Source organism: Acinetobacter sp. Swhac1, from assembly GCF_013390985.1.
Taxonomy (GTDB): Bacteria; Pseudomonadota; Gammaproteobacteria; order Pseudomonadales; family Moraxellaceae; genus Acinetobacter; species Acinetobacter towneri.
In genome coordinates, this window is the sequence record NZ_JACASN010000012.1 from 1 (window position 1) to 101,036 (window position 101,036).

Annotated in this window: 95 protein-coding genes, 2 tRNA genes and 1 pseudogene; 54 read left to right on the forward strand and 44 right to left on the reverse strand. The window is 40.2% G+C overall.

The features are described 5' to 3' along the window. Positions 1–103 (forward strand): annotated as a pseudogene (locus HX743_RS07855) (IS982 family transposase); the annotation flags it as partial. Positions 104–132: 29 nt separating this feature from the next. Here HX743_RS07855 and HX743_RS07860 read toward each other — a convergent pair. The 4 genes from HX743_RS07860 to map form a co-directional block, all read right to left on the reverse strand. Beyond that, positions 133–558 (reverse strand): VOC family protein, encoded by a 426-nt coding sequence (locus HX743_RS07860; protein WP_178318913.1) that lies wholly within the window; start codon positions 556–558, stop codon positions 133–135. Positions 559–752: 194 nt separating this feature from the next. Further along, a complete protein-coding gene (locus HX743_RS07865) occupies positions 753–1,964 on the reverse strand; it encodes an MFS transporter (RefSeq protein ID WP_178318914.1) in 1,212 nt (403 codons plus the stop codon). 241 nt (positions 1,965–2,205) lie between these two features. Continuing rightward, complete coding sequence (locus tag HX743_RS07870) at positions 2,206–3,258, reverse strand: OmpW family protein (protein WP_178318915.1); 1,053 nt, start codon at positions 3,256–3,258, stop codon at positions 2,206–2,208. A 341-nt stretch (positions 3,259–3,599) separates the two neighbouring features. Next, positions 3,600–4,427 carry a type I methionyl aminopeptidase gene (gene map, locus HX743_RS07875; RefSeq protein WP_178318916.1) on the reverse strand — a complete coding sequence of 276 codons (828 nt, stop codon included), beginning with the start codon at positions 4,425–4,427 and terminating at the stop codon, positions 3,600–3,602. A 208-nt stretch (positions 4,428–4,635) separates the two neighbouring features. Here map and rpsB point away from each other — a divergent pair, with 208 nt between their 5' ends. The 3 genes from rpsB (at position 4,636) to HX743_RS07890 (ending at position 7,115) form a co-directional block, all read left to right on the forward strand. Then, positions 4,636–5,382, forward strand: coding sequence for a 30S ribosomal protein S2 (gene rpsB / locus HX743_RS07880; RefSeq protein ID WP_004972791.1), 747 nt, complete (start codon positions 4,636–4,638; stop codon positions 5,380–5,382). A gap of 143 nt (positions 5,383–5,525) precedes the next feature. Then, a complete protein-coding gene (tsf, locus tag HX743_RS07885) occupies positions 5,526–6,401 on the forward strand; it encodes a translation elongation factor Ts (RefSeq protein WP_104852267.1) in 876 nt (291 codons plus the stop codon). A 192-nt stretch (positions 6,402–6,593) separates the two neighbouring features. After that, a complete protein-coding gene (locus HX743_RS07890) occupies positions 6,594–7,115 on the forward strand; it encodes a DUF3465 domain-containing protein (RefSeq protein ID WP_178318917.1) in 522 nt (173 codons plus the stop codon). Positions 7,116–7,149: 34 nt separating this feature from the next. Here the strand turns inward: HX743_RS07890 and HX743_RS07895 are convergent, their stop codons facing one another. The 7 genes from HX743_RS07895 to HX743_RS07925 form a co-directional block, all read right to left on the reverse strand. Continuing rightward, the gene (locus HX743_RS07895; protein ID WP_004972797.1) at positions 7,150–7,605 is read right to left on the reverse strand and encodes a DUF962 domain-containing protein; all 456 of its coding nucleotides are present in this window, start codon (positions 7,603–7,605) and stop codon (positions 7,150–7,152) included. Between the two features lie 231 nt (positions 7,606–7,836). Beyond that, the gene (locus HX743_RS07900) at positions 7,837–8,445 is read right to left on the reverse strand and encodes a septal ring lytic transglycosylase RlpA family protein (protein WP_178318918.1); all 609 of its coding nucleotides are present in this window, start codon (positions 8,443–8,445) and stop codon (positions 7,837–7,839) included. Positions 8,446–8,739: 294 nt separating this feature from the next. After that, on the reverse strand, positions 8,740–9,741 hold the full coding sequence (gene mltB / locus HX743_RS07905) for a lytic murein transglycosylase B (RefSeq protein WP_096902392.1): 1,002 nt from the start codon (positions 9,739–9,741) through the stop codon (positions 8,740–8,742). A 369-nt stretch (positions 9,742–10,110) separates the two neighbouring features. Continuing rightward, a complete protein-coding gene (locus HX743_RS07910; RefSeq protein ID WP_070152374.1) occupies positions 10,111–10,761 on the reverse strand; it encodes a hypothetical protein in 651 nt (216 codons plus the stop codon). Positions 10,762–10,779: 18 nt separating this feature from the next. Beyond that, positions 10,780–11,595 carry an NADPH-dependent 7-cyano-7-deazaguanine reductase QueF gene (queF, locus tag HX743_RS07915; protein WP_178318919.1) on the reverse strand — a complete coding sequence of 272 codons (816 nt, stop codon included), beginning with the start codon at positions 11,593–11,595 and terminating at the stop codon, positions 10,780–10,782. Further along, a complete protein-coding gene (locus HX743_RS07920) occupies positions 11,595–12,368 on the reverse strand; it encodes an ABC transporter permease (protein WP_096902393.1) in 774 nt (257 codons plus the stop codon). The genes queF and HX743_RS07920 overlap by 1 nt, the downstream gene beginning before the upstream one ends. After that, on the reverse strand, positions 12,365–13,300 hold the full coding sequence (locus HX743_RS07925) for an ABC transporter ATP-binding protein (RefSeq protein ID WP_178318920.1): 936 nt from the start codon (positions 13,298–13,300) through the stop codon (positions 12,365–12,367). Before HX743_RS07925 ends, HX743_RS07920 begins: the two co-directional genes overlap by 4 nt. Before the next feature lie 179 nt (positions 13,301–13,479). On the opposite strand from HX743_RS07925, the gene HX743_RS07930 reads away from it, so the two are divergent. From HX743_RS07930 to HX743_RS07940, 3 genes are all read left to right on the forward strand, one after another. Beyond that, positions 13,480–13,555, forward strand: a tRNA-Arg gene (locus HX743_RS07930). A 156-nt stretch (positions 13,556–13,711) separates the two neighbouring features. Next, positions 13,712–13,909, forward strand: a complete 198-nt coding sequence (locus HX743_RS07935) for a hypothetical protein (protein ID WP_004972905.1) — start codon at positions 13,712–13,714, stop codon at positions 13,907–13,909. 533 nt (positions 13,910–14,442) lie between these two features. After that, on the forward strand, positions 14,443–14,661 hold the full coding sequence (locus tag HX743_RS07940) for a hypothetical protein (protein WP_004972907.1): 219 nt from the start codon (positions 14,443–14,445) through the stop codon (positions 14,659–14,661). A 114-nt stretch (positions 14,662–14,775) separates the two neighbouring features. Here HX743_RS07940 and HX743_RS07945 read toward each other — a convergent pair whose 3' ends face one another. The 3 genes from HX743_RS07945 to HX743_RS07955 form a co-directional block, all read right to left on the reverse strand. Next, positions 14,776–15,144, reverse strand: coding sequence for a hypothetical protein (locus tag HX743_RS07945; RefSeq protein WP_372238843.1), 369 nt, complete (start codon positions 15,142–15,144; stop codon positions 14,776–14,778). A 229-nt stretch (positions 15,145–15,373) separates the two neighbouring features. After that, positions 15,374–16,090 (reverse strand): hypothetical protein, encoded by a 717-nt coding sequence (locus HX743_RS07950; RefSeq protein WP_178318921.1) that lies wholly within the window; start codon positions 16,088–16,090, stop codon positions 15,374–15,376. Positions 16,091–16,199: 109 nt separating this feature from the next. Continuing rightward, complete coding sequence (locus HX743_RS07955; RefSeq protein ID WP_154321257.1) at positions 16,200–16,898, reverse strand: exonuclease domain-containing protein; 699 nt, start codon at positions 16,896–16,898, stop codon at positions 16,200–16,202. A gap of 251 nt (positions 16,899–17,149) precedes the next feature. On the opposite strand from HX743_RS07955, the gene HX743_RS07960 reads away from it, so the two are divergent. From HX743_RS07960 to ahpF, 7 genes are all read left to right on the forward strand, one after another. Continuing rightward, positions 17,150–18,412 (forward strand): alpha/beta fold hydrolase, encoded by a 1,263-nt coding sequence (locus HX743_RS07960; RefSeq protein WP_178318922.1) that lies wholly within the window; start codon positions 17,150–17,152, stop codon positions 18,410–18,412. Between the two features lie 177 nt (positions 18,413–18,589). Then, entirely contained in the window at positions 18,590–19,843 is a 1,254-nt protein-coding gene (glyA, locus tag HX743_RS07965; protein ID WP_178318923.1) for a serine hydroxymethyltransferase, read from the forward strand. Between the two features lie 163 nt (positions 19,844–20,006). Beyond that, entirely contained in the window at positions 20,007–20,411 is a 405-nt protein-coding gene (rnk, locus tag HX743_RS07970) for a nucleoside diphosphate kinase regulator (RefSeq protein WP_004972920.1), read from the forward strand. A 213-nt stretch (positions 20,412–20,624) separates the two neighbouring features. Beyond that, the gene (locus tag HX743_RS07975) at positions 20,625–21,416 is read left to right on the forward strand and encodes a tellurium resistance protein (RefSeq protein WP_178318924.1); all 792 of its coding nucleotides are present in this window, start codon (positions 20,625–20,627) and stop codon (positions 21,414–21,416) included. A gap of 30 nt (positions 21,417–21,446) precedes the next feature. Next, positions 21,447–22,574 carry a toxic anion resistance protein gene (locus tag HX743_RS07980; RefSeq protein ID WP_178318925.1) on the forward strand — a complete coding sequence of 376 codons (1,128 nt, stop codon included), beginning with the start codon at positions 21,447–21,449 and terminating at the stop codon, positions 22,572–22,574. A 56-nt stretch (positions 22,575–22,630) separates the two neighbouring features. Beyond that, positions 22,631–23,548, forward strand: coding sequence for a hypothetical protein (locus HX743_RS07985; RefSeq protein ID WP_131261786.1), 918 nt, complete (start codon positions 22,631–22,633; stop codon positions 23,546–23,548). 216 nt (positions 23,549–23,764) lie between these two features. Then, positions 23,765–25,330, forward strand: a complete 1,566-nt coding sequence (gene ahpF, locus HX743_RS07990; protein ID WP_178318926.1) for an alkyl hydroperoxide reductase subunit F — start codon at positions 23,765–23,767, stop codon at positions 25,328–25,330. Between the two features lie 237 nt (positions 25,331–25,567). Here the strand turns inward: ahpF and HX743_RS07995 are convergent, their stop codons facing one another. The 3 genes from HX743_RS07995 to arsC all read right to left on the reverse strand — a co-directional run bounded on the left by HX743_RS07995 (position 25,568) and on the right by arsC (position 27,900). Further along, the gene (locus tag HX743_RS07995; RefSeq protein WP_004972931.1) at positions 25,568–25,837 is read right to left on the reverse strand and encodes a YfhL family 4Fe-4S dicluster ferredoxin; all 270 of its coding nucleotides are present in this window, start codon (positions 25,835–25,837) and stop codon (positions 25,568–25,570) included. A gap of 27 nt (positions 25,838–25,864) precedes the next feature. Beyond that, on the reverse strand, positions 25,865–27,247 hold the full coding sequence (gene yegQ / locus HX743_RS08000) for a tRNA 5-hydroxyuridine modification protein YegQ (RefSeq protein WP_131261785.1): 1,383 nt from the start codon (positions 27,245–27,247) through the stop codon (positions 25,865–25,867). Between the two features lie 224 nt (positions 27,248–27,471). Further along, entirely contained in the window at positions 27,472–27,900 is a 429-nt protein-coding gene (arsC, locus tag HX743_RS08005) for an arsenate reductase (glutaredoxin) (protein ID WP_004972934.1), read from the reverse strand. A 98-nt stretch (positions 27,901–27,998) separates the two neighbouring features. Here arsC and HX743_RS08010 point away from each other — a divergent pair, with 98 nt between their 5' ends. The 3 genes from HX743_RS08010 (at position 27,999) to arsH (ending at position 30,156) form a co-directional block, all read left to right on the forward strand. Then, a complete protein-coding gene (locus tag HX743_RS08010) occupies positions 27,999–28,316 on the forward strand; it encodes a metalloregulator ArsR/SmtB family transcription factor (RefSeq protein WP_004972936.1) in 318 nt (105 codons plus the stop codon). Between the two features lie 4 nt (positions 28,317–28,320). Then, positions 28,321–29,379 carry an ACR3 family arsenite efflux transporter gene (gene arsB / locus HX743_RS08015; RefSeq protein WP_004972938.1) on the forward strand — a complete coding sequence of 353 codons (1,059 nt, stop codon included), beginning with the start codon at positions 28,321–28,323 and terminating at the stop codon, positions 29,377–29,379. Positions 29,380–29,451: 72 nt separating this feature from the next. After that, complete coding sequence (gene arsH, locus HX743_RS08020) at positions 29,452–30,156, forward strand: arsenical resistance protein ArsH (RefSeq protein ID WP_004972939.1); 705 nt, start codon at positions 29,452–29,454, stop codon at positions 30,154–30,156. Between the two features lie 49 nt (positions 30,157–30,205). Here arsH and cadR read toward each other — a convergent pair whose 3' ends face one another. Then, positions 30,206–30,607 carry a Cd(II)/Pb(II)-responsive transcriptional regulator gene (gene cadR, locus HX743_RS08025; RefSeq protein WP_004972941.1) on the reverse strand — a complete coding sequence of 134 codons (402 nt, stop codon included), beginning with the start codon at positions 30,605–30,607 and terminating at the stop codon, positions 30,206–30,208. A 75-nt stretch (positions 30,608–30,682) separates the two neighbouring features. On the opposite strand from cadR, the gene HX743_RS08030 reads away from it, so the two are divergent. The 3 genes from HX743_RS08030 (at position 30,683) to HX743_RS08040 (ending at position 31,990) form a co-directional block, all read left to right on the forward strand. Further along, positions 30,683–31,303 (forward strand): cation transporter, encoded by a 621-nt coding sequence (locus HX743_RS08030; protein ID WP_178318927.1) that lies wholly within the window; start codon positions 30,683–30,685, stop codon positions 31,301–31,303. A 226-nt stretch (positions 31,304–31,529) separates the two neighbouring features. Next, positions 31,530–31,784: a hypothetical protein gene (locus HX743_RS08035; protein ID WP_004972946.1), complete on the forward strand. Its 255-nt coding sequence runs from the start codon at positions 31,530–31,532 to the stop codon at positions 31,782–31,784. Positions 31,785–31,804: 20 nt separating this feature from the next. Beyond that, positions 31,805–31,990: a hypothetical protein gene (locus tag HX743_RS08040; RefSeq protein WP_004972947.1), complete on the forward strand. Its 186-nt coding sequence runs from the start codon at positions 31,805–31,807 to the stop codon at positions 31,988–31,990. 59 nt (positions 31,991–32,049) lie between these two features. Here the strand turns inward: HX743_RS08040 and HX743_RS08045 are convergent, their stop codons facing one another. Beyond that, the gene (locus tag HX743_RS08045; RefSeq protein WP_004972950.1) at positions 32,050–32,829 is read right to left on the reverse strand and encodes a ferredoxin--NADP reductase; all 780 of its coding nucleotides are present in this window, start codon (positions 32,827–32,829) and stop codon (positions 32,050–32,052) included. A gap of 102 nt (positions 32,830–32,931) precedes the next feature. On the opposite strand from HX743_RS08045, the gene tsaA reads away from it, so the two are divergent. Next, the gene (gene tsaA / locus HX743_RS08050; RefSeq protein WP_035310989.1) at positions 32,932–33,687 is read left to right on the forward strand and encodes a tRNA (N6-threonylcarbamoyladenosine(37)-N6)-methyltransferase TrmO; all 756 of its coding nucleotides are present in this window, start codon (positions 32,932–32,934) and stop codon (positions 33,685–33,687) included. On the opposite strand, the gene HX743_RS08055 is transcribed toward tsaA, so the two are convergent. Next, complete coding sequence (locus HX743_RS08055; RefSeq protein ID WP_178318928.1) at positions 33,684–34,943, reverse strand: DUF4010 domain-containing protein; 1,260 nt, start codon at positions 34,941–34,943, stop codon at positions 33,684–33,686. The two genes, tsaA and HX743_RS08055, sit on opposite strands and share 4 nt — an antisense overlap. Before the next feature lie 116 nt (positions 34,944–35,059). Further along, complete coding sequence (locus HX743_RS08060; protein WP_178318929.1) at positions 35,060–36,040, reverse strand: hypothetical protein; 981 nt, start codon at positions 36,038–36,040, stop codon at positions 35,060–35,062. A gap of 201 nt (positions 36,041–36,241) precedes the next feature. On the opposite strand from HX743_RS08060, the gene HX743_RS08065 reads away from it, so the two are divergent. From HX743_RS08065 to HX743_RS08080, 4 genes are all read left to right on the forward strand, one after another. Continuing rightward, positions 36,242–37,999 carry a GspE/PulE family protein gene (locus HX743_RS08065; protein ID WP_004972956.1) on the forward strand — a complete coding sequence of 586 codons (1,758 nt, stop codon included), beginning with the start codon at positions 36,242–36,244 and terminating at the stop codon, positions 37,997–37,999. Positions 38,000–38,110: 111 nt separating this feature from the next. Continuing rightward, positions 38,111–38,467 (forward strand): NirD/YgiW/YdeI family stress tolerance protein, encoded by a 357-nt coding sequence (locus tag HX743_RS08070; protein WP_096901845.1) that lies wholly within the window; start codon positions 38,111–38,113, stop codon positions 38,465–38,467. Between the two features lie 131 nt (positions 38,468–38,598). Further along, complete coding sequence (locus tag HX743_RS08075) at positions 38,599–39,261, forward strand: response regulator transcription factor (protein ID WP_096901847.1); 663 nt, start codon at positions 38,599–38,601, stop codon at positions 39,259–39,261. Between the two features lie 17 nt (positions 39,262–39,278). Further along, the gene (locus tag HX743_RS08080) at positions 39,279–40,628 is read left to right on the forward strand and encodes a HAMP domain-containing sensor histidine kinase (protein ID WP_178318930.1); all 1,350 of its coding nucleotides are present in this window, start codon (positions 39,279–39,281) and stop codon (positions 40,626–40,628) included. Between the two features lie 111 nt (positions 40,629–40,739). Here HX743_RS08080 and hemP read toward each other — a convergent pair whose 3' ends face one another. Next, a complete protein-coding gene (hemP, locus tag HX743_RS08085; RefSeq protein ID WP_004972965.1) occupies positions 40,740–40,910 on the reverse strand; it encodes a hemin uptake protein HemP in 171 nt (56 codons plus the stop codon). 138 nt (positions 40,911–41,048) lie between these two features. On the opposite strand from hemP, the gene HX743_RS08090 reads away from it, so the two are divergent. Continuing rightward, on the forward strand, positions 41,049–41,948 hold the full coding sequence (locus tag HX743_RS08090; RefSeq protein ID WP_178318931.1) for an NUDIX domain-containing protein: 900 nt from the start codon (positions 41,049–41,051) through the stop codon (positions 41,946–41,948). A 74-nt stretch (positions 41,949–42,022) separates the two neighbouring features. Here the strand turns inward: HX743_RS08090 and HX743_RS08095 are convergent, their stop codons facing one another. Beyond that, on the reverse strand, positions 42,023–42,586 hold the full coding sequence (locus HX743_RS08095; protein ID WP_225530617.1) for a tetratricopeptide repeat protein: 564 nt from the start codon (positions 42,584–42,586) through the stop codon (positions 42,023–42,025). A 27-nt stretch (positions 42,587–42,613) separates the two neighbouring features. Next, positions 42,614–45,007: a penicillin-binding protein 1B gene (mrcB, locus tag HX743_RS08100; RefSeq protein ID WP_178318932.1), complete on the reverse strand. Its 2,394-nt coding sequence runs from the start codon at positions 45,005–45,007 to the stop codon at positions 42,614–42,616. A 179-nt stretch (positions 45,008–45,186) separates the two neighbouring features. Between mrcB and HX743_RS08105 the strand changes: the two genes are divergently transcribed. Next, positions 45,187–46,104 (forward strand): NAD(+) kinase, encoded by a 918-nt coding sequence (locus tag HX743_RS08105; protein WP_207973958.1) that lies wholly within the window; start codon positions 45,187–45,189, stop codon positions 46,102–46,104. Next, positions 46,104–46,373 carry a YeaC family protein gene (locus HX743_RS08110; protein WP_004972971.1) on the forward strand — a complete coding sequence of 90 codons (270 nt, stop codon included), beginning with the start codon at positions 46,104–46,106 and terminating at the stop codon, positions 46,371–46,373. The genes HX743_RS08105 and HX743_RS08110 overlap by 1 nt, the downstream gene beginning before the upstream one ends. An 84-nt stretch (positions 46,374–46,457) precedes the next feature. Here the strand turns inward: HX743_RS08110 and HX743_RS08115 are convergent, their stop codons facing one another. After that, positions 46,458–47,468 (reverse strand): glycosyl transferase family protein, encoded by a 1,011-nt coding sequence (locus tag HX743_RS08115; protein ID WP_178318933.1) that lies wholly within the window; start codon positions 47,466–47,468, stop codon positions 46,458–46,460. A gap of 240 nt (positions 47,469–47,708) precedes the next feature. Here HX743_RS08115 and HX743_RS08120 point away from each other — a divergent pair, with 240 nt between their 5' ends. The 6 genes from HX743_RS08120 to yaaA all read left to right on the forward strand — a co-directional run bounded on the left by HX743_RS08120 (position 47,709) and on the right by yaaA (position 55,435). After that, positions 47,709–48,851, forward strand: coding sequence for an acyl-CoA dehydrogenase family protein (locus tag HX743_RS08120; protein ID WP_096901859.1), 1,143 nt, complete (start codon positions 47,709–47,711; stop codon positions 48,849–48,851). 351 nt (positions 48,852–49,202) lie between these two features. Next, complete coding sequence (gene pheA / locus HX743_RS08125; RefSeq protein ID WP_004972976.1) at positions 49,203–50,312, forward strand: prephenate dehydratase; 1,110 nt, start codon at positions 49,203–49,205, stop codon at positions 50,310–50,312. Between the two features lie 73 nt (positions 50,313–50,385). Further along, positions 50,386–51,477 (forward strand): histidinol-phosphate transaminase, encoded by a 1,092-nt coding sequence (gene hisC, locus HX743_RS08130; RefSeq protein ID WP_178318934.1) that lies wholly within the window; start codon positions 50,386–50,388, stop codon positions 51,475–51,477. A 3-nt stretch (positions 51,478–51,480) separates the two neighbouring features. Then, positions 51,481–53,727: a bifunctional prephenate dehydrogenase/3-phosphoshikimate 1-carboxyvinyltransferase gene (locus tag HX743_RS08135; RefSeq protein ID WP_136144523.1), complete on the forward strand. Its 2,247-nt coding sequence runs from the start codon at positions 51,481–51,483 to the stop codon at positions 53,725–53,727. A 135-nt stretch (positions 53,728–53,862) separates the two neighbouring features. After that, positions 53,863–54,228, forward strand: coding sequence for a hypothetical protein (locus HX743_RS08140; RefSeq protein WP_178318935.1), 366 nt, complete (start codon positions 53,863–53,865; stop codon positions 54,226–54,228). Positions 54,229–54,655: 427 nt separating this feature from the next. Continuing rightward, the gene (gene yaaA, locus HX743_RS08145; protein ID WP_178318936.1) at positions 54,656–55,435 is read left to right on the forward strand and encodes a peroxide stress protein YaaA; all 780 of its coding nucleotides are present in this window, start codon (positions 54,656–54,658) and stop codon (positions 55,433–55,435) included. A gap of 82 nt (positions 55,436–55,517) precedes the next feature. Here the strand turns inward: yaaA and HX743_RS08150 are convergent, their stop codons facing one another. From HX743_RS08150 to HX743_RS08160, 3 genes are all read right to left on the reverse strand, one after another. Next, a complete protein-coding gene (locus HX743_RS08150; protein WP_178318937.1) occupies positions 55,518–56,960 on the reverse strand; it encodes a deoxyribodipyrimidine photo-lyase in 1,443 nt (480 codons plus the stop codon). A gap of 255 nt (positions 56,961–57,215) precedes the next feature. After that, positions 57,216–57,698, reverse strand: a complete 483-nt coding sequence (gene slyD / locus HX743_RS08155; protein WP_178318938.1) for a peptidylprolyl isomerase — start codon at positions 57,696–57,698, stop codon at positions 57,216–57,218. A gap of 283 nt (positions 57,699–57,981) precedes the next feature. Next, complete coding sequence (locus HX743_RS08160; RefSeq protein ID WP_178318939.1) at positions 57,982–59,292, reverse strand: D-alanyl-D-alanine carboxypeptidase family protein; 1,311 nt, start codon at positions 59,290–59,292, stop codon at positions 57,982–57,984. Between the two features lie 204 nt (positions 59,293–59,496). Between HX743_RS08160 and HX743_RS08165 the strand changes: the two genes are divergently transcribed. Then, entirely contained in the window at positions 59,497–61,200 is a 1,704-nt protein-coding gene (locus HX743_RS08165; RefSeq protein ID WP_178318940.1) for a M61 family metallopeptidase, read from the forward strand. Positions 61,201–61,313: 113 nt separating this feature from the next. Next, on the forward strand, positions 61,314–62,540 hold the full coding sequence (locus tag HX743_RS08170; protein ID WP_236093656.1) for a PD-(D/E)XK nuclease family protein: 1,227 nt from the start codon (positions 61,314–61,316) through the stop codon (positions 62,538–62,540). Between the two features lie 47 nt (positions 62,541–62,587). On the opposite strand, the gene HX743_RS08175 is transcribed toward HX743_RS08170, so the two are convergent. The 3 genes from HX743_RS08175 to HX743_RS08185 form a co-directional block, all read right to left on the reverse strand. After that, a complete protein-coding gene (locus HX743_RS08175; RefSeq protein ID WP_096901872.1) occupies positions 62,588–63,373 on the reverse strand; it encodes an rRNA large subunit pseudouridine synthase E in 786 nt (261 codons plus the stop codon). Positions 63,374–63,631: 258 nt separating this feature from the next. Continuing rightward, on the reverse strand, positions 63,632–63,898 hold the full coding sequence (locus HX743_RS08180; protein WP_178318942.1) for a type II toxin-antitoxin system RelE/ParE family toxin: 267 nt from the start codon (positions 63,896–63,898) through the stop codon (positions 63,632–63,634). Then, the gene (locus HX743_RS08185) at positions 63,852–64,136 is read right to left on the reverse strand and encodes a type II toxin-antitoxin system Phd/YefM family antitoxin (RefSeq protein ID WP_154320647.1); all 285 of its coding nucleotides are present in this window, start codon (positions 64,134–64,136) and stop codon (positions 63,852–63,854) included. The genes HX743_RS08180 and HX743_RS08185 overlap by 47 nt, the downstream gene beginning before the upstream one ends. Positions 64,137–64,516: 380 nt before the next feature. On the opposite strand from HX743_RS08185, the gene HX743_RS08190 reads away from it, so the two are divergent. Both HX743_RS08190 and HX743_RS08195 read left to right on the forward strand, forming a co-directional pair. Continuing rightward, positions 64,517–65,338 (forward strand): PhzF family phenazine biosynthesis protein, encoded by an 822-nt coding sequence (locus HX743_RS08190; RefSeq protein ID WP_178318962.1) that lies wholly within the window; start codon positions 64,517–64,519, stop codon positions 65,336–65,338. A 223-nt stretch (positions 65,339–65,561) separates the two neighbouring features. Continuing rightward, on the forward strand, positions 65,562–68,378 hold the full coding sequence (locus tag HX743_RS08195) for a pitrilysin family protein (RefSeq protein ID WP_178318943.1): 2,817 nt from the start codon (positions 65,562–65,564) through the stop codon (positions 68,376–68,378). 96 nt (positions 68,379–68,474) lie between these two features. Here HX743_RS08195 and HX743_RS08200 read toward each other — a convergent pair whose 3' ends face one another. Together HX743_RS08200 and HX743_RS08205 are read right to left on the reverse strand one after the other, a co-directional pair. After that, entirely contained in the window at positions 68,475–69,539 is a 1,065-nt protein-coding gene (locus tag HX743_RS08200; RefSeq protein ID WP_178318944.1) for an amidohydrolase, read from the reverse strand. 141 nt (positions 69,540–69,680) lie between these two features. Beyond that, on the reverse strand, positions 69,681–70,082 hold the full coding sequence (locus HX743_RS08205; protein WP_004973007.1) for a DUF3144 domain-containing protein: 402 nt from the start codon (positions 70,080–70,082) through the stop codon (positions 69,681–69,683). Between the two features lie 108 nt (positions 70,083–70,190). Between HX743_RS08205 and HX743_RS08210 the strand changes: the two genes are divergently transcribed. Next, on the forward strand, positions 70,191–70,823 hold the full coding sequence (locus HX743_RS08210; protein WP_178318945.1) for a hypothetical protein: 633 nt from the start codon (positions 70,191–70,193) through the stop codon (positions 70,821–70,823). 105 nt (positions 70,824–70,928) lie between these two features. Here the strand turns inward: HX743_RS08210 and HX743_RS08215 are convergent, their stop codons facing one another. Together HX743_RS08215 and HX743_RS08220 are read right to left on the reverse strand one after the other, a co-directional pair. Continuing rightward, on the reverse strand, positions 70,929–72,395 hold the full coding sequence (locus HX743_RS08215) for a CHAD domain-containing protein (RefSeq protein WP_178318946.1): 1,467 nt from the start codon (positions 72,393–72,395) through the stop codon (positions 70,929–70,931). 204 nt (positions 72,396–72,599) lie between these two features. Then, entirely contained in the window at positions 72,600–74,066 is a 1,467-nt protein-coding gene (locus tag HX743_RS08220; protein ID WP_178318947.1) for a CYTH domain-containing protein, read from the reverse strand. 241 nt (positions 74,067–74,307) lie between these two features. Here HX743_RS08220 and HX743_RS08225 point away from each other — a divergent pair, with 241 nt between their 5' ends. The 6 genes from HX743_RS08225 to HX743_RS08250 all read left to right on the forward strand — a co-directional run bounded on the left by HX743_RS08225 (position 74,308) and on the right by HX743_RS08250 (position 82,672). Then, positions 74,308–74,691, forward strand: a complete 384-nt coding sequence (locus tag HX743_RS08225; RefSeq protein WP_168417993.1) for a DUF962 domain-containing protein — start codon at positions 74,308–74,310, stop codon at positions 74,689–74,691. 688 nt (positions 74,692–75,379) lie between these two features. Further along, on the forward strand, positions 75,380–76,000 hold the full coding sequence (gene thiE, locus HX743_RS08230) for a thiamine phosphate synthase (protein WP_178318948.1): 621 nt from the start codon (positions 75,380–75,382) through the stop codon (positions 75,998–76,000). 33 nt (positions 76,001–76,033) lie between these two features. Beyond that, positions 76,034–77,335, forward strand: coding sequence for a glutamate-1-semialdehyde 2,1-aminomutase (gene hemL, locus HX743_RS08235; protein ID WP_168417965.1), 1,302 nt, complete (start codon positions 76,034–76,036; stop codon positions 77,333–77,335). 487 nt (positions 77,336–77,822) lie between these two features. Beyond that, positions 77,823–78,467, forward strand: a complete 645-nt coding sequence (locus tag HX743_RS08240) for an RluA family pseudouridine synthase (protein WP_004973024.1) — start codon at positions 77,823–77,825, stop codon at positions 78,465–78,467. Between the two features lie 146 nt (positions 78,468–78,613). Next, positions 78,614–81,451 (forward strand): RNA polymerase-associated protein RapA, encoded by a 2,838-nt coding sequence (gene rapA / locus HX743_RS08245; protein ID WP_131260833.1) that lies wholly within the window; start codon positions 78,614–78,616, stop codon positions 81,449–81,451. 411 nt (positions 81,452–81,862) lie between these two features. After that, positions 81,863–82,672: an alpha/beta fold hydrolase gene (locus HX743_RS08250; protein ID WP_178318949.1), complete on the forward strand. Its 810-nt coding sequence runs from the start codon at positions 81,863–81,865 to the stop codon at positions 82,670–82,672. A gap of 77 nt (positions 82,673–82,749) precedes the next feature. Here HX743_RS08250 and fabR read toward each other — a convergent pair whose 3' ends face one another. After that, complete coding sequence (fabR, locus tag HX743_RS08255) at positions 82,750–83,430, reverse strand: HTH-type transcriptional repressor FabR (protein ID WP_026438369.1); 681 nt, start codon at positions 83,428–83,430, stop codon at positions 82,750–82,752. 154 nt (positions 83,431–83,584) lie between these two features. Here fabR and HX743_RS08260 point away from each other — a divergent pair, with 154 nt between their 5' ends. Both HX743_RS08260 and HX743_RS08265 read left to right on the forward strand, forming a co-directional pair. Continuing rightward, positions 83,585–84,655 (forward strand): ferredoxin reductase, encoded by a 1,071-nt coding sequence (locus HX743_RS08260; RefSeq protein ID WP_178318950.1) that lies wholly within the window; start codon positions 83,585–83,587, stop codon positions 84,653–84,655. 13 nt (positions 84,656–84,668) lie between these two features. Then, positions 84,669–85,763, forward strand: a complete 1,095-nt coding sequence (locus tag HX743_RS08265; RefSeq protein ID WP_096900933.1) for an acyl-CoA desaturase — start codon at positions 84,669–84,671, stop codon at positions 85,761–85,763. 292 nt (positions 85,764–86,055) lie between these two features. Here the strand turns inward: HX743_RS08265 and HX743_RS08270 are convergent, their stop codons facing one another. Both HX743_RS08270 and HX743_RS08275 read right to left on the reverse strand, forming a co-directional pair. Continuing rightward, positions 86,056–86,703, reverse strand: coding sequence for an HAD-IB family hydrolase (locus tag HX743_RS08270; protein WP_178318951.1), 648 nt, complete (start codon positions 86,701–86,703; stop codon positions 86,056–86,058). Then, positions 86,670–87,875 (reverse strand): DUF1615 family protein, encoded by a 1,206-nt coding sequence (locus tag HX743_RS08275; protein WP_178318952.1) that lies wholly within the window; start codon positions 87,873–87,875, stop codon positions 86,670–86,672. The genes HX743_RS08270 and HX743_RS08275 overlap by 34 nt, the downstream gene beginning before the upstream one ends. An 83-nt stretch (positions 87,876–87,958) precedes the next feature. On the opposite strand from HX743_RS08275, the gene dusB reads away from it, so the two are divergent. Further along, entirely contained in the window at positions 87,959–88,984 is a 1,026-nt protein-coding gene (dusB, locus tag HX743_RS08280; RefSeq protein WP_178318953.1) for a tRNA dihydrouridine synthase DusB, read from the forward strand. 84 nt (positions 88,985–89,068) lie between these two features. On the opposite strand, the gene HX743_RS08285 is transcribed toward dusB, so the two are convergent. Continuing rightward, positions 89,069–90,115 (reverse strand): nitronate monooxygenase family protein, encoded by a 1,047-nt coding sequence (locus tag HX743_RS08285; protein WP_178318954.1) that lies wholly within the window; start codon positions 90,113–90,115, stop codon positions 89,069–89,071. Between the two features lie 159 nt (positions 90,116–90,274). On the opposite strand from HX743_RS08285, the gene HX743_RS08290 reads away from it, so the two are divergent. Further along, positions 90,275–90,790 (forward strand): hypothetical protein, encoded by a 516-nt coding sequence (locus HX743_RS08290; protein ID WP_178318955.1) that lies wholly within the window; start codon positions 90,275–90,277, stop codon positions 90,788–90,790. Between the two features lie 89 nt (positions 90,791–90,879). On the opposite strand, the gene HX743_RS08295 is transcribed toward HX743_RS08290, so the two are convergent. Continuing rightward, on the reverse strand, positions 90,880–91,224 hold the full coding sequence (locus HX743_RS08295) for a hypothetical protein (protein ID WP_178318956.1): 345 nt from the start codon (positions 91,222–91,224) through the stop codon (positions 90,880–90,882). A gap of 251 nt (positions 91,225–91,475) precedes the next feature. On the opposite strand from HX743_RS08295, the gene HX743_RS08300 reads away from it, so the two are divergent. After that, positions 91,476–91,694 (forward strand): DUF1653 domain-containing protein, encoded by a 219-nt coding sequence (locus tag HX743_RS08300; RefSeq protein WP_004973051.1) that lies wholly within the window; start codon positions 91,476–91,478, stop codon positions 91,692–91,694. A gap of 87 nt (positions 91,695–91,781) precedes the next feature. On the opposite strand, the gene HX743_RS08305 is transcribed toward HX743_RS08300, so the two are convergent. The 3 genes from HX743_RS08305 to ahpC form a co-directional block, all read right to left on the reverse strand. Then, positions 91,782–91,988 (reverse strand): hypothetical protein, encoded by a 207-nt coding sequence (locus HX743_RS08305; RefSeq protein ID WP_004973053.1) that lies wholly within the window; start codon positions 91,986–91,988, stop codon positions 91,782–91,784. A 249-nt stretch (positions 91,989–92,237) separates the two neighbouring features. Next, entirely contained in the window at positions 92,238–92,714 is a 477-nt protein-coding gene (locus tag HX743_RS08310) for a hypothetical protein (protein WP_004973055.1), read from the reverse strand. A 186-nt stretch (positions 92,715–92,900) separates the two neighbouring features. Continuing rightward, entirely contained in the window at positions 92,901–93,464 is a 564-nt protein-coding gene (ahpC, locus tag HX743_RS08315; RefSeq protein WP_004973058.1) for an alkyl hydroperoxide reductase subunit C, read from the reverse strand. 375 nt (positions 93,465–93,839) lie between these two features. Between ahpC and HX743_RS08320 the strand changes: the two genes are divergently transcribed. From HX743_RS08320 to HX743_RS08335, 4 genes are all read left to right on the forward strand, one after another. Next, a complete protein-coding gene (locus HX743_RS08320; RefSeq protein ID WP_178318957.1) occupies positions 93,840–97,799 on the forward strand; it encodes a DUF3418 domain-containing protein in 3,960 nt (1,319 codons plus the stop codon). A gap of 30 nt (positions 97,800–97,829) precedes the next feature. Continuing rightward, positions 97,830–98,942: a beta-ketoacyl-ACP synthase III gene (locus HX743_RS08325; protein WP_004973062.1), complete on the forward strand. Its 1,113-nt coding sequence runs from the start codon at positions 97,830–97,832 to the stop codon at positions 98,940–98,942. A 199-nt stretch (positions 98,943–99,141) separates the two neighbouring features. Beyond that, positions 99,142–100,563, forward strand: a complete 1,422-nt coding sequence (gene cysS, locus HX743_RS08330) for a cysteine--tRNA ligase (RefSeq protein ID WP_178318958.1) — start codon at positions 99,142–99,144, stop codon at positions 100,561–100,563. Positions 100,564–100,628: 65 nt separating this feature from the next. Beyond that, positions 100,629–100,704, forward strand: a tRNA-Gly gene (locus HX743_RS08335). A gap of 200 nt (positions 100,705–100,904) precedes the next feature. Here HX743_RS08335 and HX743_RS08340 read toward each other — a convergent pair. Further along, on the reverse strand, positions 100,905–101,036 hold a 132-nt coding region (locus tag HX743_RS08340), incomplete at its 5' end, for a transposase (RefSeq protein WP_178318959.1).

Here is a 101,036-nt window from a genome sequence, read left to right on the forward strand (position 1 = left end):
TCATCGTTCGGTAAATAACTTCATGGTGAATATCATGGCTGCTGTAGTGGCTTATTGTTTGAATCCCAATAAGCCAACTTTCCAAAATATGCTAAAAGGCTAAATGGATTTCATCGAACTCAGGTTAGAGTATTAAATATCAATCATGACCGATGCTGCACTGCGTTGTGCTTCGCCATGAAAAACAGCTTCAATATTGTTACCATCAGGATCAAGCACATAAGCTGCATAATAACCAGGATGATAAGCACGTTCATCAGGTTTGCCATTGCATCTACCACCATGCGCCAATGCTGCAAGATAGAAAGCATTGACCATTTGACGATTTTTAGCTTGAAAGGCGAGATGATGACGCCCAGTGAGTGTACCTTGTGCGGCAGGGCTTTCTACTGACGAGATAAAGAGTTCATCTGCCCAAAAGTGATCATTGGCTGTTCCCATAACTGGAATATCCAACACTGCCAAGATGGCGGTATAAAATGCTCGACTTGCCTCAAGGTCATTCACCACAAGATGAATATGGTCAATCAATCTTCCACGATGCAATTGAATCTGCATAAGACGCTCCATGTCTAAAGCGGAATTTTGAATAGCAAAATAGACTTAATATTTTAGAGATTGGGTTTTAATGCGCACAAAACGCCTGATTAAAATATTCGAATAGTTGTGGCGTTTGCATCCATAAAAAGATCGATAAGCCAAAAAGGGCAGTGATGGCAAGTGTGAGCAATACTTTAAAATTCAATAAAGAATTAATCATGAATGACGTGCTCCTCATCTACCCAAAAATGGACCAAGACCGCAAACGCACTTAAAGCAATAGAAACAATCCAGATTGCATTATAGTTACCTGTCAGATCGTGATTTAAACCGCCAAGCCATCCACCAAAAAATGAGCCGACTTGGTGTGTGAAAAACACAATGCCGCTGAGCATGGTCAGGTACTTAATCCCAAACATATTTGCCACAATACCATTGGTCAAAGGCACTGTAGATAACCACAATAAACCCATAATGATCCCGAATGCATAAATTGTCCAAATGCTTAAAGGCAGGATTAAAAAGGCGATAATGGCAATACCGCGTAGTCCGTAAAGCCACATCAGCAAGTGTGGTTTGGAATAGCGACCACCTAACCAACCCGCCGTATAAGTGCCTACAATATTAAATAAACCCACGAGTGCTAGAAAAACTGTGCCTGTGGTTGCATTAAAGCCATGATCGATTAAGTAGCTAGGTAAGTGAATCCCGATAAACACCACTTGAAAACCACAGACAAAAAAGCCCAAAGCTAAAAACCAAAAGGGTTTATGGTTTTTGGCAATCACCAAAACTTGTTTAAAGCCTAAAGCGGGTTGGCTGACTGAACTTGCATTAGGGTTTTGATACATGGGTGCTTTGAGCATCCATGCCAAAGGAACAATCAAGGCAATTAAAATTGCACTGACAATTAATGCGCCCGACCAACCTACACTTTGTAATAACAATAAGGTCGATGGCAACATGATAAATTGCCCAAACGAGCCTGCAGCACTGGCAATACCCATTGCAAGGCTACGCTTTTCTGGAGGAGCAGCGCGACCTACTGCAGAAAGTAGCACAGGGAAAGAGGTTGCAGAAAGTGCCAAACCTAAAATTAAACCCACACTTAAATTTAGCAATAAGCCTGTCGAGCTGACGGCCATGAGCAATAAGCCGAGTGCATACAGTGCGCCACCAACTGCAACTACAATTTTACTACCGTATTTGTCTGCAAAAGCACCTGTGATGGGTTGGACTGCACCCCAAATTAGGTTTTGCATGGCAATGGCTAAACTAAAGACATTATGTCCCCAGCCAAATTCATGGCTCATAGGCACCAAATACAAACCAAATGCATGCCGAACCCCAAGCGATAATGCCAAAATAATGGCGCTTCCAATTAAAATATAAATTAGAGGTTTGGAAAATTGAGCATTCGACATAAGGCATCCACGTATGGCTAACAGCTTGTTATGGTAGTCGATTCAGCCGCAGATCGCGATAAAATAAAATTCATCAAATGATAAAATTTGGTTATAGATATTAGTTTGAATATTCTAAGCAAAAAATGATCATGAGCTACAAGCCAAATGGATATTGAAAAATCCTTCTCCCTGTGGGAGAAGGATTAAGTGAAGGGGATTATCGTCTTAAATAGGACTGATCAAAGACTGCTATTAATGCTTAAAAACGCATACCAAAACCTGCATAGGCAATCACTGGATTCACTTCAATATCTGCTTTAGAGTGAATTAATTCGCCGTGTTTGGCATCGGTCACCGTAATGGTGGTTTCATTTTTAAGGTGTGCATAAGATAGTGAGCCAACTGCAAACCATTTTTCATTAAAGTCATAGGTAAAACCTACGGTGGCAACAGGTGCAAACGCATCCGAGGCTTCAAGTTCAACTTTCGGATTGGCATTACTTGTTTTGCCTTCCAGTGATGCACCGGCTTGCCCCTGTTTGATATTGGCAATCATATGACCGGCTGCAATCAGATCTTGTTCAGTGCGTGGGTTAATTTCTAATTCATTAAAATAAGCGTACATTAATCCGACACCGACATAAGGACGGAATTTATTCACACCTGTTTTACCAAAATGGTATTGAAACTCAAACGCTGGAGTCCATGCACGGGCAGAAGCATCAGGGCCATGTGCTTCTAAATCGGTAATGAAAATATCATTCTGTAATTCAAGCTCACCCAATGCGCCGCCTAATGGACGTGCAATTGCTGAGAAGGGTGCATAGATTTTACCTTTGCCTTGTAAATCAACTTTAGGGGGAATACCACCTTTGACTTCAAAAGAGAGATTATCGGTAAAGAAATAGTTGCTGATGATCCCCAGCGTGGTGACATCATCTGCTTCTAAACCTGTACCAGGATTATCCCATTGCTCCAAACCTGAAATTGTGGCTTGTCCACTCATGTTGGCAGGAACGGTAGGCAGCAAATTTAATGCCCCACTTAATAATACGGGTGGCTCAAAACCGTCACGTAAATTATCTTTTACAGTTTGGGATTGAACCTCACCGACATCGGCTGTGTAGCCATTTTGAATAGCTGTATTGACTCGAAAAGGTTGTGCCTTGCCTTGCGGCATAACATGCAGTGCACCAACCGAAACAGAAAAGCGTTTAAAACCATCGCCATCCTGTAAGCTGAAGTAGGGTGAATTGGCATAACTCACAATTGGTAAGCTGCTGATTGCAAGGCAGCATAAGGTTTTTTTCATTGTGGAACTCCATGTCCAATTTTGCTTGTTGTTATTTACGGCATTGTTATGCAAGGCATTATGAAATGGACTGGAAAAATAAAACTGTTGTTTTTACAAGATATTTTTTTAAACTTTTGTGAATAACTGGAAAAGTGTGCAGGTGTTTTGTTAAATCCAAAACTGTTGAATACGTGAAAATGCTTGTTTTATTGGATGGCTTTAAAGTTCTATTGGTTTGAAATAAAAAGATTTTATAGAAATTGTATGCGTTGAAATTAATAAAAAAGACCAGTCGGAACTGATCTTTTTGACATACGGGTTAAATTTTTAGCCAATGACAGATTTTGGCTGCAAACACGTTATGCAGTAAAGCGTGATAAATCTTCATCAGGGCGGGCAGTCAGCACTTCCAAGCCATCTTTGGTGACCAAAATGGTGTGTTCAAACTGTGCCGATAATTTGTGGTCTTTGGTCACCACTGTCCATTTATCGCCAAGTAATTTGGTTTGCCATACGCCTGCATTGACCATTGGTTCAATGGTAAAAGTCATACCTTCTTCTAAAATCATGCCTGTGTTGGCTTGACCATAGTGCAATACTTGTGGCTCATCGTGGAAGGTCGTCCCAATACCATGACCGCAATATTCACGCACGACACTAAAGCGTTCAGATTCAACATATTTTTGAATCGCATGACCAATATCACCAATGGTTGAACCGGGTTTAACGGTTGCCATACCGCGATACATCGCTTCTTGGGCAACTTTGCATAAACGATTGGCTAAAATGGAAGTTTCATCACCCACGATATACATCATATTGGTATCGCCGTGGAAACCATCTTTAATGACTGTGACATCAATATTTAAAATATCGCCTTTCTTCAGCACTTTACTTTCTGACGGAATACCGTGACAAACCACATGGTTAACCGATGTGCAAATGGTGTGTTGGAATGCTGGACGACCCGGAGCAGCACCATAACCTAAGCAGGCAGGAATAGCTTGTTGCTGATTGACAATATAGTCATGGCAAATCGTATCCAGTTCGAGCGTAGTAACGCCTGGTTTAACGTGTGCTTTGATCATCTCCAAAACTTCTGCCGCCAGTCGTCCTGCCACGCGCATTTTTTCAATATCTTCTGCGGTTTTGATGAGTCGACGAGGTGCTTGATAAGTTGTGTTCATGATCTTTAAAAACTTTTGGAAATTTGTGTGTGACTATGGTATAAATAGCCGCCCATTTTATCAAATGCTTTTTATGAATATGTTTCAAAGAGCTTGGTAAAAGGGAAATTAAAAATCCGCACATATATCGTCACATTACTCTGGGTGCCCTTTGGGGTGGAGAATGCGGATATATGGAGGCCTAACCCAAACATTTAAGGTAAAGAAAATGGCAGATTACAACGTAAGCATGCGCGACCTTCTTCAAGCTGGCGCACACTTTGGTCACCAAACACGTTTCTGGAACCCAAAGATGCGTCAATACATCTTTGGTGCGCGTAACAAAATTCACATCATCAACCTTGAACACACTGTTCCTGCGTTAAATGATGCTTTGAACTTTGCAAACCAATTGGCTAGCAAAAAGAACAAAGTTTTGTTCGTTGGTACAAAACGTGCTGCTTCTGCAATCATCCGTGAACAAGCTCAACGCGCTGGTCAACCGTATGTAGATCACCGTTGGTTAGGTGGTATGTTGACGAACTGGAAAACACTTCGCCAATCTATCAGCCGTTTAAAAGATCTTCAAGTTCAGTCTACTGACGGTACTTTTGCTAAGCTTACTAAACGTGAAGCTTTAGAGCGTAGCCGTGAAATGGAAAAACTTGAGCGCGCTTTAGGCGGTGTGAAAAACATGGGTGGTTTACCTGACGCATTATTCGTAATTGACGTTGATCACGAAGCAATTGCAATTAAAGAAGCGAAAAACTTAGGTATTCCTGTAATCGGTATCGTTGATACAAACTCTAACCCAGACAACGTAGACTACGTTATTCCGGGTAACGACGATGCGATCCGTGCAGTAACACTTTACGCTTCTTCAATGGCTGATGCGATCATTGCTGGTAAAGAATACGCTCAAACTCAAGCCAATGCTCAAGCAAAAGGCGAAGAAGCTCCTGCTTCTGAGGCTTAATGCGTTTTGACGTAAGCTTGTCATTTTTGCGACATGTGATGGTGGCAAAGTAAGCGTCATGTATGCAGACGGCCCAAGAGACACCCTCTGGGCCGTTTCTGTTAAAAAAAGAATTCATTTTCTACCGATTTTAGGAGATAAACATGACTGCAGTTACAGCAAGCATGGTTAAAGAATTGCGTGATCGTACTGGTCTAGCAATGATGGAATGTAAAAAAGCATTAACAGAAGCGGGCGGTGACATCGAATTAGCGATTGACAACCTTCGTAAATCTGGTCAAGCAAAAGCTGCTAAAAAAGCAGGTAACATTGCTGCTGACGGTGCAATCACAATCGTTCAAGAAGGCAACAAAGCGATTCTTTTAGAAGTAAACTGTCAAACTGACTTCGTTGCAAAAGACGAAAACTTTGCTGGTTTCTCTGCGAAAGTTGCTGCTGCTGCTCTTGCTGCAAACGAAACTGATGCTGCTAAAATTGCTGAACTTAAACTTGAAGATGGCGCAACTGTTGAAGAAACACGTGTTGCACTTGTTCAAAAAATTGGTGAAAACATCCAAGTTCGTCGTGCACAAATCGTTGAAGGTGAAAACCTTGCTGTGTACAAGCACGGTTTAAAAATCGGTGTTGTTGTTTCTTACACAGGTGATGCTGCGACTGGTAAAGGTATTGCAATGCACGTTGCTGCATTCAACCCAGTTGCTGTTACTGCTGAACAAGTTCCTGCTGATCTTATCGCTAAAGAGAAAGAAATTGCAGAAGCGAAAGCAGTTGAATCTGGTAAGCCTGCAAACATCGTAGAGAAGATGGTAACTGGTTCAGTTGAAAAATACTTGAACGAAGTTGCGCTTGATCGTCAAATGTACGTAATTGACAACGAGAAGAAAGTTGCTGAAGTATTAAAAGCAACTGGTACAACTGTTGCTCAATTCGTTCGTTTCGAAGTAGGCGAAGGTATTGAGAAAAAAACAGAAATGAGCTTCGCTGAAGAAGTTGCTGCTGCTCAAGCTGCTGCAAAATAATTTTTACTTAAGGTAAAATATTTTGTAAGGAAAGCCCCAATTTATTTTGGGGCTTTTTTGTGAATATAGATTTTGGCAATATGCAATCGTGGCATAAATATTGAGATGAAGATTAAAGATATTAATTTTAAATCAGTATGTTACGAATAATTGACTTAATCGTATAGGGTGGAATCAGAACAAGGAGGTTATATGGCAAATAAAAAGAATTTAAGCATTGGCGCAATTATTGTGGTGTTAATTGCTGCATTTTTTGGCATAGATTTACAACAGTTTCAGTCTGAAACATCAAGCGCGCCAACTACAAGCACTGCTCGCACATCGCAAACTGAAAAAGAGCAGTTAGACGTACAGCGAGATGCGCTGCAAGATGATGCTCAGGGTGTTCAGCTGATTGAACGTGCGTTTGAGCGCAAACAGAGCGATTTACAAGTCCGTGCGAGTGGGCAGGTCATTGCAGTGTTAGCGGATGACAACGAAGGCTCACGTCATCAAAAATTTATTTTAAAACTGAATAATGGGCAAACTGTATTGGTTGCACATAATATTGATCTTGCACCACGAATTACCAATATTGCAAAAGGTGATACTGTTGAGTTTTTTGGTGAATATGAATACTCAGATAAGGGTGGGGTGATTCACTGGACGCATCATGATCCAGCAAATAAACACGTGGGCGGATGGTTAAAACATCAAGGAAGAACCTATCAATAACGGTTCTTCCGATAACGAAAATAGGATATAGCGTTTAAATGCTCATAATGCTGTTTTTACGACGTGTTTTCCAAGAGGGTAGGATTTTACCTAAATAGGCATCCATGCACCAAATTGGGCCAATGAGAAGGAATTGGAGGTCTTTGAAGAATGAAGGCTTTTTCCCTTCAACTTTGTGACCATAAAACTGCCCAATCCACGCCAAAACAAAAATTGCGATATAAAAACCCATTCCAACAGGCAAAACATAAATCAGCCATGCCATTACCAGCATTAATGCTGCCATTGCAACTGCAAGAACCAAGTCTAAACGTGCATAAAAAATAAAACTGAGCACCAGAAGTAATGTTGTTAGTAAAGCGCTGAAATGCGCCAAGATGCCAACAATCGAAAAAAAGATCGTAGGTACGCACACCCAGTGAATTAATTTATTGGTTTTATTTTGATGGCTCTCGCTGTATTCATCTAGCCACTCGCTTACTGTCTTCATGTGCTACTCCTGTAGACCGATCATCCGTTGTTATTGTTTGACTGTCTAAAATATAACTGAGAACAGTGAGGCGGTCAAAACAGTATTCATATTTTCAAAATGAAGTGGCAACAAAATTTGTGTGGATCATCTTTGTGCAGACATGCATGGGATGACTGTAAATCTTACAGGCATTAAAAAAGCCACATTGCTGTGGCTTTCAAGTCAAATGTGAAGTCGTATAAGCGAATCTTAAGAGTTTGGACCGTCAATACGCTCAATGCTTACTTTGGCAGTACCTGCATTGGTGATGCCCAATTGTTTTGCAGCGCCATAAGAAAGATCGAGTACACGGTTGCCATGGAATGGACCACGGTCATTTACTTTAACTACAACGCTTTTACCATTGTTTTTATTGGTTACGCGAATATAGCAGTTTAGCGGCAGGCTACGGTGTGCAGCAGTCATTGCGTTCATGTCGAACGTTTCACCGCTTGCAGTTTTACGACCGTGGAATTGACGACCGTACCAAGATGCCATACCTGTTTGGCTAAATTTACGTACAGTGTTCGATGCCACTGTATTTAACTTTTCAATCACTGAAGGCTCTTCAGCAGGAATTTCAATTTTCGCTGCAATCATTTGACGACGGATTTGGTCGCCTGAACGTTCGGTGATTGAAAGGCTATTCAAATTTGAGAAATGTGAATTAAAACTTTGTGCTTCTTTGTTCAGTACACGCGCAGCTAGGCTAGATGACTCATTATCATTGTTGAATGATGATTGCACCATTTCAGCTTGCGACTGACTTAGGGCAACAGCTGCAGAAAGTGCAAGTAAGTATTTAAGTGAACTATGCATGGTTTGAACTCCTGAAGACAGAATTTTTAACTTATTTCGCTCTTAACTGATTGAAATAGTGGTAATCCTGTCTGTAATTTCACTTTTTCGACTACATTTGACGAAATGGATAATATTCATCCCTCACTAAAGGTGTCTAGTCTTTATACGAAAATAATGACAAAAAGTACCAAAAACCAACTCTATTTGATTAAAAAATAATCAATATTGTAACATTATATGTAAAAAGTTTGTTTTGTGATCAAATTGTCAAAAATATTTCTTGACTTTTTGATTTTATATTTAAATTTGTACTTAGCGACTCGCAATTTCAGTGCCCAATAACCACAGTGCAGTCGCATACATACGGCTACGGTTATAAGTCGTAATCACCTGAAAATTTGGGTAGGTTATATAGTAGATATGACCATAATTTTCTTGTAATTGAATGACATTGACCAAGTCGAGGTCATCTATTTGCACAATTGGATTCATTGGCATCACGCCTTGCGATTTTAAAACCCCATAAGGTGTTGGCAGGGTCAAATCTTTGGCAATGACACTGTCAGGATTGTTGCCTGTATATCGTGCAGCAAATGCAATGGGTTGATTGCGCTGCCAGCCATGTTGTGCCAAGTAGTTTGCAATGGAGCCAATGGCATCGACTGCCGAGTTGCGTAGATCAATATGTCCGTTGCCGTCATAATCGACCCCAAATTTTGGAATATTGCTAGGCATAAACTGCGGATAACCAACAGCACCTGCATAAGAACCAACAATTGAAGAAGTTGGCACACCATCTTTATATGACCATGCGATCAGTGCTGCGAGTTCATCTTTAAAGTATTCCGCGCGACGTTCATAACCAAAGCCTAAGGTGGCAAGGGCATCACGGGTTACAAAAGAGCCCTTATTGCTTCCAAAACCTGTTTCTACACCCAGAATCCCTAAAATAATGGATTGCGGTACACCAAATTGCTGTTCAGCACGATTGAGCGTGTCTGCATATTGTTGTTTAAAGCGCACACCGCGCTGAATAGTGCTTTCTGCAAGGAAATTGGTTTTATAGTCGTACCAAGGCTTACTTTCGCCTGGGCGGTTCATGATGTTGATGATATTGGGTAAGTTTTTAGAGCCTTCCATCGCCCAATCGACTTGTGCTGCACTCAAGCCATAGGTCTGCATGGTTTTTTGTTTAAAACTGGCATAAGACGGATGATTTTGGAAATCATTGGCCTGACAAAAACTGGTGATAGAAAATGCACCAATGAGTAAAGAAAGACGTTTTAGTTTGTTATAAAAATCAAGTTTGAACATATTGAGGAAAATTCCAAATTGATGATTTACACAACTTATTTATATGCAGTAAATAAGTTGCTACTTATATATGAAGAATAAGCCGCTATTGGGGCCAAACTGCGAAAGCGAAGTAAGCGGCTAAGATAGCATTCATGCGTGACTGGTTTGCAAAAACTTATACAAAAATAGACAAAGAATGTGTAAAAAGCGCGCAGGATTTGTAACAAAATTCAATCTAGGTGCAAAAAGTTATTCTTGATTGTGCAAAAGTTGCAGACATATCCTGATATTGCATTGCATATAAAAATGCCTGATCAAAATCAGGCATTTTGCACTTAACATGCAACAAAAGGGCTTAAAACGCATTATGAGTTAAACCCACTGATATTAATGATGGAATAAGGTGTCGTGATATTCCGCTAAAACCAAGAGTTCCTCTTTGGTTAAATTTGGGATGATTTTATCCACCGCAATATGGACAGCTTTAATTACCGCTGCTGCGCCAATATCTGCTGCTTTACGCTTAATCATGCCCAAATCGAGGGTTTTGTTAAAGTCGCTCATAAAGTGGCGTACCGTCGCTTCTGCAAACTGTTTATATAGTTCGGTTAAAGCAGCTTTGTTCACTTCATTGCCTGCTTGAATTTCGGCATAGTTGTGTTTCAGGTTGGTCACTAAACTTGCATCGAGCGTTTCACCTACACGTGCATTGCCTGCTGCATCTTTAAAGCTACTGCGCTCAGAAAATTCAATCGATTGTTTCACGACATCATTTGGCGCTTTGCTTAATAATTGTTTTAGGAGTACTGCAACGGTAGATTTGACATAGCCCGCAAGTTTTTCGGCAGTGTCGCGTTTATCGCTGGCAGGAAAACGACGTACCAACTCGGTTAAAATGGCATCAATGATTTCTTCATTAATCATTAATGCGGTTTTGTCGCGCAGTGGGTACAGCGGCTCACTTGAATTTTTTTTCTGTTGTGCAGTTTCAATCGTATTTAATAATTCTGCAGATGGAATGAATCCAAAAAATGGCATTGTTCAACCTCAATGTTGTTATTGTCGCGCTAAACGAATAGGGCGAGGCATCCATGTTAAGTCCGATACACGGCAAGGGTTAATGTCTAAACCACCACGACGTGTATAGGTTGCATATACCATCAGTTTTTCTGGTGCGAATTTTTGCCAGATGTCTGCAAACATCTGTTCCACACATTGTTCATGGAAACCATTATGCTGACGATAAGAAATAATATAAGCCAAAATACTGCGATAACAAGGTTTTTTGCCTTGATAACGGATAAAAACCGTGCCCCAGTCAGGTTGTCCTGTGACAGGACAATTGCTGCGTAATAAATGTGAGAAAAGTTGTACCTCTATATCTTCCGCTTGTTCTAAATCGAATTGCAATAAACTTGGGTCAGGATGCTGCTCTAAACGCTCAGGCGTGAGCTGATCAATACAAATACCTTCAGGTTGGCTAATTGCCAAATCATCAACCTTAAATAAAGTTAGCGTAACAGGTGCTTGTGCTGCAGCCGTTAAATCATGCTCAACAGTTTCAATGAAATTGGCTTCAGACTGAAAGCGAGTAAAGTTCATACTATTAAAGTAGAGCTTTAATGATTTTGATTCGATCAGGTTGGGGGATGAGGCAGGTAGCGTAATCCGACCAATCGCAACCTGTGGAACACCTGCGGTATTCAACCACGAAATTTCAAAAACGTGCCACCAGTCTTGCCCGAGTTGAATTCCCTCAACATCTGCATATTTTTCACGTGCAGCAGCACGTGAAATAGGGAACAAAATATCGGGTTGATATTCTGTAGGATAATTGGTGTCTTTACCAAGAAGAGATTGTTCAACACTCATTATTCACGCATTCCTGAACCACGAGAAAGTAAATGATAGGCAATACCATAAAGCACTGCACAGCATAGTGTAATCACAGATAATGAAATCGTCACGTTGACATCACTATGTCCTAAAATGCCGTAACGGAAAGCATTAACCATATACACCACAGGGTTAATTAAAGAGAGATTTTGCCAAAAAGGGCTTAAGGCACTAATGGCATAGAATACACCACCTAAATAAGTCAGTGGAGTCAGTACAAAAGTTGGAATAATAGAAATATCATCAAATGATTTGGCATAAACAGCATTAATAAAACCGCCTAATGAAAATAAAAAGGACGTAATTAATACGGTATAAATGGTAACAAACCAATTGGTAATATAAAGGTCGGTAAAGAATAGACTCATGGTGGTGACAATAATACCGACCAATACGCCACGACTAACACCACCCAAAACATAGCCCCATAAAATGGCATGCAAAGGTACAGGGCTCATGATTAGTTCTTCAATGCTTTTCTGGAATTTTGCACTAAAAAAACTTGAAGATACGTTGGCATAGCTGTTAGTGATGACTGCCATCATAATTAAGCCGGGCACAATAAATTGCATATAGCTAAAGCCGCCCATTTCACCAATACGCGAACCGACCAAATTACCAAAAATCACAAAGTACAAACTCATGGTGATGGCTGGCGGGAGCAAGGTTTGAGGCCATATGCGCATAAAACGACGAACTTCTTTATGCACTAAGGTATAGAGTGCAATCCGTAGTTGGGTAAAATTCATTGCGCAGCTCCATCTAAATTCTTTTCGACCATTTTGACAAATAACTCTTCTAGACGGTTGGACTTATTACGCATACTGCGCACGCGAATGCCTTGTGCTTCTAAAAGTTGGAATAAATCATTTAAGGTGTGAGCTTTATCCATAGTGACTTCTAGGGTCACTGCATCAATTAAGTTGAAACGTACACCAATAATATCTAGATGAATGGGTTGAATAGGTTCAGCCAAATCGAAAATAAAAGATTCTTCACTTAACTGGTTTAAGAAGTTTTTCATTGAAGTGTCTTCTTTAATCACACCACGATCAATAATCGCGATACGACGACACAACATTTCCGCTTCTTCTAAATAGTGGGTGGTGAGAATGATTGAAGTGCCTTTATCATTCATTTCTGTCAAGAAATCCCACATTGAACGGCGCAGCTCAATATCTACACCTGCAGTCGGTTCATCTAAAATAAGCAGTTTCGGTTCGTGCATCATGGCACGTGCAATCATTAAACGACGCTTCATACCGCCAGACAGCATACGCGCTTGAGTGGCACGTTTATCCCACAAACCCAGTTTTTCTAAATATTCTTCGGCACGTTGTTCGGCAACTTTTTTAGGAATACCGTAATAGCCTGCTTGTGTGACCAAAATATCAAAGGTCTTTTCAAACTGACCAAAGTTAAATTCTTGCGGTACTACCCCTAAACATTGCTTGGCTTGGGATGGTTGGGTATCTAGATTATGCCCAAAAATTTCGACAGTACCTGCCGTTTTTTTGGTAAGAGAACTGATGATGCTAATGGTTGTAGATTTACCTGCACCATTTGGCCCAAGCAGGGCGTAAAACTCGCCCTCAGGTACGCTCAAATTAATGCCCTTAAGCGCTTGGAAGCCATTTCGATAGGTCTTTGACACGTCCCTTAACGTCAATGCATCAGTCATGAAATTCTCACTTGAGGAATAGAGCTACTATTGTGAGCGATCCGCGTCAATAAACCAAGTAAGTTACATGGAATTCTATGTTGCAAGTTTGGAACATTGTTTAAAGCATAAGCATAAAAATACGTAACTTATATATAGTTGCTTTACCTTCAGCAATTTTTTGTTATGATGTGCAGCGCGCGCTCATAGCTCAACTGGATAGAGTACAGGTCTCCGAAGCCTGTGGCGTGGGTTCGAGTCCCGCTGAGCGCACCAAATTAGTATATAAGCATTGAGCTGTAATATAAAAAATAGTTGAAAAGTATATAAAAAATTAAGATAAACATTCGATCTTATTTGCCATAGCCTGATCACGTTTTTCAGCATATAAAACTCACATATTTTAAAACTGAAAAATCTGAGGGCAGCTTCGTGGGCTATATCGTTAAACTCATTCCAGAAAACTTATATTTTGTTCCGCATGATAATGAAATTGGTACCACGGAATTTCGCAGTAAAGCCGTCGCAGAAGGTTTGTTCTACGATTATGCTGAAGCAACAGCAATGGTAAAGCTATACAATAAAGATATGCTGCAAGATGTTGATTATGAAATTGAGTTAATTGAATAATCGTCGACTTCTTATTATTTGAAAGTATCGCCAAGTTATGCAGAAGCTAATCGCAAAGCTGGAGCTTTTAACCGCATAAAATTATGCCGTAACTGAAAATTAAATCAATTGAAATTTTGCTGTGTGAATGTGTTGAAATGTAGTGGGCTATTGCAGCAAAAAATAAGTTTCACTATATTAAAACTACAGTAGGTCATTCAATGTAATAGACGCTACGATGCAGTTGGACGGATCAATGACAGCTCGTTGAGTTTGTAACTCTTGTTCAAACAATAAAATCAGCACTAGCCTTCCAACATAAAAAAACTCGCAGCAATGCGAGTTTTTTCTGTGCTAGAATGAAAAACAAGCAAATTTACTGTGGTTTTGTAAGTTGTAAATAAAATTTTAAAAAATATGTGTTTGAATTTATTAGATAATTTAAATTTAGTTTAAAAAAAATACTACATTGTCAAACAATCTAACAACTCACTTTTTTAAAAAATTTATAAGCTATGGTATAAAAAATTTCCGTCAAGAAAAAGGGAACAACAATGACGCAAATCATCGATATTAAAGTTAAAGACCAATTTAGCCATATTTACGAAGCAAAAGCATTGCTACGTAATATCCCAGAAACTTCATTGGCAGCGGGTTTGGCACTATTTCACAAAATTGAACACATTATTGTGGAAGGTGAAGTGATTTTACCAAGCATCGAACTTTTGTTTGAAAGCCGCGAGTCTGATAGTATTTTCCGTGTGTTGGAGTAAATATTTGTGAGACTACTTTATTTTTAGAAAAGCTCATTTCGATGAGCTTTTTTGTGCGCAGGATTTTTAAAGCACACGTAAATAAAGTGCTCATTAAGTGTAAAACATATCGCTTTAAACCATCTGATCTTCTACAAGTTGGATATTTACATCGTATTTATCAAACTCTTGAATAATTTTTTGAATGACCGCTTGCCCAATGTCATCATCGGGTTGAAAACTCAACTCTTGATTGGTTTGACTATCAAAACATTCAATTTGCAAGATTTGCCAGAGCTGGGCATCTGTACTTTGTTGAATCACTATGCGTCGCGGTTGTAAATGTGCTGAAATTTGACGCGGCAACACATTGGTAATCGCTAACTGTATTTGGCTTTCCTGATCTTTTGGGCTTAAAAAGGTAATCACCCAATTGCCAACTTTACTGAGTTGCATTGGATTGTCATAAGCATCAAACGCTAAAAAAAATGCATGATTCATCATGACCCTGTGCCTCAACAATTCTGGAAAATACTATATCGCTGATTTTTATGAGTCGGGGCTATGCCGCTAAAGTCTTAGCTTTTATAGGGATAATGAATCTAAGGTTTAGATGTGGATTTATATGTGTTTTTAAAGTGTTGAAAAGTAATAAAAATAAATTAATCCATATATCCCTGAGCATGGTTTTAATTGTTAAAAAGACTTAAAACTAAGTAAAAAAATCTAAGCTTTAAGTCGGATTAAGCTTTTGTAGGGAGTGATTGATTTGCTGCAAAATCTGATTGAGTGCTTTTGGCGGCAAACGAGTTTCTTGTAAAGAGGTAATCCATTGCATTTGGCAGAGTTTTAAGCTGCGAATATCCTGCGCTTGTAAAATTCGCTGAATCAGTTGTTTTGCCATTAATCCACAATGACGCTGTAAAGTATCCATCATGAGAAATTTTACATCTTCAAAACTCAAGGCAGTAATTTCAGGCTGTATTTCTGCTTGTGGTTCAGGTTGTTCAGCGGGCTGTTCTGTATTAATGGCAGCTGCAACACGTGCTTCTAAATATGCAGGAACTGAATTTACTTGAAGATGTTGGGTGCGGATTGGTTCTGCCAAACTTTCAGCATGCGCTTGCGGGGTGCTGCTTGCAAGTTGGCTATGAATTTCTGTGCGCAAAGTGGTAGATGATGGCACTGGCGCTTGTTGCAGCAGAATGTTAGCCGTTTGCTCTTGTTGTTGCAATGTATCTTGCTCAAGCGCAGCAGGGGCAATTAGTTGCATATCTAATAGCTGTTCAATCAATTCAGGTGGTGCAAGACGTTGCTTGAACTGATCTCCGAGTAAATCAAAATCTTCAGTACCAATCAGTACCAATAAACGACGTTGACGTGCATTTAAATCACGTGTGCGCTGTTGTAATGCATCTAGACCGAGTTGAGTTTTTTGATAATTAAACATGAGCCTTAATTTATTTCCCCAATAAATTAAGGCAAAGCATAGACTTTGAAAATTACAATAATATGAATAATTTATGACAGCTAAATGCAATAAGATTCACTTGAAACATTTATAAAGTCAAAATGCTGGTATTTTCGAGCGCCTTGCGTAAGTAAGGATCTAAATCTTCTTGTCTTAATAACCATTGCACATAATCGGCAGGAAGGTCGGCAATTGCCGTACCACGATGTTTACCAAAATTGATAATTTGTGGAATACGTGCTTCTTCTGAGGCGATATAGAGTTCTTCAATACTTTGAATTTGTAGTTGATGAACTTCATGCATCAAAATATTGGCTGTTAAAATAATATCCATATCGGCACGATGCGCTTTTTTAATCATGTCACGCGCTTTTTCGCTGCCTTTGGTAATCATATAAATTAAAGCTGAAATATTGTGTGCTTCGGCGTTTGGCCATACGCGACGTGCAAGTGCCAAAGTGCAAATGGCTTTAATTTTAGAAGTATCCACACCACATTTTTCTAAAGCGCGAATATCGTAATCAATATTATGCCCAATGATATAGGTGGTTTCGGCAGGTAATTCAAAACTACTGTAATGCGGTTGATCAATTAAATCCGATTCTAAAATATGATGCACCGCCATCGCTGCGAATGAAATAGGCTCATCAACTTGATACAACTGATCGAAAATTTTACTTTTATCTAGACTGATTTTGCCATCTTGAATTTGAATGGGGGCGTAGGCAATCTCAATGGGTTGTCCATTTAAAGTATGGGTTTCAGTGTCGAGAATAATAGCCTGCATGTCCTGATTCGCTTGCGTCATTCAATAAAAATGCAATCTAACATTAGCCGCTGCGTATGACAAATTGAATTGAAATTTAATAGACAGCTGTATATGTGATCAATTTACTGATTTTTACCGTAAGTGTTTAATTTTAAATAAAATACACTTGCATATTAATTGTTGAAATCTTGCCTGATACGATAAAAAAGCGTACAAATAAAGATTGCGAAGGATGCAATTAATAAGAATATGAAGACAAGGGTAAGCAAATGAAAAAAATATGGTTAAGCGTGGCTTTGGCCAGCAGCAGTTTGTTTTTAACCGCCTGTAATGATGATCATGACGATACGAGTGTTGTGGTTGTTGAGGATGGTATTCCGAAATATAATTTTAGTGCCCCAGTCGTGAAAACAGAGCTTTATCGGGATCAGGGTGAAAATGCGAATAATCTTTTAAATGCAGTGAGTTCATCTAAAACATTGATGACATATAAAATGTTAGGTGTAAATGGACAGGAAACTCAGGCAACTGCACTTGTTTTTACCCCTCAAACAGTTAAACCTGCGGGCGGATGGCCACTTGTAGTTTGGGCACATGGCACAACAGGCGTGGCAGATGCGTGTGCACCGAGCCGTCAAGGTTTAAATGGAAATGAGTACTTCATTGCTAAACTATTGGCAGCAGGTTATGCCGTTGTTGCACCCGACTACGAAGGTTTAGGCGAACCGAGCGGTAAAGAATTACACCCATTCTTAAATTTAAAAAGTGCAGCTTATTCGATTACAGATGCTGTTGTCGCTGCAAGCAAGCTTTTGGGTAATACTGCAGAAACGCGCTGGAGTGTAGTTGGACATTCACAGGGTGGACATGCGGCTTTAGGTGCAGCGCAGTATGCATCGCGTGCGCAGTTAAATTATAAGGGTGCCATAGCTATCGCACCTGCATCAAATTTAGCGTTGGTATTGGCGGGTGGTGAACAAAAAGCAACTCAAGAGCCAGATGTAATAAAGAAAGTACAGACACTTGTGCCATTAGATACGTTTACTGCTCTAATTGCTGCGGGACTAAGAAATACTGCTCCAACCTTGCAATATTCTGAAATATTTGTATCACCAACAGATCAACTTGCTGCTCAGGCAGAGTCTATCTGTTATGAAACATTAGGTGGGAGTATGGCTCAGTCAATGCTAACGCATGTAAAGACGCATGGAACATTGGATGGTTATCCACGTACTCAACCAAATTTCATGACGACCATCCCTGAAGTTAAAGATTTCTTAACCCATGGTTCACAGCCATTAAAAGTGAAAATCAGCACGCCTATATTTATTTATCAAGGAACAGCAGATCCAACTGTACCGAAACAAGTCACGGATTACTTGGTTCAGTCAGCTCAAGGGATGGGAACTAAAATTCATTACGTCACTGATCATGATTTACCTGCAGAGCAAAAATGGAACCATGGTACTGTGTATGTGAATAATATGGATGAGATTGTTAAAGATGTGCAATCGTTAATGCCTATTCAATAAGTCATTGAATTACGATAAAGATTGATTTGACCTGAAATAGCTCGTGTTTTATCTGAAACATGAGCTATTTTTATGTAAAACTGAGCAAAGTTCATTCTATCAGTTCACAAACTTTATGCTACAATACGCGCCAATCTTAGCACGGCTTAAAAGCCCTAAATTAATAGGACCTCGCTAATGTTTGCCAATATTTCTATTGCCGAATTTGATCCAGAATTAGCTCAAGCGATCACCAATGAAGATGCGCGCCAAGAAGCTCATATTGAGTTAATTGCTTCTGAAAACTACTGCTCACCTGCAGTAATGGAAGCTCAAGGTTCAAAACTTACCAATAAATATGCAGAAGGCTACCCAGGCAAACGCTACTACGGCGGTTGCGAATACGTAGATATTATTGAACAACTGGCGATTGACCGTGCTAAAGAACTCTTTGGTGCAGATTATGCTAACGTTCAACCACACGCTGGTTCACAAGCAAACTCTGCAGTTTACTTAGCTTTACTTAACCCAGGCGATACTGTGTTAGGTATGAGCTTGGCACACGGTGGTCACTTGACTCACGGTGCAAAAGTAAGCTTCTCAGGTAAAACATATAACGCTATCCAATATGGTTTAAACCCAGAAACTGGCGAAATTGATTACGAAGAAGTTGAGCGTTTAGCGCTTGAACACAAACCACGCATGATTGTTGCGGGTTTCTCTGCGTATAGCCAAATTGTAGATTGGCAGCGTTTCCGCGACATCGCAGACAAAATTGGTGCTTATTTATTTGTAGATATGGCACACGTAGCAGGTCTAGTGGCTGCAGGTGTTTATCCAAACCCTGTGCAAATTGCTGACGTAACGACTACGACAACTCACAAAACATTGCGTGGCCCACGTTCTGGTCTAATTCTTGCGAAAGCAAACGAAGAGATCGAGAAAAAATTACAATCTGCTGTGTTCCCTGGTAACCAAGGTGGTCCATTAGTACACGCAGTTGCAGCAAAAGCAATTTGCTTTAAAGAAGCAATGGCGCCTGAATACAAAGCGTATCAACAACAAGTTGTTAAAAATGCGCAAGCGATGGCTGAAGTTCTTATTGAACGTGGTTATGATGTAGTATCTGGTGGTACGAAAAACCACTTGTTCTTGCTTTCTTTAATCAAGCAAGATATTACAGGTAAAGATGCAGATGCATGGTTAGGTGCTGCGCACATTACTGTAAACAAAAACTCTGTACCGAACGATCCACGTTCTCCATTTGTAACTTCTGGTATCCGTATCGGTACTCCAGCGGTAACTACACGTGGTTTTGGTGAAGCAGAAGTACGTGATCTTGCAGGTTGGATTGCAGACATTCTTGACAGCAAAGGTGACGAAGCTGTAATTAATACTGTAAAAGCAAAAGTTGAAGCTGTTTGCGCGAAATTCCCAGTTTACGCAAAATAAGCACAGCCTTGAGAAAAGCCCCTCAAGGGGGCTTTTTTTATGGATGTAAAAAATTGATTTTTCGTTCAATAAGCTGAATTTCTGTTATAACTTAAGCGTATTGAATATGATTGTAGGCAAGCTGATGATGACAGTATTGTCGGAATGACAGGAATAAAAGTAAATGATTAGACCAAAGATTATTATTTCAGAACAAGATTTGCACCGTTTGGAAACGATGCTTGAGCATCAACCTAAATTGACGCCAACGATGCAACATCTAGAAGATGAATTGGCACGTGCTGAAGTGGTTGCGCCACAAGATGTACCGAATAATGTGGTGAGCATGAATGCCCGCGCATTGATTACCATTGCACCTGCAAAAGAACCGACTGAAATTACCTTGGTTTATCCGCATGACTTTAAAGGTGAGAAAGGGCAGGTGAATGTGGTTGCACCTGTCGGGACTGCCATTTTAGGTTTAGCTGAAGGTCAGGAAATTGAATGGCCACAGCCCGATGGTCATATGATGAAAGTCAAAATTGAGAAGATTTTGTATCAGCCAGAGCGTGAAGGCGATTATTTATAATCTGTTTATCATCCTGCGTTAGGAACATTGAAAGCCATGTTGATCATGGCTTTTTTATGCACTGGTGTTTTGAATCAGGCATCTTGTGACTGATGTTATGCGAATCTATAAAAAAGCATTTAAGCAGATCGAAATAAAAAATTGCAAAATATTACATGACCTTAGCCGAAAAGCACGTACTATAAAATCATGTAAAGAGGGTTGTGATGGTCTATGGCTCAGTTTGAAGTGTTACTGCCTTTGCAAGAGATTACGGTGGATCGTGCAGAGCTTTTGGCGATTCAACGCAATGATTTAGTTCCGTTGTTGAATGATCAATATCGTCTAAATCATTATGCAGATCAGGTGATTCAAGCGCAGTCAGTTTTATTGGATGGGGTGGATCCACATTTAACTCAGCAATTGAGTGTGACCATTGAGCAGTTGATTCAGGCGCTTGGCAAATCTAAAAAAGTGTTAAAGCAACGTAAGTTTAATGCACTACAAAAGTGGCTAGGCATAGATTTGGAATATGGCGCGGGGCAAGTGCAATATTATAAAAACCTAGATCATTTATTAGGACAAGCAGATCGTTTAAGCCAAAAGCTGCAAATCGAAATTCAGAAATCACAATCACGTTTTCAGCAGTTGGTTGGTTTGCGTGAGCAAATGGCGAAATATATTCAAGCTGCCGATGAATTTTTATTGGAATATCCACGATTTGTGCGCAATCAGCATCCTTTGGATAATTTTAGCGAACGACTGGCCAAGAAAATTTATAGTTTAAAGACTTTGCAAAGTAGTAATGATATTGCGATTACTCAAATGCAACTTTCACAGCAACTCTCTTTTAGTTTGTTAGATCGCTTTAAAGAAGCGCAGCAGGTACTCATTCCTGCATGGCAATATCATGTCAAACAAAGTCAGCAAAGTGGCTCACACAGTCAGCTAGAAAAGCTGGATCAAAGTCGTGAGCATTTAATTAAGACATTAAGAAAATCCTTAGAAAAACCTGCGCAATCATAAGGCATGGTTTTGATTAGATAGAGGCGAAATATGACAACTTCTGAACAACGCAACGTCGCTGTGCAAGTGAGTGATGAACAGACTCAGCAACAATTTCAGCAACTCAATTTGCAGGAAATTGGCTTACAGCCTGATGACTTTCAGGAGGTGCTGGCTGCGCGTAAAGAATTAAGCGATCTTAGCCATCATTCGGTTGCAGAATATGGCAAAAATATCGCCACTAAAACGTCAAGTTATACCGATGAGCTTTTAGGTTTGGTGCAAAATAAGGATTTGGATGTCACAGGGCAAAAGCTGAATCAGGTGGTGCAGGTTGCACAGCAGTTAAATACCAACAGTATTTTAAATCCAAACAAAAGCAGTGGCTTTTTGGGTGGTTTATTCAATAAGTTAAAAGGCGCTAAACAAAGTTTTGATCAAAACTTTAACAGCACCAAAGCGCAAATTGATAGTCTGGTCACAGAAATTGAAAGCTCACAAAATGGTTTAAAAAACCGTGTAGATACACTGGATAAAATGTTTCATGGTGTGCAAGATGAATATAAACAATTGGGGATTTATATTGCAGCAGGTAAGTTAAAACAGCAGGAAATTCAGCAGCAAATTTCTGAATTTTCCGCGCAGCCGCAGGATCAGACCACGACTCAAAAAATTTATGATCTCAATCATCTTGCTAATAATTTAGAAAAGCGGGTGAGTGATTTGCAGTTGTTGCAACAATCTGCCATGCAAACTTTGCCGATGATTCGGATTATCCAGTCCAATAATTTAATGTTGGTCGATAAATTTTATGCGATTAAAAACATTACCTTACCTGCGTGGAAAAACCAGATTAGTTTGGCGATTTCTTTAAATGAGCAGAAAAACAGTGTGCAACTGGCCAACAGTATTGATGATGCCACCAATGAATTGCTGCGCCGTAATGCAGATTTATTGCATCAAAACTCGGTTGATACTGCCAAAGCCAATCAGCGTTCGGTGATTGATATTGAAACCCTTGAACACGTACAAAATACCCTCATTAAAACAGTGAACGATGTGATCCAGGTACAAAAAGAAGGCATGCAAAAACGTGCAGAAGCGACTACGCGTTTGCGAGCCTTACAGGAGAATCTGAATCAATTGGTGATTGGTTCAAGTCAACAGTCTGGTCAATAAATGCATTTTGACAATGACTTCATTTAATCTGAAATTTACCTGATAAGGAGTCGGATTTGCCCCCACTCGATGAATATGCCATTCAGCCACAGCAGCTAAAAACAGGTGTTGTGGCATTACAGCAGCGTCAAAAAAAGCTCAGTTTTTTGGCTGTGCTGTCTATGACGGTGGTGCTTATATCGGCAATTGGCTTTTTTATTCAGCAAGATGTGATTTATAGCTTCTTTGGTTTAAGCACTGAAGTTCAGCAATTACACATGCCTGCAAGTGTCGATGCGACTTTGGCAAATTTAGGGCAGCAACCTGATTATTTTTTCAGTTTGTTGAACTGGTTGGGTTGGTTGATTTTAAAACTGTCGGTGTCATTTATTGGTGCATTCGTTCTAGTTCATCTACTCAAGAAAATTCGTTTTTTTTATATTCGCTTTCAGTCCTTTGTTTTGAAATTTGTAGCTTGGTTGCTGAGTTTTATTTTACTTTGGTCGGCATTGAGTTATGTTCAGCATGACCGACAAGATGATACACAGCAGGTATATGCCAAAATTGTGCATTATGAAAAGCACATTCAAGAAAGTGAATTGGCGCGTTATTTACAAAATGCAGAAATGGCAGCGCCTGTTAAAGCCTATTTGTTGGCGCAAACGGCATTGATGCATCATCCCGCAGATAAAGATGCAGCCATTCCGCAAGTGTTGACCTTGGTCAAAGCAGAGCAGCAAGATCCGCAATTTTTACATTATGGATTTAAACCTGAACAATTATGGACGATGCAGCAGCAAGTTTATGGCAAAGCTTTAACGCCTATGGCGCAAAGCGTACATAAGCAAGTGCAGCAAGCACAGCAATTAAATACGCTGGTTTATTATATGAATCTCGCGGTTATGGCGCTTATGTTAATACTGTCTGCGGTACTCTGGTTTTTATCGCGACATTTACAGCAGCGTATTCTGCGGATTCAACAACAACTTGAATAAAAAATGATTAGGCTCAATTGCTTAAGGCAGACATTCAGTTTTTATGTTAATGTCTAAATTGAATAGCTTTAGGTATTTTAAATGAAATAGTAAGCTTGAAACTCACTATCATTTAAAAAAACGATCATAAATATAAAAATAAACCGTTTCCCCTATGTAACTATTTTTCGTAAGATGACATCAACAAATAAATTTACTCCCTTGGAGACGTTAGCCATGTTAGACCAAAATACTTCTACACAACTTAAAACTTTATTAGAACGTCTTGAAAGCCCAATCGAGCTTGTCGCGACTTTAGATGGTTCTGATAAATCTGCCAAAATTAAAGAATTGGTTGAAGAAATTGTAGCACTTTCGCCACAAGTTACTGCACGTTTTGACGGTAACAACGCACGTGCACCAAGTTTTGGGATTGCAAAAGTAGGTGAGCAACCGCGCGTATTCTTCGCAGGTTTACCAATGGGGCACGAGTTCACTTCATTAATTTTGGCTTTATTGCAAACTTCTGGTTATGCACCAAAAGTATCGGATGAAGTATTAACGCAAATCAAAGAATTGAATCTTTCATCTCACTTTGATGTGTTTGTATCGTTGAGCTGCCACAACTGTCCAGATGTAGTACAAGCTTTGAACCTCATTGCGATTTACAACCCTGGCACAACAGCAACCATGATTGATGGTGCATTCTTCCAAGAAGAAGTTGAGCAGCGCAAAATTATGGCTGTGCCGATGGTATTCCAAGATGGCAACCACATTGGTCAAGGTCGTATGACTTTGGAAGAAATTATAGCTAAATTAGATACAGATTCTGCGAGCAAAGATGCAGCGAAACTGAATGCCAAAGAGGCGTTTGATGTCTTGGTAATTGGTGGCGGCCCTGCAGGGAATACATCTGCAATCTATGCAGCACGTAAAGGTATTCGTACAGGTATTGTGGCTGAGCGGATGGGCGGTCAGGTGATGGATACCATGGATATTGAAAACTTCACTTCTATCCAAAAAACACAAGGTCCAAAGTTTGCGGCAGAAATGGAAGCGCATGTGCGTGAATACGATGTCGATATTATGAATCTACAAAAAGTATCTGCCATTAAAGGTGCTGATGAAACTGCCAATGGTTTGGTCGAAGTGACTTTGGAAAATGGCGCAACACTTGAATCGAAAACGGTGATCTTGTCTACAGGTGCACGTTGGAGAGAGATGAATGTACCTGGTGAAGCAGAATACCGTACCCGCGGCGTGGCATACTGCCCACACTGTGATGGCCCGTTGTTTAAAGGCAAACGTGTTGCAGTGATTGGTGGTGGTAACTCAGGTGTAGAAGCAGCGATTGACCTTGCAGGGATTGTAGAGCATGTGACTTTGGTAGAGTTTGATACTAAATTACGTGCAGACCAAGTCTTGCAAAACAAATTGAACAGCTTGCCAAATACTACTGTAATTACCAATGCATTATCGACTGAGGTGATTGGTGATGGCGCACAAGTGACTGCATTGAAATATAAAGACCGTGCGACAGATGTTGAGCATACTGTTGAACTTGCAGGAATTTTCGTACAAATTGGTTTATTACCAAATACGGACTTCTTAAAAGAGTCAAAAGTAGAGCTGACGAATCGTGGTGAGATTGTGATAAATGAGCGCAATGAAACCAATGTAAAAGGTGTATTTGCGGCAGGTGACTGTACAACTGTACCGTACAAGCAAATCATCATTGCAACAGGTGAAGGCGCGAAAGCATCACTTTCAGCATTTGATTACATCATCCGTTCAGGTCAATAAGTCTGAACGAATACATCTGAATACGCGGATTAACCATCCTTAAATTGTATTCGCTAAAAAGATAGCGCCTGAGTTCCCCAATACTCAGGCGCTATGTTCAGTAAAGTGCGTTATCGCACAGTATTAAAAGTTTATTTATTCTATTTTTGGTTTTAAGAACTGAGTCGGCTAACAACTCAGTTCTTTTTTTATTTTTTAGCATCCAGTTTGATTTACAGCAGTTAGATTCATTTCAGTCTAATTAGCCTTATTATTTTGTCCAAATAAATTCAACTGATTAAACTTTTCCTGTAGCTGCTCTTTGGTTTCGACATGCTCAGGATGCGGAATAATACATTCAATTGGGCAGACTGAAACGCAGGTTTGATAGTCATAAAACCCAACACATTCTGTGCAACGCGCCACATCAATTTCATACACCTTTTCACCCTCATAAATTGCTTCATTCGGGCATTCGGGTAAGCACATATCGCAATTGATGCATTGGTCGGTAATCAGGAGTGCCATCGCAATACTCGCTTAGTTTATTGCCACTTAGTTGGCTTGATAAGCCAACGATGAGGCAGAAATATCTGCAGTCGAATTTGGTAAGTTGCGAATCAGCAGGGCATAACGCATATCGACATCTGCAGGTATAGGGATTTCTACAATATGCCCTGAACCTTTGGCATCTTCAATCAGATTGCCTTTTTTATCTTTAATTTCAGTTAAAGTGAAATAGATATTGCCTTGTGGCGTCATCAATTCTAGAGAATCGCCCACTACAAAACGGTTTTTTACATCAATTTTAATGTAGTCACCATTACGTTCTAAGACTTCACCACAAAATTGCTGATGATCAAAACTTGATGAACCTGTTTCGTAGTTTTGGTATTCGCTGTGCACATGACGACGCAAGAAACCTTCGGTATAACCACGGTTAGCTAGGCCTTCTAATTGAGTCATTAATGCAGGGTCAAATGGTTTGCCTGCAAGTGCATCATCAATGGCTTTACGGTAAATTTGTGCAGTACGTGCGCAGTAGAAATAAGATTTGGTGCGACCTTCAATTTTTAGTGAATGGATGCCCATTTTAGTTAAACGGTCAACGTGCTGCACTGCACGTAAATCTTTAGAATTCATAAAGTAAGTGCCGTGTTCATCTTCTTCGGCAGCAAACATATCTTCGTCATTACGTTGTAATAACACAGGCTCGTTAAATTGATGCTGTGCCTGCATGTGTTGTTCATCTGCATCGGCAGTTTCAGAAAGATTTTTGACAGGAATTACGTCACCTGTTTCATCTTCTTTTGCATCGTGAATTTTATATTCCCAACGGCAGGCATTGGTACATGCGCCTTGGTTGGCATCACGTTTATTCATATAGCCTGAAAGCATGCAACGACCTGAATAGGCCATGCACAGCGCACCATGCACAAATACTTCAATTTCCATGCCAGGCACGTTGTTTTTAATTTCTTCAATTTCATCAATCGACAATTCACGCGAAAGAATGACACGGGTTAAACCCATATTTTGCCAGAATTTCACCGTTGCCCAGTTCACCGCATTGGCTTGTACCGATAAATGTACAGGCATGTCGGGGAAATTTTCACGCACCATCATAATCAGACCTGGGTCAGACATGATCAGCGCATCGGGTTGCATGGCAACCACAGGTTCTAGGTCACGAATAAAGTTTTTGAGTTTGCTGTTATGCGGTTGGATGTTCACCACCACATAAAACTTTTTGCCTAATTCATGTGCTTCTTGAATACCAATTGCTAAGTTTTCATGATCAAATTCGTTATTACGCACGCGCAAACTGTAACGTGGCTGACCTGCATAGACTGCATCTGCACCATAAGCAAAGGCATAGCGCATGTTTTTTAAAGAACCAGCAGGAGAGAGAAGTTCGGTGACGTGGGAAATGGTCATGATCAAAAAGCAATAGCAGAAATATGGCTTTATTGTATGAATCTAAATTTAGGATTCAACCTAGTAAATAGCTCGGGATTCAGAAGAAAACTTGTGCTGAAACGCTGGGGCTAATCTTGATATAGAAAGTTCCTCATCCTGAGCTATACAAAACGCACGAGAAGGGACTTTCAATACCAATTTGACAGATTGCTTATAATCAATTTCTGATGGATGAAAGCGTGTTAACGTACACGTTGCCCATGTTTATCAATCACCACTTCACCATCTTCTTTGCTGAAGCTTTTTAATTGTGGTTGAGTGAGCAAGTCTAAGACCAGTTCAGAAGGGCGGCACAGTTTCACACCTAACTCGGTCACGACAAATGGACGATTAATTAAAATCGGATGCTCGACCATCAATGCAATTAATTCCGCATCGCTGTGTGAGCTACCTTCAAGTTGCAACTGTTCGTATGGTTCTACATTTTTGCGGATTGCATCGCGCACGCTTAAACCTGCTTGTTGAATCATGCTAGTAAGTTCAGCTTGTGTAGGTGGGGTTTTTAAATATTCAATAATTTCAGGTTCTTGTCCTGTATTACGAATTAATTCTAAAGTATTGCGTGACGTTCCACAGGCAGGGTTATGAAAAATTTTGATGGTGTTGCTCATGCGTAGTGACTCGTTTTAGGTCGATAAAATTTCAATATTGCATTTATATATGGATATGCGTATATTCGCAATAGTTAATATTGAAGTGCAGATAAAAAATGAATCAAACTGATTTTTTTAAATGTTTGTCAGACCCAACCCGACTGGACATTCTGAAATTGGTGATGGCTCAACACAATATTTGTGTATGCGAATTGACAGAACAATTGCAGTTAAATCAACCGAAAATATCACGTCATTTGGCGTTGTTACGGAATTTATCTATTTTGCTAGATCAACGTCAGGGGCAGTGGGTGTATTACCGTTTGAACCCAGATTTACCCGAATGGGCGTTTGCTGTTTTAAATATTATCGCGCAGCAAGATGTCAGCCCGATGACGCACATCAACCCTACAATTGCAACACATTGCGAGTAAGCACATGGCACAGTCCAAACTTTCTTTTTTAGATCGTAATCTGACCTTATGGATTTTTATTGCCATGGGGCTAGGTGTTGCGATTGGCGTGGTATTTCCTGCAGTATCGGCAAGCTTAGATCAAATGAGTGTGGGAACAGTCAATCTTCCCATTGCGATTGGTTTGATTTTGATGATGTATCCACCATTGGCAAAAGTCGATTACGCAGCTTTGCCAGAAGTGTTTAAAGACCGCCGAACCTTGTTGTTGTCTTTGGTACAAAACTGGTTGATTGCTCCGTGTTTGATGTTCGCTTTGGCGATTATTTTCTTGCAAAACTATCCTGAATATATGACAGGTTTGATTTTAATTGGTCTGGCACGCTGTATCGCGATGGTCTTGGTCTGGAACAACTTGGCTTGTGGTGATAACCAATACGTGGCTGCATTAGTTGCGTTTAACAGTATTTTTCAGATTGTATTCTTTAGTACTTATGCATGGCTGTTTCTGAGTTTCTTGCCGCCGTATTTTGGCGTGGCAGGACAAGTGATTGATGTTGGTTTTTGGACAATCACCCAAGCTGTTTTAATCTATTTGGGTATTCCTTTTTTGATGGGCTTTTTAACACGCTTGATTTTAGTGAAAAGCAAAGGCTTAGATTGGTATCAAACGTCTTTTTTACCCAAAATTAGCCCATTTAGTCTGTTGGCATTGCTATTTACCATTGTGGCGATGTTCGCACTAAAAGGCGCAGAAGTACTGAGCTTGCCGATGGATGTTTTACGCATTTCCATTCCATTGATTATTTACTTCGTTGCCATGTTCTTTATTAGCTTCTTTATGAGCAAATGGATGGGCAATGATTATCCACGGACGACCGCCATTTCCTTTACCGCAGCAGGGAATAATTTTGAATTAGCACTTGCTGTTGCCATTGCAACGTTTGGCTTGGCTTCTCCCGTTGCATTTACCACGATTATTGGCCCTTTGGTTGAAGTGCCTGTGTTGATTGCTTTGGTGAGTGTGTCTTTATGGCTGCGTAAAAAGTTTTATCAAAATGAGTCGATTGTCAGTTCAAAGTAATTTTCTTCATTTTGAGGTTTAAGATAAAAACATGGGCATGCGTTGCCCATTTTAGTTTTAAGAGTATGCAGCATGGTATTACCCAATATTGATTTAGATTTATTGCCTACACCAAGTTTTGAACAGGTGCAGGCAAAGCCGTTGAACCATCCGCCACGTATTTTATTGATGTACGGTTCAAACCGTGAGCGTTCTTATAGTCGTTTGGCGGTACAGGAAGCGGGCAGAATTTTGGAGCACTTTGGCGCTGAGGTAAAAATTTTCCATCCCAAAGGTTTGCCTTTACCTGAAGATGGCGATGCTTCACATCCCAAAGTTCAAGAGCTGCATGAATTGTTGGCGTGGGCAGAAGGTATGGTTTGGTGTAGCCCAGAACGTCATGGTTCAATGAGTTCGATTTTCAAAGCACAAATTGACTGGATTCCGCTTGCCGCGGGCGCAATTCGTGCCACACAAGGTAAAACGCTTGCTTTAATGCAAGTGTGTGGCGGGTCGCAGTCATTTAACAGCGTCAATCAATTGCGTATTTTAGGACGTTGGATGCGGATGATCACCATTCCCAATCAGTCTTCTATTCCTAAAGCCTTTTTAGAGTTTGAGGAAGATGGCCGCATGAAAGCGTCTAGCTATTACGACCGTATTGTCGATGTGATGGAAGAGTTATATAAATTTACTTTGCTGACTCGCGGGCAAGCAGCATATTTGGTAGATCGTTATTCTGAACGTGTGGAAACTGCCGAGCAGCTATCGAAGCGTGTTAATCAGAAGTGTTTATAATCCAATTTTAGATACGTAAATACTGCATTACAAAAGGCTTAGAGAGCGATTATTCGGCTTCAAGTCGCTTTAAAATCTGACAATCATCAATGGTTGTTTGCGTGGTGCAGGCTTGTCTAAGTTGCTGAAGTTGTAGCTGAAAATGCTGCAACTCGGCAATTTTATCTTCTACATGCCTTAAATGTTCATCAATCAATTCATTCACAGCGCAGCAGTTTTGTTTCGGCTGTTTTTCTAATTCAATTAAGGCTTCAATTTCTTTTAAGTTCATATCTAAAGCACGGCAACGCTTAATAAAAATCAAACGCTTGAGTGCCTCATCGTTGTAATAGCGATAATTATTTTCGGCACGAAAGCTTGGGGTGAGTAAGTGTTTCTTTTCATAAAAACGAATTGTATCTGTGCTGACTCCAACTTTTTTAGCTAATTCATGAATTAAATATTGTGCCATACTTGACCTTGGACTAAGTCTATAGTTTTAAATGAGCATAATCGAAACAGTTTCATTTTGAAAGAAGGTGTGTCTATGGCATGTACGTGTAGTCATGAACCTGCGCCAATCAAACCGAATAGTAAATTTAGAACCGCGTTATGGATTGCATTGGTGATCAATCTCAGCATGTTTTTTATCGAGTTGATAGGTGGTGCCTATGCCCATTCATCATCCCTATGGGCAGATTCACTGGATTTCTTTGGAGATGCTGTCAATTACGGGATTTCACTTGCGGTGTTAAGTGCAAGTTTGTATTGGCGTGCTACTGTGGCTTTGGTCAAAGGCATCACGATGGCCTTGTTTGGTGTGGTGGTGATGGGCAAGGTTATCTATGCCTATATACAGGGTATTCCACCTGAAGCCATAACCATGGGTATTATTGGGATCATCGCCTTATTAGCCAATGTGGTTACTGCATTGATTTTATATGCATTTCGAGATGGTGATTCGAATATGAAATCGGTGTGGTTATGTAGCCGTAATGATGCGATTGGTAATTTCGCAGTTATTTTGGCGGCAGTGGGTGTATTTGGTACGGGTAGTTTGATTCCAGATCTTGTGGTAGCCGTGATTATGGCGAGTTTGGGCTTAACAGCGGGGTATCATGTGATTCAGCAAGCTTTGGCTGAACGAAGAATAAATGTACCAGAATAAAGAATAAACGTAAAAAGCACTCCATCTGATTTGAGTGATTTAGATGGAGTGCTTTTAATTTTTTGTAGTCGCAATAATTTTAAAATTTGAAGTAAAAATAACGATAAGTTATTCCAAATTGCTATTTACAAAAAATAATATATAACTAAAATTAAAAATAAATTGATGTATTTAAAAATAATTTACACGATGAATGATATTTAATTTTTTTTAAATTGAGGGTTAAATGAAACTAATTAAATTATTTTCTATAGCAAGCCTGATTGCTTTGGCTGGCTGTAGTTCTAAAGTAGTGACTTATGATACTGCAGGGCAAGTGATTGGTTCATGTGTCGCTACACAGGGCTTTATTTTGGGGGCTAAAGCTGTGTGTTATGGTGGTGCCAACATACAAGGCATTAACTATTCTAAAGTAGATGAGCGCACGGGTTTATTGCCAACCATACCAAATAATTCGCAGATTTCACTGCAACAAGACTAATTTTTTAGAGGGGTAATACAATGAAAATTTCTAGTTTAATCGCATTAACAGCGGCTATTTTGATGACAGGTTGTGCTTCAAAAGTGACAACTTATGATTCGAGTGGTCGTATGATTGGTTCATGTCAGGCAGAGCGTGGGTTTGTAATTGGTGGTGGTGCACACTGTGAAGGACGTGCTAACCAAGAAGGTCGCAGTGTACGTTAATTGATGCTAATGACAAAAAACCGAGCTATTTAGCTCGGTTTTTTTAGATTCAACAGCTTTTATTTTTCAACGAAAGCACGTTCAATCACGTAATCGCCCAATTCACCCATACGTGGTGATTCTTTTAAACCATGTTGGTCAAGTAATGCTGCAACATCTTTTAAGAATGCAGGGCTACCACATAACATGGCACGGTCAGTTTCAGGGTTAAAACGTGGTAAACCAATTTTTTCAAAGATTTCACCCGATTCAATTGCCGTGGTCACACGTCCTTGGTTTGGATATTCTTCACGTGTAACGGTTGGGTAATATACCAGTTTTTCACGAATACCAAGTTCTTGGAAAAACTCGTGATTTGGTAATTCATTTAGAATTAAATCTTGATAAGCCAATTCAGAAATGAAACGTGTACCGTGAACCACAATCACTTTTTCAAAGCGTTCATAAGTTTCAGGGTCGCGGATGGTTGCCAAAAATGGAGCTAGACCTGTACCTGAAGAAAGTAAGTATAGGTTTTTACCAGGATTTAAATCATCCAGTACCAAAGTGCCTGTAGGTTTTTTAGAAACCAGCAATTCATCGCCCACTTTTACTTTTTGTAAAATAGACGTTAAAGGGCCATCAGGTACTTTAATTGAGAAGAATTCTAGCTCTTCTTCATAGTTAGCACTGGCAATCGAGTAAGCGCGCATTAAAGGCTTGCCATTTACTTCCAGACCAATCATCACAAATTGACCGTTTTTAAAACGTAGTGCGGTATCGCGAGTCGTTTTAAAACTGAATAAAGTGTCATTCCAGTGGTGTACGTGAGTAATCTTTTCGACGTTGAAAGCAGCCATTAAAGGTCTCAATAAATTATCAAATTAGAACAGCTTGCTATTCTAATCTAAAATCATTCTCTATAAACTGAATATATTTAATTGAGCTTATCAGAAAAAGTGATGAAGACTGATCTAAAAATGCCAATAATCGGATTTATGCACTCTCCCTACCGAGAAAAATTTGGTATTCCTCGTCAACCGAATCTGGTACAAGTCGAATCGTATATTGAAATGCAGGCGCCTTATAACGATGTGTTGGCATTTGAAGGGATCGAAGCGTTTAGTCACTTATGGTTAATCTGGCAATTTCACGACAATAAAAACCAAACCGATGCTCATCCAACCGTACAGAAACAGCAAAACCCCTGTTTTCGTGCACAAGTGCGTCCGCCACGTTTGGGTGGTAATCAAAAAATAGGTGTGTTTGCGACGCGCAGCATGTATCGACCTGCACCCATTGGTTTGTCTGTGGTGCAATTTAAACAGGTCAAAAAAGTGGGTAAGTCACTGCGAGTTTATGTGACAGGGGCAGATTTACTGCATGGCACGCCTATTTTGGATATTAAACCTTATATCCAATATTCAGATGCTGTGCCTGATGCACAAAGTGGTTATGCGCAAGATGAACCCATAAGAAAAACAGTGCTATGGATGGACACAGCAGAAGCGCAAAAAAATCAGTTACTCGGCTCAGGCGTATTGCAACCACAAATTGTGCAGGAATTGGAACAGGTCTTGTCTTTAGATCCACGACCTGCATATCAGGATGATGCTGAACGAATTTACACCATGAATTTTGCAGATTTTGATGTCAGTTTCCGTGTTGATCAGCACGCAGTACATATCCTAAAAATTGTTTTAATCGCTGTCGATTAAACCAGCATATATAAAATAGCCACCAACGCCAGCATGTGCAGAATTTGGGCAGGGGCGAAATACAGTGCAAAGCGCAAACCACCAATGAGCGCGGCATTGACGCATTTGGCAATCGCATGTGCCACCACACCTAAAATTAAGGCATACAAAAGTACCTGCTGGCTCGGTGGACCTTGCATCACCACGGTTGCAATTGCGGCATGAACCTCAAATAACGAGGCGAGCAGGGTACCAATGATTAAACCTGCATCCCCAAGGGTTTGTTCCAAGCCGTATACCATCGCTTGAATTACGGTCAATGTCGCCACAATAATTGCGGCTTCTTTAAGGCTAAACATACGGGTATCGGTTTCTGGCTTTGCCGTTGCCGTACTTTTATGTTTTTTGAGCAACCAGACACCCGCTACAACCAAAATCGCGATTCCGACCAAACTTGGAATAATTAATAACTTAAACCAAATCAGATTGACACCCGCCACAATAATCAACATTTGCGCTAAAGTCGCCACGCAAGACATCAGCGCTGCACCTGCGTTGGCACGTGCTTCACCACGACCTGCGCGTACTTCCATGCCTAAACTGGCAATGGTTGCTGTGCTTGATACAAAACCTGAAGCAATCGCAGACAACATGAGGGCATTGCTGCTTGAGAGTAAGCGCTTAGCGATATGCGCTAAAGCCTGCACACTTAAAATTAAAATCAATAATTTTAAAATCACATAAGGATTAAGTACATTGCCCCATAGTGCGGTATTGGGTGTCAGCGGCAAGGCAATTAACACCAAAGCCAGTAAGAACAAGCCATCACGTAGTTCAGCTTCGGTAATCCACTGACTGACAATGCCATGCATGGTGTGCTTGGTCATGAGTAAACCTGTCAAAATGACCGATAAACCTGCTGCCAATGGAATATTCCATAAACACAAGGCACCAATAAAATAGGTCATGACGAAGGCCAGTTCTGTGGTTGCACCTGGGTCATCTTCCGCTTGATTTTTGAGGGAATATAAGCCTATTCCGCCAACAATCAGTGCGCCTACAATGGCAATGCTCATGCCCAATAAGAAGCAAATTGCACCTAATAATGCGCAAATTCCAAAGGTGCGTACGCCTGCAAAATGATGATGTTGTCCATTTTTTTTACTGCGTTCGCGCTCTAATCCAATCAGTAAGCCACAGCCGAGTGCTGCTGCAAACATGGTGAGCAGTTCGGGAAATGCCGCATTGAGCAGGAGAGGGTGGAGATTTTGGTTCATATTCTTCTGGAAATTTTTATATATTCTTATTTTATATGAGTTATAGTATATTCAAAATGTATATCAATAAAATATAAAAAAAGGTGGTTATTTGCATAACCACCTCTGTAAAAAAATTATTTTAATTTTTGTGCAATATCAATTGCTTGGCTTGCAGTGCTGTTGAATAAAGTACATTCCTTTTCAAGAGATTTAATATAGTTTTCTTGGAACCTAATTTGGTAAGCATCAGGAGTTGGCTCACTTTGTAACTCTTTTAAAATCTCACGTTCGTTTTGAATGTCAGAACTAAGTGAGTATGTTACACCTTGACGATGATAGTCACCAATTAAATATTCATTCTCTATATTTAATAAAGCAGTTGTTCCATAATTTGGGTCAGTTTCTTTGCTCAAATAGAGAGGATAATTACCTAACTTAGAGGTATTGTAATTACCACTACCAAAATATGACTCAGGAGAGTCTATAGTATTAAAATCGTTGCTTTCAAAATATGAGGTATTGGTAGAACTTGATGTACCTCGTAGGCAATATGAACCTTTAGGGAAAGTTTGTCCTTTTAATGTATCGCTGTATAACTTGTCAAAAGTACCACCTGCATCATTTAAACCGCTATAGTGTGAAAATGTATCAATATATTCACTCATAGGTTTTGATGCTAGATCGACTAATTCAAAGTTTTCTGTGAGTTGTAGATCTTTAGCGTTTGTTGGAGAATATGGAGTTATAACCCATTTTGAATTGCTTTGACTTATAAGTGTGCCAAATTTATAGCCAATTTGAGTTTTTAGCGTTGAAATTTCATAGAAGCTATTTGCGGTGACATAATATGATGCAACTTGTGAAATATCAAATACATCGGTTGCATTAGCAAGATATTCTGGATTGATATACAGTTCGTTATTTTGGATTGTGAATTTTATTTTAGTAAATAAATTCTCTGCGTCTGCCTGATCGTTGCTAGCGTAGCTCGCCCATTCTGTTTCATTTAACTGAACATCTTTGCCTTGGTAAGAACTATCACCATCACTTCCACCACCACAAGCCGTCAATGTAAAAGCTGCAAAAATTGCACATGATAAAGTTTTTAATTTCATGATTATCCCTCAGAAATTTAATTTTTAGTGTGTTGAATTATTAAGCAAGAGCATCATAATAGATATTTATTTTAATTGAAATATTAAAAACACAAATAAAATTAATAGTTAAGTTTTACTTTAAATTAAAACTTATAAAATAGTTTTTATTAAACAATGCTTATTTTGCTATAGTAAACCCAGATTTTGGGGCATATAACAATGAATTTTAATTTTGAAATAGACAGTACTTGGTGCTTAGAACAATTAGTCAAAGATGGCAAAATTACCGAACGTGATCAGGCTTTGGTACAAACCACGCATCGTCAACGTGATCAATTAAAATGGCATCCGTTACAATGGATTGCCAACTTTAATTTGGTCGATCAAAGTCATCCCCAAACCACTTTAACTTTAAACCGTTTATGCCAATGGCTGGCTGATAAATCAGGCTTGCCATTCTATATTATTGATCCGTTAAAAGCCGATGTTGCTGCTTTAACAGCTGTGATGTCGCAGGAATTTGCACTGCGTAACCGTATTTTAGCGGTGGAAGTGACTGCAGATGCGGTGTTAATTGCGACAGATCAACCTTATAAAAAAGAATGGGTTGCCAACTTAGAACATAGTTTATTGCCCAAAAAAATTCAGCGAGTTTTACTCAGCCCAGATCAATTACAGCGTTATTTGATCGAATATTACCAAGTGAGTCGCGCAGTACACTCATCACAAAAATCTTCTGCACATGACCGTGAAAATAAAGGGGTCGAGGCTTTATTGCAATTGGGCGATACCCAAAACCCAGATGCCAATGATCAACATATTGTGAAGTTGGTGGATTGGGTGCTGCAATTTGCCTTTGAACAAGGCGCAAGTGATATTCACCTCGAACCACGTAAAGACACAGGCAAAGTACGTTTTCGTATTGATGGCGTGTTGCACACCATCTATAACATGCCTGCCAATACGCTTACCGCAGTCATCTCACGGATTAAAATTTTAGGGCGTATGAATGTAGCCGAAAAACGTAAACCGCAAGATGGACGTTTAAAAACCCGCACTCCAAAAGGGCAAGAAACCGAACTGCGTTTATCGACCTTGCCAACGGCGTTTGGTGAGAAACTGGTGATGCGTATTTTTGACCCAGAAGTATTGGTACGCAGTTTTCAGCAATTGGGTTTTGATAGTCGTTTGTTGAATGAATGGCATGCACTGACTGCACATAGTCACGGCATTATTTTGGTTACAGGCCCTACAGGTTCGGGTAAAACCACCACGCTGTATTCTTCACTGAAGCAATTGGCCACCGATGAAGTCAATGTCTGCACCATTGAAGACCCGATTGAAATGTTAGAACCGAGTTTTAACCAAATGCAGGTCAATACCGCCATTGATTTAGGTTTTGCTGATGGTGTGCGTGCCTTAATGCGTCAAGACCCTGACATTATTATGGTCGGAGAAATTCGAGATCAGGATACCGCAAATATGGCAATTCAAGCGGCACTGACGGGGCATTTGGTTTTATCGACACTGCATACTAATGATGCGCCGTCAAGTTTGACTCGTTTGCATGATTTGGGCGTGCAGCCATTTTTGACTGCTGCCACAATTTTAGGCGTTTTGGCACAGCGTTTGGTGCGTAAGCTATGTCCGCATTGTAAGCAGGAAGGCTCAATAAATGAAAAAGACTGGGAACATTTGACCTTTGACTACATTATGGAAATGCCTGCACAAGTGTTTAAACCTGTCGGATGCGATGAATGTCGTCAAACGGGCTATAAAGGTCGGGTCGGAATTTATGAGTTTATGCCTTTAAGTTTAGACACCAAACAGCTCATCAGTGCCAATGCCAATTTAAATGAATTACGTCAGCAAGCTAAAAAAGAGGGCATTGAACCGTTGCGTATTGCAGGCGCACGCAAAGTTTTAGAAGGCATGACCACTTTAGAGGAAGTGTTGCGAGTCGTGCCATTAAATTAGCAGATTCAAACTTTTTACGATGAATTTTAAAAAATGGAAATCTTAAGATTCAGCTCATCTTGCTTTGTTTTAATCACCATAACGAAATGAGCAACACAAAAAGGTGAAGCAATGAAATTTACAATGAAAGCAATGTTGATGGCAGGTTTAATGGCAATGGCTTCAATCACCATGGCAAACGACAGCATTAACACCCAAGCACTACATCAAAATGTAACTGTAAAACAAGCTTTAAGCCTGAAAGATGACAGCAAAGTGCAGTTAAAAGGTTATGTGGTGAAATCTATTGGTGATGAAAAATATCAGTTCCGTGATAACACAGGCACTATTACGGTCGATATTGATGATGACTTATGGAATGGCAAAGCCGTTTCTGCCAAAACGCCTGTTACCTTAATTGGTGAAGTGGATATTGATCACAAGCCTGCAAAACGTATTGAAATAGATGTCGATCAGGTTCGTTTCTAACATGCAATGCGTGCGCATGATTTACTTCAAGCAGCATTCATCACTGAAAAACCACATACCTCACAGGAGGGATGTGGTTTTATAATTCTTAGATTCTTAATTGAAGTACATCAAAAATAACAGAGGATGGCATGCGACTACTCTTGGCTGAAGATGATGTATCACAAGCAGAAAGTATTAAAACCTGGCTGGAAATGGATGGTTATAATGTCGATTGGGTCGAGCGTGGCGATCACGCCATTTTAGCCATTCAGCAGCATCATTATGATTGTGTGTTGTTAGACCGTGGGTTGCCTAAAAATAGCGGTGATGAAATTCTGCACGCTTTACGACAGCAGCAACAGGATACTCCTGTTATTTTCATTACTGCGCGCGATAGTATTCAAGATCGGGTACAGGGACTTGATTTGGGCGCCAATGATTATTTGGTTAAACCGTTTAGCCTTGAAGAACTCTCGGCGCGGGTACGCAGTCAGTTACGCAATGCGCAAAGTCATCCGACACAGCAGCTTGAATTTGCCAACTTGGTTTTAGACACGCAAAGCAAACAAGTGAAAGTGGATGATCAACAGGTCAATTTAACGGCTAAGGAATTCCAGATTTTACATAAACTGATGCAAAACCCGCAGCATGTGGTGACTCGTGAACAGCTCGAAGAGTCTTTATATGCATGGGGCGATGAAATTGAAAGTAATGCGATTGAAGTATTTATTTATCAATTACGCAAAAAAATTGGCAGTAGCCGCATTAAAACCATACGAGGTTTAGGCTATCGTATGCAGCAAGATAACTAATTCAGTTTGATCTCCGCATGTCTAAACAGGTCATTTCTTTACAATCCAAACTGGTTAAAAGCTCCGTTTTAAGCTCGGTCTTGGCGGGTGGACTCGCCCTGATTTTATTATTGGCGGTTGCCAGTTACCAAACCATGCAAGTCCATGACGAGATTATGGATGAAATAGCCGATATGTTGCTGCGAGCAGACTTGCGTGACCATGCAGGCAATCAGGTCGATGAGTTGAGCGAGCAATTTCATATTGCCTATCAATTGGGATTAGATGATCTGATTTTGACCACCTCTGAAGATGAACATGACATTTCTCAGCTTCACTTGTCTCAGCTTGCCGTGGTATCTGAGCATGGTTTTTCATTTCACTGGCAAGATGGACAAATTTGGCGCAGCTATGTGGCAGAGGAAGATGGCTTGCATGTGATTGTCGCGCAGCCGCTTAAATATCGCTTCAAGGAAATTGCTGCAACCAGTTTAGGTTATGCCGCTATTTTATTGCTGTTGTGGTTGCTGCAATGGGCCATTGTGCATTTTATGATTGGTCGTCAATTTAAGCGGATTCAGCAACTCTCCCAACAAATTGCAGAAAAAAATCAACATGATTTGACGCCAATTATCCCCACACAACCTGAATTGAAAGAACTGCAACCCATGCTGCAGCAATTGAATAAATTGTTGGGGCGAGTAGAGCAGTCTTTAATTGCAGAACAGCGATTTACAGCAGATGCTTCGCATGAATTACGCTCTCCTTTATCTGCCATTCAATTGCGTTTGCAGGTGCTAAAACGTAAATACCAACAACAACCTGAGTTGGCACAAGATTTAGAGCAAATTCAGCGTGATGTCAGTCGTGGTACACAAGTATTGGAAAATTTGCTGTTATTGGCACGTTTAGACCCGACAGATGCGGCATCGTTAAATAAAAGTGCGGTATCTATAGCAGACTTGGTGCAGGAAGTTTTACAAAGTCTGACGCCGTTTATTCAGGAAAAAGCCATTCAGATTCAGTCAGATATTCAACCGATACAAGTGCAAGGCAATCCTGAATTGCTATTTAGCTGCCTGCGCAACTTGATTGACAACGCAGTGCGTTATGCAGCACCTCAAGGACGTATTTGGATTGAAGCGAAACCGCATGAATTGATGCAGGAAATTTGCATCGCCGACAATGGTCATGCAGTGACTGATGACGTTTTGGCACGTTTGGGCGAACGCTTTTACCGTGCTTTAGGCAGTAAAACTCAAGGTTCTGGTTTAGGACTGTCGATTTGTAAGAAAATTATAGAGTTGCATGCAGGAAAAATTGAATTTTCACGTGCTGAACAAGGTGGTTTAAAAGTGCGTATTTTGTTGCCTAAAGCCCAGTTGTAAATATGATTGGTTTTAGGAAGCAAGTTAAAATTAAACAAGTCAGAACTTAAAAGCAGTATGCGCTGATTCATACTGCTGTTTCCACGTTTATTATTGTGTTGATTATTTTAATTATTTTGTGAGAATAAGACGATTGTTACGGGTTAAGCGTAAACGATATTCTTCGCCTGCATGCAAAATACGAATTTCGCGTCCTAGCGCGAACAAGTTATTTGAATGTAACATAGGTAGGGCATGCTGAGTGTCTGAATGACGTGAAAATAAGTTAAATGGGGCGTTCATTTTGAGTTACTCCGTGGTGTGTAAGAATTGTTTTAAATGATAATCATTATCATGTAAACCTGTCAACGGATTATTTTTAATTTTATAAAAGTCTACAATTTGCAGTAAAACGTACATTGCAAAAAAGGAATCGGGTTCATGTCCAAGCCAAATATTCATGTGGCAATTGCGCTGTTATTTCATCAAAACAAAGTGTTGGTGGGTTGGCGCGAAGCCAAACAACATCAGGGCAATAAACACGAATTTCCAGGTGGGAAAGTGGAAGCAGGCGAAACTCCTGTAGATGCTTGCCGCCGTGAAGTGTTTGAAGAAGTTGGTGTTGGCATACAGCATTGGCATGCTTTTGATATTATTTGCCATGAATATGATGATGTGATTGTCAATCTGCATATTTTTCAGGCTGCTGTACCCGCAGCTTTATTAAAAGATATTCAAGTGCCTTGGACATGGTTTAGCCGTCCGCAACTTTTAGAGCTGAATTTTCCACAAGCCAATCGTGCAATTGTGCAACGACTAGTGTGGCAACAGGCAATTAAAGTCAGTGAAGATTTAAAACATTTAGCAAATTTGCCTAAGCAAAAACTGCTGTATTGGCGGGTTGAACCCAATGCTGCATGCAAGGTCGAATTGTCAGAATATTGCATTGAGCAACTGGGGCAAGTGATTATCAATTTGGAATTGTGGAAGCAATTAAATACGATTCAGCAACACGCCATTGCAGCAATTCATTTAAAACAATCGCAACTGATGCAATTACAAAAGGGCGATTTAAAAGTTGGGCAGCGTTATATTGCAGCGTGTCATGATATTGTTTCGGCACAACATGCACAGCAAATTGGTTGTGAAGCAATTTTACTCAGTCCTGTTTTAGTAACCACCACGCATCATGATGCCACACCTTTAGGATGGGAAAAATTCCAGCAGATCGCTGAATTTGTCGATATTCCTGTTTTTGCTTTGGGTGGCTTAACTCAGGATGATTTTGCTACGGCAGAGCAGCATCATGCCTATGGCATTGCAGGCGTACGTTTTATTTGAATTTCTGGTTTGACAAATAAAAAATCGCTGATGTAATTACACTCAGCGATTTTTAGTTTATTAAATCATCGTCCTTACAAATCCTTCAAAGCTTGTTGGGCTTCCGCAAGGCTTTTGGCATTATTTTGTTGCTGTGCTGCTTTTTGAATGACTAACCACAATTGACGTTTCATGGCATCGCTTTGTGCATAGCTTAAACCACGACGTGCCAAGGCTTCTGCATTGGCAGGTTGCTTTTTTTGGTTGGCAATTAAAGCCAAATATAAATAGGTTTCAGCTGCTTGTGGGGCAAGTCGCTGCGCTTGCAAAGCTGCTGTTTCGGCCTGATTGAATTGACCTTGTTTATAAGCGGTCTGGGTTTGCTGCATCAACTTTTGAAAAGCAGGCAAACTACGACCATCTTCTAATTTTTGTTGCACGGTTTGTTGCGGCACCACCACTTGTAACGATTGACGCTTAATTTCTTCACGTTCATAAGGACGAATCACCACACCTTCAGGTGTAGGCACAGTTTTAGGTTTTTCAGGCACAGGCTGAGGAGCAGGCGGTTCAGGTAAACTCTGGCAAGCTACAATCGTTGCCATCGCACCCATAGCGAATGTGGTGAAAAAAACTTGTCTTAAACGTGATAATTTCATAAGCGTAACTGACCGATATCCTCAAGTTTAATTGATATAACTGCCACTTGAGATGACACGACCATCGGTATTGTCATCTGTTACGGGTTCAGTTTCACGGATATAATTTTCGATACTGTCACTGGTTTCAGGAGCTGTTTGCTGAGTTTCAGTATCGGGTTGGTAAACGGGTTCAACTTGATAGTGTGAAAAACCACATGCGGTTGCCTGACGCGGTACATTATTACGATTCACTGGAATATACATCGCACCTTCACAGCCTTGTGCAGATAAATGCCCAGAACTGCGGTCAATCCAATGCCATTGAATTTGTTCGGTCTGACGTAAGTTGACAGGCTTTTGACGCAATTGCTGCATCACATTACTCCAGACAGGCAAAGCACCAGACGAGCCTGTTAAGCCTGTGACTTTGTTATCATCCAAACCAAGCCATACAACGGCTAAATAATTGCCTGAATAGCCCGCAAACCATGAATCACGAGTATCATTGGTTGTACCTGATTTGCCTGCCAATTTTAAATCTGTCGATAAGCTATTGTAAGCTGAACGACCTGTACCAGAACTCATCACTTGCTGTAAGCCATAATTCAAAATATAGGCGGCAGAAGGATCAATAGTTTGTTGTACGGTTAAACCATAACGATCCAGTAAACGTCCATTGGCATCGACTACGGTGCGAATCGCTTTGGTCGGATATTTAAAACCACCTGTGGCAAAGTTACCGTAAATGTCCATCACTTGCATTGGTGATAAATCTACCGCACCCAAGAAAATAGATGGATATTGCGGAACCGCATCACTTGGTACACCAAATTTAATGAGGTGATTACGGAAGGTAGATAATCCAAACTCCTGTCCCAAACGAACTGCAGATAGGTTATAAGACTGAGATAGGGCTTGTGACATAGACACAATCCCATGATCGCTGCCGCTATAATTACGTGGTGTCCAAGATTTACCATCAATTGGGATGCTGATTTGGCTGTCTTCTACAGGACTTGCCCAATTATAACGACCAGACTCAATTGCACTTAAATAAATAATTGGTTTGAGCAGTGAGCCAACTTGACGTTTGGCGTCCAAGGCACGGTTAAAACCCGTAAAATCTTGCGTAGAACCTACCGCTGCCACTAACTCGCCATTTTCAGGATGAGAAATCAGCACCGCGCCTTGTAATTCTTTTAAACGCTTTGGATTGGCTTTGCTTAAACGCTCAACCGATGCTTTAAAAGCATTTTGTACGTTGGTTTGTGCAATCGGATCAAGCGTCGTGAAGATACGCAAACCCTGATTGGTCAAATCTCCTTCTTGATATTCAGTACGTAATTGACGGCGGACAATATCTAAAAAGTCAGGGAAACGGGCAGGGCCAATGGTCGGTTTTGTAATGACATTTAAGGGACGCGCAGTTTCTTTTTCATATTGTTCTTGGTTTAAATAACCCATCACCAACATATTGTTTAGTACAATGTCACGACGTTTTTTGGCAGCTTCAGGGTTGCGCCAAGGATTATATAATGATGGACCTTGTACCAAACCGACCAAAAAGGCTTGTTGTGAAATGTTTAGCTCACGCAACTGCATACCAAAATAAAACTGTGAAGCTAGACCATAACCATTAATAGAATAGTTACCGTTTTGACCTAAATTCACCTCATTTAAATAGGCTTCTAAGATTTCATCTTTGCTGAAATGTAGTTCAATCAGCATGGCCATGAGTGCTTCATTGGCCTTACGTTTTAAGGTGCGTTCTGGGCTTAAATAAAAGTTTTTCACCAATTGCTGCGTAAGGGTAGAACCACCCTGACGTTTGCCACCAGTGACGTTGCTGACAATAGCACGTGCAGTACCACGAATTGAAACGCCGTGATGTTGATAGAAATTACGATCTTCAGTGGCAATAAGGGCTTCAATCAGCGGTTTAGGTACTTTATTCAGTTTAATCAGCACACGATCTTCATTGTGCTGTGGATAAATTCCGCCAATCAACATCGGTTCTAAACGTGCAATACCTGTATTAGATGGTTTGGTGGCGCTCACTTCACTAATTTGATTGTTGGCAAAACTGACTTTTAAAACCTGTTCAGGTTCGACACTGTCTCCAAAGTCAAAACCACGGGTATGCACAAATAAAGTATTACCATCGCTGACATAACTGCCTGATTTAGCATAATTATCTGTATTTTTATAGCCAAGCAGTTTCAGTTCTTGAGTAAAGTCGGTCTGGCTGACAGGTGCATTGCTATACACTTCTAACGGGCGTGCAAAAACCTTGGCTGGAATATCCCAACGCTGTCCTTCAAATTTGTCTCTGACAATATTATCCAGACGAATCAAGTAGATACTAAATGCAATAAATCCACCAATAACGATGATGCAAAATAGTAATGCAATTATGCCTATGCCACGCTCAGACTTCATAAATCGCGATAAGATCCTGATAAATTTTGCTAATCATGCGAAGCTTTTACTGAATTTGCAATAATTAATCTGTGACTGAAGGGAAAATATCGTCATAAAATTGAGCAGAAATGTAGTTTTAAAGTTTTTTTAAATCAACTAGGTTAGTGCTATGATAGGCGTCGAATCGTAGCGGAGCGATATCGCAGGTGCAAATTTCACATAAGAACTTTCGGAACATTGGACTGATTGGCCGTCCAGACAAATATTCTGTCGTAGAAACATTATGTCTGATTCACGACCATATTTTAGGATTGGGTTTGCATCCCGTTTTTGATTCTGACACTGCTCAACTTGTACCTTATAACAACACCCAAACAGTTAGCCGTGCTTTATTAGGCGAAGTGGTCGATTTGGTGATTGTGGTGGGTGGTGATGGTTCATTGCTGCATGCAGCACGCGCTTTGGTTAAATACAATACCCCTGTAATTGGTGTGAACCGCGGGCGTTTAGGCTTTTTAACCGATATTAAACCGACAGAAGTAATCTTTAAACTTGATCAGGTTTTGCAAGGGCATTTTCAGTCAGACCGCCGTTTTTTACTGGAAATGGAAGTGCGCTCTAAAGGCGAAATCATTTATGAAGCCATTGCCTTAAATGATGTGGTGCTACATTCGGGTAAGTCGGTTCACATGATTGACTTTGAACTGAATATTGATGGGCAATATGTCTATCGTCAGCACAGTGATGGTTTAATCGTTTCGACCCCAACAGGTTCAACGGCTTATGCTTTGTCGGGTGGTGGCCCAATTGTACATCCGAGCATGGATGCAATTGCATTGGTGCCTATGCATCCACATACCTTGTCTTCACGCCCAATTGTGGTGGGTGGACACAGCGAAATTAAAATCAATATTCGTGAAAACCGTGTGTTGCCGATGGTTAGTGCTGACGGTCAACATAGTGTTTCATTAAATGTCGGAGATAGTTTGCATATCCGCAAACATCCTTATAAATTAAATTTATTACATCCACCAGGTTATGACTTCTATATGGCATGTCGTACCAAATTAGGGTGGAATCAAGATTTTGAATCAATGCAACAGCAGGATGAATGATGAATATTGAACAAATGCTTGCCGTACTCGATCCTGAAATTGTTGGACGTTTAAAAACGGCAATTGAAATTGGCAAGTGGCCAAACGGTGTTGCGCTGACCCAAGAGCAACGTCAAATTTGTATGCAAGCAGTGTATGCGTGGGAAATGAAAAACCTGCCTGAAACTGAGCGTAGTGGCTATATTGACCGTGGCACTAAAGAAGAAGGCGAGCAGTGTGATGACGATCATCACAAGCATGAAGAATTTAAACCAATTCGTTTTGTTTAATTGATGCAAAACTGCTTTCATGAAAATTGAAAGATAAAAAAGACGCCTGAGATGGGTGTCTTTTTTTGTATTTTCAATGAGGTTTTAGTTGTGACGATTTTGCCAAAGCTGCTGTGCGTTTTGCATCGCTACTGCATAATCATCACAAACGCCCATGGTATATAAAGCGATACCTATGGTTTCGGTAATGGCGACTTCACCATACTCATGAGTTTGCTGACCTAGCCAGACGGCTTTAAATACTGCCAAATCCAATTCTTCTTCTACAGGGCTACGGTTATCGGTCAGTTTAGGCAGTTCGTGTTCATATAAAGCGCCATTTTTGATGCCACAAATTAATGTCTTGGCATCAGGGTTGCGCTCAAATTCACCGCCTTCGCCTTTAATTACTGCACTGTTTTGATAACCCAACTGAAATGCGGCTTGTTGATGCGAGCTGCGATAAGCGGGGTGGAAGATCGCCTGCATGGTGGCTTTGGCATTAAAAGGATTGATTAAACGGGCAAGGGTATGAATAGGAGAACGTAAACCCATCACATTGCGTAAATTAATCAACTCACTCAAAATCGGTGAAATAACATCTAAAGGTAAATAAGCAAAATTACGCTGCGCTAATTGTTGCTCAACGTCTAGGTCATTTTGGCAAATTGGATAATCTAAATATTGCAGTGCTTGTTCGGTATATAAACGGTTGATGGTATGCCCAGAAGCACCATGCATCACCACTTTATAGCCATGTTTTGCTAAAGTCAGCGCTGCCAATAAAAACCACGGATAATGTCTGCGTTTACCTGCATAAGATGACCAGTCTAAATCGACCTGAAGCGGTTTAAATTGCAGTTGATCACGGGTAGCTTGTACAAAACCTGCCAACTCCTCTACAGATTCTTCCTTCACACGCAGCAACATTAAAAAAGCACCCAATTGCACATCCAACACTTCATTGCGCAAAATCATAGAAAAAGCTTGATAGGCCTCGTCATAGGTCAGTGAACGTGCGCCTGTTTTGCCTTTGCCAATAATTCGAATAAATTGTGCGAATGGATGTTCTGCATCTTTATAAATATTTCTTTTATTGGGGTTTGTATTTGGCATAAGCGAGTTCACACACATCTTTAGTTAGTATACTAGTGTATAAACTTCGGCAACAGTTTGCAGCACTATTCACAGCTTCAGCTTGTACGAGCTGCCACAAGTTTCATTGCATATCTGAAATGACGACTAAAGTTTGACTGTAAAGTAAGACAATCTGTAGGGATAAAACATGACAGCCTGTATAAAAATGCATAGCATGGATACTATTGAAAACAACAATTGAAAAATAAAGGATTGGATATGCTGGCTTATGATGCTGATTTAGAATTATTTAGAGATAACTTTCGACGTTTTATGCAGGAGCATATTGCACCGCATTATGCTGCGTGGGAACGTGAGGGCATCATGCCGCGCAGCGTGTGGAATCTGTTAGGTGAAAATGGCTTTTTATGTATTGATGTGCCTGAAGAATATGGCGGCTATGGTGTTCCAACGCATTATTCCCTAATGTTGGTCGAAGAGTCGGCACGTGCAGGTTATAGCGCACTCTCTACAGGTATTTCCTGTCACTCTGAAATCGCTGCGCCGTACATTTTGCATATTGGTACAGAAGAACAAAAACAATACTGGCTGCCTAAAATGGTGTCGGGTGAAGTGGTTGGTGCAATTGGCATGACCGAGCCAGGTGCGGGTTCAGACTTACAAGCCATGCGTACCAACGCCATTTTGCAAGATGATCATTATGTACTGAATGGTTCTAAAACCTTTATTTCTAACGGTCAGCATGCAGACTTAGTGGTTTTGGCAGTAAAAACAGATCCGCAAGCACGTGCCAAAGGCGTGTCGCTCATGTTGGTCGATACTCATTTAGAAGGCTTTAAAAAAGGCACCAATTTGGAAAAAATTGGTTTGCATTCACAAGACACGTCAGAGCTATTCTTTGACAATGTCAAAGTGCCGAAAAATCAATTGTTAGGACAGGCAGGGCATGGTTTTGCCTATTTAATGCAAGAATTGCCACGTGAACGTACTGCGATTGCAGCTACTGCATTGGGTGCTATTCGAGGTTCAATTGATGTGACCACACAATATGTGCAAGAGCGTCAGGCGTTTGGACAAGCCATTGGTCAGTTCCAGAATACCCGTTTTGTTTTGGCACAGGCTAAAATTGATGAATTGGCAACCGCTGCTTTTTATAATCAAAACGTCGAATTGTATATGCAGGGCAAACTGGACGTCGAAACTGCAGCCGCTTTAAAAAGCTTTGCGACAGATATGCAAATGAAAATTGCCGATCAATTGCTGCAACTGTTTGGCGGTTATGGCTATATGACGGAATACCCGATTTCTCGTTTCTTTGTCGATGCGCGAATCCAGCGAATTTACGGTGGAACCAATGAAATTATGAAAGAAATTGTCGCGCGTGGTTTATTGGGGCGTTAAAACAATGCCTAAAAGCCCAATTGAATAAAGATCAAGGATCATCTCCAGAGTCAGCCCAGTGCTGGCTCTTTTTTTATGAATTTGATCAGACTTAAAAGCAATGAGCTGATTGATAATTACACTTAAAAATAAAATTACACCGCTTAGAATTAGAGATGCAAAAAAGAAAAGCATAGTTGCCCAGTTTTAAGCGGTACGTTGTGCAAAGTTGCGGCTTAAATGTATAGATTGGTGATGCTTTGATCAACTGTATGTTTTTAAATCTGAAACACTGAAAGTTGTATTGCGCAACATTTGAAAGCTAACTATTGTTATACTATTTGCAAAATGTTTATGAAGGGCGACATAACAATGATCCAAGACGATCAGAACACAACGACTTCTCTTGATCTCGCTAAAATCCGTGAAGATATTGACTCTGTAGATCAACAGATTCAGCAGCTGATTAACCGTCGAGCACGACTTGCTGAAGCGGTGGCGAAAGCAAAATTTGCAGCAGAAGAGAGCCCGTTGTTTTACCGTCCTGAACGTGAAGCGCAAGTTTTACGTAATGTTATGGAACGCAACGAAGGGCCGTTGTCTGATGTGACCATGGCACGTTTATTCCGTGAAATTATGTCGGCATGTTTGGCACTTGAAGCGCCACAAAGTATTGCGTTTTTAGGGCCAATTGGTACTTATACGCATTCCGCAGTACTTAAACATTTTGGTCAAGATGCGATTGTGCGTCCTTTGCCTACTATTGATGAAGTTTTCCGTGAAGTGGAAGCAGGCAGTGCACACTATGGTTTAGTACCTGTCGAAAACTCATCTGAAGGTGTGGTGAACCATACTTTAGATTGCTTTAAATCATCGCCATTAAATGTGATTGGTGAAGTAGAATTGCGTATTCATCACCAATTCCTTGTGTCAGAAAACACTCGTAAAGACAGCATTAAACAAATTTATGCGCATCAGCAAACTTTGGCACAATGCCGTAAATGGTTAGATGTACATTATCCGGGTGTAGAACGTGTGGCACTCAGCTCCAATGCAGAAGCAGCGCGCCGTATTCGTAATGAATGGCATTCTGCTGCAATTGCTTCTGAAATTGCGGCCAATATTTACGAACTCGAAATTTTACATAGCAATATTGAAGATAACCCAGAAAATACCACACGTTTCTTGGTGATTGGTCGTGAGAAAGTTCCACCAAGTGGCAATGATAAAACTTCATTGTTGGTGTCTGCACATGACCGCGCAGGGGCATTGCTTGAGATTCTTGCACCATTTGCGAAGCACAATATTAGCTTGACCAGTATTGAAACACGTCCTGCCTTGCCTGAAAAATGGGCCTATGTATTCTTCATTGACCTAGAAGGGCATGTCGAGCAAGACAATGTCCGTGCAGCGATTGAAGAAATCCGTCCATTGGTGAAAGAAATTCGTGTCTTGGGTTCTTATCCTGCTGCCGTGTTGTAATCGTATTTAATTCAGTGATGTGCATGTTTGTCATGCGCGCCACATTCACCACCTAGTCAACTGGAAGTGTAAAATGTCGTTTGTCCCAGCCAATGAAGGCATCTCGAAGTTAAAGCCTTATCAACCAGGTAAACCAATCAGTGAACTTGAGCGTGAGTTGGGGATTACAGATATCGTCAAACTTGCTTCAAATGAAAACCCATTGGGCTGTTCAGACAAAGTCAAAGAAGCCGTTGCAGCAGAAATTGCTGAAATTGGTCGCTATCCAGATGGTGGTGGTTTTATTTTAAAAGACCAAATTCAAAAACAATTTGGCTTTGCGCATGACCGTATTACTTTGGGTAATGGTTCAAACGATTTGCTAGAAATGTTTGCTCGCGCATTCGTTTCAGATCAAGATTCAGTGTTGTATAGCCAACATGCCTTTGCAGTATATGCTTTGGTAACGCAAGCGATTAATGCTCAAGCGATTGAAGTGCCTGCCAAAGGCTTCTCACATGACTTGGATGCTATGGCAGCAGCAATTCAAGACAACACCAAGTTAATTTTTATTGCTAACCCAAATAACCCAACAGGCACATGGTTTGAAGAGGCTGAATTTGAAGCCTTTATGCAAAAAGTTCCTGCACGGGTGATTGTGGTATTAGATGAAGCCTATGTGGAATATTTCCCAGAAAACTTCAACAGCCTTAAATTCCTTGAGCAATATCCAAACTTAATCGTGAGCCGTACTTTATCTAAGTGCTATGGTTTGGCGGCGCTGCGCGTTGGTTTTGCTTTAGCTTCTGCAGAAGTGACCGATTATTTAAACCGTATTCGTCAACCATTTAACGTCAATCACTTGGCAATGGTGGCTGCGGTTACAGCATTAAAAGACGAAGATTTTATCGAAAAATCACGTATTGCCAACAAAGCAGGCATGGCGCAATTGGAAGCAGGCTTTAAAGCATTGGGTCTGAATTATGTGCCTTCACGTGCTAACTTTATTTTGGTAGATGTAGAAGCCGATCCGGGTCAAACTTTTAATGCCTTATTGAAAGAAGGTGTAATTGTACGTCCTGTGGGTATTACGACCCATTTACGTGTTTCAATTGGCACAGAAGCAGAAAATGCCAAGTTCCTGCGTGCATTAGCCAAAGTATTGGGCAAGGAAGCGAAGGCATAAAACATGGCGCAACCATTGTTTGAAAAAGTTGCATTTATCGGACTCGGGCTAATAGGCTCGAGTTTGGCACGTGTAATGCTGGCAGAAAACTTAAGTCGGCATATTGTGGCATCGACCCGTTCTGAAAAAACGCTGCAAGATGCTTTGGAATTAGGATTAATTGAACAAGGCTTTAACAATCCTGTAGATGCGGTACAAGGCGCAGATTTAGTGGTGTTGGCGCTACCTGTGCAAGCCACAGAAAAAGTCTTGCGATTAATTCAGCCACATTTGGCAGATAATGTAATTCTGACCGATGTAGGCAGCACCAAAGGCAGTGTCGTGGCTGCAGCCAAAGCGGTTTTTGGAGAACATTTACCTGCAGGTTTTGTACCCGGGCATCCAATTGCTGGGGCAGAGCATACAGGCGTGCATGCAGGCAAGGTTGATTTATTTGCCAATCACAAAGTCATTTTGACACCATTGCCAAGCAGTGCGCCGTGGGCAGTCAATAAACTGATTCAAATGTGGGAAAGCGCCAAAGCCGAAGTAATTTGCATGGATGTGGAAAAACATGATGAGGTATTGGCGTATACCAGTCATCTTCCACATTTAATGGCCTTTAATTTGGTCGAACAATTGGCAAATCGGGAAGATAATTTAGACATTTTCCGCTATGCTGCAGGTGGCTTTCGTGACTTCTCACGTATTGCTGCCAGCGATCCACAAATGTGGCATGACATTTTCTTGGCCAATAAAACTGCATTGTTAAAAGCGGTGGATGGCTTTGAAAGTCAACTCGCGATTATTCGCCAACTGATTGAACAAGAAGACTCGCATGCTTTAATGGGCTTGCTTGGACATGCACAAGCGGCACGACAGCATTTTAATCATATGCTCGCCAAGAAACCTTTTATGGAGAACAATAACGTGACACAACAATTTACGATTTTGCCAGGTGCTAAGACTTTCCAAGGTAAATTTACCGTACCGGGTGACAAATCTGTGTCACATCGTTCAATTATGTTTGGTGCAATTGCCGAAGGCACTACGCATGTGACAGGTTTCCTTGAAGGTGAAGATGCATTGGCGACTTTGCAAGCATTTCGTGATATGGGTGTGAGCATTGAAGGCCCTAAAAATGGTGAAGTCACCATTCATGGCGTAGGCATGCAAGGTTTAAAAGCACCTGCAAGCGCAATTTATATGGGCAACTCAGGCACATCTATGCGTTTGTTGGCAGGCATGTTATCTGCACAGCAGTTTGATTCTGTTATGACAGGTGATGCGTCATTGACCAAGCGTCCAATGGAACGTATTGCTAAACCATTGCGTGAAATGGGTGCACAAATTCAAACGACGGGTGAACGTGGCACACCGCCAGTATCGATTACAGGTGCGCAAGCGCTGAAAGGTATTCACTATGATTTGCCAATGGCATCTGCACAGGTGAAATCTGGTATTTTATTGGCAGGGCTTTGGGCAGAAGGTGAAACTTCAGTGACTGAGCCTGAACCAACGCGTGACCATACCGAACGTATGTTACGAGCATTTGGTTATGAAGTGAAAACTGAAGGTAACCGTATTTCATTGCAAGGCGGCGGTAAATTGGTGGGTACAGATATTCAAGTACCTTCTGATATTTCATCTGCGGCATTCTTCATGGTGGGTGCAGCCATTACAGAAAATTCAGATGTAACCTTAGAAGCGGTGGGCATTAACCCAACCCGTACAGGTGTGATTGAAATTCTGAAACAAATGGGTGCAGACCTGAGCGTGGAAAATGAACGTATTGCAGGCGGTGAACCAATTGCAGATATTCGTATTCGTGGTTCACGTACTTTAAAAGGGATTCATGTTCCTGAAGATCAAGTGCCATTGGCGATTGATGAATTTCCTGCATTGTTCATTGCTGCAGCTTGTGCTGAAGGTCAAACTGTACTGACAGGTGCTGCAGAATTGCGCGTAAAAGAATCAGACCGTATTCAAGTGATGGCAGATGGTTTAAAAACCATGGGCATTGACTGCACACCCACTGACGATGGCATCATCATTCAGGGTAAAGGCAAAGCAGGCGACTGGTCAGCGATATTTACAGGCGGCGAGATTGAATCACATCATGACCATCGTATCGCCATGAGTTTCTCTATGGCAGGCTTGCGTACTTCTGGTGAAATTAAAATTGTAGGTACAGAAACAGTAGCAACAAGTTTCCCTACCTTTACTGAGCTTGCAGGTGTGGCAGGTCTGAATATTCAAGTGACAGAATAAGCCAAAACGATACGGGCTGCGATGACAAATCGCAAAGCCTAGACTTTATGCTGAAACAGCCAAGCTTTTGCTTGGCTGTTTGCGTTTTATTGCTTATGCTAAACCCATACAAGAAAAAAGCCTTTGGATTCGAGCATGCGCAAATTAAAATTTATGGCGAATTGTGAAAATAAACAAGAGTTACAAGATTGCACCTTGGCACAGAATTATGTGGCAAATTTACTTTCACAAAACTTATCTCACTATGGCTTTCAAACCTTAGCACAGAGTGGTGCACAAGTCGCTGTAAGCGTAGATCAACACGCGCTGCCTTTGGCGGTAAACTGTCAAAGCCGTGGTCAAGATGGACATCTTGTATGTGAAATTACTTCATATCCCAATGAGGAACAAGACTGGCTAGAACGGATTACCGAGCAAAGTTTATTAAATCAATTGGCGCAAGCCGTAGAAAATACCTTGAAAGAAGATCAATCTTTTAGTGAATTTGAGTGGAAAGGTTAAACTAGGACGATATGTATTGGATGTTTAAAATTTATACTTGATTTTTAAATCAAAATTATTCGTTTTTTAATTGATGTGTCATCTAAATGACACATCACAACCGTATATTAAGCAGCAAGAACAATACAACAAAATAATTTTTATTTAACCCGCTTAATTTGGGAGAGTTAAGTGGGTTTTTTATTGCCTTGAGAAAAGTTGTAAATACTGTAAAAAAATAACCTCAACTGATTAAAGAGAACCAATGTTTTTAAAAGCATGCTCTGAAATAAAAGTACCTCAGTATCTACGTTGGATTGATCTAATCGATCATCGTAAGGAAACACGTACTGAACGTGTTTTCCCATAAGGGTAAACAAAAACACGCATTGGAGTTTGTTGAAAGCTGCTGCTATAGTGAGCGCAGTATTTTTTATTTAGGTGGTTTATGCTCGCTTTAATTTCTCCAGCCAAGACTTTAGATTACGAAACTGCATTACCAAGCGATGAATATACTCAACCTAGATTACTTGAACATTCACAAGAGTTAATTGATGTGGCGCGTAAACTTTCTGCCACTGAAATCGCCAACTTAATGAGCGTGAGTGAAAAAATAGCCAATTTAAATGTCGAGCGTTTTCGTGACTGGCAAGTAGAATTTGATCTTGCTAATGCACGTCAGGCCATGTTTGCCTTTAAAGGTGATGTGTATACAGGCTTAGATGCTTATAGTTTGTCTGCTGCAGATATTGAATTTGCTCAACAACATTTGCGCATGCTTTCTGGTTTATATGGCTTATTGCGTCCTTTGGATTTAATGATGCCGTATCGTTTGGAAATGGGCACTAAGTTGCATAATACGCGTGGTGAAAATTTATATCGTTTTTGGGGCGATATCATCACCAATTTAATTAACCAAGATTTAAAACACAACCAGTCGGCATTATTGGTCAATCTGGCTTCCGATGAATATTATAAGTCAGTGCAGGAAGCAAAAATTCAGGCTGAAATTATTAAACCTGTTTTTTTAGATCAGAAAAATGGCAAGTATAAAGTCATCAGTTTTTATGCTAAAAAAGCCCGTGGTTTGATGGCGCGTTTCATCATCGAAAATAAATTGGAACGTGCAGAAGACTTAAAAGCATTCAATAGTGAAGGTTATTATTTCGATGCAGACAGTTCTTTAAAAGGCGAATTGGTCTTTAAACGTGACGAGCAAGCCGCCTAACTGTCGGTTTAATCGTTGAATCTCCCATCATGCTAACCTATGGCAGATGGGGGCGAGACTGACCAATCTCCTGTTTGTACTCTTAAAGCTGTTTAAAGGCTTCTATGGCACGTAATCGGCTAAGTTTTAAATCTACAATTGGATGCGGATAATCCAGTTTTAGATTTGGATTTTTCGCATATGGTTCATGAATATTTTTGGCATCTAAATGAGCCAGTTTAGGTAGCCATGTGCGAATATAATCACCATTGGGGTCAAACTTTTGCGATTGGCTCACGGGGTTGAAAATCCGAAAATAGGGCACTGCATCTGTACCAGTCGAGGCACACCATTGCCAGCCACCGTTATTAGCAGCCAAATCGCCATCAATTAAATGTTGCATAAACCACTGTTCGCCCAAGCGCCAATCAATCAACAAGTTTTTGCACAGAAACATTGCACAAATCATTCTGACCCGATTATGCATCCTGCCCGTTTGTAAGAGTTGTTGCATGCCCGCATCCACAATGGGGATGCCTGTTTTCCCGTGTTGCCATGCCGCTAAACCTGCAGGATCATTGCGCCACGCTACTTGTACGGTCTGATCTTTAAAAGGGCGGTGCTTAGAAACTTTGGGATAGTCAAACAAAATATGTTGATAAAATTCACGCCAAAGTAATTCATCTAACCAAGTTTGTTGCCCTATGTTTTCAAGATGGAAATGCCCTTGTGAATGGACAAAAACTGCTGCAAGACATTGTCGAATGGAGAGCATGCCACAGTTTAAATACGCCGATAATTGGCTAGTACCAGACAGCGCAGGAAAGTCACGCTGTTGCTGATAATCATGCATTTGCTCGCGTGTAAAATCATCCAATAATTGCTGTGCATGTTGTTCAGTGACTGCCCATAAATCTTGTTGTGCGGTTGGAAGCGGATTAAAACCTAAGTGCTTTAAGCTAGGTACTGTAGAGAGATATTGCTCAGAAAGTTGAATAGACGTTTGTGGTTGTGGCAGAGGAAAGCAACGCGGAATACTGATACTCAACTGTTGATAGGCATACTTTTTAAATGCGCTAAATACCTGATAAGGTTTCATACTTTGATTGCGCACCGTACCCACAGGAAAAAGCGTGCGGTCATGGTACAAAATTAAGTCCTGACCATGTTGATTCAAGGTGTGTTGAACATCCAGATCACGTTTTAGTTCATTCACTCCCAATTCAATATTGGCATAAATATTTTGAATTGGATGCGTGTCCTTTAATGTTTGACACAGTAGGAGCAACTTTTGTGCAATGTCAGCCCAAGATGGTGTAATTTGAATAATCAGTGGGATATTGAGTTCTGCAAGTTCTTCTTTTAGCGCATTTAATTGACGCAAGTAAAAGTCAATTTTAATGGGTGCATCGTGATGCAAACGATATTGCTGAGGCGAAAGAATCACCACGCCAATACATGGTCCTGCTTGGCTGGCATGCCAAAGCGCGGTGTGATCTGAAATTCTTAAATCTTGTCGGAACCAAACTAAATTATAGCTTTGCATGGGAAGAATGCTTGCGTTGAGCGCTGGAAAAGTGACTTCATTATAAGCATGGCTGAGTAGCTTGTCTTAAATGCGAGGGGGTTATTTGATCAAGAAAACGACAATGCACTGTGTTGATTCTTCCTGTAAGGATCTTTCCACAATAGCCTGCCTGTAAAGATATTTCAATAATGTGCTTATCCTGGATTTTAGAATGGCAAACAAAAAAAAGGCAAAGTAAAAATACTTTGCCTTTTGCTTCGATAAATATTGATCTTAGTGGTGATGACCACCCGCACCGTGTACGTGACCGTGATCTAATTCTTCTTGAGAAGCTTCACGGATTTCAACGATTTCAACTTCAAACGTTAAATCTTGACCAGCAAGTGGGAAGTTTGCATCAACAATTACGTTTTCGCCTTCAACTGCTTTTACAGTTACGATTTGAACGCCATCATCAGTTTGCGCTTGGAATTGCATGCCTGCTTGGATGTTGTCTACACCTTGGAACATTTGTGCAGGAACTTCTTGTACTAAGTCTGGATTGTATTCGCCATAACCTTCAGCTGCAGGTACGTTTACAGTAAATTTTTCACCTACTGTTTTACCTTCTAACGCTTTTTCTAAACCAGGGATGATATTACCTGCACCATGCAAATAGGCAAGTGGTTCACCTTGAGATTTGTCGAGAGTTTCACCCTCTGCGTTAGTCAATGTGTAGTGGAAAGAAACCACGAGGTCATTTGCAATAGCAGTCATGTTATTGATCCATTCAATTTTTTAAGGGTACATCATAAAGTGAAACGTGGAATTTGTTATAGACATTTCTGCAAATTCTTCACTTTTCCGAGTTTTTTATGACATTTTTTAGTTAATCGGGGCAATTTTTATAATTTCAATGCAAATTTGTGCGTCATACCTATAAATTTGCAGATTTTATTGCAGGCTCATTTTAAGCCCTTTGTATGATGTGTAGATGACAATAAAAAAGATGGGACATTGCCCATCTTGGTGATATTTAATTCTTGAGGATCATCGGCTTCTAACCGAGTGAAGTTTTCTCATCTTCTACAGGTTGATGGCTAAAGAAATTAAACAAACTGCCAAACCACATCATGATTCTTTCAAAAATATTGGCTTCAACAATGTTGACCTGTTCTTCAATTGCAAAGCTGTTAATCAATTGATTATTTTGATAAACGTGTACGGTTGCCAGTTTCATAACCTGTGCCAATGGCGCAGTCAGTAACTTTTCAGACAATTCAATATTGACATGCGTTTGTGTACGCTGTGCAGGTTCAAGTGTTTCTAATTCGCCCTGTGCATTCACAAGTTGTAGACGTTGAGTACTTTGATCAAACTGCGCCAAGTTAATTGCATGTGGCTGTTCATAGAGTGATGTCGTCACAAACTTTGGCTGGCTGCTTTCAATCTTAAACATGCGTAAGGTCGATTTCACCACAGGCAATTCTGCAATCATTTGTTTGGGTTTAATCGCGACTTCATTACGGGTATAGCTATAGGCTAAATTTAATAATTGATGTGCCACTTCAGCGCGTTTTTGCGCACTCTTGGTTCCCATCACCACCACCACTAAACGACGCTCAGGTGCATCACTATCCAATGTTGGGCGGTTTGCGGTTAGGGCAAGGTTGTAGCCTGCAGCTTTGGTGAAGCCTGTTTTTAATCCATCTACACTTGGGTCTTGTTTTAATAAAATATTGGTCGCACGGTGAAAGTGCTGATTATAGGTAAAACTGGTCTGTTTTGAATAAGCCAAATAATCGGGTGTTTCAGTCACTATCGCTTGTGCTAAACGTGCCATATCTGCCGCAGAAGAATAATGACTAGGCATAGTCACACCAGACGGATTCTGAAAATGTGTGTCTTGCATACCCAAAGCTTGCGCTTCCTGATTCATTCGGGCAATAAACTGCGGCACACCACCTGCAACACGTTCACCTAAAGTGAGTGCAGCATCGTTAGCAGATATAATAATTAAGCCTGCCAATAATTGATCTACCGAAATCTGCTCACCTGCTTTTAGATACATTTGTGATTCATCCCACATCACTTGTTCTACCACAGGTGTTGCGGTCAAAATTTCATGTCGGTCTAATTTACCTGCCTGAATATCTTTCAGCACAATATAGGCCACCATCATTTTAGTGAGTGAAGCAGGTGCACGTTGTACGTGACTATTGTGTTCTGCAATCACTTGCCCAGATTGTGGGTCTAAAATTGCCCATGCTTCGGCTTCGACACTTTCAGCTTGAATATTCAATAATGCGGCATGCGTGATTGCGCTGCAGAGCCAGCAGAGCGCCGCAATCAGATAGATAACACGTTTCAAAGAAGTTCCTTATTTACACCAATCCATTGGTGTCACAATGGTTTTAAGCAGCAAAAACAATAACAATTGACTAGGGAATGCTATGCCTTTTTTGCTCAGATGGCTACCCATAAATGCAGACAAATCTCATCTTGACGCATCAATTGCTAAAAAAATGTTAAGCTTGTGGCCAAGTTCTTATTTATACATTTTGTATTGCCCATTATGTTGCATTATCAAATCGAATTTGACGATTATCGTCAGCATCTTATGCATGTCACCGTGCGTTTTTTGGCTAATCCTACTCAGGTTTTATCGCTACCTACTTGGATTCCAGGCAGCTATTTAATTCGTGAATTCTCCAAACATCTTGAATCGGTACGTGCTTATGATGAAGCAGGGCGTATCCTCAAAATTCAGAAATTTGAAAAGAATAAATGGCGCTTATTTAATACCGATCATGAATTGATTACGGTGGAATATGATGTCTACGCTTATGATTTGTCAGTGCGTGGCGCTTATGTCGATCAGACGCGTTTATATGTCAATCCTGCCTGTGCCTGTTTGGGCTTAGATGGACAAGAAGATAAAGCTATTGAAGTTGAATTATTTTTACCAGATGAGCTGAAGCATTTTCAGCTTGCAACAGGTTTGACTGCAAAAAGTTTGGTGAAAGGGCGTTATACCTTAAAAGCCAAAAACTATGCCGAACTGATTGATGCACCGTTTGAATTGGCAGAACAAACCCGTTTTAGTTTTACCGCAGCAGATATTCCACACGAATTTGTGGTTTCGGGCAAACATGCAATGAACGCTGCGCGTATGCAGCAAGATATTGAAAAAATCTGTGCCACACAAATTGCTATGTTTGGTTCTGCGCCATTTGAAAACTATACCTTTATGACCATGGCAACAGGCAATAGCTATGGCGGTTTAGAGCATCCAAACAGTACCAGTTTAATTACACCTCGTGATGATTTGCCGAAAGCTAACGAACCTGAACAACCTTCTAAAGATTATCAGCGCTTTTTAGGTCTGTGCAGCCATGAGTATTTTCATAGTTGGTTGGTGAAATTCATTCGTCCTGAAAGCTTTGTGAATTATGATCTGAATCAGGAAGGTTATACATCGCTGTTATGGATTTTTGAAGGCTTTACGTCTTATTACGATGATTTGTTATTGCTGCGTAGTGGTGTAATTGATCAGGCGGCTTATTTGGAGTTGCTCAAAGCACAAATTGATCGTTATTTGCAAAATCCGGGTCGTGCGATTCAAACGGTAGCAGAATCCAGTTTTGATGCTTGGGTCAAGTTCTATCGTCAAGATGAAAACTCGAACAATGCAGGAACCAGCTACTATAACAAAGGCTGTTTGGTGGCTTTATGTTTAGATTTGGGCTTGCGTTTACGTGGTTCAAGCTTAGATGCCTTAATGCAGAAATTGTACGCTAATGCGCAACAGGGCATTCAAGTGCATGAGCGCACTATCTTTGAATTATGTAAAGAATTGACAGGAGATGATTGGTCGGAGCAAATCCATCATTTAATTAACACGACTGATGAATTGCCGCTCGATCAGTTATTGCCTGAATTTGGCGTTGATTATCAGCTAAAACAGGATAAGTCTTTGCCGTTTGGTTTAAAATTGGCAGATAAACCTGAAGGGGTGTTGGTACAAGCTGCCCATCGTGAGGGTTCAGCGGTAAAAGCGGGGCTTTCTGCGCATGATGTGATTATTGCGATTGATGGTTTAAAAGCTACGGTAAAATCCCTTGAGCGATATGCCAAACAGGATGCAATTTATACTGTTCATGCTTTCCGCCGTGATGAGTTGATGGCTTTTGAGCTAAATGCTGCGCAGATTGAATTGCCAGAAGTGGTATTAAATGTTACAGATCAGGCAAAAGTAGAGCAGTGGTTGAAAGGCTGATCATAAAAATGTAAACCGATGCTTTTGCATCGGTTTACTTTTAATAAAAATATTAAGAAAGTAACTAAGTGTAATGCTTAAGAGGGACCAAGGCTTAAATTATGAGAAATGAGGTGGAATATCAGTTAAAAGAGCTGATATTAGATGATGACTTCAATAGTTTGCAGAATTTAGTAAATGAAGAAGTCAATCTTATGGAAATTTTAAGAGTTTCACACAGAGAATTACAGCATTCAAATTTTTTAGCATGGCTGTTTGATCCTGCAGAAACTCATAAATTAGGAGATTTTGTATTAAAAGAGTTTATAAAATTATATTTTAAAGAAAATGAATTTCAAAATTTAGGTAATGAGTCAGGTTTATCTGTTTTTGATTTTGTTCACTTAGATTTTGATGACCTCGTAATTCATAGGGAAATGCAAAATATAGATTTATTGTTTTTATCTAAAAAGAATGAATTTTGTATGATGATTGAAAATAAAATATACTCTGGAGAAGGAAAAGGTCAGCTTAGAAAATATAGAAATATTATTGAAACAAGTTATCCTGATTATAAACATAAGATTTATATTTATTTGTCTTTGGAAGATCAAAATATTAATGATCAGGATTCAAAACATTATGTTCAGTTAAATTATGGTCATATTAGTAAGCTGATTGAACAAAAAATCCTAAAACAATCAGCTAATTTGGCTGAAAAAACCAAATTTGTTCTTGAGCAATATTTACAGACGTTAAAATCTATGTTGAATGAAAATAAAGAAATTGAAGATATCGCAAAAAAACTCTATAAGAGATATAAGTCTGCTTTCGATTTAGTTTTTAAATATAGTACGCCAAATGATACAAGTGAAATTGGAAATATTTTACGTGAACTTATCGAGCAAGAGAAGTTATTGTTACCTTATAACAGTAATAAAACTTATGTCCGCTTTCAACCAATATTTTTGCATAAAAATATTGAGAAATTAAAGGATAAAGGTCTATTTCCAAAGCATGGAAATTTAGAAAATAATACTATTTATTTGTATGAGTTCAATATAAGAAATCATGTTGTTAATTTTGATTTAAAAATTGGAGCAGGTGAACAAGAAGTTCGTGAAAGGCTTTTTGAAATATACCGCAAACATAAAAGTTTTTTTAATCGTGTTGACAAGAATTTACAGCCTAAATGGCATCAGTCATTTCAGAAATTAATTTTGTCTGAAAATGATATTGGTGATTTTATAGAAAGTGGGGATACAGAAAAATTGAGAAAAATTCTGACTGAAAAGTTTCGTGAACTTATAGAGCAGGATTTACCAAAGTATATTCAAATACTAGAGTCTGAACTCCTTTAAAATAATGGAATAAGCCCACCATAATGAGTGAGCTTATTCCTTTTTATTTAACGTGCCCGACGTCCACGGCTTTTGGTATTAGGGCGTGTAGTACCATTGGTCTTACGACGAGGTTTCTCACTTTCTTCCATTTGCCAAATACGTGGCGTACCTGATTTTTTCTTGGTAGTGCCATCTTTATTTTTCTTTTGATGGATTGGCTTGCCACCCGTACCACCAGGTTTTTTCACATAAGAACGCGAGCGATACGGTTCAGCAGCAGGCACATCTTTAAAATCAGGATACAACAACGGTTCGATTTCTTTAGTTTCACCGGGTTGTAAACCCAACTGTACCAAGTCAATCGAACCAATTTTGGTGCGGATTAAACGCAAAGTTGGAAAACCAACCGCAGCCGTCATACGACGCACTTGGCGGTTGCGACCTTCACAAATTGAAATTTCAATCCACGAAGTAGGTACAGAAGCACGGAAACGTACAGGAGGATCACGCTCCCACAACCATTCAGGCTCATCGACTTTATACGCTTGCGCAGGCAAAGTCATGCCATCTTTCAGTTCCACGCCTTTACGCAATTGTGCCAAGGCATCTTCAGTGACATCACCATCGACTTGAACCAAATAGGTTTTGTATTTTTTATTGGCTGGATTGGTAATAAACTGATTCAAGCCGCCATGATCAGTCAAGAACACCAAGCCTTCCGAATCCATATCTAAACGACCAGCTAAACGTAAGTCTGGATCATCAACAAAAGCCGACATGGTGAGATGTTTTTCATCTTCACGGAATTGAGAGAGAACGTCATATGGTTTATTTAAGATGACGATTTTCATAAGAAATGCTTCTTTAAATTCAATAAATTGGGAAAATTGAGAGTATTTAAAAGGAAAAACGGGCGATTTCCAATTAAATCGCAAATACAGTGCGTTTGAGATGGCTCTATTATGCGATAAGAATGGGGGAAAGTATTGCTTATTGATAAATATTTTTTTGGTGTGCTTGCCAAAATGAGCAGCAGTATCACAACGATTAAAAACTAGAAAGCTAAGCGCTAAAAAGCCCTACAATCTGAAATTGAGGGCTAATCTAGCTTACATATTTTTATAGACAGTATCTCGCCGATCAACATCTAGGACTAATACAAGAACCTTATCGTCAATAACTTGGTACACCAATCTATATCCTACAGATTTAAGCTTTAATTTATAAAGATCAGAAGATCCACGTAACTTATTTTTAGGTATCTTGGGAAAATCTAAGATTGCTTCCAATTTTTTAATAAATTGTTCAGCAATTTGTGGATTTAGTTTATCAAACTTCTTCAGAGCTGCGTCTGCGAACTCTAGCTCGTAGGTCATTAATAGATACCTTTACTGTTTCTGTAGTATCAACTTGTTCAGCCAGTTTTATAAGCTCTCGATCTTCAATTAAGTCCATCATTTCTTCATATAACTCAGCAGGAACACAGTAAAAAGCAGGGGTATTTCTATTTAGAATAGCGACAGCTTCACCAAATCCTTCATTGACGACTTTCATTGGGTTTTCTTTAAGCTTTGAAACACTAGCCACAAATCGACTGTGAATAATGTTATTCATTAGCATCACTCCACAATATGTACAGACAATATAATCAATTTAAAGACCTGATACAAGTCCTGTTAATAGGTCTATAAAGATGCTATTACGAAATGAAAGCTAATGAATACAAATGACCGTCTTTCCTCGATTAAGCCGTATTAAACGCTGGACAAGCAATCTTCTACTTAATCAAATATTGGAATAAAGAAGGCAGCTTTTACAAACTTGGCATCACAGCCAATAACATACTTACTAGATATTACAGCTCGCTTTATGCCGAATTAATCCAAAATCAAACTACTAGGCAGATTGAAAGTATAGAAATTGGCTAGGCACTTATAGTGAAAAGAACTTAAGATGAAATAAGTGTATATATTTTTAGGATCATGAGTTCATTAATGAAAATTTACCAAGTCGATGCTTTTAGCCACGAACTATTCAGAGGTAATCCTGCCGCGGTGCTTGTCAGTAAAACATGGTTAGCTGATGATTTAATGCAAAATATCGCATTGGAAAACAATCTATCTGAAACCGCTTTTGTCAAAATGATAGATGCTGAAAACTTTGAAATTCGCTGGTTTACCCCCACAACAGAAGTCGATTTTTGTGGACATGCTACACTTGCCAGCAGCTTTGTTTTATTTAAGGATTATACCGAGGCAAAGACAATTCAATTTCATGTGAAAAATTTGGGGATTTTTACAGTTCAGCAACAGCAAGATGGCAAAATTTGCATGAATTTCCCGATTCGTGCTGCACAGCAAGTTACAGATTATCCCGACATTTTGCGTCAAGCGTTAACTAAACCGTTTAAAAACGTCTATATCAATGCTCAAGCCTATATTGTGGAATATGAATCGGTACAAGATGTGCTAGATGAACAGCCTAATCTTGAATTATTAAAACAATTGGGACAATTGCGCACAGCCATTACGGCGCAGTCGAGTGTTGATGTTGCGATTACTGCATCTGCAAATACACAGTATGACTGCGTATCGCGCTATTTTGCACCTGCTATGGGGATTGCAGAAGACCCTGTTACAGGTTCAATTCATACTGCGATTGCACCGCTTTGGGCAGAAAAATTACAGCAAACCGAACTTGTGGCATATCAGGCTTCAGCCCGAGGGGGCGTACTGTATTGCAAGATTTTGCCTAATGATCGTATCGAAATTTCAGGTTATGCACAGCTATATTTGCAGGGCGAAATTATGATTTAAACCATACCTCGCATTAGACTTCTTTCATCCATTTAAAATGAATTGAGTTTTCACTTTACTTTATTTTAGAGATAAAGCTGAGATGAGAGAAGTCTGCTAGATTTTTTGCTCGGTTTTAAATCACATCATTTGCAAATATTTACTGTGGGTTTAATTGCAGCTTGTTATGCTGTTTGCGCTCAAGTTGAAAATTGTCATATTTCATGGCAAATCAAAAAATAGAATGAAATCAATCGGGAAAAAGAAGTTGCTACGTTTTAAAACTCTCACTTTATCTTTATGTGTACTGGCATTTAATGGCGTGATTTTCGCGCAGCCAGTTTTAGTAAAATCTAAGCAAGAAATACAAGAATATCAACTTGATAATGGCTTAAAAGTCATTTTGGCACCCAATCAGAAAGAAAATAAAGTCTTTATGAATATGGTGTATTTAACGGGTTCATTGAATGATCCACAAGGCAAAGGTGGTTTGGCACACTTGTTGGAACATTTGGCATTTAAAGGTACAGAAAACGTACCTGCCGAGGAGTTTCAGCGCCGTTTAGATCAATATAGTTTAATGCACAATGCCAGCACCGACTATTACTCCACTAAATACACCAACATCATTCGTCCTGAAACTCGCGCCGTCAATGAGATGATTTATCTTGAAGCGGAACGCATGGATAAATTGGTCATGCAGGAAAAATATGTGCCTGCCGAAATTGCGATTGTAAAGCGTGAACGCGAAGTGCGTATGGATCAACCGTTTTCAGTCTTGTTAGATCAGGTGTGGAAATCGGCCTATGGCAATCAGTATTTCGGACGCTTACCCATTGGCGATTTAAATGAACTGCAATCCATTAAAATGCAGGAGTTAAATCAATTTTATCGCACATGGTACGCGCCGAATAATGCCATTTTAGTGATGACAGGCAAGTTTGATCAGGCAGCGGTGTTAAAACAAATTGATCAACATTTTAGTCCAATTGCAGCACGACAAATTCCCAAACAAGTACAAGTGCCACGATTAGACAGCAACAAAATTCAGCAACGAAATTTTGTGGTACAAAAGGGCAGTCAACTGGCCAAGTTTAATCTGTATTTAAATGGCAATGACGAAAAGATCAAAACCGCTTTGGTGCTGTCACCATATTTACATACATTGCAACCGAGTGGGCATTTGTATCAAGCACTGGTAGAAACAGGCAAAAGTACCATGGTGCAGTCCAGCACATGGTTAGATCAAGATTTTAATTTGGTGTTGATGGGGGCTTTGTATGCACCCAATCACGATGCCAAGCAAGTACAAACTGGCTTGAATCAAAGCATCGAACAGGCAAAAAACTTTGATGATGCTGAGTTACAACGCGTCAAAAACCTGATTCAAAATCAGGCAGACAGTGTGATGAATGATGCGGTGGCTTTGGGTGGTCGCTTGAGTGATTATGCTGTGGCTTATCAGGGTGATTGGACACAATATTGGCGTGATTTAAACAATATTCAACAGTTAAATGCAGATGAACTAAATCAGCGTTTAAAACAGTTCTTCACTGCACAGCATCGGGTCATTGGCGATATTCAGCCCACACCTGAAGATCAAAAACAGGCACTCACAGCAAAAAATAATCTAAATACAGCAAAAACTTTAGATCAGCAAGATACACCTGTTACACCTTTGAAAGATGTGAAAAGTTATCAGCAAGAAGTGACAGACTATGTGCAAAAATCTAAACAAGCTTTGATTCAAAATGAAAAAAAGATTCAGCGTGGCAGCTTAAAAAATGGTGCCAAGTATGCATTATTTCCAACTGCAACTCGTGATGATAAAACCTATGCCACTATTTCGGTAAATTTTGGTACGGCACAATCTTTATTTAAGCAGGGCGAAATTTTAGATTTAACCGCGTATTTGTTGCTGCGTGCATCTCAAGAGCATAGTTTGCAAGACATCGCCGATCAGTCAATTGCTGCAGGTGGTTCGGCTTTTGCACAAGCCGATGCTAATGCGATTCATATTCAAATTGTGGCAAAAAAAGAAAAGTTTAATGCGTTTTTTAATTTTGTTTTAGATGTCATGCAAAACCCAAGTTTTGAGCAAAGTCAGTTTGATTTAATTCGTTCTCAAAGTTTATCCAGTTTAGAACGACCTTATACCGAGCCTGAAACTGTGGCTGCTTTGACTATGGCGCGTTTAATTGAAATTTACCCGCAGGGCGATTTACGCTATCACTTCGAACCTGGATTTGCGAAGCAACAACTGCAAGCTGCAACCCAAGCGCAGGTGCAGCAGTTATATCGTCAATTTTTTGCCATGAATCATGCACAGATTGCCATTACAGGTGAGTTTGATCCGAAACAAATCAAAAAAACTTTAGTTCAGCGTTTGGGGCAATCGCGTAATACGGAAGTGTATCAACGCTTAGATTCAGCCTATACGGCATATCCTGCGAAAAAGTTGCATGTATTGGCAGAACAGCGCGAATTTGGCAGTTATCAAAGTTTATTGACCTTGCCTTTGGGCGTAAATCATCCTGACACACCTGCCATGATGGTGCTGAGTTATATTTTGGGCGAATCGCAATTGTCTTCACGTTTGGCGCAAGAATTACGTGAAAAAAATGCATTGGTTTATGGTTTTAGTAGTGGTTTGAGTTTAAGTGAATTTGAACAATCGGGTGCGCTCAGTATTTCTGCGCAATACAGTGCAGGCAAGTCGGCTCAAGTGTCACAGGCGGTGCATAAAGTGTTGCAGGATTTGCGCCGTGATGGTGTCAGCTTGCAAGAAGTTGAAGGTGCAAAAGCCGATATTTTGAAAAAACGTGTGACTGCCTTAGAAGATGAACGCAGTATCCACCGTATGTTGGTACCGCAATTAGAACAAGGTCGTGATTTACGTTACCGTGAGCGACGTGATCAAGCGTTAGCAAAACTCAGCAAAGCCGATGTAGATGCTGTGATTCAGAAATATTTACGCTTAGAACATTTGCTTGAAGTAGCCGCCGATCAATATGGTCAAGCCAATGTTGAGGTGCTGCCGTTAAAGCCGCAGTCTAAATAAAGATTCAATTTAATTTTGAGCAGATACAAAAAACGCATCCATTTCGATGCGTTTTTTGTCTTCAAGTTTGCTATCTATGCTCAATTGGCTAAAGCTTTATAAACGATAAAACTGTTTGGCATTATGATGAAACACTTGCTGCAAAGCATTTGGATGATAGGCCGCAACAATATCACTAGTCGCATCAATTAAATTGACCAAAGACGTGCTCACTCGATCCATTGGAAAATTGGAAGCAAACATCAACCGATATATTCCAAAGCTTTGTAAGGCATGCTGAATCAGTGGTGCAGTTAAATCTATAATTTCCTGTTTTGAGGCTTCACGTTTTTGCAAGTGAAATTGATGTCCTAAAACAGGCATAAATAACCCTGAAATTTTGCTGTAAACATTTGGACAGTGTGCCAACTCGGCAATATCTTCTTGCCAACGAAACAGAATGTTTTCCCGTGCTGTTTTGGTCACGCCTGTATGTGTGCCAACTTGCCCGAACAGCCCTGCAGGTGTGCCCAAATGGTCAAGTACAATAGAAGTTTCTGGAAATTGTTTAGCCAGCGCCAAGACATCGCCCAATTGGGTCGAATACGTCCATGCATCAAAACTTAAATTATATTGCGCTAAAGCTTCAAAACCTTTTAGAAACTTTTTGTTCCGATATAAATGTGGTTCGTCTGCCCAAGAGAAAATCCCGTGATCTTCATGCACGGCTGCCATTTTACGAATTCCGCGAAAATGCGGAGAAGCTTTGTGATGTAATTTGAGAATTTTCTTAAAATTAGAATCGCGCGGGTCTGCAGTGGCGACAATCGCGCCCAAAGCCAAACCATTATTTTTAAAATCCAGACTTTCTATAAATTCGGTTTCACCAACTACGCCTTTGCCTTTATGGTCGTGCCAATTGGCTTCAATATGCACGACTTTTTCAGCCGTATAAAAACCTAAGTCACGGGCATAATGCTCAGGTAAATAGGGCGATGTGACGTGCTCGGTGCGTCCTAAAGTTTCAATGAGTGTTTTTGGTTTTATCAGGCGGATGGTTTTATCTAGCAAATTGGGATGCTTGCCCAAAAGCTTAACAGCAAGTCGTGCGCTGTGCGGCGTGTTGTACGGATCCCACTGATGAATATGTGCATCAATGAGTGCAAATCCTAGATTCTGCATAATGATCCTGTTTTTATGACGCTATTATTTCACTATTCAAAGCCATCATGTTACAAAAGGGAAGGGTTATTTATCGAAATCTACAAGTTTGAAAATTAGCCGCAATAAAAAAGCCCCGTAGGGCTTTGTTTATATGCAAAATTAATGATCGTGCGAGTGGTCGTGATCATGTTTATGGGTATGAAATTCTTCGTTGTGACGGAAGCGCAAATAGTTTTCAAACTGTTCGCAATATTCATCATAGTTATCTTCAAGCATCATTTGAAATTGCTGCAAGATATATGACATAACTTGGTCTTTGGCATCGCGCATTTCATTGCCATCTTTAAAATTATTGGCTGCCACCCAAGTATTAAAACGTGCAGTAGCAAATAACATGGCAGCACTCACCTGACCACGAATTTCGGCAGGTTTTACTGTGGAGCCTTTTTCAAAATGACAGAAGCCATTGGCCTGTTTAATAAATTCATCGGCACGTTCAAAAAAAGCCGCATTTAATGCTTCTTCTTCGGTTACATCGGTTGCTTCAATCTTTTGAACCATGAATTTTTCCTAAGCTAAAAATCTGAATGTTTCATTATAGGCAAAGCCTTGCAGAAACAAAACCTTTGCCTTAAGCTAAAAATAGCCTAAGCAAAATTGGAGTGGTTGATGCAAGATGCGATTGCGGTACAAAGTTTAAAAAGCGACATTGCTTTATTACGTCAAAATATTTGGCCACCCGTGCAACTTGCCCATGTTGAAGGCTTGCCGATTTATTATGGAACACGCGCAGAAGTAGCAGAATACTATAAACAATGGACAGGGTTGATTGAACGTGCACAGGATTTATTTCAGCCTTTTATGCAAGATGCAGTCATTGATGCGGTGCATTTACCCAGTCATTTGAACTTGCCCTTATTTTATTTTCATGTCGATCGGATTCGAGTGAATAAAACCCGCGCCAAAGAATCGAAAACTTTTCGGGGGATTGCCAGCCTGATCGAAAAATGTGGGCAATTTGAACCGCAGGAAATTCAGCTCATGCAGCGTTGGTTAGACAGTGATGACAATGCAGCACTGGTGGCACATCGTGAGTTTATTGATTTGCGTACTTATGTGTTTCAGCATGGGCAAAGTGACTACACGCGCACCCGTTTTTATGTGAATGGTATTGTGTTAAGTGTTGAACCGCATTTTGAACTGGTCGATGCGCGCGATAAGCCACGTAAGCAGCGCAGTGACAGCTATCAAGACCCTTTAGCGGATAACCAAACATGGAAAGTGTTTGGTAAATATCGTTAAGCTTTTAGAAAGTGTGCAATATTAAGATTAAATATAAAAAAGCTCAAAATGAAATGCATCTCTGTTGAGCTTAAAGGTGATCATTGATTGATGATCAAACTTTAACTACGACCAAAAAGGCTGACTTTCAGCAAACTGCTGTAAATCCTGTTCGATCTGTATGGAAATATGACGCTCTTCAGACGCAATCCATCCCAATACAAACCATGTTTTCGGTTCCGCTTGGGTATGGCTTTCGAATAAACCTTGTGCCACCATCAAATCATTAAAATGTCCTAAAGTTTCCTGTAATGGTTTTAGAGTTTTTAAATATGTTTTGACATCATCTTCTGCAAATAAACTGCTCACAAACTCCACGGTATAGCGTAAGCGTTTCACACGCTTACGTGTGCGGTGTTTAGAGTCCACATCTAAGGTTTGGAAATGACCTGCATCATCACAAATTTGTTGATGCAATTTCTGCAAGCGTTTACGTAATACTTTTTTGAATGGTTTTGATTCTGCATCTGCAATCGCAGCCGAATGTGCAAAACTCATAAGTTGTAACAGTAATAAGGTTGTGGTCGGTGAGCGGAAAATTGCATCAATCGCAATATTTTTAGATGCTCCAGGGGGTAGCTCAGTAATAGGTGAGCCTGCGTTTTCAAGTTGTGGAATCAGACTTTCACGCAAAGCATCTTGATCGCGGGTCGAACCTAACTGCTGAAAGAGGCTAGCCAATTGACTTTCCCAATTGTGATTTGCCAGTGCATCATATTGAGCAAAGATTTTTAAGGCGCTGCGTAAACGTCGAATTGCAACACGTGCTTGATGCACATGCCCACTGGCATAATCTTGACTGGCAATCGCAGCTGCATTGGGTAGCAAGTGTGCCAAACAATTCTGAGTAATTTGTGTCAACAACTCATGCATATTTTCGGGGTGTTGCAATTGTAAAGCACTTTGCTGCTGTACAGGAATCATGGTTTCATTGTTATACAGCATATTGCCACGCTGCGATTTACTGCGTGTGTCGAGCCATAAATGATATTTTTTAATCCACGGCTGAATATAGGCAATTAAGTCTGCAATTTCACCTTGTTTCAGTTCAAACTCAACTTCGTAAATTTCAACCGAATTTTTGCTTTGGCGGATTTCACCTAAATCAAAAGCAACTTCAATTTGGCTGTTTTTATAATGTGCCAATTGGCTGTAGCGTAAAACATCGGTTTCAAACTGCAGGGTTAAATCTACCTCTGAACCGTCTAAGGCTTTTTTTAAAATCTTTCGTGCTTGTTTATGATTTTCATAACATGCCAAATCACACAATTCAGGCGCATCATGTCCTAACTCATGTTCAAGCTCAAAGCGTTCATAATGTTGTGGACTAGGCGCTTTTAAAGTTTGTCGCCAAATATCGCCCTCTAAACGCTGACGCAGGGCAATCCGTTGCTTGGCTAAGTGCTGTTCAGGACTATCATAATATTTAGCCCATAAATGTTGTTGTTGAACCAGTTTGTTCTTTTTAAATGCTTTTTCAAATGCCGCACGATAGTTGTGTGGAATTTGAAATTTTAATTCTATTTCACACATCGGGAATGCCCTCGATGAAACAAGATAAGTTCTCTTTACTATAGTGTAAATCTATAAATGAACAAGGGGAGAACTGTGAACAAAAGCTTGAAAAATAAAATAATTTGTATTCAGTTTTTAACACAAAGCAGCCGAATGAATATTCACAAGGCTGCCGTTGTATTGCAGTATTTTTAGCGTGTGCTTTGAGGATGTTAAGGATACTTATTTTAAGAATTTACGGCTCACCATAAATTGTTCTGTCGCTTCCAATAAACGCTGTGCATACACTTCCTGTTTTGCAGTGAGCCAACCTAAAACAAACCAGTCGCTCGCTTCCAATTCAGTTTGTTGAATGTATGCTGCAGAAGATGCCAACACTTGATATTCCTGTGCTGCAAGCTGTGCATCATTCAAAGCTTTACTATATTTCTGCAAATTTTTGACATCATAAATATGCGTCAAAATGGGGAAGCTAAATTTTAGTTCCTGAATACGCAAAGCCAGTTGATCTAAACTTTCAAAATCGTGAATATCACTGTGCTGTAATTGTTCATGCAACTGCTTATATTGCTGTTGCAACGTGTTTTGTGCGGCAGTTTTTAAGTCTAAACCTGAGTGATCGCTCGCGGCTAAACTAAACATCAATAATTCTAAATAGTGATGCACATTTTGCGTTGAACGGACTAAATTGACCAATTTTTCTTGGGCGTACAAGGTATCTTTTTTTAGGTTCTCTGCAGTCGTCGGGTTCTGTAAAAATGCGCCGAGTGTGGCTTGCATGTGTTCCAAATGCTGCAGGTGATCAAAATGTTGTTTAAATGCTGCAATTTGCATTGCCCATTTATCGCCTAAATGCTTCGACCAATCTTTAAATAAGGATAGTGTTAGTTGTAAATGTTGCAAAGCGAACTGCGCCTGATCAATATGACTTTGTTCGGCAACTTGAGCAGAAATTGCGGCAATATTGGGCAATAAATGCTGTAATTGTTGTGCAATTAACAGGCGTAAATTTTGGTCGGCATGGTCTTTTTTACTGAATTGAAATTCTTTACTCTGAGCCGCAGGGCTTACTTTTTGCTGCACAGAAAGCAAATGTCCAATTTCTGCTTTATTGCGCACATCCAGCCATAAATGAAATTTTTTCACCCATTCAAAACTAAAAGCCAGCAATTGCTGAATTGAACCTTGTTTCAGTTCAAACTCAACTTCATGTACTTCAACTTCAGCATCTGCACAACGAATGTGACCAACATCTAAACTGATTTCAATGTCAGTATCTTCAACGGTCATTAGTCGTGAGGTACGTTGAATATCGGTTTCAAATTGTAGTTGCAACTGATCCCAATTTTGTCCCAAAGCTTGATTTAGCAATTGTTGTGCTTCGGGAATACTTTGATAAATTTGCAGATCAAGTTGTGGTGGAGTATCTGGATTTTCAGTTGGCGCAAGTGGATGGTTATGTTCAAAACTATGAAAATGACTTTGACCTGCCGCTTTTAAAGTTTGTACCCATTGCTCACCTTCTAAACGCAGTCTTAACGCCATGCCATGATGCGCCAAGCTGTGCGTAGATGTATCAAAATACAAAGCTTTTAATGCAATTTGAGTGGATTTTTTAGGGTCTAAAGTTTTGAGTAAAGCAGTGCGGCGTGCGACTGGAATTTGAAATTTTAATTCAACTTCGACCATGAATGACGTCCTGAAAATAAAGCAAGCTGCCATGAAGCAGCAAACATATTGGTATTATAAATTTGTGATAAAGCGCAAAATTTGAGTTTTGCAAAAGTGCCGTTGATTGTAACTAAAATCAGCAAAGATGTAAGACTTGACCTGATGCTTTTTCATGGGTTGGTTTTTATTTGAGCATCGTTTAGAGTGTGGTAATAAGCATAAGAATTCGCCCAAGCCAATTAACATCAGGAAGATGAACATGAACGCTGCATTAAAATCAGAATTTGAACCGACGCCAGAACCTGAGTTTGAATTGCCTATTCAAGACTACTCAACTTTTTATCGTTTTTATTTGACTGAACATCGCAATATCATGAGTCGTCGTTTGCACGTGGCGGGTAGCAGTATTGGGTTGTATTGTGTGAGCAAAGCGATACGGCATAAAAAAGCCAAATATGTGTTGTATGGCTTGGTTGCGGGCTATGCCTGTGCATGGGTTGGGCATTTTGTATTTGAAAAAAACAAACCTGCCAGTTTTAAACAACCTGTATATAGTTTCATTTCAGATTGGCGCATGTTTGCCGACGTATTACGCGGTCATTTAAGTTTACAAAACCGTGCTAAAGATAAAATTCCAAGTTGAATAAAAAGTATTTTTATACCATTTAGACAAAAAACTACCGATGTGTGATTATTTTCATAAAAAATGTACAAATTAAATTAATTTTTTCTTGAAATACTAGAGTGAATATTCTAATAATGTGTCTATCAAATTTAATATGACAATTTGATGACATTTGTGACTTTCCAAGCCTAGAGCGACCTTCTCTAGGCTTTTTTTATGGCTGTGCAATTTCGACTTAATATGAATAAAGATCAACTATCTAATACCTTTAAGCATAGCTTTTATAGGATGTAAGTTGGAGATAGCCTTAAAAAAATTGCATTGAATACATTGTTTATTAAAAAATTTAGACACCCGATGATTTGTCGCACCCCCACATGCGCTCTGGCACAAACCCTCGGGTGTCTAATGGCTTACCTAAATATATTGTTATTATGTTAGGTAAACATTATGGATTGCTCAGTCTACATCACCAAGTATCCATATCTTATTGAACTTTTTACAGTTCTTGCTTTGTTTTGCGCAATTCAATTAAAACTAAATTTGCTAGATGCGGCTATCACTAGAATTGGGTATTTTTAAAATTTTTATCTCTATAAATGAAGCGCATAGCATTTGAGTAAATTTAGCTTTTATCCGCAGGCTTCTGCCGTAGTGCATCCGAATATGTCATAATGCGCGCATTGTATTTTGTGTGGTTGGGATGATGCGCGGTTTATATTTGATTACCAATGATGATCCGATTGAACTTCTGTTGGCAAAGCTGGAAGGAGCAATGGCAACCGCAGAAGTGGCAGTATTGCAATATCGCCGTAAAAATGTGCCGAAAGAACAGCAGGCTTACGAAATTGAATATATGAAATCGATGTGTGATCAATACAAAGTTCCTTTTGTGATTAATGATGATCTTGAAACAGCGGTTAAATATGGCGTTGGCGTGCATTTGGGCCAAGACGATGGTTCAATTGTTGAAGCGGTCGCGCGTTTACCTAAAAATGTTCTGATTGGTCGCAGTTGTAATAACTCATTGAAACTGGCGGAACAAGCCATCGTCGATAGTGCTAACTACGTGGCATTCGGCGCAGTCTATCCAACACCAACCAAACCAGAAGCGAGTCAGGTCAGCCTAGATACCATTCAGCATGCTAAGCAAAATTTGAATGTGCCTATTTGTGTCATTGGTGGTTTAACGGTCGAAAATAGTCAACCTGTGATTGATGCAGGTGTAGATTTGTGTGCAGTAGTGAGTGATGTATTGGATCGTCCGATGCACACCGTTGCACAGCGAGTTTATGATTGGTCTGCTCTTTTTAATGCAGAAGCCTAATTTTTAATTTTATCTTTTAAGTTGAGTGCCTCCATGAGCTTATCTCCAAAGCAAGAACAATTGTTTAAACAAGCCAATAAACATATTCCAGGTGGGGTCAATTCACCTGTACGTGCATTTAATGGGGTAGGTGGAACCCCTGTGTTTATTGAAAAAGCCAAAGGTGCTTATTTGTATGATGTCGATGGCAAACGCTATGTTGACTATGTTGGTTCTTGGGGACCAATGATTTTAGGGCATGCACATCCTGCAATTATTCAGGCAGTGCAAGCTGCGGCAGAAGATGGTTTGAGCTTTGGTGCGCCAACTGTGCATGAAACAACCTTGGCCGATATTATTTGTGAAATCATGCCTTCAATTGAATTGGTGCGTATGACCAACTCAGGTACAGAAGCGACCATGACTGCAATTCGCTTGGCGCGTGGTTATACAGGCCGTGACAAAATTGTGAAATTTGAGGGCTGTTATCATGGTCATTCAGATTCTTTGTTAGTAAAAGCAGGTTCAGGACTTTTGACCAGTGGTGAGGGCGAGGCGACTTCTGCGGGTGTGCCTGCCGATTTTGCTAAACACACCTTAACCCTTCCATACAACGACATTGCAACCTTAAAAGAATGTTTTGCAAAATTCGGTGCTGAAATTGCAGGTGTAATTGTTGAACCTGTTGCGGGCAATATGAACTTAGTGAAACCAATCGATGGTTTCCTGCAAGCCATTCGTGATGTGTGTGATGAACATGGTTCAGTCTTTATTATTGATGAAGTAATGACTGGTTTCCGTGTTGGTTTAGGTGGTGCTCAGGCACATTATGGTGTTAAACCTGACTTGACCACATTGGGTAAAATTATTGGTGCAGGCCTACCAGTGGGCGCTTTCGGAGGTAAGCGTGAAGTGATGGAATGTATCGCACCATTAGGCAAAGTGTATCAAGCCGGTACTTTGTCGGGTAACCCATTGGCCATGCGTGCAGGCATTGAAATGTTCAAACATTTACGTGCCGAAGGTTTTTATGAAAAGCTAACCGCACAACTGGAAAAATTGCTTACAGGCTTGCAAGCTGCAGCAGATGAAGTCGGTATTCCATTCAAGACGCAACAAGTTGGTGCGATGTTTGGTTTGTACTTTACCGATCAAGAAGACATCACTAGTTTTGATTCTATGCTGAAATGTGATGTAGATGCTTTCCGTAAGTTTTTCCACGGTATGTTGCAACGTGGTGTGAACTTGGCACCATCTGCATTTGAAGCAGGCTTTATTTCATCTGCACACAGTGATGAAGATATTGCTTTCACCATTCAAGCAGCGAAAGAAACATTTGCGGAAATGAAGGCGTAATTTGACTTTTGGTTAACACCGTCCTAAAAGGCACAGATATCTCCACAATATCTATGCTTTAGGTTAAATTGAAGAGCATGCTCTTCAGTTTAATATCAAAGGCTTAGATCAGCATATTGTTAAACACTAAAATAGCCTGGTCAAACTAAATATGAATCCTATTACTTCATTTGCTCCCGCCATCAAAGATATAGCTTCAGAACGGCTTTGTTGTGCAACTATCTTGCACTATGATTTCATTGTATTTTTCTATCCAAATTTTAAAAACCTTTAAAACAGTATCTTAAAAAATATTTATGCAACAAAGCCTCCTGCATGCTATAAAACCCACATTTCTAAAAGCAGGCTGATTTAAAATTCAGCAGATTGTCTGATTCAGGAATGTAAATCGGAAAATTCATCGGGAATTGATGTATTTTGCATTGTAATTCTGTGTCAGGCTTTTTATTATTGCCGCCTTGTTTTCACGATCGGCCCGGAATTGAAATTGAGTAATTTTCTAAGCGAACACCTGATTCATCGTGACGATGAGTTTATGGTGATACATAAACCCGCTGGCATACTCACCGTTCCAGGTAAAACAGCAGATTTGCAAGATTGTGTGATGAGTCGTCTAGTTAAAATTGAGCCGCGCACTTTGCTGATTCATCGCTTAGATCGTGATACTTCGGGTATTTTGGTATTTGCACTCACGAAATGGGCGCAAAAACAAATTTCGCGTCAGTTTCAAGAACGCCAAACCGATAAAACCTATCAGGCATTGGTGGCAGGGCAACTGCAAGGTGAAGGCACTGTAGATGTGCCTGTGGTCTATGATCCTGCACATCCTCCATTACACATTGCCGATGCAACCCATAACAAACCCGCGTTAACGCATTGGCGTGCATTGGAGCAATTTGAATTGCAGGGGCAAATTGTGACTCGTGTGCAACTGACGCCGATTACAGGTCGTTCGCATCAACTGCGAGTACACATGCAATATTTAGGTCATCCAATTATTGGTGATACTTTGTATGCCACGCCCGAACAGCAACAACTCATGCCTCGTTTGTGTTTACATGCAGCAGAATTAAGTTTTCTGCATCCACAAACTGAGCAACGTGTACAGTTTACTTGCCCAGTCCCATTTTAAGCGAAAAAGATTACGCAAAGCCTGTGCTTTAGGCTCTCTTTTTAGTGCGCTTTATGTCAAAATATATTGCTATACGCCCTGAATTTTTGCTCAAATACTCAGCTGGTTTTGCGCAAAAATTTATACGTCCTAACTTCTAAATAAAGGTGGAAAAATTGCAGCAGTTTGCTATTGGTCAACGTTGGTTATCAGACACAGAAACGGAATTAGGACTTGGTGTTCTGATTGATGTAGATGAGCGATCGGTCAGCATTTTATTCCCTAAAAGTGATGAAACCCGTGTCTATGCACGCAATAACGCACCTTTATCGCGTATCATTTTTAATGTAAATGATGAAGTTCAAGACCAAGAAGGCAATGTGTGGACGGTTGAATCGGTCGAAGACCGTCATGGCGTATTGCGTTATAACGTAGTGCGTCGTTTGCAAGATGGGAGTGAAGAAAAGAAATCACTGAATGAAACCCGTATTGGTGCAAGTATCCAACTTTCAAAACCATTAGACCGCTTGCTTGCTAGCCAAATTGACTATAAAGAATGGTACGACTTGCGTATTGAAGCCTTGTTGATGCAAGCCAATATGCAAAGTAGCCCACTGCGCGGCTTGGTGGGTTCGCGTGTAGGTTTGATTCCACATCAACTTTATATTGCACATGAAGTCGGTAAGCGTTTTGCGCCACGTGTCTTATTGGCAGATGAAGTTGGTTTAGGTAAAACCATTGAAGCAGGTTTGATCATCCATCAGCAACTCAAAACAGGACGTGCGGAACGTATCCTGATTTTGGTACCTGATTCGCTGCAATATCAGTGGATGATTGAAATGCGTCGCCGTTTCAATCTGCAATTCTCTTTGTTTGATTTAACCCGTACGGCATCTATTAAAGAACACGATCCTGACCTGAATCCATTCTTGACCGAACAATGCATCATTGCTTCAGTCGATTTAATGATTGACCACGATGACTTACGCGAACAAGCCCTAGAAGCAGGTTTTGATTTGCTGGTGGTCGATGAAGCGCATCACTTAATGTGGAGCGAAGAAGAAGGTGGTAATGACCGTTATGATCTGGTCGAAGAATTAGCCGAACAAACCGCAGGGGTGTTATTGCTTACAGCAACGCCTGAGCAACTGGGTGTAGAAAGCCATTTTGCGCGTTTACGTTTACTCGATCCGCAGCGTTTTAGTTCACTAGACCGTTTCTTGGATGAAGAAGCGCAATATCAACATACGGCAAAAATTGCCGAAGTCTTAATGTCAGATGCCGCATTGGAAGAAAGCCATTTGGTTGCACTGGAAGGCTTGTTGGGACATCGCATTGAAGATAACCCAGAGCAGCGTTTCCGTGCCATCCACGAATTATTAGACCGTCATGGTACAGGGCGTATTTTGTTCCGTAATACCCGTGAAGCAATTCAAGGTTTCCCAGGCCGTGATTGTCAGCCTGCGCCGTTACCTGCGCCAGAAAACTGGTCTAAAGATGGTAAATTACGTGAACAAATGTGGCCAGAAGAAGCACAGCTCGATGGCAGTTGGATGGAAACTGACCCGCGTGTAATGTGGTTAATGGAGCGTTTGCGTAGCGACTTAAAACATAAAAAAGTGCTTTTAATTGCGCGTAGCGGCCCTGTGGTAGAAGCCCTTGAAAATGCGCTGCGCCTACATGCAGGTATTCGTACTGCAATGTTCCATGAAGGCATGAGCTTGTTAGAACGTGACCAAGCGGCAGCATATTTCGCAGAAGATTCTTATGGTGCACAAATTTTATTGTGTTCCGAAATTGGTTCAGAAGGGCGTAACTTCCAGTTTGCATCAGACCTGATTTTGTTTGACTTACCTGCCAATCCCGACGTGTTAGAACAACGTATCGGTCGTTTAGACCGTATTGGTCAAGAAAACCGTATTCAAATTCATGTGCCGTATTTGGTGGGGACTGCGCAAGAGCGTATGTTCCGTTGGTATAACGAAGCACTCAATATTTTCAGCAATATTTCACCCACTGCACAAACCTTGCAGGAAAACTTTATTGTCGATTTAAAACACTGCTTACTTGCAGATTTAGGACAACAGTTTGAAGATTTACTGGAAGCAGTCAGTGTGCAGCGTGAAGCTTTGGAAGCAGAACTTCAAGCGGGTCGAGATCGTTTGTTGGAATACAACTCTTGCCGTCCTGTGGTGGCGCAGGAAATTGTACAAGCTTTAGAAGATTACGACGACAATACCACGTTGCCTATGTTTATGAAGCGCTTTATGGCATCGACCAATATTGACTTCGATGAACAAAGCAATGGCACGGTGATTATTAAACCAACTGATCAAATGCAAGTGCAAGGTTTGACCTTAGACGAAGAAGGCATGACCGCGACGTTCTATCGGGATCAGGCGCAAATTCGTGAAGATGCACAGTATTTGACCCTAGAGCATCCATTCACAGAAAGCGTGATGGAAATGATCAATACACAAGGTTTTGGTAGCACCAACGTTGCGGTATTAAAATCTGCCGCTTTGCCACAAGGTTCTGTGTTGCTCGAAGTCTGGTTCAAAGTGGATGTCATTGCACCTAAAGCCCTGAATTTGCCATCAAGCTTGCCACAGCAACTCATTCGTGTCTTATTGAGCGAAAAAGGGCAGGATTTATCGCAAAAAATTGCCCCTGAAATTTTAAAACCTTATTTACATCATTTAGATGGCAACAGTTGTCGTCAAGTGGTGAAAGCACGCCGTGACGCGATTGAAGCGCGTTATACACAGGCTTTGGAGTTGGCTAAAGCTGCATTGCCTGAATTTAAGCAACAAGCTAAAGATGTATATAGCAAAAAATGGCAATATGAAATTGACCGTTTAAGCTATTTGAAGCAATTTAACCCAAGTATTCGTGAAGATGAAATTACACGTTTACAGAAATTGCAAAAAGAAGGTGTTGCATTATTAGATGGTTTGTCGGTCACGCCTGAAGCGATTCAGGTGATGGTGGTGGTAAAGCCATAAAGAGTGCATTCAATACAGGTGTCTAGACGGTGTATTTGTATTGAGTCGGTTTTAATCAATCACTTTTTTAAATATTTGGCATCTTCTAAATTGCACGTTTTAAGTTGGGCATTGCGCCTCATTTTTACGGAGCAGTTTAGCGGGTGCTTTTTTAATATCGCAATAAAAATTTTGTGCGAGATTTTTCACATCACAGACTTAAACAAAGTAGCAACCAGTGCTTATGTGTCATTAAAATGACTCATAATTCATCTTTTTCAGCATTCCGGTCATTTGCAAAACCCAGTGGTATGCGTAGTTTAAAGGCTGTTGATCTTTTATCTATGATTGATGTGCCAAGTGTTGAATCTGTAAGCGCGTACGCATAGATCAAGTCACAGACCCGATATTCTTCTTTTAAGCGTATTTTAAATGACTAAAGCTGCAATTCATTTTACCCATGCCAATGGTATTCCTTCTGCCAGTTATCAAAAGTTTTTTCAATATTTTGAAGCAGATTATCATTTAAAGGCAATTCCACTGATTGGTATGCAAGCAGAATTTCCTGTGACCTATAAGTGGACCTATTTGATTCATCAAGTGATTCAGGACATTGAGCAGCAGTTTCCAAAGCAACAAGTGATTGGTTTAGGGCATTCTTTTGGTTCATTATTAACCCTGATGTGTGCCTATCAGCGTCCAGATTTATTTTCTCAATTGATTATTATGGATCCACCTTTTGTGATTGGATCGAAGTCGGCATTATTTGAAATTTTACAAAAATTTAAACTGAAATATGTAGATCAACTCACACCTGCCGCCGTGACCATGAAGCGTCGAGATCATTGGGCTAGCCATGCAGAAGCCTATCAAGCTTTGCGGCATAACCGTTTATTTAAAAAATTTGATGCACAATGTTTTGAAGATTATTTTGCCAGCGGCATACAAGTCGATGCACAAAGAGGTGGTGTGACTTTAACAATTCCAAAACGGGTAGAAGCTGAAATTTTTAGAACCGTACCTGCATGGTGGTGGCGCACACCACGCAAAGCCCCAGATGTACCTGTGCATTTAATTACAGCAAGGCATAGCCCATTTTATTTGCAAGGTTTACCGCAAGGCATGCAAAAAACTTATGGAATTGAGTTTAGTGTGGTCGAGGGAGGACACATGTTTCCTTTGGAAAATCCTGAAACCACGGCAACACATGTGCAGCAATTAATTCAAAAACAACACGCTTAACAGCGAAGTCTAGCAATTAAATGCTCAAACGGGCGTGACCTGATTCAGGAAAATCGCCCGATTTATCCTGTGTTATGTTAACGAATTTTGGCATCATCCAAATGTCGTGCACCTTCTAAAATCATGCGAATCATGGTCATGGTTTGTTCAGCGGTTTCTTTACGTTCAGTCGCAGGCATATCAATGACTTTAGCGCCCATATTAAACACCAACTGGGTAATGGCTTTTGCGACAATATCGGGATGCGCTAACTTGCTGTTATTTAAACGTTCTAAACGAATTAAATCATCCTGCAATTCTTGCTGGAAATAATTCAACTGGCGCTCAACAGCAAGTTTATAAGAGGTTGAACCCGTATAACCTTCACGCAGTAACAAACTTAAATTGCCTTCATCGGTATCTAATTGTTCAATAAATACTTCAACCGAGCTGCGAATAATACTGTTTTGTTTAGATGCTTTTAAACGTGCTTCATGCAAAATTTGACGCAACACTACACCTGCACGATCAATCAGTTCAATCGCGAGTTCATCAATATCTTTAAAATGACGATAAAAACTGTTTGGTGCGATGCCTGCTTCACGTGCAACTTCACGTAAACTTAAAGATGCGATACTTTTTTGTGGGCCAATTAAATTTAATGCTGCCTGAAATAATTCTTGTTTGGTAATGGTAGCTTTACGCCCAACCGTACGCACGACAAGAGGCTCATGAACCGTTTCAGATTCTGGAAAAGTCACATCATGGTTTGTTTTCATGGCAGGCTGAGTCATATTTTCAATAATTTATAAGCTTAGAGGCATTATAGCGGTTGCGCCAGTACTTGTGAAATGATTAGAAACAATACAGGTGTATATACAAATATATATACATGTGTATAATAATTAAAATTTCATCGGGTGGTGCTGAATCATGCAGCTAACTGAAAAAAGAAAATCTCCCTTATCAAGTCTTGCTTCGGCAGTCTTAGACCCTTATGCCGCCAATTTCTGGTTGCAAAAAATTAATCCATTATGGTCGGTGAATCAGTCACTCGGCAAAATTGTAAAAAAAGATACCGCTGCACAAGGTGTAGTGAGCTTTACTTTGCAATTCAATAAAAAATTCCAAATTGGCGCAGCAGGGCAGCATCATCCTGTTTATGTGACAATTCAGGGCGTACGCTATGAGCGAACCTATAGTTTGACTCAGCTTGATGCACAACACGTTTTATTGACGGTAAAAAAAGTTGATCAGGGCAAAGTCAGCACATGGCTGGTTGAGCAAGCCAAAGTTGGTGATACTTTGGAATTTGGTGCGCCTTATGGTGATATGCAACTGCCTGCACAAGCCCAGCCTTTAATTCTATTGGCAGCAGGTAGCGGTATCACACCGATGTATAGTCTGCTACAAGACATGGCAAAATCTGGTCGTCTTAGTAGCACTCCAGTGACTTTAATGTATTGGGTAAAAACCTTTGCAGATGCAGCATTTAAAGCGCAATTTGAAGCTTGGGCACAGCAATATCCAAACTTTAAATTTCAAGTGCTTTATACCCAAGAGCCGAGTTTGGCGCACAGCCGTTTAAATGCAGAACATTTACAAGACTTAGCACAAATTGAGCAAAGTGCAGTGTTTGCATGTGGCCCATCGGGTTTTACCACGCAAGTTGAACAATTATTTGCACAGGCTGCCTTGCTGAAAACAGAAGCTTTTAGCATGACGCCTGTATTAAGTGACGATGTTGGTTTGGTACAAGTTACACTGACCCAATCGAAAAAGATTGTCACCATTCCAAAAGGCAAGTCCATTTTAGAAAGTCTGGAACAGCAAAATATTAAACCTAAATACGGCTGTCGTATGGGAATTTGCCATAAATGCGTATGCAACAAGGCTGAAGGTTCAACTAAAAACTTGGTCGATGGTGTTCAAAACAGCGAACCGAATAACCAATTGAAAATCTGCGTCAATTCAGCACAAACCGATTTAATTATTGATTTATAAGCGAGTTCCGATTATGAATATGCCAGTAAAAATAGAATATTTCCGCAATCCTAAAAACCGTGAACTCACTCAATTTGAATTAGATGAGCTTGCACGTGAATTAGACGCCATTAAACAAGAAGTTTTGGATGATATTGGTGAAAAAGATGCCAAATACATCCGCCGTGTTTATTCAACCATTCGTTATAGCTCAATGGCAGGTCGTGCCTTATTGTTCGCAGGATGGTTCCCGCCAGCATGGGTTTTGGGTACAGGCTTGTTAGGCTTTGCCAAAATTATGGAAAACATGGAGTTAGGTCATAATGTCATGCACGGTCAGTATGACTGGATGAATGATCCTAAATTCAATGGTGCAAGTTATGAATGGGATACGGTAGGTACTTCAGACAACTGGCGTCAAACCCATAACTTTAAACACCATACTTATACCAATATTAAAGGTATGGATGATGATATTGGCTATGGTTTGGTGCGTTTGTTCCCAGAACAGCGCTGGAGATCAGGCTATTTATTGCAACCTTTATACAGTATTCCTTTCTGCTTACTGTTCCAATGGGGTGTTGCCATTCAGAATTTAGAAATTGGTAAAATTTTGAATGGCCGTAAAAGCAAAGCCCAAGCCAAAAAAGAATGGCAACCTATGCAGAAGAAAATTGGAAAACAATTGTTTAAAGATTATGTGTTCTTTCCATTGATTGCAGGCCCTTCGGCTTTACCAGTGTTTACAGGGAACTTGGTTGCGAATGGTATTCGTAATATTTGGACATTCAGCATTATTTTCTGCGGTCACTTTACGAAGGATGTAGAAGTATTTCCAAAGTCTGTGATGCAAAACGAAAGCCGTGGTCACTGGTATATGCGTCAAATTCGTGGTTCATCGAATCTTACAGGTTCTGAAGCATTCCACATTTTGACAGGACATTTAAGCCATCAAATTGAACACCATTTATATCCAGATATTCCTGCACGTCGCTATCGTAAAATGGCGCCAAAAGTACAAGCTGTGTGTGAAAAGTATGGCTTGAACTACAACAATGCGAGCTTAGTTAAACAGTACGGCAGTGTGCTTAAACGTATTGTGAAATATGCTTTTCCATTTAAGAAATAAGTGACTTACAAATGAGTTGTTTAGTACGAATAGATTAAGTGATTGATCTTGGTTTAAAACTATACTTCTATTTTGAATTAGAGGTGATGCTGTAAAGTGTCACCTTTTTTATTGCTTTAGGTGTTGTAGTCGTTATTTTTATGCTGAATCATCAGCTATTTTATTAAGATAAAACTCTATTTTTATTTTCTATTCTGGGTATAAAAAAGTAATCACCATAGGCGGCATCTGCTACATGTAACTTAAAAAACCCACAATTCAAATTGTGGTTTTATTATATCATTCATCAAAATCAAGCCAGTTTTTTATAAGTTACAATTTCTGGCAATGAATGATCACTACCCACCATATAAGAATAAGTCGCTAAACTCAGCATGGCATCATCTTCATCACTATTACCATACGCATAAATAGCTGCATAATTTTCTAAATCATATTGTTCTAAAATCCGTATTTTCTTTTGTTCCCGACTACAATCAGGTGTTGAATATTGCCCTGTGAATTGTAGATTTTTAATTTCTGTTTCAGTACAAAGCAAATCGACATTTAACTGCTGACAAATATATTGCAAATAAATATCCACACTGGCAGAAACAATCACCACATCATCACCATTGAATTGATGCTGTTTTAATTGTTGTAACAGTTGTGGGTTAAGGTCATGCATTAAATCTGCTGCATAGCGTTGTGCAAGTGCTAATATTTCAGTTGTACTTGCAGCTTTAAACATGGCATTAAACAATTTAGGACGCATGGCATGTGCAGGATAGACTTTTAAATAATAGGCCTGAATCCACGGTAAGGTTTTTAAACCTTGTTTGATAATGTGTCGTTTAGACAAGGCATAGAAAATGAACCCCGTAAAACTGTCTTTGCTGCACAGGGTTCCATCAAAATCAAATAAGGCTAAATTTTTATATTTTTGGCTTTTTGCATGCATGTTTTATAACGTCCATTGACTCGCGTAGCAAACCAATTGGTGTTGTAATCTCGACTCAGTTTAGGCCCTGAAATGACCACTTGCGGCATCATGGCATAAAATGGCTCTTTGCCCGTTTGCGCTTTATAGAGTTTCGTGACCGCCAAATAAGTTGCAGTGTCTTCAAATTTCTTTTCTTTTTCTTTTTTTAGGTCTGCACGAATTTGTCGTGGGGTGACTAGAATATTATGTTTGGAAAAAACAGCAATTAATTCGCGTTCTGATTCACTCTTTGCATTACGCACACCACCATCTTTAGTGTAAAGCAGCAAATCACCATCTAAATCTAATTCTGCTTCGGTTAAATCATTCAGCATACTTTGGAATGCTGCATTGCGGCTCGAATACATGCCAGAGTTATAATCAGCAAAGCGGTACAGCGGTTGATCGTAATCGGCAGGGTACATCATTAAACGATGAATCCCGTAATATAATCCGCCATATTGAGTGTATAGATCGCTGCGTAACTCTGCGATGTTGCCGCTTTGACGTTTATGCTCTTTGGCATAGCTAATATGCACTTGCATCGAGCCTAAAGTGGTAATTGGATTAAGTTTTTCGCCAATATTTTGTCCAAACAGTTTGGCAGCACCTGTTAGTGCAGATACGTGATAATGTTTGGCCATATAGTCAAAAATTTCACGATACAATTCATCTAATTCACGTTCGGTTTTCACACGACGCATTTGGCTTAAATAGTTATCTTCAGGGCTAGGATGGTTTTTTAGTACATCCTGAAAATAGCCTGCAACCGTACCGCCAATCGCTTCGCCCAGTTTATCTTTAAATTTCTCATCCAAACGGTCTTGCACTTCTTTAACTGCTTTTTCACCCAGACCATAGACTTGAGGGTCGGCTACAAAGTTGGATTCCTGATCCACGACGGCAATGATGGTACACATATTTTCTTTGGTTTGTGGAATGCCCAATTGCTCTGAAATATCGTAAATATCTTTTGCCCAAGAACTACGCTCACTGACCCGATTCGGAATAAGTTTGCGGATTTGTTCTGCTTCAAGGGTTGGCTCATTGTCCTTAGACCACCAAGCGCTATCTCCACAAGCAGCCAAGCTGAGTGATAAAACCAGCACGCTGAAGGATTTCATCAAAGAATTGAATACAGTGTCTTTCATAGATAAGGGAAACTCGTTCCAAAAGGATGAGCCCAAAGGGCAGATGCAGTATACTATGCCAATCGTTAAAGTTAAGAATATATATGTATATTGGTCCCTATCAACTGTCAAATAATTTGATCGTTGCCCCTATGGCAGGCGTCACAGATAGACCGTTTCGTTCCCTGTGCAAGTACTTTGGTGCAGGGCATGCGGTCAGTGAAATGATGACTTCTGATAAAACTTTGCGCCTGAGTAAAAAGAGTCTCTATCGTGCCAATTTTGATGGGGAGCTTGCACCAATTTCCGCACAAATTGCTGGTTCAGACCCGCATGATTTAGCTGAAGCCGCACGTTATCAAGTCGCCAATGGTGCACAAATTGTTGATATCAATATGGGGTGTCCTGCCAAAAAAGTCTGCAATAAATTAGCAGGTTCGGCTTTATTGCAAGATGAAGATTTGGTGGCACGCATTTTAGATACTGTGGTTGCTGCGGTGGATGTGCCTGTGACACTTAAAACCCGTTTAGGTTTTTTGAATGGGCAGGAAAATATTTTACGGGTTGCCAAATGCGCAGAACAAGCAGGCATTGCTGCATTGGCATTACATGGCCGTACCCGCGAAGATATGTATTTAAACACAGCGCGCTATTCACTGATTAAAGAAGTGAAAAGCATCCTCAATATTCCTGTGATTGCCAATGGTGATATTGATAGTCCGGAAAAAGCCAAATACGTCTTGGACTTTACAGGGGCAGATGCAATTATGATTGGGCGTGCAGCACAGGGACGTCCGTGGATTTTTCGGGAAATCGCACATTATTTAGCAACGGGTGAGAAGTTAGCATCGCCGAGCATTGCAGAAGTTCAAAAAGTATTACTCGGACATTTAGCTGAACTGTATGAGTTCTATGGTGAATATTCAGGTTGTCGTATCTCACGTAAACATATTGCGTGGTACACCAAAGGTTTACATTCCAGTAATGAATTTCGTCAAAATATGTATCAAGTAGAAAGTACGGCAGAACAATATAAAGTAGTAGAAGATTACTTTAATCAGTTACTTGCGCATGGTGAAATCATGAGTGATGTGCAGGTTGAAACCGTGAACTTGTTAGACACAAAGTAATCGCATACAAATATATGCTTTAGCTTGTTTGGAACTAAATAAAAACTCAACTGTGATACACAGTTGAGTTTTCTGTACGTAAACTTAGCGTGCGTGAATCATTTCCAAAACCAACTGATTAATTAAATCTGCTGCTTCTAGTTCACGAATTTGACTGACATTACTACCAGCCCAAAACGGAGCATAACCTTGTTCACCTTGTGTTACGGCTGCTGCATGCAACTGTTTTGCAAGATCATAGGTATACGGATAGGTGGGCACAGTTAAACGATCTGGCGTATCTATCTGTGTATGCCAATGATTAATTAAACCACGGGCAGGGCGTCCAGAAATACTGTCGGTCATTTGAGTAATGTTTTGCTGAAATAAAGCTTGTCGATAAGCTGGATTGGCGTTCGAGCTTTTGCATTGTACAAAAGCTGTACCCATTTGTACTGCAGAGGCGCCCAAGTTCAGCATTGACTGTGCTTGCTGACCATTCATAATGCCACCTGCGGCAACCACTGGCAGGGTACAATGTTCACGAATCAGTTGTACTAAATCGCTGGTTTTAATTGCACTATCAAAAGTTTGGTTAAAGATACCCCGATGTCCACCTGCCTCAATGCCTTGGGCGATAATGACATCAATTCCCGCTGCTTCAATGGCTTGAGCTTCGGCTAAGTTGGTTGCTGAAACCATAGTAATGATTCCTGCATCTTTTAAAGCCTGAATTTGATGCGCATGCGGAATCCCGAAGTGAAAACTGACGGCTTGTGGTTTAGTTTCTAGTACAAGATCTAAATATCCATCATGATCTTTAAAACTTGGATAAATACAATTCAGTTGCCTTGGTGCGGTTGCGCCATAGCGTTCAAAGATTGGCTCAAAATATGCAATCCATGCTTGTGCAGCGACTTCATCTAATGGGCTTGTTTCATGGCAGAAGAAATTAATTTGAAATGGAAAATCGGTCAATTCTTGAGTGCGTAAAATTTGCTCACGTGCAGCACCGACCGTGTTTGCACCTAAACCAAGTGAGCCCAAGCCACCTTGATTAGAAACCTCCGCTGCAAGTTCGGGAGTAGAAACACCAGCCATTGGAGCAAGAAAAATAGGATGCTTTATATTCAGTTGTTCTAATAAGGTCATATTATTTACTCCATGTTTTTATCTACTTTGCCCAACTCTAGATTAATTGGCAAATCATATACGTCATTTCCTTATGAAATATTAAGATGAGCAATATCATAAAATTTGCAGATGCTTTCAGGCATAATAAGCTTGATGTATGAATTGATGAGTAAATTAATGAAGTCTTTCGTTTATAGTAGTTTGCTTGTAGTGTGTGGGTTAAGTGCGTGTAGCAATCCACAGGAAACTCAAGTAAAAATTGATCCAAAGCAATATCAGGTTCAGGATGCGACTGCATTACAACAGCGTATAGATGCTTTAAATGTCAAATTGGCGCAAGACTTCAAACAATTTAAGCAAGTGGAAAGTATCGCATTTGCACATCAATTCCCTTTAGATGTAAATAACTTACAAACTTTAAATCAGCATTTGGTCGCCAGTACCGCCTTAAAGCCGACTAAAATTGCCTATTGCGATATAATGAATGGTTATTTTGCTGAGTTATATCGCTTAGGACATTACAATCTAGATTTACTTAAAGATGTAAAATTAGCGCGTGCAGAGCAGGAAAATTTGGTTGCAAATTTTGCCAATGCCGAATCTTATTATGATTTTATTTTGAATCGTTATACCAGTTACCGCCAAGTACAACAGACCATGGGTTATGGTTGTAATTTAAAAGCTGCATTGTAATTTCGGTAGGCTTTGGGTGTATTGTTTAAATTGTGTTAAATAAAAAACTCCTGAGACATCCTCAGGAGTTTTGGTTTTACAGAATAAAATTATTGTTGTGCTTTTTCTTTCACGTTTGCAGCACCTTGTTCAACTGCACCTGCAGTCGCAGCAGTTGCATCTTTAGTGGCTTGTACAGTCGCATCAGCTGCATTTTCTGTCGCAGTTGCAACATTGCGTGCGGCGTTTTCAGTTGCTTGCGCTGCATTATCTACAGCTGTTGCTGTAGCAGCAGCAGCTTCATGAGTTGCATCTTCAGCATCATGTGCAGCTTGAGCTGCAGCGTTTTCTAAGTGTTCACCCGTAGTTGCCCCTGTTTCTGGTGCTTTTTCTTTTGCACAACCTACAAGTGCTACAGTGGCAGCAAGACCTAAAGCAATAAGAAGTTTATTCATTATCATGTTTCCTTTTTTTACATCCACTTAAGATGGGATATAGCGAATATAACCAAAAAATAATCAAGTTGAAGCTAAAAATTGTTCAAATAATGTAATGGGTTTAGATATTTTTTTGTTGTGTAGATTAGAACGATAAATTAGAGAAAAATATGCCGATGCGATTCATTTTTTCTGATAAGGTGAAATCTTAAGAATGGTTACAGTTTTTATTGTACAGTAATGCCATTCTGTAAGATTGGGATTGTAAAATGCTTAAAAAAGGGATTTATCAACATTATAAAGGGCAATTGTATCAAGTGCTGCATGTGGCTACACACAGTGAAACCCAAGAGAAATTGGTGGTTTATCAATGCTTATATGGCGATTATTCTATTTGGGCCAGACCGCTTGATATGTTCACGGAGAGTATTACTTTGGATGATGACCGTGAACAGGAACGCTTTAAATTGATTCAAGAAGTGTATTAATATTTGAAGTTATTTACCTATTTAAAACGATCCAATCTATTTTTAGATTGGATCGTTATGTGGATGCTCAAAGTTTAATAAAATCAATTATTGAATGGAAATACGGTTAAAGCTTAAATCGTATGCTAAATATTTACTCACAAAAGCTGCTTTATCACTGCGTCTTAATAAGTTGTCATAAATAAATTGTGGTACAGGATGGAATAAATCCCCAGAGCCATTTTCGTAAAATATTTTTAAATAACGTGAAGATGCACTGTATGTCCAGGATGTCACGGCAAGTGTTTTACCCATAAGCAACTCCTTTATTTTTTATATTATTTTTCACAGAATAAATCTGCTTATTTTGAACATAAGTGAAGTGCTTGCTAAAAAGTATTACAGAATTGTAACTTTTGAATATAAGTTTTTTGCGCAACCTAAACGTGCCAAAAACGACAAAACTATTATGAAGCGAAATAAAACACCACATTTAGGATGTGGTGTTTATGCTTTGCACGTGAATAGTCATTCATTTAAATAAAATGATTGAAAGACTAGATTTTATAGATGACGACATTGATCTTCTTTGTCACCAGAAACACGGTTTGTGCCGCCAGTCGGTTTTACGCGGTTATCTTCACATTCTAAATTGCCATTCACGCGGTTATTTTTTACAACGATTGAGCCTGAATTATCTTTAAGTTGAATATTGCCATTTACACGGTTTGACGTGAGTTGGATGTTACGCCCATCTTCGAGTTGGATATTGCCATCAATGCGGTTGGCATGTGCATTAACCTGACTAAAGTTTCCTTTAGATTCTAAATTGCCATCAATCGTACTATTTTTAATTGCCGTATGTGAGTTGGAATGCAACATTAGGTTGCCCTTAATAGTCACATGATCAAGAACACATTGTTTATGCACTTTGACATTATCATCAATAGTTCGATTTTTAATGCTGCCATTACAGTTGAAATCAGCTAAAGCTGGCACTGAAAATGCTATTAATGTTGAAAGTAAAAATAATTTTTTCATAGAACAGCCCTCAAAAATAAATCTCATAACTGTTACCGGTACAGATTCGATTGTAGTGTTGTAATGTTTTTACATTTTCTATTCTAGAGATGAAATATGAATAAATAAGGTAGAAAAGGGTGATGTTCTGATTAAAAAAAACCACGCAAAATATGCGTGGTTTTTTTTAGTGGTTTAATCTAAAACTTAGATTTTACCTACTAGGTCGATAGATGGCGCTAAAGTTGCATCACCTTCTTTCCATTTAGCAGGGCATACTTCACCTGGGTGAGCGTGAACGTATTGAGCTGCTTTAACTTTACGAAGAAGTTCTTGAGCATCACGGCCAATACCGCCAGCATTGATTTCGATGATTTGGATTTTACCTTCTGGATCAATTACGAAAGTACCACGGTCAGCAAGACCAGCAGATTCGATTAATACTTCGAAGTTTTTAGAAAGCGTCCAAGTTGGGTCGCCAACCATTACGTATTGGATTTTTTTGATTTCTTCTGAAGAATCGTGCCAAGCTTTGTGCGTGAAGTGAGTGTCAGTAGAAACTGCATAGATTTCAACGCCTAATTTTTGGAATTCTGCGTAGTTGTCTGCAAGGTCACCAAGCTCAGTTGGGCAAACGAAAGTGAAGTCAGCAGGGTAGAAGAATACTACAGACCATTTGCCTTTAAGATCAGCTTCAGTTACTTCAATGAATTGACCGTTGTGGTATGCATTTGCTTTAAATGGTTTAACTTCAGTATTAATTAAGCTCATCATTGTCTCCATGATTAAGGTTTGTATTTCGTTAGCAATAGAGTATCTAATTTTGTTTTATTGCTGAAATGGTATTTTTACATTACTAGCATCGGAAAAACAAATGACTATGTAAAAAGCGTACACTTTCATCACAGCATTATTGAGCCTTTATAAGGCCTCAAAATGATGATGATTGCATGACAACCTATTTTTCAGGTTCAAATACAACCCATTTCAAGCAATTGGTGAACATACATCTATATGGGGATGCTATTTTGAAATTCAAGGGGGGATTTAAAACTTTTTAAATACGCATTCTAAATCACTGTTCTTTCGCTTAAAGGCATTACAGCGTAAAATACGCGTTTGTGTTTTGGTTAGGAAGCGTATTCTGTGCAGAGTCATTTAAATGTAGACCACCTCGTTTTGGCGCGTGATCGTCATCGTTTAAATCGACTACGAAAAGGCAAAGATGCCAATCCAAAGCAATATCAGGAATTATTTGAAAAATCTAATTTAAAAGTGTTGGAGCGTGCACAGTGCATTCCCAACATTAAGTTGAATCAAGATTTACCTGTGACTCAATCTGCCGAACAGTTGATTACTGCAATTCAGCAACATCAGGTCATTATTGTGGCGGGTGAAACAGGTTCAGGGAAAACTACACAGTTACCACAAATTGCAATGTTGGCAGGTCGTGGTTTAACGGGGTTAATTGGTCATACTCAGCCACGACGTCTTGCTGCGCGTAGTGTATCGCAGCGTATTGCCGAAGAAGTTGGCGAAAAGTTAGGTGAGTCCATCAGCTTTAAAGTTCGTTTTAATGAACAGGGTTCGCAAGATTCAATTGTCCGTTTAATGACCGATGGTATTTTGTTAGCAGAGCTTGCCAATGATCGTTATTTAAATAAATACGACACCATTATTATAGATGAAGCGCATGAGCGTTCTTTAAATATTGACTTCATTATGGGCTATTTAAAGCAACTTTTGCCACGTCGCCCTGATTTAAAAGTCATCATCACTTCTGCAACTTTAGATGTGCAGCGTTTTAGTAACTATTTTAACGGCGCACCTATTTTTGAGGTCGAAGGTCGAAGCTATCCTGTCGAAGTACGTTATCGTCCAATTTCTGAATTAAGCATTGGTGGTAGTGATGATGATGAGTTTGATGACTTTGAAGAAAACTTGCCACGCGCAGTGGTGCAAGCGGTAGAAGAATGCTTTGCCGATGCACAGGAAAAAGGTCATCCTGAACATGCCGATATTCTAATTTTTGCCAGTACTGAACAGGAAATTCGGGAGCTGCAAGAAACCTTGCATAAGCATGGACCGCGTCATACTGAAATTTTACCGTTGTATGCGCGTTTGGCTTTGGCGGAACAACAAAAAATCTTTAATCCTTCAGGTGGTGGTCGTCGCATTATTATTGCCACCAACGTCGCTGAAACCGCACTCACTGTACCCAATATCCGCTATGTGATTGATAGCGGTTTTGCACGTATTTCACGTTATAACTATCGCTCACGGGTGCAGCGTTTACCGATTGAAGCAGTATCTCAGGCAGCAGCGAATCAGCGTAAAGGACGTTGTGGTCGTATTGCACCAGGCGTTTGTATTCGCCTGTATTCAGAAGAAGATTTTTTAAGTCGCCCAGAGTTTACTGAACCTGAAATTAAACGCACCAACTTGGCATCGGTCATTTTACAAATGCAAAGTTTGGGCTTGGGTACGCTCGAAGATTTTGATTTTATTGAGCCGCCAGATCATCGTTTAGTCAATGATGGTCGTAAGCTGTTGATTGAACTCGGTGCGATGATTGAGAAGGGTAAAGCCCCTCTTTTAGACGGAATGAGTAGCTCTGCTACACACGGGGATGACTCTAATCCCAATACTTCCGCTAAATCCAGCTCTAATAAAGGTGAGCTTCAAGGCAGCAGCTTAACCAAAATTGGTCAGCAAATGGCAAAAATGCCGATTGATCCAAGACTGGCACGTATGATTTTAGGCGGTGCACATTTTGGGGTGTTAAATGAAGTCCTGATTATTGTAGCGGCATTGGCGGTACAAGACCCGCGTGAACGTCCTGCAGACAAACAAATGCAAGCCGATCAAAAACATGCTTTGTTCCGTGAAGCAGATTCTGACTTTTTATTCTATTTAAAATTGTGGGAAACTTTACACGAAAACCGTGATGGCATGAGTGAAAACAAACGTCGTACTTTTGCCCGTCAGCATTTTTTAAGTTGGTTGCGTTTACGTGAATGGAAGAAAACTCATGAACAATTGGTGGATTTGGCGCGTGGCTTAAAACTGTCGTTTAATGAGAAAAAAGCCAGTTATGAAAATCTGCATCGGGCGTTATTAACAGGGTTGCTTTCTTTTATTGCCAATAAAACCGATGAGCGCAATGTGTTTATGGCAGTACGCCAACAAAAAGCACGAATTTTCCCTGCATCGACTTTGCATAAAACCAATACCCCGTGGGTCATGGCATTTGAGATGGTAGAAACTTCGCAAGTGTATCTACGCACCTTGGCAAAAATTGAACCTGAATGGATTTTATTGGCTGCACGTGATTTGCTGAAGCATCACTATTTTGAACCACATTGGTCTAAAAAAGCAGGCGTGGTGAATGCCTATGATCAGATTTCGCTGTTTGGTCTAATTATCGAGCCGAAACGTCCTGTAAATTACGAAAAGGTCGATCAGCAAGCCGCACATGAAATTTTTTTGCGCGATGCGTTAACCACAGGCAACTTGGGTATTGCGCCTCCATTTTTAAAACATAACCTGCTCAAACTAGAAGAAGTTGAACGGGTTGAAGATAAATTACGTCGGCGTGATTTGGTGGTCGATGAAGAAACCATTTATCAATTTTATGCAGCCAAAGTACCTGCTGAAGTGGCAAGCCGCCGTGCCTTTGAAGATTGGCGTGCCACAGTAGAGCCGCAAAATCCACGTTATTTATTTGTGGAAGATGATGCACTTTGGTTGAATGATCGTCCGACCACGCAGCAATTTCCAGATTATTTGCGTAATGGTGAGCTGCGTTTGGCAGCCAGTTACCGTTTTGATCCAAGTCATGATGAAGATGGTGCAACGGTTAAAATTCCTGTGCAAGCATTGGCACAGGTCGATGAAAATATTTGGTCATGGGGTGTTCCAGGCTGGCGTGAAAATTTAATTGAAGCTTTGCTCAAAACCTTGCCGAAGGAAAAGCGTCGTCACTTAGTGCCTATTCCGGACACTGCACGCAAACTGTTGCAACGCATTGATGCTGTCAATTTACGTGAGCATATTTTTAGCTTTTTGGCATTTCAGTTACGTGCAGAACAAATTACCGAAAAAGACTTTAGTTTTGAGCGTGTAGATGCGTATTTGTTACCGTTCATCAAAGTACTGGATGAAAAAGGGCGGGTGATTGAACAGGGGCGTGATTTAGCAGAATTAAAAGCACGTTGTCGTACCGAAACCCACAGTCCAGTAAAACAGTTACACGGCGAATTCCAAACCTTCCCTGAACGATTTGTATTTGAAGCCTCGCAAAAAGTCACGGGCGTAGTGGTTAAGCAATATCAGGCGTTGGTACCAAGTAAAGCTTTTGCAGAACTTTCACAAAAAGATGAATCGGGTGTGGTGATTCAAACCTTTAATGATCAGCGCGAGGCGATTCATCAGCATCGTGAAGGGGTGATTCGTTTGCTGCATGTGCAATTAGGCGATTTATCACGGCAATTGAAAAAGCAAATTGCCAAACCATTGGCCTTGGCGTACTCACCTTTGGGTGATAAAGCACAACTTGAGCAAATGTTGATCTATGCGACCTTGCAAAGCATTATTTGTGACGTGCCAGTCAACTTGGAAGAGTTTCAAAACTTGCAGCTTGAGGTAAAAAAGACTTTTCTCAGTCATGGTCAAACCACGCTGCGTATCTTTAATGAAATTTATATTGCTTGGCAAGACATCCGCCGTCAGCTCCTTATGCTAGATGAAGCCGTGTTTGCCAAAAATATGGATGATATTGAAGATCAGCTGGACTTAATGCATCTGGCAGACTTTGTGTATAGCAAGCCTGTAGAGGTGTGGAGCGAATATCCGCGCTATTTGAAAGCGTTGTTATTACGTTTAGACCGCTTACCCAACAACTTGCAAAGAGACGATGCTGCCATCGCCCAAATTGACCCTTGGATGGACAAATTGTTTAAACACAAACAAGATGCCCGACTCAAGGAATTGTACTTTATGGTGGAAGAATTACGCATATCGCTGTTCTCTCAACCCATGAAAACCAAAATGCCAATTTCTGCAACTCGGCTGCAAAAAGTATGGGAAAAGCTCGGAATCAGTTAAGATATTAGTAATTTCTAGAAGGAGTTTTACATGGGCATTCGCATTACAGGTACTGGTCTTTATCACCCAGAAGATGTTATTACCAATGAAGAGTTGGTCGAAAGTTTAAATGCTTATGTGGAACAGTATAATCAGCTCAATGCTGACAAAATTGCAGCAGGTGAGCTTGAAGAACGTCGTGGCTCAAGTGCTGACTTTATCGAAAAAGCCTCTGGGGTAAAACGCCGTTACGTGTCAGAAAAAACAGGTATTCTGGACATTAACCGTTTACGTCCAAATTTGCGTGAACGCGGGGATGATGAAATTTCGCTACAAGCAGAATGGGGTGTAATTGCTGCAAAACAAGCCATGCAAAATGCAGGCGTGACCGCAGAAGATATTGATGTGGTGATTTTGTCTTGCTCAAACTTGCAGCGTGCTTATCCTGCGGTGGCGATTGAAATTCAAACTGCGCTTGGTATTCAAGGTTATGCCTATGACATGAACGTGGCATGTTCTGCTGCGACTTTCGGCATTAAGCAAGCGCATGATGCGATTAAAGCAGGCGCGCGTCGCGTGTTATTGGTGAATGTCGAAATTACCTCAGGTCATAACGATTTCCGTTCACGTGACTGCCACTTTATTTTTGGTGATGTAGCAACCGCTTCAATTTTGGAAGACACTGAAACCAAAGCAGGTTTTGAAATTTTGGACATGAACCTGTTTACTCAGTTCTCGAATAATATCCGTAATAATTTCGGTTTTTTAAACTTAAGTGAAAATGCAGATATTGACGATAAACGCTTCCATCAAGATGGTCGCAAAGTCTTTAAAGAAGTTTGCCCCTTAGTTGCCAAAATGATTACTGCGCAATTAGAAAAGAATCAGATTGCGCCAACCGAGGTGAAGCGTTTCTGGTTGCACCAAGCCAATGCCAGCATGAACGAACTCATTTTGAAATTGGTGGTTGGTAAAGAAGCAGCACAACCAGGTTTAGTACCTATTATTTTAGATGAGTTTGCCAATACTTCTTCGGCAGGGGTAATTATTGCTTTACACCGTACTGCACACGAAGTCGAAAACGGTGAATATGGTGTCTTGTGTTCATTTGGCGCAGGCTATTCAGTTGGCGCGATTTTGGTACAAAAACGTGATGCTGCATAAGCTTTGCCAAACCGTATAAGATCAGCAAACGCCTAAGTACAGGTATTAAAAAGTTCCTTCTCCTTCGGGAGAAGGCTTGGATCATCCGCGATATTCTCTTCACACAGACACATACAGAATAAAAACATCGAAAAACTTTATGAAAAATAATGCTTAGGTTAAGATGGAGCATCTTTTAATAGACCTATTTTGAAAACCTATGCAACCATTTGTTCTATATAACTCAGAGCAACGAAAAAAAGTTGAATTTGTTCCGCGTAAAGAAGGACATATCGACATGTATGTCTGTGGCATGACGGTTTATGATTACTGTCATATCGGGCATGCGCGGGTTATGGTTGCATTTGACTACATCATTCGCTTTTTGCGCAGTCAAGGTTGGAATGTGAAATATGTCCGCAACATTACCGACATTGACGACAAAATTATTAAACGTGCCAATGAAAATGGCGAGAGCATTCAAGCTTTAACAAATCGTTTTATTCAAGCCATGAATGAAGATGCGGCAAACTTAGGCTGTGTTGAACCTGATGCTGCACCACGTGCCACTGAATATATTGATCAAATGCAAAATATGATTGGTAATTTGGTCAATAAAGGCACAGCTTATCCTGCAAGTAATGGCGATGTTTATTTTCAGGTTGAAAAATTTGACAAATATGGCCGTCTTTCAGGTCGCAAGCTAGAAGACATGCAGGCGGGCGCGTCTGAGCGTGTTGATGTTGAAGTCGACAAAAAGCATCCATTTGACTTTGTTTTGTGGAAACATGCCAAAGAAAATGAACCATCTTGGGCTTCGCCGTGGGGCAATGGACGTCCGGGTTGGCACATTGAATGTTCTGCGATGTCGACTTGCTGCTTAGGTAATCATTTTGATATTCATGGTGGTGGTTCAGACTTAATGTTCCCACACCATGAAAATGAAATTGCCCAGTCTGAAGCATCAACAGGTGAGCAGTATGTAAATTACTGGATGCACGTTGGCTTTATTAATGTCGATGGCGAAAAAATGTCGAAGTCATTGGGTAACTTCTTCACCATTCGTGATGTGATGGAAAAATTCCATCCTGAAGTGATCCGCTACTTTATTGTGTCATCGCATTATCGTAGCCCTGTAAACTTCTCCGATGTAGCACTCAAAGAAGCCAAAACCGCATTATCACGTTTCTATCACTCATTTAAAGCTTATCAACAAGCGTACGGTACGCAAACAGTTGAGCAGTTAGATGAGGCTTTGGTGGAACGTTTTAATGCCGCAATGCGAGACGACTTTAATACAGCCGAAGCAATTGCAGTTCTGTTTGAAGTCAATAAAGAGCTGAACCGTTCAGTAAAAGAGCAGCAGGCAGATCAGGCGGCGGTGTACTATTCGACTTTGCGTCATTTGACCAATATTTTAGGTTTGGTGCAGCATGATGTTGACGAATTCCTGAAGTCTGATATTGGTCAGGACGCTTTAGGTTTATCTGAACAAGCCATTGCAGACTTAATTCAGCAGCGTCAGGATGCCAAAAAAGCCAAAGACTTTGCCCGTGCCGATGAAATTCGTCAGTCTTTACTTGATCAAGGTGTTGTATTGGAAGATACCCGTCAGGGTACTGTATGGCGTCGTGCTAATTAATTGAGCACTTGGGAGCATAGAGAGTTGACAGTTGTATGAAATTCTCTATAATTCACTTCCATATCGCGGGAATAGCTCAGTTGGTAGAGCACAACCTTGCCAAGGTTGGGGTCGCGAGTTCGAGTCTCGTTTCCCGCTCCAAAATTTTAAAAAAACGCTAATCGAAAGATAAGCGTTTTTTTATGGCTGTTTGTTACAGCTTGCTTGCAGTCAGCTTTATAGATGGGTTTGATCCATAATTTTTAGAGCATTTTCGTTGAAATATGCTTCTGAGCTAGTTCTATCTCCAAGTGAAAGAGGACTCTACCCGTCAGTCAGGGTGGAGGTGAATTTCACAAATTTCAACCTTGTTGATTCTGAATATATTGTTTGATTATTTCCAAAGGCGCACCACCACAAGACCCTGCAAAATATGATCTTGACCATAAAACAGGTTTTGTATAATTCCCTCTCAAGTCTAAAAACTCATTTCG

Coding starts and splice junctions, on each gene's coding strand:
- HX743_RS07860 (WP_178318913.1), bottom strand. CDS start 558: ATGCAGATTCAATTGCATCGTGGAAGATTGATTGACCATATTCATCTT.
- HX743_RS07865 (WP_178318914.1), bottom strand. CDS start 1,964: ATGTCGAATGCTCAATTTTCCAAACCTCTAATTTATATTTTAATTGGA.
- HX743_RS07870 (WP_178318915.1), bottom strand. CDS start 3,258: ATGAAAAAAACCTTATGCTGCCTTGCAATCAGCAGCTTACCAATTGTG.
- map (WP_178318916.1), bottom strand. CDS start 4,427: ATGAACACAACTTATCAAGCACCTCGTCGACTCATCAAAACCGCAGAA.
- rpsB (WP_004972791.1), top strand. CDS start 4,636: ATGGCAGATTACAACGTAAGCATGCGCGACCTTCTTCAAGCTGGCGCA.
- tsf (WP_104852267.1), top strand. CDS start 5,526: ATGACTGCAGTTACAGCAAGCATGGTTAAAGAATTGCGTGATCGTACT.
- HX743_RS07890 (WP_178318917.1), top strand. CDS start 6,594: ATGGCAAATAAAAAGAATTTAAGCATTGGCGCAATTATTGTGGTGTTA.
- HX743_RS07895 (WP_004972797.1), bottom strand. CDS start 7,605: ATGAAGACAGTAAGCGAGTGGCTAGATGAATACAGCGAGAGCCATCAA.
- HX743_RS07900 (WP_178318918.1), bottom strand. CDS start 8,445: ATGCATAGTTCACTTAAATACTTACTTGCACTTTCTGCAGCTGTTGCC.
- mltB (WP_096902392.1), bottom strand. CDS start 9,741: ATGTTCAAACTTGATTTTTATAACAAACTAAAACGTCTTTCTTTACTC.
- HX743_RS07910 (WP_070152374.1), bottom strand. CDS start 10,761: ATGCCATTTTTTGGATTCATTCCATCTGCAGAATTATTAAATACGATT.
- queF (WP_178318919.1), bottom strand. CDS start 11,595: ATGAGTGTTGAACAATCTCTTCTTGGTAAAGACACCAATTATCCTACA.
- HX743_RS07920 (WP_096902393.1), bottom strand. CDS start 12,368: ATGAATTTTACCCAACTACGGATTGCACTCTATACCTTAGTGCATAAA.
- HX743_RS07925 (WP_178318920.1), bottom strand. CDS start 13,300: ATGACTGATGCATTGACGTTAAGGGACGTGTCAAAGACCTATCGAAAT.
- HX743_RS07940 (WP_004972907.1), top strand. CDS start 14,443: ATGACGCAAATCATCGATATTAAAGTTAAAGACCAATTTAGCCATATT.
- HX743_RS07945 (WP_372238843.1), bottom strand. CDS start 15,144: ATGATGAATCATGCATTTTTTTTAGCGTTTGATGCTTATGACAATCCA.
- HX743_RS07950 (WP_178318921.1), bottom strand. CDS start 16,090: ATGTTTAATTATCAAAAAACTCAACTCGGTCTAGATGCATTACAACAG.
- HX743_RS07955 (WP_154321257.1), bottom strand. CDS start 16,898: ATGCAGGCTATTATTCTCGACACTGAAACCCATACTTTAAATGGACAA.
- HX743_RS07960 (WP_178318922.1), top strand. CDS start 17,150: ATGAAAAAAATATGGTTAAGCGTGGCTTTGGCCAGCAGCAGTTTGTTT.
- glyA (WP_178318923.1), top strand. CDS start 18,590: ATGTTTGCCAATATTTCTATTGCCGAATTTGATCCAGAATTAGCTCAA.
- rnk (WP_004972920.1), top strand. CDS start 20,007: ATGATTAGACCAAAGATTATTATTTCAGAACAAGATTTGCACCGTTTG.
- HX743_RS07975 (WP_178318924.1), top strand. CDS start 20,625: ATGGCTCAGTTTGAAGTGTTACTGCCTTTGCAAGAGATTACGGTGGAT.
- HX743_RS07980 (WP_178318925.1), top strand. CDS start 21,447: ATGACAACTTCTGAACAACGCAACGTCGCTGTGCAAGTGAGTGATGAA.
- ahpF (WP_178318926.1), top strand. CDS start 23,765: ATGTTAGACCAAAATACTTCTACACAACTTAAAACTTTATTAGAACGT.
- HX743_RS07995 (WP_004972931.1), bottom strand. CDS start 25,837: ATGGCACTCCTGATTACCGACCAATGCATCAATTGCGATATGTGCTTA.
- yegQ (WP_131261785.1), bottom strand. CDS start 27,247: ATGACCATTTCCCACGTCACCGAACTTCTCTCTCCTGCTGGTTCTTTA.
- arsC (WP_004972934.1), bottom strand. CDS start 27,900: ATGAGCAACACCATCAAAATTTTTCATAACCCTGCCTGTGGAACGTCA.
- HX743_RS08010 (WP_004972936.1), top strand. CDS start 27,999: ATGAATCAAACTGATTTTTTTAAATGTTTGTCAGACCCAACCCGACTG.
- arsB (WP_004972938.1), top strand. CDS start 28,321: ATGGCACAGTCCAAACTTTCTTTTTTAGATCGTAATCTGACCTTATGG.
- arsH (WP_004972939.1), top strand. CDS start 29,452: ATGGTATTACCCAATATTGATTTAGATTTATTGCCTACACCAAGTTTT.
- cadR (WP_004972941.1), bottom strand. CDS start 30,607: ATGGCACAATATTTAATTCATGAATTAGCTAAAAAAGTTGGAGTCAGC.
- HX743_RS08030 (WP_178318927.1), top strand. CDS start 30,683: ATGGCATGTACGTGTAGTCATGAACCTGCGCCAATCAAACCGAATAGT.
- HX743_RS08035 (WP_004972946.1), top strand. CDS start 31,530: ATGAAACTAATTAAATTATTTTCTATAGCAAGCCTGATTGCTTTGGCT.
- HX743_RS08040 (WP_004972947.1), top strand. CDS start 31,805: ATGAAAATTTCTAGTTTAATCGCATTAACAGCGGCTATTTTGATGACA.
- HX743_RS08045 (WP_004972950.1), bottom strand. CDS start 32,829: ATGGCTGCTTTCAACGTCGAAAAGATTACTCACGTACACCACTGGAAT.
- tsaA (WP_035310989.1), top strand. CDS start 32,932: ATGAAGACTGATCTAAAAATGCCAATAATCGGATTTATGCACTCTCCC.
- HX743_RS08055 (WP_178318928.1), bottom strand. CDS start 34,943: ATGAACCAAAATCTCCACCCTCTCCTGCTCAATGCGGCATTTCCCGAA.
- HX743_RS08060 (WP_178318929.1), bottom strand. CDS start 36,040: ATGAAATTAAAAACTTTATCATGTGCAATTTTTGCAGCTTTTACATTG.
- HX743_RS08065 (WP_004972956.1), top strand. CDS start 36,242: ATGAATTTTAATTTTGAAATAGACAGTACTTGGTGCTTAGAACAATTA.
- HX743_RS08070 (WP_096901845.1), top strand. CDS start 38,111: ATGAAATTTACAATGAAAGCAATGTTGATGGCAGGTTTAATGGCAATG.
- HX743_RS08075 (WP_096901847.1), top strand. CDS start 38,599: ATGCGACTACTCTTGGCTGAAGATGATGTATCACAAGCAGAAAGTATT.
- HX743_RS08080 (WP_178318930.1), top strand. CDS start 39,279: ATGTCTAAACAGGTCATTTCTTTACAATCCAAACTGGTTAAAAGCTCC.
- hemP (WP_004972965.1), bottom strand. CDS start 40,910: ATGAACGCCCCATTTAACTTATTTTCACGTCATTCAGACACTCAGCAT.
- HX743_RS08090 (WP_178318931.1), top strand. CDS start 41,049: ATGTCCAAGCCAAATATTCATGTGGCAATTGCGCTGTTATTTCATCAA.
- HX743_RS08095 (WP_225530617.1), bottom strand. CDS start 42,586: ATGAAATTATCACGTTTAAGACAAGTTTTTTTCACCACATTCGCTATG.
- mrcB (WP_178318932.1), bottom strand. CDS start 45,007: ATGAAGTCTGAGCGTGGCATAGGCATAATTGCATTACTATTTTGCATC.
- HX743_RS08110 (WP_004972971.1), top strand. CDS start 46,104: ATGAATATTGAACAAATGCTTGCCGTACTCGATCCTGAAATTGTTGGA.
- HX743_RS08115 (WP_178318933.1), bottom strand. CDS start 47,468: ATGCCAAATACAAACCCCAATAAAAGAAATATTTATAAAGATGCAGAA.
- HX743_RS08120 (WP_096901859.1), top strand. CDS start 47,709: ATGCTGGCTTATGATGCTGATTTAGAATTATTTAGAGATAACTTTCGA.
- pheA (WP_004972976.1), top strand. CDS start 49,203: ATGATCCAAGACGATCAGAACACAACGACTTCTCTTGATCTCGCTAAA.
- hisC (WP_178318934.1), top strand. CDS start 50,386: ATGTCGTTTGTCCCAGCCAATGAAGGCATCTCGAAGTTAAAGCCTTAT.
- HX743_RS08135 (WP_136144523.1), top strand. CDS start 51,481: ATGGCGCAACCATTGTTTGAAAAAGTTGCATTTATCGGACTCGGGCTA.
- HX743_RS08140 (WP_178318935.1), top strand. CDS start 53,863: ATGCGCAAATTAAAATTTATGGCGAATTGTGAAAATAAACAAGAGTTA.
- yaaA (WP_178318936.1), top strand. CDS start 54,656: ATGCTCGCTTTAATTTCTCCAGCCAAGACTTTAGATTACGAAACTGCA.
- HX743_RS08150 (WP_178318937.1), bottom strand. CDS start 56,960: ATGCAAAGCTATAATTTAGTTTGGTTCCGACAAGATTTAAGAATTTCA.
- slyD (WP_178318938.1), bottom strand. CDS start 57,698: ATGACTGCTATTGCAAATGACCTCGTGGTTTCTTTCCACTACACATTG.
- HX743_RS08165 (WP_178318940.1), top strand. CDS start 59,497: ATGTTGCATTATCAAATCGAATTTGACGATTATCGTCAGCATCTTATG.
- HX743_RS08175 (WP_096901872.1), bottom strand. CDS start 63,373: ATGAAAATCGTCATCTTAAATAAACCATATGACGTTCTCTCTCAATTC.
- HX743_RS08180 (WP_178318942.1), bottom strand. CDS start 63,898: ATGACCTACGAGCTAGAGTTCGCAGACGCAGCTCTGAAGAAGTTTGAT.
- HX743_RS08185 (WP_154320647.1), bottom strand. CDS start 64,136: ATGAATAACATTATTCACAGTCGATTTGTGGCTAGTGTTTCAAAGCTT.
- HX743_RS08190 (WP_178318962.1), top strand. CDS start 64,517: ATGAAAATTTACCAAGTCGATGCTTTTAGCCACGAACTATTCAGAGGT.
- HX743_RS08195 (WP_178318943.1), top strand. CDS start 65,562: ATGAAATCAATCGGGAAAAAGAAGTTGCTACGTTTTAAAACTCTCACT.
- HX743_RS08200 (WP_178318944.1), bottom strand. CDS start 69,539: ATGCAGAATCTAGGATTTGCACTCATTGATGCACATATTCATCAGTGG.
- HX743_RS08205 (WP_004973007.1), bottom strand. CDS start 70,082: ATGGTTCAAAAGATTGAAGCAACCGATGTAACCGAAGAAGAAGCATTA.
- HX743_RS08210 (WP_178318945.1), top strand. CDS start 70,191: ATGCAAGATGCGATTGCGGTACAAAGTTTAAAAAGCGACATTGCTTTA.
- HX743_RS08215 (WP_178318946.1), bottom strand. CDS start 72,395: ATGTGTGAAATAGAATTAAAATTTCAAATTCCACACAACTATCGTGCG.
- HX743_RS08220 (WP_178318947.1), bottom strand. CDS start 74,066: ATGGTCGAAGTTGAATTAAAATTTCAAATTCCAGTCGCACGCCGCACT.
- HX743_RS08225 (WP_168417993.1), top strand. CDS start 74,308: ATGAACGCTGCATTAAAATCAGAATTTGAACCGACGCCAGAACCTGAG.
- thiE (WP_178318948.1), top strand. CDS start 75,380: ATGCGCGGTTTATATTTGATTACCAATGATGATCCGATTGAACTTCTG.
- hemL (WP_168417965.1), top strand. CDS start 76,034: ATGAGCTTATCTCCAAAGCAAGAACAATTGTTTAAACAAGCCAATAAA.
- HX743_RS08250 (WP_178318949.1), top strand. CDS start 81,863: ATGACTAAAGCTGCAATTCATTTTACCCATGCCAATGGTATTCCTTCT.
- fabR (WP_026438369.1), bottom strand. CDS start 83,430: ATGAAAACAAACCATGATGTGACTTTTCCAGAATCTGAAACGGTTCAT.
- HX743_RS08260 (WP_178318950.1), top strand. CDS start 83,585: ATGCAGCTAACTGAAAAAAGAAAATCTCCCTTATCAAGTCTTGCTTCG.
- HX743_RS08265 (WP_096900933.1), top strand. CDS start 84,669: ATGAATATGCCAGTAAAAATAGAATATTTCCGCAATCCTAAAAACCGT.
- HX743_RS08270 (WP_178318951.1), bottom strand. CDS start 86,703: ATGCATGCAAAAAGCCAAAAATATAAAAATTTAGCCTTATTTGATTTT.
- HX743_RS08275 (WP_178318952.1), bottom strand. CDS start 87,875: ATGAAAGACACTGTATTCAATTCTTTGATGAAATCCTTCAGCGTGCTG.
- dusB (WP_178318953.1), top strand. CDS start 87,959: ATGTATATTGGTCCCTATCAACTGTCAAATAATTTGATCGTTGCCCCT.
- HX743_RS08285 (WP_178318954.1), bottom strand. CDS start 90,115: ATGACCTTATTAGAACAACTGAATATAAAGCATCCTATTTTTCTTGCT.
- HX743_RS08290 (WP_178318955.1), top strand. CDS start 90,275: ATGAAGTCTTTCGTTTATAGTAGTTTGCTTGTAGTGTGTGGGTTAAGT.
- HX743_RS08295 (WP_178318956.1), bottom strand. CDS start 91,224: ATGAATAAACTTCTTATTGCTTTAGGTCTTGCTGCCACTGTAGCACTT.
- HX743_RS08300 (WP_004973051.1), top strand. CDS start 91,476: ATGCTTAAAAAAGGGATTTATCAACATTATAAAGGGCAATTGTATCAA.
- HX743_RS08305 (WP_004973053.1), bottom strand. CDS start 91,988: ATGGGTAAAACACTTGCCGTGACATCCTGGACATACAGTGCATCTTCA.
- HX743_RS08310 (WP_004973055.1), bottom strand. CDS start 92,714: ATGAAAAAATTATTTTTACTTTCAACATTAATAGCATTTTCAGTGCCA.
- ahpC (WP_004973058.1), bottom strand. CDS start 93,464: ATGAGCTTAATTAATACTGAAGTTAAACCATTTAAAGCAAATGCATAC.
- HX743_RS08325 (WP_004973062.1), top strand. CDS start 97,830: ATGGGCATTCGCATTACAGGTACTGGTCTTTATCACCCAGAAGATGTT.
- cysS (WP_178318958.1), top strand. CDS start 99,142: ATGCAACCATTTGTTCTATATAACTCAGAGCAACGAAAAAAAGTTGAA.